Origin of the sequence: Actinomadura sp. 3N508, assembly GCF_044326375.1 — a bacterium.
GTDB lineage: Bacteria > Actinomycetota > Actinomycetes > Streptosporangiales > Streptosporangiaceae > Spirillospora.
The window spans coordinates 1,247,399-1,358,787 of sequence record NZ_JBIRAX010000001.1 but is presented as its reverse complement, the minus strand read 5'-3'; the positions used below and the strand labels follow the sequence as shown (position 1 = coordinate 1,358,787).

The following is a 111,389-nucleotide window of genomic DNA, read 5'->3' as shown; positions in this document are numbered from 1 at the left end:
CCTGAGGTTGCCAAGCCCGCCGATGCCCGGGAGCGGTCGCCATGCATGGTTCCCGAGCACCGCATTGGAGGATCGCCTCACCGTCCGGCCGCGCTTCCGATCCGAGGAGGTGGACGTTGCGAAAGGTTGGCCGCGTCCGCGTGGTCGGCACACTGTCCAGGCCGGTATCGCGCGGCCGCTCGGTGGACGACCCGTTCCGGCGACGTGGCGTATTCGATCGGCGCTCGTTCGCATCGGGGTGTCTCTGAAGGGTGGTGTGGGACTCGTGCAGAGCGTGTTACCGGGGGAGGGCGTAGCGGCCGTCGTCCAAGGGGTCTACCAGGCCGTCGGCTATGAGGGTGTCCAGGGCGCGTTCCCGCTGGGGGGCGTCTGACCAGACGATGTCCAGGGCCGGTTTCGCTACCGGTCCCTCGGCGTCGCGGAGGACGGCGAGGATGCGGCCCCGGCACTGCCGGTCGGTGCCCGCGTACGTCTGGCCCCGCCGCGGTGGGCCGTCGTAGGCGGGACGGCCGTTCCGTTGCCATGCGCACTTGTCGAGCACCGGGCAGTCGACGCAGCGGGGCGTGCGGGCGGTGCACACCAGCGCGCCCAGCTCCATGACGGCCACGGCCCAGCGGGCTGCGGTCGCGGGATCAACGGGCAGGAGGCTCTCGGCTAGTTCCACCTCGGCCTTGGTCTGCGACTTCGGCGGGTACTCGTCGCCGGATATCAGGCGGGCCAGGACGCGTCGCACGTTGGTGTCGAGAACGGCATGCCGCTGCCCGAACGCGAAACTCGCGACGGCCGCGGCGGTGTAGGCGCCGATGCCGGGCAGGGCCAGCAGGTCGTCGTGCGATGACGGGACCTCGCCGCCGTGCCGTTCGGTGATCGCGCGGGCGCTCTCGTGCAGGCGCAGCGCGCGGCGCGGATAGCCGAGCCGTCCCCATGCCCGGACGGCCTCTCCGGACGGTTCGGCGGCGAGGGCTGCGGGCGTCGGCCAGCGGGTCATCCAGGCGTCCCAGACCGGCAGGACGCGCGACACCGGCGTCTGCTGGAGCATGATCTCGCTGACCAGGACGCCCCACGGGCTCGCGTCCGGCGCCCGCCACGGGAGATCCCGGGCGTTCGCCTCGTACCAGTCGAGGACGGGGGCGGTATAGGCGGCGTTCACGGTGGTGGTGTTCATGGCGCGCGGCCATTGTGGCACGCGGCGGGTCGTCCGCTCTTTCCGGATCACTGAATGCATACTGACCGCATGGGGGCGACTACTGGACGTAACTCGGAAGGTTCTCGGCTCGACCAATACTGGCGGCGCCGCGCGGTGGCCTTGACGGGCGTTCTCGGTGTCGTCGGCCTGCTGGCCTGGGCCTGCGGCAGCGGTGGCGACGCCAGCGGCACAGGCGACTCGGGGAAGGGCGGGCCGGGCAGGAACGCGGCAGCGGTCGGCAGTGCGGGGGCCTCGTCCCCGCCGACTGCGATGCCGACGGTCACCGTCACCACGACCGCCACTCCGGAATCGGAGGCGGTGGACGACGGCGGCCCCTGCCGCAAGGACGACCTCGTGTTCAGCATGTCGACGTCGCGGGACGTGTATGCGGGCGCCGCACGTCCCGAGTTCAGGGTCATGGTCGTCAACACGGGCGGGGGGTCCTGCGAGTTCGCCAAGCGCGGGTTCGACGTCCGTGTCACGTCTGGTGACGACCGGATCTGGTCGTCCGCCGAATGCCGCCGCGGCGACGCGTCCAAGGAGACGCTCCGGAGGGGCGTCCCCTTCGTCGAGACCATCACCTGGAACCGCATGCGCGGGTGCAAAGGCGGTGCCGCACGTCCCGGCACCTATGTGGCCGAGTTGAGAGGCCACAAGGTCAAGAAGCAGATCTTCCGCCTCCGCTGACCTGCTCGCGGCTACACGTACCGCTCGAGGATCGAGGACTCGGCCAGGCGGGAGAGGCCCTCGCGGACGCTGCGCGCTCTCGATTCGCCGACGCCGCCCACGGCCTGGAGGTCGTCGATGCTGGCGGCGAGGAGTTTCTGCAGGCCGCCGAAGTGCTCGACGAGACGTTCGACGACCATGCTCGGCAGCCGCGGGACCTTGGCGAGGAGCCGGAAGCCCTTGGGGCTGACGGGCAGGTCGAGCGCGTCGGGGCCGGCGAAGCCCATCACCTCGGCGACCGTGGACAGGTCGAGCAGCTCGTTGGCGGACAGCGTGTCGAGCGCGGTGAGGATCGCGTTGACGCCGCGGGCGCGGGTGTCGTCGGACGGGTAGTCGCGGACGATCAGCTCCCGGTCGACGTCGACACCGGACACCAGCTCGTCGAGCTGCAACGACAGCAGCCGCCCGTCGGTGCCGAGCTCGACGACGTAGCCCTCGATCTCGTCGGCGATGCGGCGCACCATCTCCAGGCGCTGGACGACGGCGCTGACGTCCCGGACGGTGACCAGGTCTTCGATCTCCAGCGCCGACAGCGTGCCGGACACCTCGTCCAGCCGCAGTTTGTAGCGTTCGAGCGTGGCCAGGGCCTGGTTGGCCTTGGACAGGATCGCGGCGGAGTCTTCGAGGACGTAGCGGATGCCGTCGAGGTACAGCGCGATGATGTGCATCGACTGGCTGACCGAGATGACCGGGAAGCCGGTCTGGCGAGCGACGCGCTCGGCGGTGCGATGGCGCGTTCCCGACTCCTCGGTGGGGATGGTCGAGTCGGGCACGAGGTGGACGGCGGCGCGGACGATGCGGCCGTGGGTGTCGTCGAGGACGATCGCGCCGTCCATCTTCGCGAGCTCGCGCAGCCGGGTGGCGGAGAACTCGACGTCGAGCTCGAAGCCGCCCGAGCACAGTCCCTCGACCGGTTCGTCGTAGCCGAGCACGATCAGGGCGCCGGTGTGGCCCCGCAGGATCCGCTCCAGTCCGTCGCGAATCTGGGTGCCCGGCGCCACGGCGGCTAGCGTGGCGCGGCGTCGTTCGTCATGACCCTTGTCGTGTGATGGCACCTGACCCCCGGAGGTCGCTGGACGGCGTCAGTTTACCGAGGAAGGCCGCGCGCCGGTTCCTCCCCTGGTCGCAAGCGTGCGCTGTGCGAGGTAATACTCTGGCGTGACCCAGGTTACGGGGCCGTAAAGGCGACTTGCAGGGCCTGTTGCAGGCTGTCGACCTCCATGACCTTCATGCCCTCGTAGCTCGTGAGCTGCGGATCGGCGCGCTTGAGCGGGGATCCGTCGGCGAGTTCGAGGGAGCCGCGCGGGACGACGGCGTGCTTGAATCCGAGCCGCGCCGCCTCGGCGAGCCGCCGCTGGACGCCCGGCACGACGCGGACCTCCCCGGCGAGCCCGACCTCGCCGAGCGCGATCAGGCTGCTCGACAGCGACTGCTCGACGGTCGACCCGGCGACGGCGAGCGCGAGGGCCAGGTCGACGGAGGTCTCGGTGAGCCGGACGCCGCCGACCGTCGACACGTACACGTCCTGCTCGTGCATGGAGATCTTGCAGCGCTGTGCGAGGACGGCGAGGACCATCGCGACGCGGGAGGTGTCCAGCCCGGACGTGGCGCGCCGCGGCGCGGGGAGGTGCGACTTCGCGACCAGCGCCTGCACCTCGGCGACGAGGGGGCGGCGGCCTTCGAGTGTCACGGTCACGCAGGTGCCGGGGACGGGTTCCTCGCGGCGGGTGAGGAACAGCCCGCTCGGGTCGGGCAGCCCGACGATGCCGAGTTCGGACAGGTCGAAGCAGCCCAGCTCGTCGGTGGGTCCGTAGCGGTTCTTCACGGCGCGGATCATGCGGAGCCGGGAGTGCCGGTCGCCCTCGAAGTACAGGACGACGTCGACGAGGTGCTCCAGCAGCCGCGGCCCGGCGATCGCGCCGTCCTTGGTGACGTGCCCGACGAGGACGACGGTGATGCCGCGTTCCTTGGCCACGCGGATGAGGTTGGCGGCGACCTCCCGGATCTGCGTGACGCCGCCGGGCGCGCCGTCGACCTCGGACGTCCCGATCGTCTGGATGGAGTCGACCACGAGGAGGACGGGTTCGACGGTGTCGACGTGCCCGAGGATCGCCGACAGTTCCGTTTCCGCGGCCAGGTACAGGTCGTCGGTGATCGCCCCGACGCGGTCGGCGCGCAGCCGCACCTGCTCGGCGGACTCCTCGCCCGTCACGTACAGGACGCGCCGCCCGTCCTTCTTGGACCCGTCCGGGCTGGACCCGTTCTTGCCTGAGTCGTCCTTGGTGTTCGTGGACGCCAGGGCGGCGACCTCCAGCAGCAGCGTCGACTTGCCGATGCCCGGCTCGCCCGCCAGCAGCAGGACGGCCCCGGGCACGATGCCGCCGCCGAGGACGCGGTCGAGCTCGTCCAGGCCGGTGGCCCTGGTCTGCGCGGACCGGACGTCCACCTGGCCGATCGGGCGCGCCGGAGAGCTGACCGGCCCGGCGGCCACGACCCGCGCCGGGGTCGCGGACGCCGCCTCGGTGATCGTCCCCCAGGTCTGGCACTCGCCGCAGCGCCCGACCCACTTGGAGGTCTGCCAGCCGCACTCCGAGCACCGGTAGGCCGCCTTGGCCGTCTTCGCCTTCGCCATGCGCGGAAGCGTAGAGGTCTCCTCCGACAACCGGGGTGCAGGCCCGGCGACGTCGGCGCGGAGGACGGCGGCTTTCAGGCGGTGAGGTTCTTGCGGGCGCGTTCGATGAGGTCGCCCAGGTGGTCGTTGACGATGCCGGGACGCTCCATCATGACCATGTGCCCGGCGGCCGGGACGATCTCCACCCGCGCGTCCGGCACGCATGAGGCGATCTTGAGGCTGTGCCCGGCGGGGGTGAGCAGGTCGTGCTCGGCGCCGATGACCAGGGTGTCGGTGCCCGCGAGGGACGCGCAGTCGCTGATCCCGTCGGTCGTGATCATGGAGTGCAGGAAGCCGGCGAAGGCGTCCATCCGGGTGTCGGCCATCATCTGCTCGGCGAACGCGACCGCGCCCGGACCGGCGTCGGGGCCGAACGCGATCAGGTCCTCGATGAGGATGGTGGCGTGCCGGCCGAGGTGGCGGACCCGCTCGGCGGCCCCCGACCCGGCGCCGAGCGCGCCGAGGGCACGTGGCAGGAGGCGGTGGGTGGCGCGCGCGAGCAGCGCGGGCGCGCCGAGAGTGATCTCGCCGAGCCCGCCGGACGAGGTGCACACCAGCCCGGTGGCGACGATCTTGCTTCCGGCGAGGCCGGGGTTCTCGTCCGCGTACCGCATCACGGTCATCCCGCCCATGGAGTGCCCGACCAGGACGACCGGCGTCCCGGCGGGGACGGTCGCGTCGATGACGGCGCCGAGGTCGGCGGCGAGGCGGTCGATCGCGTAGTCGTCGCGGGCGCCGCCGTCGGAGCGGCCGTGGCCGCGGTGGTCCCAGAAGACGAGCCTGCCGAGACCGCGGAGGGCCTTGCGCTGGAAGTGCCAGGAATCCTGGGTGAGCGTCCAGCCGTGGGAGAACACGACGGCGAGGTCGGTGCGGTCTTCGCCGTCGACCTCGGCGTAGAGGCGCGTCCCGTCGTCGGCGCGAACCGGGACGGGACGGCCGCGCAGCGACCCGTAGGGCTCCCCGGCGAACGGGTCGGGCCGCAGGTGCAGGCGGCGCAGGGCACGGCGCTGGACGGTCAGCCCGGCGAGCCCGGCCCCGGCACCCGCCGCGCCGAGCGCCGTGACGGCGAGCGCCCCGCGAACGGCACGCCCGCGAACAGGGCGTCTGCGGACCGCCCGTCCGCGGACGGTTCTGGTGGTCGTCGTCGGTGATCCAGCGGTGACGCTGCTCGACTCGGCGGCACGGCCCATGGCCGGTTCCTCCCGTTCCTCCAGGTCGCGGCACATGTCCCGGGTGCCGCGAGCGTCTCCGGACCCCATTGTTGTATACGGAGTCCAGTAGACGCCATCCCGTGGGGGTGACCTGTGCCTCAGGCGTGGCGCCACCACAGGTTCACCGCGTAGTCGACCTCCAGGCCCGGGTGTTCGCGCAGGCAGGCGTCCGCCACGTCGGGCGGGAACTCGATCCGCAGGACGGCGGCGAAATCGTCCCGGCTCTGGAACGACCACCGGATCGTCAGGGGCTTGCGGGCGAAACCGTGCCGCGTCCAGAAGCGCTCCACGGCCTCCGGGTCGTATTTCGGCAGGCTGCGCTGGAACCAGCGGCCGAACGTCGAGCGGGTCGCGTCGTTGTCGATGATGAAGATCGCGCCGCCGCGCCGGACGACCCGTCCCAGCTCGGCGAGGCCCGGCTCGCAGCCGGGTCCGAAGAAGTACGCCCACCGCGCGTGGACGACGTCGACCGACGCGTCCGGCAGCGGCAGCGCCTGCGCCGCGCCGACCCGGACCGTGACGTTCGGCAGGTCACGGGCCCGGCGCGCGGCGGCCTTGGCGAGCGCCTTGTGCGGCTCGACGCCGATCACGCGGTGCGCGTCCGCGGCGAAGAACGGCAGGTGGAAGCCGGTGCCGCAGCCGACGTCCAGGACGTCCGCCCCCGCCCACGGGCGGATCGCGCGCATCGCCCCGGCCAGGACGCCGTCCGGGTCCACGGCACGGTTCTCCAGCTCGTAGATCTCTGGGGTGTTCCAGATGTTGGGGCTCGGCACGGCGCCCGGTGCGATCTCGGCCACGGGGACAGAGAGTAGCCACAACCGCCGAGGACGAATGGACACCCGCACGGGGCACGAAGGCCACCTGCCAGGGGACGAAAGCAGGATCACGCGGGGCGAGGGTTTCATCACGCCCGGGGCCGCATAGGCTTTCCTTTGCGTACAGCACCCTTCGACCGTCGGCCCACACGAACTCGACCGTCGGCCCACACGAAACTGCCGAGCGACCATTCCTGGCGAGGAAGCCTTGACCGCGCAGCACAACGGCGTCTATTCACCGGCCCTCCGCGTCCCGGACGCGCCGATCACGCTCTCCACCGCGTCGGTGTACCCGGAGAAGGTACCGAGCGCGTTCGAGATCGCCGCGCTGCTGGGCTACGACGGCATCGAGGTCATGGTCTCCACGGACGCCTCGTCGCAGGACCTGAACGTCCTGCGCCGGCTGTCCGACTACCACCAGATGCCGATCAGGTCGATCCACGCGCCGTGCCTCCTGCTCACCCAGCGGGTCTGGGGGCGCGAGCCTTGGGGCAAGCTGGTGCGTTCCAAGGAGGTCGCGGAGGAGCTCGGCGCGGAGGTCATCGTCGTCCACCCGCCGTTCCGGTGGCAGCGCGAGTACGCGAAGGAGTTCGTCGAGGGCATCGCCCGCATGCAGGACGAGACCGACGTGCTGTTCGCGGTCGAGAACATGTTCCCGCTCAAGGCGCGCGGCGCCGAGGCGGGCATGTACCTGCCCGACTGGAACCCCGTCGACCAGGACTATCCGCACGTCACCCTCGACCTGTCGCACACCGCCGTCTCCGGCTCCGACCCCCTCGACATGGCGGCGAGCCTGGGGGACCGGCTGCGGCACATCCACCTCGCCGACGGCGTGGGGATCACCAACAAGGACGAGCATCTCGTCCCCGGCCGCGGCAACCAGCCCTGCGGAACGATGCTGGAGAACCTCGCCGAGAGCGGCTTCGGCGGGCACATCGTCATGGAGATCAACACGCGCCGCGCGTCCAGCCGCGTCGAGCGCATGGAGGACCTCGCCGAGGCGCTGGCCTTCGCGCGGCTGCACCTCGCCGCCGCCGACCGCACCTGGGAGGTCACCCCGGCCGGTGAAGTCACCCGCCGGGGCACCCGGTGACCCGCCCCGTGGACGAACCGGACGCACCGTCGACCGGAAAGCCGGAGAAGAGCGGAGAGCCGGAGGAGACCGGGAAGTCGGAGAAGACCGGGAAGACCGGGAAAAAGGGGAGTAAGTCGGCCGCGTCCCGGGGGCCCGGACGCCGCCCCGGGCCGACCGAGACCCGCGAGAAGATCCTCGCCGAGGCGCGCGACCTGTTCGCCGAGAAGGGCTACGACGGCACCTCGCTGCGCGCCATCGCCCGCGCCGCCGGCGTCGACCCCGCGCTCGTCCACCACTTCTTCGGGACGAAGGAAGGCGTGTTCATCGAGGCGATGCGCTTCCCGGTGGACCCGGCCACCGTGCTGCCCCGCGTGCTGTCCTTCCCCCGGGACCGGTTCGGCGAGCTGATGGTCCGTACGTTCCTGGACGTGTGGGGCGACGACGAGCGCAGGGCGCCGGTCCTGGCCATGCTCCGCTCGGCGATGACGAACGAGCGCGCGGCGTCGCTGCTGCGCGAGTTCGTCACGACGGTCCTGTTCGGCCGGGCGGCGAAGGCCACCGATGTCCCGAAGCTGCAGATCCAGGCCGCCGCGGGCCAGATGATCGGGCTGATGATCCTCCGCTACGTCGTGCGCGTCGAGCCGCTCGCGTCCGCCACCGACGACGAGCTGATCGAGCTGGTCGCGCCCACCATCCAGCGCTACTTCGTCTCCTGACCCGACCCTCCGCCGCCCCCGCGCCCTTCAGGCCGACGCACGCGCGAGCCATGCGTAAAGCGTGCGTCCGAGCAAGCGTGAACCCCTTGACCGGACCCGGTTGCGAGCATAAATTCAACACATGATGAGTTCTAGTCCGGCGGTACGCGTCGAGGCCCTCCGGGTCGTGCGCGGCGGCCGCGAGGTCCTGCACGGGGTGACCTTCGATGTGCCGCGCGGCTCCGTCCTCGGACTGCTCGGCCCGAGCGGCTGCGGGAAGACCACGCTGATGCGGGCGCTCGTCGGCGTCCAGATCGTCAAGAGCGGCATGGTGACCGTCCTCGGCGAGCCCGCCGGGTCGCCCGGCCTGCGGCGCCGAGTCGGGTACTCCACGCAGACGCCCGCCGTGTACGCCGACCTGACCGTCGCAGAGAACCTGCGCTACTTCGCGTCCGTGCTGCGGGCGCCCCGCACCGATCCCGACCGCGTCACCAGCGAGGTGGGGCTCGACGACCACCGCCACCAGACCGCGCAGACGCTGTCCGGCGGGCAGCTCAGCCGCCTCAACCTCGCCGTCGCCCTGCTCGGCGCGCCCGACCTGCTCGTCCTGGACGAGCCGACCGTCGGCCTCGACCCGGTGCTGCGCCAGGAACTGTGGGAGCTGTTCCGCGGGCTGGCCGACCGGGGCGTCACGCTCGTCGTGTCCAGCCACGTCATGGACGAGGCGGGCCGCACCGACCGGCTGCTGCTCATGCGCGAGGGCAGGCTCCTCGCCGACGGCACGCCCGACGGGCTGCGCACGCGCACCGGCGCGCCCGACCTCGAAGGGGCGTTCCTCCAGCTGATCACCGAGAAGGCAGGGAGCCCGGCATGAGCCTCGCCGTCACGCTCGCCACGATGCGCCGCATCCTGGCCCAGCTCAAGCACGACCGCCGGACGCTCGCCCTGCTGATCGGCGTGCCCGCGCTGCTGATGATCCTGCTGCGCTACGTGTTCGACCAGCCGGCGCTCTTCGACCGGATCGGGCCGATGCTCCTCGGCCTGTTCCCGTTCATCGTCATGTTCGTCGTGGCCAGCGTCGCGACCCTCCGCGAGCGGACGAGCGGCACCCTCGAACGGCTGATGACGATGCCGCTCGGCAAGCTCGACCTCCTGATGGGCTACGCGCTCGCGTTCGGCGTGCTCACGCTCGTCCAGATCGGCGCCGTCCTGCTCATCTCGCTGACCTGGCTCGGCCTCGACCTCAACGGGTCGCTCGCCTCGCTCGTCCTCGTCTCCCTGCTGGACGCGCTGCTCGGCATGGCCCTCGGCCTGTTCGCCAGCGCCTTCGCCCGGACGGAGTTCCAGGCCGTCCAGTTCCTGCCCGCGTTCGTCCTGCCGCAGCTGCTGCTCTGCGGCCTCATCATCCCCCGCGAGTCGATGGCGTCCTGGCTGGAGGCCATCTCGGACGTCCTGCCGCTCACCTACGCCGTCGAGGGCATGCAGGAGATCAGCGCCCACCCCGAGTTCACCGGCACGCTCACCCTCGACGTGGCCGTCATGACCACATTCACCCTCGCCGCCCTCCTCCTAGGAGCCGCAACCCTCCGCCGCAGAACCGTGTAGCCCAGGGGGAGCGCCCCGCTGGAACCCTGCGTCGTCGGGCCGCGCGGCCTCCGGCGCTGGGGCGTCTCCGGCCGCGCGACCCGTGGCTCGGCTGGGGTCTTGTCCAACGGATTGGGACGGGGTACCTGAAGTGGACACATGGGGTGAAGTGGGGTCTTCCTGGTTGATCAGGCTGGTAGCTTCGGCGCATGACCGCCCGAGATCTGCCTGGTGCGCCGTCGTCGCAGCCCCCTGGTGAAGGGCCGCCGCCGGTCGTGGAGCCGAATGCGCCCGGCGCGTCCGGCCCGCCCGGTGCCTCCGGGACGGAGGACGCCGAGAACGCGACGTTCTGGGGCGGCACCGACGGTGAGGGCGAGCCCAAGCGCAAGCGGCGCTGGCCTCGGGTCCTCATCGCGGTCGGCGTCTTCTTCGCGCTCGTCGTGGCGGGGCTGGGCGGGCTGGTGTGGCAGCGGCAGTCGTCCTACAACGGCAACATCAACCGCATTCCGGGTGTGATGCCGGAAGCCGGCGCGCAGCGCCCCGGCCCGAACATGAAGGGCACCGAGAACTGGCTGCTCGTCGGGTCGGACGCGCGGGCGGACGCCGCCACGACCGGCGAGGGCAACGACGTGTGGAAGCCGGGGCAGCAGCGCACCGACACGATCATGCTGCTGCACCTGCCGGCCGACCGGAAGAAGGCCTACGTCGTGTCGTTCCCGCGCGACTCGTGGGTCGACATCCCCGGCTACGGGAACCAGAAGATCAACGCGGCGTTCTCGTTCGGCGGGCCGAAGCTGCTGATCGAGACGATGGAGAGCCTCACCGGCGTCCGGATCGACCACTACGGGGCCATCGATTTCGAGGGCTTCGAGTCGATGACGGACGCGCTCGGCGGCGTCACCGTCAACATCAAGCAGAACGTGTACGACCCGATGCGCAAGAAGCAGTGGACGGCCGGGAGGCAGAAGCTCGACGGCGCGGAGGCGCTGGAGTTCGTCCGGCAGCGCTACAACCTCCCGAACGGCGACTTCGACCGGATCAAGCGGCAGCAGGCGTTCCTCGGCGCCCTCGCCAAGCAGGCCGCCGACCGCGGGACGCTCACCAACCCGCTCAAGCTCGACCGGTTCCTGTCCGCGCTCAGCAAGTCGATCAGCGTGGACGACGGGGTGTCGGCGGGCGACCTGCGCTCGCTGGCGCTGAGCATGCGGAGCGTCCGCGCGTCCGATGTGATGTTCATGACGGCCCCGCACAAGGGCAGCGCGCGGCGGGGCAAGCAGAGCGTCGTGCTCCTCGACGGGAAGAAGGCGCCCGCGCTGTTCGAGGCCGTCAAGACCGCGCGCATGGGCGAGTACGTCCGGCAGCACGGCGGCGGCAACAACCTCGGGACCGTTTCCTGAACGTGGTGCGGTAATCACCGGATTTCCGTCCGGGCATAACCTGGACGAAGAGGGCCGTCCTCGGCCGGTGAAGTGAACAGGCCCGTCGGACAAGGGGTTCACAGAGTGCTTCGTCAGGCGTTGCTCGTCGCGTCGCGCAGCGGCGGCGCCCGCAGAGTCATGGAGACCGCCCCGTTCACGGGCGACGTCGTCCGCCGGTTCATCGCCGGGGAGACGATCGAGGACGCGGCCCGCGTCACGGACGGCCTCACCAGTGAAGGCTTGCTCGTGTCCCTGGACGTCCTGGGCGAGGACACCCACGACAAGGACCACGCTGAGACGAACGTCCAGAACTACGTCGAGCTTCTGGAACGGCTCGGCGCGGCCAGTCTCGGCACACGCGCAGAGGTGTCGCTGAAGCTCTCCGCCATCGGCCAGGCATTCGGCGACGACTTCGCCTTGGAGAACGCGCGCCGGATCTGCGCCGCCGCCCGTTCGGCCAGCACGACGGTCACGCTCGACATGGAGGACCACACCACCGTCGACGCGAACCTGGGAATCGTGCAGGAACTACGGCGCGACTTCCCCGACGTGGGCGCCGTCGTCCAGGCGTACCTGCGGCGGGCAGAGGAACACTGCGCGGAACTGGCCTACGAGGGCTCGCGCGTAAGGCTGTGCAAGGGCGCCTATGCCGCGCCCACGGCGGTCGCGTTCACCGACAGGGAGGAAATCGACAAGTCCTTCGTGCGGTGCATGAAAGTGCTGATGGCCGGTAAGGGCTACCCGATGCTCGCCACGCACGACCCACGGCTCATCGACATCGCCGGTGCGTTGTCCGTGCTGAACGAGCGCGACGCCGACACGTTCGAGTACCAGATGCTGTACGGCATCCGTCCGCAGGAGCAGCGCAGGCTCGCGGCCCATGGCGCGCAGGTCCGCGTCTATGTCGCCTACGGGCGCGAGTGGTACGAGTACTTCATGCGGCGCCTGGCGGAGCGTCCCGCCAACCTCCGCTTCTTCATGCGCTCCCTGGTCGGACGCTCCTGACCCGTCCCCTGGTCGGACGCTCCCGAGCCATCCCCCGGCTCGGACGCTCCCGAGCCATCCCCGCCCACGCGGCACGGCTAGGCTGGACGCGTCGTTCGAATCCCCACGTCAAGGTATGTCGATGATCGCGATTCTGGGTGCCGGGAAGATGGGCGAGGCGCTGCTGTCCGGGGTGCTCCGGGCCGGACGCCACCCGTCCGAGCTGGTGGCGACCGCGCGCCGCGAGGAGCGGGGCGCGCTGCTGCGCGAGCGGTACGGGATCGACATCGTCCCGAACGCGGAGGCCGCCGCGACGGCCGAGACGCTGGTCATCGCCGTGAAACCGCAGGACATGGGCGTCCTGCTGGACGAGATCGGCCCGCACGTCCCGGCCGGCCGGCTGGTGATCTCGATGGCGGCGGGCATCACGACCGGGTTCATCGAGGCGCGGCTGCCCGAGCGGGTGCCGGTCGTGCGCGTCATGTCGAACACGCCCGTCCATGTGGACGAGGCGATGAGCGTGATCTCGCCCGGCTCCCTCGCGGGCGAGGAGCATCTGAAGCTCGCGGAGGAGCTGCTGTCCCCGGTCGGCAAGGTGCTCCGCATCCCCGAGTCGCTGCAGGACGGCGCGACGGCCCTGTCCGGCAGCGGCCCCGCGTACTTCTACTACCTCGTCGAGGCGATGGTGGACGCGGGCATCCTGCTCGGCATGCCGCGCGCCGCCGCGCTGGAGATGGTGATCCAGTCGGCCGTGGGCGCCGCGATCATGCTCCGCGACTCCGGCGAGCATCCGGTGCTGCTGCGCGAGGCCGTCACGTCCCCGGGCGGGACGACGATCAACGCGATCCGCGAGCTGGAGCGGCACGGCGTCCGCGCCGCCGTCATCGAGGCCATCGAGGCGGCCCGCAACCGCGGCGCCGAACTCGCCGGGGGCTGACAGGCGACGGGGCCCGGCGAAAGTTCATCCTTGAACCATTGAGCCGATCAGGGGTTTCCACCCGTGTAGGGAGTATGGGACTCATACTCCGCCTGCTCGTCGCCGCCGGACTGGCGGCGGACGCGATCGTGCACTGGAGGTTCGCGCCCGAGATGGCCTTCGTCCAGGGCGGTTCCATCGACGGTGAGCTGCTCTTCCGCATCCAGGCGGCCGTCGCCGGCGTCGTCGCGGTCGTGATCCTCACCTACGCGACCCGCTGGGCGTACGCGCTGGCCTTTCTCGTGGCGGGCAGCGCGGTCGGGGCGATCGTCTTCTACTACTACGTCGACATCGGCGCGCTCGGGCCGCTGCCCGCCATGTACGAGCCCGTCTGGTACACCGAGAAGACGATCAGCCTGGTCGGCGAGGGCATCGCGGCGCTCGCCGCCCTGGCCGGTTTCCTCACCGCGTCCCGCCCGAAGCGCGAGGACGAAGCCTCCCGCGCCCCCGAAGCCGCCACCCGCCCCTGACCCGCCGTCCGGGCGCGGTGCGGCTCAGGCCGGTTCGCCGAGTTCCCGCTCGTCGGCGGGTTCCCACGCCCTCGGCCAGTTCCCCGACGGCGGTGGCGGCCCCTCGATGCCGAGGTCCTTGCGCGCGTGGGCGTAGAAGGCGTCCCGGGCCCGGCTCGTGCGGGCGAGCGCGTTCTCCCAGCCCGCGGGGTCGTCCTTCAGGCCACGGGCGTACTGCTCGACGGCCCACACGGCCTCATGCCAGGTCCGGGCCGCCGCGATCGTGAGGGTGTCGCCGACGAGCAGCATCGACTCCCATTCGGCCGCGCGCCGGGACTCCGCCTCGGCGAGCAGGGGCAGCCCCTCGTCCGGGTCCAGGGGATCGACGACATGGTCGAATCCGCGTGCCGCCCCGATGCGCAGGGAGACGCGGAGCTGCGCCTTCAGCGTGTTGGCGTAGGCGGCGTAGATCTGGAACCTCTGCTGCTCCCAGCGTTCGACGCGGGAGCGCCGCCACCGGGTCCGCTCGGTGAGACTCGCCGCCGCGTACGAGCCGGCCGCGCCGATGATCACACCCGCCAGGGTCGGTACCTGATCCATGAACGCCATGAACTGCTCCTTACGTTCCCTATGGGATGGCCGCGCGGTGGCCCGGGTTCCCGTCCGGCGGCGGGCGGCGCGGGCGGGCGGGATGCCGGACGGGAGGGCCGCGATACCGTGAGGTCATGAGCAGTCCCGCGTCCTCCCCCCGGTCCGGCCCCGAGAACTGCGGGCTGGAGATCTTCTGGGACGAGCGGCTCATCTCCTACGACTTCGGTCCCGGCCATCCGCTGAACCCCGTCCGGGTCGAACTGGCGATGGCGCTCGCGCGGGAGCTGGGCGTCTTGGAACGTCCCAATGTGACCGTGTCCGGGTTCGAGACCGCGGACGACAAGCTGCTCGGGCTCGTCCACGAGGAGGGCTACATCGCGGCGGTCAAGCACGCCGGCGCGACCGGGACGCCCGACTTCCGGCGCGGCCTCGGCACCGCCGACAACCCCGTCTTCCTCGGCATGCACGACGCGTCCGCGCTGGTCGCGGGCGCGTCCGTCGCCGCGGCCGAGGCCGTGTGGACGGGACGCGCCGAGCACGCCGCCAACATCGCCGGCGGACTGCACCACGCGCTCAGCGGCGGCGCCAGCGGGTTCTGCGTCTACAACGACCCGGCCATCGCGATCGCGTGGCTGCTGGACAACGGCGCCGAGCGCGTCGGATACGTCGACATCGACGTCCACCACGGCGACGGCGTCCAGGCCGCCTTCTACGACGACCCGCGCGTCCTGACGATCAGCCTGCACGAGTCGCCGCGGACGCTGTTCCCCGGCACCGGCTTCCCGAACGAGACGGGCGCCGACGGGACGTCCGTCAACATCTCGCTGCCGGCCGGCACCGGCGACGCCCTCTGGCTGCGCGCGTTCGACGCGATCATCCCGCCGCTGCTGCGCCGGTTCCGCCCGGACGTCCTGGTCACCCAGCATGGCGCCGACGCCCACGCGCTCGACCCGCTCGCGCACCTGACCCTCAGCGTGGACGGCCAGCGCACCGCCTACGGCATGCTGCACCGCCTCGCGCACGAGACGGCGGGCGGACGCTGGGTCGCGACCGGAGGCGGCGGCTACGAACTGGTGCAGGTCGTGCCCAGGGCATGGACGCACCTGCTGGCGGAGGCGGCGGGCGGGCCGATCCCGCCCGACACCCCGGCACCGGAGGCATGGCGCGAGTTCGCCCGGCAGCGGACCGGCGAGGTCGCCCCGCTCCGGATGACGGACGGCACGGACGAGGTGCGGTTCAGCAGGTGGGCCGACGGCTACGACCCGGGCAGCCCCATCGACCAGGCGATCCTGGCGACGCGGCGCGCGGTGTTCCCCGAGCACGGCCTCGACCCGATGACGGACGAGTGAGGGCCCTGGTGAACCCGGTACCGACGCGGGACGAGCTGCGCGCCCACCTGATCCGGACGATGATCGCCGGAGGCGTGGCGACGCCGCGCCAGAACAACCTGCTGCACTACCGGCGGATGGCCGCGGGCCACCCGTACTACCAGTTCGGCCTGGAGCTCAAGCCCTCATGGACCGAGCGGACCGTGCTGGAGATGATGGTCGAGCGCTGCGGCGTGGAACCCGACCCCCGGCACCTGTACGGGGACGACACCATCGACCCGGAGATCACGCTCGACACCCTGGAGGCGATGGGGGAGCGCATCGGCCGCGCCGCCCGCCGCCGGGAGAACGTCATCCTCGCGACCGGCCACCCGTCGACGCTGGCCCCGCTGTACCAGAGCGTCGCGCGGGCGCTGCAGGAGGCGGGCTGCCGGCTCCTCACCCCCGCCGCGGGCTGGACGTACGAGATCGAGACCTCCTACGGCGGCGCCGAGCTGCGCCGCATCGTCCACGCCGAGCCGGGCGTGGCGATGCTGGAGAGCTGTGGACCGACGGGGGACGGCCGGACGCAGCACACGCACGACGCGCGCCCGATGGAGGAGATGCTCCGCGAGCTGGCCAATACCGCTTCAGCAGACTCTCCGGAAGCTAAACCTGATTTTTGGCCGGATCTGGCCATCGCCGATCACGGCTGGGCCGGAGCCGCCGGACAGGCAGGCATCGACACCGTCGGTTTCGCTGACTGTAACGACCCGGCGCTGTTCGCCGGCGCCGCCGAAGGCAAGATCGACGTCGTCGTCCCGCTCGACGACGGCATCGCGTCTCGGCACTACACGCCGCTGACCGCCTACATTCTCGACCGGGCCGGGCTCTCCGCGCCCGCCTGACCTTCGCCGTTCCCGCCCGCCCGGCCCTCCGGCGCCGCCCGCCGCTGTCACTGCGTGTGACGAAACTGCCGTACGGGACGCATGGGCTTGCACGACGCCATCGTGAGCATCGGAACCGCAGGTCAGCAGGGGGTTTCGGTTGACAACCGTTCGCCAGGCCACTCCTGGTGCCGTCAGGTCCACGCTCCGTAGGGGATTAGCACTGTGTCCTCTGGGTCAGGTCGGGATACGGAAATGTGCGGAACTCCCCTCTTGCGACTGCCGATACGCGATTTACGCTGGAGGAGTACACGTGCGTGATCAAAGTCACCCGAAGGGCCGGTGCGCGGCACGTGTGGAAGAGGGCGTCCGATGACCTCAGGCGAGCGACCTCTGAGCGAGGTCAGGTTCCTGACCGTGGCCGAAGTGGCGGCGGTGATGCGGGTGTCCAAGATGACCGTCTACCGCCTCGTCCACTCGGGCGAGCTTCCCGCGATCCGCGTGGGCCGCTCGTTCCGGGTACCCGAGCAGGCCGTTCACGATTACCTGCGCGACGCGTACATCGAAGCCGGATAACGGGTAAGGGCGGGGGATGACCCCGCCGCCTACTCCATACCCGGCCGTGCAGGGGGCGTCGGGACGGTTCGCAAGAGCCGCCCCGAAGCTGGGGGAGCAAGACGAGGACCGGTTCGACTGTCCGGACACCGGGCGGGACGGGCGGTGGCCACAACGGCCACCGGGCCGCCCCGCCGGTGCGAAACGGTGCCGGGCGCCGCGCGACGCGCGGCGCCAGGCCCCGCACGCCGGGCCGCAGGCTCCACCCGCGAGGCTGCGCGCTCCGCACGCCAGGCGCTCGGCTCCGTGCGCCCAGTGCGCGGCCCACCGGGCGGCCCACCGGCGTGACCCCGCCTGGTACAGCGGTACCCTTGGGCGGCGGACCGTGCGCGCGTTACGAGCGATGCTCGCCAGCGGCACGCCCGCCTCCTGCACATCACCGGAATGCCGAGCGAGGTCCCGTGGGCTCTGTCATCAAGAAGCGGCGCAAGAGGATGGCCAAGAAGAAGCACCGCAAGCTGCTGAAGAAGACGCGCATCCAGCGTCGCAACAAGAAGTAGTCGTCACGCCGGCCTCTCAGCCGTAAGGGGTGGGGCGCACTGTGTCCTCCATGCCCTCCGCCGCGGCCCGTGTCGTCCTCGTCACGGGCGTCTCCCGTTTCCTGGGGGCGCGGGTCGCGAACACCCTTCAGGCCGACCCCAGCATCGAGCGCGTCATCGGCGTCGACACCGTTCCGCCGGACGCGTCGCTAGGCGTGCCGCTCGGACGCACCGAGTTCGTCCGCGTCGACATCCGCACCCCGGGCATCGCGAACCTCATCGCCTCGGCCGGGGTCGACACCGTGGTGCACCTCCACCTCGTCACCTCATCGTCCGTCCCCCGGGCGAAGGTGAAAGAGCTGAACGTCATCGGCACGATGCAGCTGCTCGCGGCCTGCCAGCGCTCGCCCGACATGCGCAAGCTCGTCGTGCGGTCCTCGGCCGCCGTGTACGGCTCCTCGCCGATGGACCCGGCCGTGTTCACCGAGCGGGACGAGCCGGTCGAGGCCCCGAAGTCCGGCTACGCCAAGGACGCGGTCGAGGTCGAGGGCTACGTCCGCGGGCTGACGCGGCGGCGCTCCGACCTGACGGTGTCGGTGCTGCGGTTCGCGAACTTCCTCGGCCCCGGCGTCGACTCCCCGCTCACCCGCTACCTGCGGCTGCCCGTCGTCCCGACGGTGCTGGGCTTCGACCCGCGCCTGCAGTTCGTCCACGAGGACGACGGCGTCGAGGTGCTGCGCCGCATGACGGTCGAGGACCATCCCGGCTGCTTCAACGTCGCGGGCGACGGCGTCCTGCTGCTGTCCCAGGCGCTGCGCCGCGCCGGACGCCCCTACGTGCCCGTCCCGTCGCCGTCCCTCTCGGTGCTCGGCGACATGGGACGCCGCTTCGCCGGCCTGTCCGGGTTCTCACCGGAGCTGCTGCGCTGGCTGACCTACGGCCGCGTCATCGACACCACGGCCCTGGCGAACGAGCTGTCCTGGCACCCGAAGTACGGCTCCGAAGCCGCCTTCGCCGACTTCGCCGCAGCGCACGGCTTCGGCCGCCCGCTCGCCTCGCTTCTTGGACGGCCGGAATGATGAACGCCCGGCACGAGCACGACGACGAAGAGGACGCGCAGGTCATCAGCCTCGACAAAGCCCGCCAAGACGACCGTCAGGACGAAGCCGGAGGCGACCACCGTGACGATCGCAGCCCGTTGGAGCGCGGTATAGCGTCCGGCCTGGCGTTCCTGCGCCGCCGCCTGTCCGGCGACTACGAGGTGGACGAGTTCGGCTTCGACCCGGAGTTCAACTCCACGCTCCTCCTGCCGCCCGCCCGCGCCCTGTACGAGCACTGGTTCCGCGTCGAACTCGTGGGCGTTGAGAACGTCCCAGAAGGCGGCGCCCTTGTCGTCGCGAACCACTCCGGCGTCATCCCCCTGGACGCGCTCATGCTGTCGGTCGCCCTGCACGACCACGCCGACCGCCAGGTCCGCCTGCTCGGCGCAGATCTCGTCTACCAGATCCCGGTACTCGCGCACCTGGCCCGCAAGGCCGGTCACACCCTCGCCTGCCAGGCCGACGCGGCCCGGCTCCTCGCCAAGGGCGAGCTGGTCGGCGTGTTCCCAGAGGGCTTCAAGGGCGTCGGCAAGCCGTTCGCCGAGCGGTACAAGCTGCAGCGCTTCGGCCGCGGCGGGTTCGTCGGCACCGCGCTACGCGCCGGGGTCCCGATCGTGCCGTGCGCCATCGTCGGCGCCGAGGAGATCTACCCGAAGATCGCCGAAGTGCCCGCGCTGGCCCGCCTGCTCGGCCTCCCGTACTTCCCGGTCACCCCGACCTTCCCGCTGCTCGGACCGGCCGGGCTCGTCCCGCTGCCGTCCAAGTGGATGATCCGGTTCGGCGAGCCCATGCCCCTGGACGAGTACGACGCCGACACCGCCGACGACCCCATGACGGTCTTCGACATCACCGACCACGTCCGCGAGAACGTCCAGCAGATGCTCTACGAAACGCTCCTGCGCAGGGGCCCCGCCTTCCTCTGATCACCGCGCCGTAGAGTGAGCGCATGAAGGCGTTCCGTAGCAGAATGGTCGCCCGTGACGTCGACGAACCGCACCGCGCGTCCAGCCCGCTGGAACTGCTCTTCGACCTGACGTTCGTCGCCGCCGTCTCCCAGGTCGCCGGACGCCTGGCGCACGCCGTCGAGGAAGGGCACGTGGGCGACGCCGTCCTGCCGTTCCTCATGGTGTTCTTCGCCATCTGGTGGGCGTGGATGAACTTCACCTGGTTCGCGTCCGCGTACGACACCGACGACGTCCCGTACCGCGTCATGACGTTCGTGCAGATGGCGGGCGTGCTCGTCCTCGCGGCAGGCGTTCCGGACGCGTTCGGCGGCGACTTCACCACCGTCACCATCGGCTACCTCGTCATGCGCGTCGGCCTGGTCGGCCTCTGGATACGCGCAGCCCTCGCGCACCCGGACTCACGCGCCACGACCATCCGGTACGCGATCGGCATCTCGCTCCTCCAGGTCCTCTGGCTGGGGCGGCTCGCGCTGCCGGGCGACGGCCCGAGCTGGGTGTTCCCGCTGCTGGTGGTGCTAGAACTCGCCGTCCCGCAGATCGCCGAACGCGCAGGCACCACGAACTGGCACCCGCACCACATCGCCGAGCGGTACGGCCTGTTCACGATCATTTTGCTGGGGGAGAGCGTCCTGGCCTCGACGAACGCCGTCCAGGACGCCGTCGAGCACGGCCTCAGCACCGAACTGGTCACCATCGCGATAGCGGGCCTGGCCATCCTCTTCACCCTCTGGTGGATCTACTTCGCCGAACCCGCAGGCGAGGGCCTGGCCGCCCGCCGCGAACGATCCTTCATCTGGGGCTACGGCCACTACGTGATCTTCGCCGCACTAGCGGCCGTGGGCGCGGGGCTGGAGGTGGCCGTCGTCTGGGCGGCCGACCACATCAAGGCGGACGAGAAGACCGTGATCGCGGCCGTCGCCGTCCCCATCGCCATCGTGCTCGTCATGCTGTGGGCCCTGCACGCCCCGATGCGCCGCACGGCCATCCGCCCGGAGATGATCGCGATCACGGCCGTACTGGTCCTGCTCACCACGTTCGCCGCCCCCGCCATCGGCGTGGCCGCGAGCCTGATCGTCCTCGCGGCCCTCCTCGCCCTCCTCCTCGCCGCGACGATCGTCACCACGTCGACGGAAAGAGCCGGTGCTTGAGCAGGCGGTCGACCTGCGCGGCGGCCGCCTGGGCGTCCCCGCAGAGGCAGAGATAGCCGTGCCGCCCGAACTGCGCCTCGTGGTAGCCCCACGTACCCCCGGAGGTGGCCAGGACGCTGACCACCATCCCGACGTCCTTGGTCGCCCGCGCGTAGATCCACAGCAGCGGAACGGGGACGGCGAACTCCTCGCGCCGGTAGAACTCATGAACCGCCAGCCTTGGGGCGCGAGTTCGGCGGCGAGATCGTCCAGGTAGCGCACCGCTGTCTCGCGTCCCCAACGCGTCCGAAGCCGCAGCAGCCGCCGCTCGGCCCGGACGGCTAGATCCCGCACTTCGCCCACGCGACCTTCCCTCCCTCCGCCAGTGCCCGGACACCCCAGTCCCGCGCGAGGCAAGCCACCATAAGCAGCCCACGCCCGCCAATGGCGGCGTGGTTCTCCGCCTGGATGAGGGGCCGCCCGACGCCGTCGTCCTGGACCTCGATCACGGGCAGGCCGTCGCGCTCGTCCTGGAACACCCGGAGCACGATCGGCCCGTTCCCGTGCACCAGCGCGTTCGTGACGAGCTCGGAGACGATGAGCCGCCCGTCGAAGTCGTCCACGATGCCCCACCCGGCGAACCGCTCCGCGAGAAACCGCCGCGCCGCACCCACCGCCTCCTCCGTACGTTCGAGGACGCACTCACCCGCAACGACCTCTTTTGTGAATTCATACATCTTCACGCGCCATCCCTCCTGTCCGATATGCGCGAGAGGTGGCGAAAAGGCATTCCGCTTTGACCGATTCGGGGGGAACTGTCAAAACGATCGCCTCGAACATCGCGACCTCAATTTCCGTTAATCCCTGGCCGAGCATCGCGCAAAGTGTCATGCTTATGAATGTGTACGCCACGTCATGAAGCAACCTCGGAGCATGGCCCGGCATCCACTGGTCGTCATGGGTCATGACTGGTCATCGGGAGGACGAAATGCCGCAGCCCCCCCAAGCGACTCACCCCGTCGAACAGCGCCCTCGACCTGTTCGGATCAGAAGTCCGCAGATACCGCGTGCTTGCGAATTACAGCATTAAGCAGCTCGCGGCCAGGATTCCCTACAGCCCATCGTTCATCGGCGCCGTCGAACGCGCGGAATCCCACTGCGAGCGCTCCTTCGCCGAACACTGCGACACCGTCCTCGACACCAAGCAGGCCCTGGCCCACCTCCACGACGGCCTGTTCGGCGACAAGAAGGACGGCTTCCCCGAGTGGTTCCGCAAGTGGCCCACCATCGAGGAGGAGTCCGGAACCCTCAAGGTTTACGAGCCCATCGTCATCTACGGACTGCTCCAGACCGAGGCTTACGCCAGCACCTTGCTGTTCGACGACCGCGAGGCGATCGACGCCCGGCTGAAGCGGCAAGACATCCTCACCCGCACAAGTCCCCAGCCGCCGCGCCTCATCTACCTCCTGCCCGAGACCGTCCTCTGGAACGACGTAGGCGGGCCAGAGGTGATGCGTGCTCAACTCCAGCGTCTTCGTGAGAGCGTCAGCCCTCGCCTCAGCGTGCAGATCATTCCCAATGGTGCGCGGCATCCAGGCAACCATGGGACGTTTACGCTCGCGACTATGCCGAACGGCGAGGAGATCGCTTACGTCGAGACGGCCGCACGTGGCATCATGATGGACACGCGAGAGGACAAGTCCAACCTTAAGGATCAGTTCGACGCGATATGGACGCAGGCTCTCCCGCCCGACCTGAGTGTCGACCTGATCGAGCGCACGATCGAAGAGAAGTGGAAGACATGAGGCGAGAGTTGATCTGGCGCAAGTCGAGCCGCAGCGGCAGTAATGGTGGCCAGTGTGTTGAGCTAGCCGGGATGGACAACAAGGTGGCCATCCGGGATTCAAAGGACCGCCATGGCCCGGTTCTCGTTGTGTCCCGGACGGCATTGCGTGAGGCGATGAGGACGCTGGACGAGCGATGAAAAACGTGACCTGGCGCGAATCGAGCCGCAGCGGCGACTCCGGCGGCTCCTGCGTCGAGGTGGCGAGCATGCGGAACGCGGTGGCCGTTCGGGACTCGAAGGACCCGGGCGGCCCCGTCCTCGTCGTCCCGCGTCCGGTCCTGTGCGCGGCCCTTCGCGGCCTGATCGGTCGCTAGTTCGGACGGAGACCCCCGAAGGATGGGGTCTACCCGCATGGAACGATGGCCATCAGGAGGCGACGTCATCTATTACGGGCGTTTGGGTATGGTCCTGGCGGCACTGGCAGGGCTGATCGCACTACTCTTCTTAACGAGCGACAGGGGCGTGAAAGGCACGCTCGAGTTCCTTACGCGGCCGTTCATGCTGGTCTCGTTGGGCCCCTTCCTGGTGCTCCTGGGCATCGGCGTCTACCTTTTCGTCCGGAAGTTCCCCGAAGGTCCTTGACCTGGACGAGTCTCTTGCGGGAATGGCTGTCACCAGCCGTTTTGGAAGAAGGCTAGGAGGGCTGGTGCTGGGTCGGCTGCGGTGGTGGTGTTTGCCATGGCGACGATGATCGCGGCCAGGGAAAGCAGGGCTGAGAGGATGCCGAACGATCCCAGGACTCGCCGGGTCCGCCTGTTCGGCCGGTCCGTCCGCGCGAACCGCCTCCACAAGGCTGCGCTGAGGGCGATGAGGGCGGTCGCCACGATCGCGGCGATCACGGCCATGGCGACGTGATAGCGGGCGAAGTCGTCAATCATCAATTGCAGGGCAGGTGCGGTGTGATTGTTCGTGCCCTGGGGGTCGGCCAGTTGCAGCCGGATCTGGTCGAGCGTGCCGGCGAGCTGGGTGTCGGGGGCCTCTATCGTCAACATCGGCAGCGTGGAGGCGTAGGGGGCGATCATGCCCTGGAGGTTGGCCATTACCGCTACCAGCGAGAACAGTGCGAGCATTGTGATGAGGACGCCGGTCGAGGCCAGCACGATGCTCCTGCACGTCCCGAGGCCGTTGGCTTTCACGAATGCCTTCCAAACGCGGACGCCGAGCGCGACGAGCACGATCAGCAAGAGTGCGGCGATCGCGGCTTTGGCCAGGTGATAGCGGAACCAGTAGTCGACGACACTTTCCAGGCCCGGGGACAGATCCCGGTCGCCAGAACTCCAGTATCCGGTGAACGACGCCTGGAGAGCTTCGACGAGGTCGGGCTCACCGGCGAAGCCGCTGCCCGGCCCGAAACCCGCCAGGAAACGAGGGGCGACGACGAAGGCGGCGGCCAGCGCCACCGTGAGGACGGTCAACATCGCGACGGTGCGGCCGGGAACACCAGCGGGACGCATTGGGGCTGCATGAACTGACACGAGGTTCCTTCAGTGATAGCGGGTGGGACCTCCCTGAGCATGTCGCTCCAAGGACCGGCCTACATCGGTCCCCAGCGTGATCCGGCATCAGTGCCTGGTGTGACTTCAGGAACCGGTCGTCTCGTAGTCGGGGAGTGGAGCCGGGGTGGTCGGGGTTGTGGGGCGCATGGTCAGGACCAGGACGGCCAGCCCGGCGAAGATGATCGCGGCTACGGCTCCGGTGACGTGCAGGCTGGTGGTGAACGCGTCTCGTGCGGTGTGCAGTAGTTCAGCGCTTTGGGCGGCGGGGAGGTGCTCGCTGGCGGCTACGGCTCCGGGCAGCGAGTCGGATGTGTCGTTCATCCGCTCGCGGTAGATCGCGGCGGCCACCGTGCCGAGTAGGGCGAGGCCGAGTGAGCCGCCGATGTAGTTGCCGGTCTCTGACATCGACGCGGCCGATCCGGTGCGCTCCGGCGGGGCGGACCCGATGATCAGGCCGGTGCCCAGTGCGAACAGTGGACCGGTGCCCAGCGCCAGGACGGTGATGCCGGTGACCACAAGGGGGAGTGCGCGGGCGTCGTCCACGCCGATCAGCAGGAGGCTGCCGATCGCTGATGCCGCCAGCCCGGCGGCTATCGCGGTCGTCGGCTTCATCCGGCGGGCGAGCAGGGGTGCGGTCAAGGTCCCGGCGGCCACGCCCAGGCCCATGGGGGCGAACAGGATTGCTGACATGAATGGTGAGTAGCCCAGTACGCCTTGCAGGTACTGCGTCACCAGGAGGCCCGTGCCAGCCATTGCGATGCCTGCGAAGACCAGTGCGACGAGCACGGCTGTGAAGGGGCGGTTGCGGAGGAGTCGAAGGTCCAGGAGCGGGGTGTCCAAGCGGAGTTGGCGTCGGACGAACAGCCAGCCGATGGCCGCCCCGGCGACGAGGGCCATGGCGGGCAGGGCGCGGACGTTCTCTACGGTCAGCTGCTTGATCCCATACACGATCAGGAGGACCGACGCCAGGGACACCGCGACGCTTGCGGGGTCGAGTCGTCCGGCCTGGTCGCTGCGGGACTCTGGCAGGAGGGCGGGGCCCGCGAGGACCAGCAGCAGCATCGCCGGGACGGCGGCCAGGAAGATCGATCCCCACCAGAAGTGCTGGAGCAGGAGCCCGGCGAGGACGGGTCCGAGCGCGCCGCCGGTGAACTGGCAGGTCGCCCAGACCGCGATGGCCTTTCCGCGCTGGTGCTCGTCGCGGAACATGGTGGTGAGCAGGGCGAGGGTGGACGGCGCCAGCGTTGCCCCGGCGACGCCGAGCAGCGCGCGGACGACGATCAGCATCAGCGGGCCGGTCGCGAACGCCGCGACGATTGACAGCGCCGCGAACGCCGCCGCGCCCGCGAGCAGCAGGCGGCGGCGGCCGATCCGGTCGCCGAGCGTGCCCATCGTGATGACCATTCCGGCCACCAGGAAGCCGTAGCCGTCGCTGATCCACAGCTGCTGGACGCTCGTCGCGCCCAGGTCGGCGGCCAGCTGCGGCAGGGCGAGGAGCAGGGCTGTCAGGTCCATGGCGACGAGGAAGGTCGGGAGCATGAGCAGGGCCGCTCCCAGCCACGCGCGGTTGATTCGCATATCCGAAGTTCTCTCTGTTCTGTCGAGACGTCTCGCTGGTCGGTCGGAGCGGACGGGCGCTTCTCGACATGCGCGGAGAAATCTTCGGGGGTTTGACAGGCCCCACTACGACGGGTAGTACTACCTGCCGTAGTGACGTGCGGGCGACGCGGAGGACTCCATGCCGGCGAAGAGCAGCAGTTTGAGCGACCTCGGTGAGCGCAACTCGGTGTTCTGGTTCCGGGTGGTCACGCTCGCCGAGGGATGGTCGTTCGTCGTCCTTCTGATCTTCGGGTCGGTGCTGAGCCGCGTCTCCGACATCGACCTGGTGCAGCCGCTCGGGATGCTGCACGGCGTGCTGGTCATCGCGTGGGGGCTGGTGTTCCTCGCGGCGCGTCGCAGGCTCGGCTGGGGCGTCAAGCCCTCCCTGCTGGCGGTGCTCGCCTGCCTGCTGCCGCTGACCCCGTTCGTCTTCCACCGGAGCAAGCGCGCGGAACTGCTGCGCGCCGAAGCCCAGGCATAAGTCGAGCGCGCCACGTCGGGGTCAGGCCATGGCCAGTGCGTGCAGGGCCTTGGCGGCGGCGCTCGGTGTGAGGACGTCCGTGCGGATGAGCAGTGTGCAGGCGTCCGGGACGGCGGGGTCGATCGCCCTCTCTTCTTTCGCGGAGTACAGCACGGCGGTCATCCACCGGGACGGCTCGGGCGCTGCGCCGGGCGATCCGGCGACGACCGGGATCCTGCCCTGCTTGATCAGGAAACGCAGGTGGTCGTCGCTCACGTCGTCGCACCAGACGTAACGGAGATCGAGGGCGAGGAGCTCGTCGCGGACGGCGTGCCCTGGATCGGCGCCCCTGAGGGTGATCCCGTCGAATACTGGCACGGCGGCATGCTTTCACGGTGCCTGCCGTATGTACGTATCGTTCCCTATGTGTCGTAGCATGGGGAACGATGGCGGAGAAAATGTACTCGGTGGAGGAGGTTGCCGACCTCCTTGGCCTTCATGTGCGCACCGTGCGCGGCTATATCCGCACCGGGCGGCTGAAGGCCGTGCGGATCGGTAAGCAGTACCGGATCGCGCCGGCCGATCTGGAGGACCTGACCGGACGGCCACCGCCCGTGCGCGTGGCGCCGGTCGAGGTGTCGAGCATCGTGCAGGTCGACGGGGTCGACCGGGTCGCGGCCGATCGGCTGAGCACGCTCGTGCTGGCCGGGGTCAACACGGGCGGCGGCGCCGGGCCTCCACTGCGGGTGCAGGCCGTCCACGACGAGGAGCGGAGCCGGATGAAGATCGTGATACTGGGCGGCGCCGCGGCGACCGCCGACGTGCTGCGCCTGATCGACGCCGTCATCGGCGGCGACAACGGGCTGATCGACCATGGCTGACGTGGTGGAGGAGCGGGCCGGGGTCCAGGTCCTGGTGTGCGATCCGGACGGACCGCCGGTGGCCACCGAGCAGGACGCGCTCGACCTGATCGGCGCGGCCTTCCTCGGTGCCGAGGTGGTGGCCGTGCCTGCGAGCCGGCTCGATGAGCGCTTCTTCGCGCTCGGCACTCGTTTTGCGGGCGATGTCATGCAGAAGTTCGTCAACTACCGGCTGCGGCTGGTGATCGTCGGCGACATCTCCCGGTATGTGGAGGGCAGTTCGGCGCTGCGGGCGCTTGTGCGGGAGTCGAACTCTTCCGGTCACGTGTGGTTCGTCGCCGACCTGGAAGCGCTGGACGACCGGCTCGGCACCGTCGCCTGAAACCGGGTTGAAAGCGGCTTGAAGGTCGGGCCGTGCAGGGTGCCGGGCATGAACACAGAACCGGCGCAGACGGCTATCCAGGCGATCGGTCTGCGGAAGGCGTTCGGGGAGAAGGTCGTCCTCGACGGGATAGACCTCGACGTCCCGCGCGGGACGGTCTTCTCCCTGCTGGGCCCGAATGGCGCGGGGAAGACGACCGCCGTGCGCATCCTGTCCACGCTGATCCCCGCGGACGGCGGCGACGTCCGGATCGCGGGACGTGATCTGGCGACTGATCCTGACGGGGTGCGCAAGGCGATCGGAGTCACGGGCCAGTACTCGGCCGTCGACGGGCTGCTGACCGGGCGCGAGAACCTGATCCTGATGGCCGACCTGCACCATCTCGGCAAGGTCCCCGGGCGCCGGGCGGCGGACGAGCTTCTGGAGCGGTTCGACCTGGTGGACGCGGCGAACACGATGGTCGCCACCTACTCGGGCGGGATGCGGCGGCGGCTGGACCTCGCGATGACGCTGATCGGCAGCCCCCAGATCATCTTCCTGGACGAGCCGACCACCGGCCTCGACCCGCGCAGCCGCCGCACGATGTGGGAGATCATCCGCGGGCTGGCCCGGAAGGGCGTGACGATCTTCCTGACGACGCAGTACCTGGAGGAGGCCGACCAGCTCGCCGACAAGATCGCGGTGCTGGACGGCGGGCGGCTGGTCGCCGAGGGCACCTCGGACGAGCTGAAGCGCCTGGTCTCGGGCGGGCACGTCCGGCTCCGGTTCAAGGACCTGGCCGCGCTGGACGAGGCGGCGCGCACGCTCGGCACGGTGACCCGCGACGACGACGCGCTCGCCCTCCAGGTGCCGAGCGACGGCGGCGTCCGGTCGCTGCGGTCGCTGCTCGGCCGGCTGGAGGACGCGTCGATCGAGGTCGACGAGCTGTCCGTGCACACCCCCGACCTTGACGACGTCTTCCTGGCGCTCACCGAGCGTCCCGATCGGAACGACCGGAACGACCGGAACGAGGTGACGACCGTATGAGCACGCTCTCGTACGCGGTGGCCGACTCCGCGACGATGCTGCGCCGCAACCTGCGGCATGCGCTGCGCTACCCGGCCCTGTCCTTCGGCATGATGATGATGCCGATCCTGATCATGCTGCTGTTCGTCGGCGTGTTCGGGAACGCGCTCGGCGCGGGCGTCGGCGGCCCGGCGAAGGGCGACTACATCAACTACGTCGCGCCGGGGATCATCCTGATGACGGTCGCGTCGGGGTGCATGACGACGTCGGTGTCGGTGTCCCTCGACATGACCGAGGGAATCGTCGACCGGTTCCGCACGATGGCGATCGCGCGGGTGTCGCTGCTGACCGGGCACGTGGTCGGCAGCATGATCCAGACGGTGCTCAGCCTGGTCGCGGTGATCGGCGTCGCGGTCGCGCTCGGCTTCCGGACGAGCGGCGGCGTCCTGGACTGGCTCGCCGCGAGCGGCCTGCTGGTGCTGCTGACGTTCGCGCTGACCTGGGTGGCGGTCGCGCTGGGGCTGCTGGCGAAGAACCCGGAGGGCGCGAGCAACTCGCCGCTGATCATCCAGTTCATGCCGTTCCTCGGCAGCGCGATCGTCCCGCCGGAGTCGATGCCGGCCGGGGTGCGCTGGTTCGCGGAGTACCAGCCGTTCACCCCGATCATCGAGACCGTCCGCGGCCTGCTGCTCACCTCGCCGGACGGGAAGGACGCGGCGATCTCCCTCGCCTGGTGCGCGGGGCTCGGGATCGGCGGCTACGCCTACTCGAAGTTCCTGTTCAACCGGAAGGCACCCCGCTAGCCGAGCCGGCCGAGCCGGCGGAGAGGTCGCGGGCGAGCTTGCGTACCTCGTCGCGCAGCCCGGCGCCGTCGAGGCCGGCGTACTCCGCCATCGCGGCGGAGTGCGCCGCCGCGTCGGCGGATTCGGCGTCGCGGCGGACGGACCGTGCCGACATCGTCGGCTGGAACGAGCGGATGTGGTGCAGCCGTTCCGCCAGCGCGATCGTCCGCGCCGCCCGCGTCCGGACGGCAGGCGGCGCGGCCCCGGCGCCGCCCGCGCGGGCGAGGTCTGCGACGGCCTGCGCCAGGAGGATGCCGCCGCAGAACGGCAGGTCCATGAAGAAGGACGGCATCGTGTCCCGCGGCATGGCGAGCAGGGCAGACAGCTTGCCCGGCAGCCCGGCCGCGAGGTCCTCGACGAGGTCGAGCCGCCCGTGCCGCGCGTGGGCGATCACGGTGGCGCAGTGCGCCTCCAGTGTCCACGGGTCGAGGCCGGGCGGCGCGCTCATGGGGTCCGCGACCTCCGCGAGCCGTTCGACCGCCTGCCGCCAGAGCCGCAGGCCGGTGCCGGTGTCGCCGCGCGTGAGGGCGAGCTCGGCGCGGGCGCCCAGGTTGAACGCGGCGATGCCGGACGTCTCGTCCGGCCCGGACACGAGCGCCTGGTCGAGCCACCGTTCCGCCCGGTCGTACTCGCCGAGGCTCGCGTGGGCGCCGGCGAGCGCCCACAGCAGCCCGAAGTTGTCCGGCCAGCCGTGCCGCTGCACGAGGTCCAGCGAGACGTGGAGGTGGTGCACGGCCCGCCCGGCCTGGTCGAGCTGCATCAGCAGCTCACCGAGCCGCGAGTGGACGAACAGGCTCAGCCACGGGGTGTGGGCGTCGCCGGTCATCGCCAGCATCTTCTCGGTGACCGCCAGCGCCCCGTCCAGGTCACCGTCCCGTTCCCGGACGTAACCCGCGACGCAGTTCGCGATGGCGGCGAGCGCGGGCTCGTCGCTTCCGCACATCCGGTCGAGGAACTCGGCGCCGCCGTCCGGATCGAAGATCTCAGGCCCGGACGCCGTCAGGAACGCCAGCGCCCGCGAGACGGTGGTCGGCGGGACGCGCGGCAGCCGCCGCAGCGCGACGAGCGTGCGCGTCGCGCGCGGGCCCTTCAGCATGGACGAGGTCAGGACGCTGAGCGCGAGGGCCGACCGGGTCGTCTCGACGTCGTCCGGACCGGGACGGAAGCGGCTCAGCAGCCCGGCGGTCTCCTCGTTCAGGACGATCATCCTGGTGTAGGCGGACTCCAGCGTCCACAGCCCGCTGAGGACGGCCGCCACCGCCGCGACGGCCGGGCCGTCGTCCCGGGCGAGCCCGTACCGCAGCGCCTGAAGCAGGTTGTCCTGCTCGACCCGGACGCGAGCCAGCGACCCGAACGGCTCGCCGCCGAACAGCGACTCGTGGTGCGCGGCCCCGAACTCCCGGGCCCAGGCGAGCAGCCCGGCGACCGCCCGCTCCGTCCCGCCCGCCGCCTCGCGGTGCGCCGCGCTGAACTCCCGGACGCTCTCCAGCATCCGGAACCGCGTCCCGGCCTCCCCCTCGGTCATTTCGAGGAGCGACTGGCCGACGAGGTCGTCGATGGTCTCCAGGGCGTCGCCGTCGCCGTCCAGGACGAGGCGCGCCGCGTCCGCGGTGAAACCGGCCGGGAAGACCGACAGCGCCTGCATCGCGGCCCGCCCGGACGGGCCGAGGAGGGTCCAGCTCCAGTCGACGACGGCGTGCATGGTCCGGTGCCTGGACGGCGCGTCGCGGACGTTGCCGCGCAGGAGCGCGAACCGGTCGTCCAGCCCGCGGGCGATCTCGGGCACCGACATGACGCGGACGCGCGCCGCCGCCAGCTCCACGGCGAGCGGCAGCCCGTCCAGGTGGCGGCACAGCTCCTCGACCGCGCCCGCCGGGATCTCGGCGGCCGGGCGCGCCGCGTGCGCACGCTGCCGGAACAGCTCGGCGGCCGTCGGCGGGTCGAGCGCGGGCAGCGGGTACACCGACTCCGACGACAGGCCGAGCGGTGCCCGGCCCGTGGTGAGGATCCGCAGGTCACGGGTCCGCGACACCAGCGCGCCGACCAGCGCGGCGACGCCGTCGACGACGTGCTCGCAGTTGTCCAGGACGAGCAGCACCGGGCCGGGGCCGAGCATCTCCACGATCCCGCCGACGCGGTCGGCCGCCCCGCCGAGACCGCGCGGCGCGGCCGTCCCACGCAGGTCGCTGACGCCGAGCACGGAGGCCACCTCGGCGGCGACGTCCTCGTCCCGCGTGACACCGGCCAGCGGGACGACGTGCACGGCCCGGTGCGGCGCGTCGCGCGCCACGGTGTTCGCGAGCCGGGTCTTGCCGAGCCCGCCCGTCCCGACGATCGAGGTGACGCGGGACGTGCGCAGCAGCCCCAGCACGGCGGCGATGTCGCCGTCCCGGCCGAGCAGCGGGTTCGGCTCGTGCGCGACACCGCGCCGGACGGCCGGGGCTTCGTCGCGCAGCAGTTCCTGCTGGACGGCCCGCAGCGCGTCCCCCGGATCGGTGCCGAGCTCGTCGCGAAGGGAACGCCGGTAGGACTCGAACCTGGCCAGCGCGGCGGACGGCCCGGCCGTCGCGGCTTCGCAACGCAGCAGCGCGGCGAGGACCTCCTCGTCGCGGGGACGCTCGCGGGCCACGGCGGACAGCGCGTCGAACGCCTCCGCGTGCCGGTCGAGCCGCGCGAGGGCGAGCGCGCGGGCGCGGGCCAGCGTCGAGTATGTCGAGGCCCTGCCTGCACGCAGCACGGACAAGGGGTCGTCGTCGCCGTCAGGTTCCGGGGGAGCGTCCCACAGCGCCAGGCCCGCCTCGGCGTGGGCGAGGGCGCTCGCGTGGTCGCCGTCGCGGGCGCTGCGGGCGCTCGCCGCCGCGGCCAGCAGCACGGCGGACGCGTCGACCTCGTCCTCGCGCAGGCCGAGCCGGTAACCGGTCGGCGTGCTGGCGATGACGTCCGCGCCGAGCTGCGACCGGGCCCGCGACACCACGACCTGCAACGCCTTCGCCGGATTCTCGGGACGCCCGTCCGGCCAGAGGCCCTCCACCAGCCGGACGACGGACGCGCCCGCCCGCGGTTCCTCGGCGAGCAGCGCGAGGAGGCCGCGCATACGGGGGCTCGTGACGTCCCGGCCGCGGCAGCAGACCCGCGTCAGCAACGTCAGCTCGACGGTCACGGAGACAGGCTAATCCCGCATCGGCGGGGGTGGTCAGTTCGCGCGGTAGTGGCGGCGCAGCGCGATCCCGGCCGCGACACCGCCCGCGAGCGCGCCCGCCCCGGCCGCCGCGGGCAGCGCGATCATCGTCACCCGGCGGCCGGTGCGGAAGTCGTGGATCGGCCAGCCGTTCTCCTTGGCGTGCTCGCGCAGCTCCGCGTCCGGGTTCACGGCGTGCGGATGGCCGACGGCCGTCAGCATCGGCAGGTCGTTGATCGAGTCGCTGTAGGCGGCGCAGCGCGCCAGGTCGAGGCCCTCCCGCTGGGCGAGGGCGCGGACGGCCTCCGCCTTCGCGGGCCCGTGCAGCAGGTTCCCGACGAGCCGTCCGGTGTAGACGCCGTCGCTGGTCTCGGCGACGGTGCCGAGCGCGCCGGTGAGGCCGAGGCGGTGCGCGATCGTCCGGGCGACCTCGACGGGCGTGGCCGTGACCAGCCAGACCTGCTGGCCCGCGTCCAGATGCTGGAGGGCGAGGGTGCGGGTGCCGCTCCAGATCCGGTCGGCCATCACCTCGTCGTAGATCTCCTCGCTGAGCTTGACGACCCCGGCGACCTTCTGCCCCGCGACGAACGCGAGCGCGGCCTCCTTGGCGCTGCCGATGTGCTCGGAGTTCTCACTGCCGCGCACCCGGAACGCCGTCTGCCCCCATGCGAACTTGGCGAGGTCGCGCATGGTGAACAGCTTGCGCGCGGCGAGCCCGCGCGCGAAGTAGTAGATGGACGCGCCGCGCATCATCGTGTTGTCGACGTCGAAGAACGCCGCCGCGGCGGGGTCGGGCTCGGGCAACGGCTCGGGCTCGGCCGCTGCCGCCGCGGCGGCCTCTCCGGCACTCACATGATCTTCGTCCTTGCCCCGCTGCCAGAACGGCCACTGCCAAAACGAGCCCCGCATGAACGGGCCTTGCCGAAACGACCGCTGCCGTGTCTGCCACATGGGGCCGAGCTTAATCAACCGCCTCCCTCGGGCCGTCGCCTCGCCCATGAGTGCGACGGCCATCACTCCGGTCACCCGCGGCAGCGACGAGCCGCTCTCGCAGCACGGCGCGGAACCGCGGGTCGGGCCCCGCTTCGCTCGCCCGCAACCGGGCAAGCGCATTCCCTTGCTCGATGATCTTCCCTCGCCTGGTTCTCACCGGCTCTCCTTCTGGAGTCCAGGCGTAAACGCTCTCCTGACCGCACAAACGATCGGACGGCGCGGCGGGTTACGGCCGGGCCGGGAATAGACGATCTATCCAATAGTGGCCGCGATTCCGGCGCGTTCCGGCGCGATCCGGCGCGATCCGGCGCGATCCGGCGCGGTCAGTGGCGCAGGTCGTCGGGGAGCATCCGGCCCAGCGACCGGACGGCCCGGTACTGCAGCGCCTTGATCGCGCCCGTCTTCTTGCCCATGATCAGCGCGGTCTCGGCGACCGAGAGGCCGTGCAGGAACCGCAGCACGATGCACTCCTGCTGCTCCGACCCCAGCCGCCGGACGGCCTCCAGCAGCGTCCGGTTGGTCATCGAGTCCAGGACGGCGCGCTCGGGCCCCTCCTGGTGCCGGTCCGGCTCGACGAGCTCGGCGGTGCAGACCTCCAGCCGGTAGCGGCTGGACTTGAAGTGGTCGGCGACCAGGTTCCGGGCGATCGTGACGAGCCAGGCCCCGAAGTCCTTGCCCTGCCAGTGAAAGTCGCAGATCCGGCGCAGCGCGCGGAGGAACGTCTCGCTGGTGAGGTCCTCGGTGAGCGAGTGCGACCCGACCCGGTAGTAGACGTACCGGTAGACCAGCTCGACGTAGTGGTCGTAGAGGGAGCCGAACGCCTCGGCGTCGCCGTCCCGCGCCCGCAGGACGAGCGCCTTGAGGATCTCGGCGCGTCCGGCGTCCTGCTCGACGGCGTCCCGGTCGGCGGTGTCCCGTCCGGCAACGTCTCGTCCTGCAACGTCCCGTCCGGCGCCGGTGCGGTCGGGGATGCGGAGACCGCCGGAGCCGAAGGGTCCTCGTGGAGACCGGGGCAGCGGGAGGGCCCCGGCATCGAGGGACAAGCTGCTCATGCAGTTCTCCTCGGGGCTTACGCGACCTCCGGCGTGATTTGCCACTCTAGATACCGATAGATGCCAGAGGCAATGGCGCGCACTCCGCGCAAATGGCGTACGGCGGCCAGTGGCGATGACCGGCCACTTGACCTAGCCGGACAGATCACCTGGCGTGGCCGTCCGGGCCACCGGCGTATGGCGTGCGGGTGTGTTCACCCGTATGCGGGTTACCCCTCTGCCGCCGCCATCGGGCACCATGGGGCGCGATGGTCGACGCTCTTCTCGCGCTGGTGGCGACCCTTGGTGCTCTGGCGGCCACGGGGTTGCTGATTTCGCGCGCCAACAAGGACCGGCTGCTCTACCTCATCGCCTGGTCGTTCACCCAGGTAGGGCTGTCGCTGGCGCTGCTGTGCGCGAGCGTCGGGTTCCTGGCCGGGTTCAACGGCGTGCTGTTCCGCGTCATGGAGCTCGGCGCCGCGCTCATCGGGCCGGTCTGGCTCGCGCTCGGCATGATCGAGCTGATCGCGCGGTACGTGCAGGTGCGCTTCGCCGGCTGGCTGTTCGCCGTCTCCTACACGGTCGTCGCGACCGTCATCCTCGTCCTGGACCCGCTCAAGGGCTCGCTGACCAAGAGCCTTCCGAAGCCCGGCAAGACCTACGACGCGCTGCCGCTGCTTCTGATCGACGGCGCGCACGTCGTCGCGGTGCTCGCGCTCGCGGCGTGCACGGGCGTCACCGCGTGGCTGGCGAGCAAGCGCGACCAGGAGGCCGCCGAGCTGCTGATCCCGGTCGCGCTGGTCGCGCTCGCGGGCGTGCTGGTGGTCAGCGGCACCCGCGGGTTCCTGCCCGCGCCGCTCGCGGTGATCGCGCTCGGCGCCGCGGCCGGGCTCGTCTACTACGGCGCGATGCGCACGATCCCGGTGTACGACGACGAAGAAGGCTACGACGGCAGGGACGAGTACGGCGACGGCTACCGCGAAGAGCCCGCGACCGGGTACGAGGAGCAGGGCTACGTGGGTTCGCGGCGCGAGCCCGTTTCCGCGCCGACGCCGCCGCCACCGCCGTCCCATGACCCGCGGCGGGGGGAGCTCCGGTTCCCCGAACCCGTCCCGATGCAGTCCGAAGACCTCGGTTTCTCCGTCAACCCGGGCGGGAACCCGGCCGGGCCCACCGCCGTCGACGGGTTCGGCGCCGGGCGCGGTGCCGCGGGCGCCGCGGGCGGGCTCGTCCCCGAGCAGGCGCGTCCCGCCGGGCCGCCGCCGGGCGGGCTGGGGCGGCTGGCCGGCGCGTGCGGCCAGATCACCGTCTACACGCTGCTGGACGGCCGCGAGGACGCCTTCGACCGGCTCGCCACCGACCTGGTGAAGGCCGCGCTGGCCGCCGAGCCCGACACGGTGATCTTCGCGTGCCACGAGGTGGTGGGGGCCCCGACGCAGCGGATCTTCTACCAGCTCTTCCGGGACGAGGCCGCGTTCGCCGCGCACCGCAAGCAGCCGCACCTGCAGCGGTTCCTGGCGGAGTCCCGCACCCATGTGCTCGCCACCAACGTGATCGAGCTGCGGCTCGGCCCGGCCAAGGTGCCGCTCCCGGCGCCGGAGTTCCCCGGCCGGTGAGCCCGCTGAACGACGTCACGATCACCCTGCTCGGCAAGCCCGGCTGCCATCTGTGCGACGACGCCCGCGCGGTGATCGAACGGGTCGCCCGCGAGCTGGACGTCCCGTGGGAAGAGCGCGACATCACCAAGTCGGAGAGCGACACCGAGCAGTACTGGGAGCAGATCCCCGTCACGCTGATCAACGGTGTCCAGCACGACTTCTGGCGCGTCGACGAGGACCGCCTCCGCGCGGCGATCGGCGAGGTGCGCGGCTCGTCCTGACCCCGTCCGGGGTGTCTGGTCGGTCACATCAGGGCGTCCGTCCGGCGTGCGTTCTGTAGGGGTCCGGACGGGCAGCCGCGCCGGAAACCCCTGCTGGACGGGCCCCCACCGCCCGGCCCCCTCAGCTGCGCCGATCGGCCTACCGAGGGGGGCACTTTGTGCGCGTATTCACAAGGGCATAACCTGGTGAACGGCCCCGAGGCGGTCAGGCCGCGGCCGTGCGGCCGCCCCCTGACCGCGCCGGCGGGGCCCGGGGCCGACGCGGCCCCGTTCCCAGCGTCGAGCCCGAAGAGCAGGCCGTGACACCTCGACAGAACCGCCAACGTGACCGCGCCGGGCGCGGCATCCCCGAAGCCACCGTGGCGCGGCTGCCGGTATACCTGCGGGCCCTCACCGGGCTGCAGGACCGCGGCGTCGCGACCGTGTCCTCGGAGGAGCTCGCCGCGGCGGCCGGCGTCAACTCGGCCAAGCTCCGCAAGGACCTTTCCCACCTGGGCTCGTATGGCACGCGCGGCGTCGGGTACGAGGTCGAGTACCTCGTCTACCAGATCTCCCGGGAACTCGGGCTCACGCAGGACTGGGTCGTCGCGATCATCGGTGTGGGTAACCTGGGCCGTGCGCTGGCCGGCTACGGCGGTTTCGCGTCCCGCGGCTTCCGCGTGGCGGGCCTGCTGGACGCGGACGACTCCATCGTCGGCGAGGAGATCGCCGGAATGACGGTGGAGCACATCGACCGGCTGGAGGACATCATCGCGGGCCACGGCGTCTCCATCGCCGTGATCGCGACCCCCGCGGGCGCGGCCCAGGGGGTGTGCGATCGCGTCGTGGCGGCGGGCGTGACGAGCGTCCTGAACTTCGCGCCGGCCGTGCTCTCGGTGCCCGACGGCGTCGACGTCCGGAAGGTCGATCTGTCCATCGAGCTGCAGATCCTCGCGTTCCACGAGCAGCGCAAGGCCGGCGGGCCCGACGGCCTCGCCTCCCTGGCCACCGGCGAAGCGCCGCCGGGCACCAAGCAGTATGTGGAGACGGTGGTCGAAGCATGAGCGAAGCGAGCCGGGGGGTGTGGGGGGTCGTCCCCCCACCGGGCGGGCGCATGAGAGCAGCGGCGGGAGACACGGGAGGCAGGGCGTGAGCATTCTGGTCGTGGGGCTCAGTCACCGGAGCGCTCCAGTGGCGGTGCTGGAGCGGGCGGCGGTGGCCGGGGACGACCTGGTGAAGCTGCTGCACGCCGTGCACGGCTCCGCGAACGTCGCCGAGGCCGCGATCGTCTCGACGTGCAACCGGGTCGAGATCTACACGGTGGTCGACAAGTTCCACGGCGGCGTCACCGCGGTCTCCGAGCTTCTCGCGCAGCAGTCCGGCGTCCCGCTGGACGAGCTGTCGCGGCATCTGTACGTCCACTACGAGGAGCGGGCCGTCCAGCACGCGTTCGCGGTGGCGTGCGGGCTGGAGTCGATGGTCGTCGGCGAGGGGCAGATCCTCGGGCAGATCCGGCAGGCGTTCCGCGTCGCGCAGGAGGAGGGCACGCTCGGCCGCGAGCTGCACGACGTCCTGCAGCAGTCGCTGCGCGTCGGCAAGCGCGCCCACCACGAGACGGGCATCGACAAGGCCGGCGCCTCGCTGGTCAGCGTCGGGCTGGACGTCGCCGCCCGGCACCTGGGCCCGCTGGAGGGCGCCCGCGCGCTGGTCGTCGGCGCCGGATCGATGAGCTCGCTCGCGGCGGCGACGCTGAGCCGTGCCGGGGCGCGCGAGATCGTGGTCGCGAACCGCACCCATGAGAAGGCGGTGCGGCTGGCCGAGTCGCTGGAGACGCCGTCCCGCGCGATCGAGCTGGCGGAGGTCGATTCCGCGGTCGCGGCGGCCGACCTGGTGGTGTCCTGCACGGGCGCGACCGGGCTGGTGCTGACGGCGGCGCGCCTCCGGGCGGAGGGCGTCGGCTCCGACGGGCGGAACCGGTTCTTCCTCGACCTGGCGCTGCCGCACGACGTCGAGCGGACCGTCCGCGACCTGCCGGGCGTCGGCCTGGCCGGGCTGGACGACCTGCGGACGGTCGAGGAGGCCGCGCACGCCATCGGCCCGAAGGCGGTCGAGGCCGTCCGGCGGATCGTGTGCGCCGAGGTGGAGGCGTTCCTCGGCGCCGCGCGTGCCGCGGCCGTCGCCCCGACGGTCGTCGCGCTGCGCACCAAGGCGGCGGACGTCGTCGAGGCCGAGCTGGCCCGGCTGGCCGGACGGGTGCCCGGGATCGACGAGCGGGCCCGCCAGGAGATCGAGCAGACCGTCCGGCGCGTGGTGGACAAGCTGCTCCACGCGCCGACCGTCCGGGTCAAGGAGCTGGCGTCGGCGCCGGGCGGCGACTCCTACGCCGACGCGCTGCGCGAGCTGTTCGACCTGGACCCGAAGGCGCCGGAGGCGGTGGCCCGCGCCGACATGCGCGACAGCCAGGCGCGCGACGAGGATCATGAATGGGAGGGTGCCTCCGCCCTTACGGTGGACCCAGAGTGCGCGGAGGCCGACTGCGTGAGCACGCTTCATGGGCTGGGCGAGCAGGGGTTGGGCGAGCATGGGTTGAGTGAGCAGGGGTTGAGCGCGGAGACGGTGAACGCGCAGGCCGCGAACGTGCGGGCGGTGAGCGCCCGCGGCACCGTGGCCGGGCGTGGAGGAGACGAAAGATGAGCGGTAGCGAACCGGGGGAGCGCCCGCTGCGGCTCGGCACCCGCAGGAGCCTGATGGCGATGACGCAGTCGCAGCGGGTCGCGGACGAGGTCACGCGGCTGACCGGGCATGCCGTGGAGCTGGTCGGGGTAACCACGCAGGGTGATGTCTCCAAGGCCCTGCTCGCGCAGATCGGCGGGACGGGTGTCTTCGTCAACGCGCTCCGCGACAAGATCCTGTCCGGCGAGGTGGACTTCGCCGTGCACTCGCTGAAGGACCTGCCGACGTCCGAGACGCCCGGGATCGCGCTCGCCGCGACCCCGCACCGCGACGACCCCCGCGACGCGCTGTGCGGCCCGGCGAAGCTCGCCGATCTGCCGCGCGGGGCGCGCATCGGCACCGGCTCGCCGCGGCGGGTGGCGCAGCTGCGCGCGATGCGGCCCGATCTGGAGATCGTCCCGATCCGCGGCAACGCCGACACCCGGCTCCGCAAGGTCGCCGACGGGGAGCTGGACGCCGTCGTCCTCGCGCACGCGGGCCTGAAGCGGATCGGCCGGCTGGACGCCGTCGCCGAGGTCTTCGACCAGAGCCTGATGCTGCCCGCCCCAGGGCAGGGCGCGCTCGCGCTCGAATGCAGCGCCGGCCGCGCCGACCTCCGGACCCTGCTTGGAACGGTCGATGACGCCCCGACCAGGCGCGCCGTCACAGCCGAGCGGACGGTCCTGGCCGTGCTGGAGGCGGGTTGCTCCGCGCCCGTGGGGACGTACGCTGCCGAAGTAGATGAAAAGCTCCATCTGACGGCCACCGTCGTTTCGTACGACGGCGCCCGGCAGGTGCGGCTGTCCGCAAGCGGCCACCCGGACGACGCGGAACGGCTCGGACGCGATCTCGCGGCCCGGCTGCTCGCGCAGGGGGCCGACCAGTTGATGGGGGAGCGCGATTGAGCCCCGCCGTGAAGAGCACCACCGCCGAGACCGCAACCGAGGACACGGCGCCTGAAAGCGCTGTCACGCTGGCCGAGGACGGCGCGGCGGACCGGTCGACCGGCCCGCCAGGGGTCGTGATCGTCGGGACGGGCCCGGGTGATCCCGGCCTGCTGACGCTCCGTGCCGCCGCCGAGCTGGAGCGCGCGGACACGGTCATCGTGAGTCGCGAGCACTGCCCGCCCGAGATCCTGTCCCACTGCCGCGGGGACGTGGAGATCATCGACTCGGCGGACGGCGATCCCGTGCGGATCGCCGCCCAGGCCGTGCGGGCGGGCCGCCGCGTCGTGCGCCTGCTCCAGGGCGACCCGGGGCTGGCCTGCGGGCTCGCCGCCGAGGGCGGTGCGCTGGCGAAGGCCGGTGTCCCGTTCGAGGTCGTGCCTGGCGTGTCCGCCGTGACGGGCGTCCCGGGCTACGCGGGCATCCCGCTGACCGACGACGGGCACCGCGAGGTCAGGGTCATCGACGCCTCCGACGGCGGCGTCGACTGGGAGCGCTTCTCCGACCCCGCCGCCACCCTCGTGATCCTCGGGGCGGAGGGCGCGGTCGCGGAGGTCTGCAAGGGCCTGGTCGCCACCGGACGCCCCGACTCCACCCCGGCCGCGATGACGAGCCTCGGCACGACCACCGAGCAGGAGACCGTCGTGTCGACGCTGCAGAAGCTGGCGTCCGACACCAAGGGCATGGAGGCGCCCGCGCTGATCATCGTCGGGGACGTGGTCTCCCGCCGCGACGAGCTGTCCTGGTTCGAGACCAAGCCGCTGTTCGGGTGGCGCGTCCTGGTGCCGCGGACGAAGGAGCAGGCCGCCTCGCTGTCGGACCAGCTGCGCGGGTACGGGGCCGTCCCCGTCGAGGTCCCGACGATCTCCGTCGAGCCGCCGCGCACCCCGCAGCAGATGGAGCGCGCCGTCAAGGGCCTGGTCACCGGACGCTACGAGTGGGTGGTGTTCACCTCCACCAACGCGGTCAAGGCCGTCCGGGAGAAGTTCGTCGACTACGGGCTCGACGCCCGCGCGTTCGCCGGGCTGAAGGTCGCCGCCGTCGGCGAGCAGACGGCCAAGGCCCTGGTCGAGTTCGGGATCCAGCCCGACCTGGTGCCCTCAGGCGAGCAGTCGGGCGAGGGCCTGGCGCGCGAGTGGCCGCCCTACGACGAAGACCTCGACCCGATCAACCGGGTGCTGCTGCCGCGCGCCGACATCGCGACGGACGTGCTCATCGCCCGGCTGACGGAGCTCGGCTGGGAGTGCGAGGACGTGACCGCCTACCGGACGGTCCGCGCCGCCCCGCCGCCCGAGGAGATCCGCACCGCGATCAAGGGCGGCGGGTTCGACGCCGTGCTGTTCACCTCGTCGTCCACGGTGAAGAACCTGATCGGGATCGCCGGGAAGCCGCACAAGGTGACGGCCATCGCGGTGATCGGCCCGCAGACGGCGAAGACGGCCGAGGAATACGGGTTGCGCGTCGACGTTATGGCAGACAAACCATCCGTATCCGCCCTTGCGGAGGCGCTCGCCGAGTACGGTGCCAGATGGCGGACGTCCCGGGCAGAGGCTGGGGAGCCGCCCCGCAAGCCCAGCCAGATGCGCCGCGGCGCGCGCCGCCGCAGGTAACGGGGAGTTCAGTTCACATGTCCGCACGGTTTCCGGTGGCACGGCCGCGCCGGCTGCGCCGCACGCCCGCGCTGCGCCGGATGGTGGCCGAGACGCGGCTCAGCCCCGCCGACCTCGTCCTGCCGATGTTCGTCAAGGAGGGCATCGACGAGCCGCAGCCCGTCTCGTCGATGCCGGGGGTCGTCCAGCACACCCGCGACAGCCTCCGCAAGGCCGCGCACGAGGCGGTCGAGGCGGGCGTCGGCGGGCTGATCCTGTTCGGCATCCCGGCGGCGAAGGACGGGACGGGCTCCGCCGCCGACGACCCGGACGGGATCGTCCAGCACGCGCTGCGCGACCTGAACTCCGACCTCGGCGACTCGACCGTCCTCATGACGGACCTGTGCCTGGACGAGTACACCGACCACGGGCACTGCGGCATCGTCACCGACTCCGGCGAGATCGACAACGACGCGACGCTGGAGCGGTACGCGTCCATCGCGGTCGCGCAGGCCGAGGCGGGCACGGCGGTCGTCGGCCCGAGCGGCATGATGGACGGCCAGGTCGCCGCGATCCGCGCCGCGCTCGACGGCGCCGGGTACCCCGACCTCCCGATCATGGCGTACTCGGCGAAGTACGCGTCCGCGTACTACGGTCCGTTCCGCGAGGCCGCCGAGTGCGCGCCGCAGTTCGGCGACCGCTCCACCCACCAGCAGGACCCGGCCAACGCCGACGAGGCCCTCCGCGAGGTGCTCCTCGACATCGACGAGGGCGCCGACATGGTCATGGTGAAGCCGGCCGGGGCGTACCTCGACGTCATCCGCCGCGTCCGCGACACCGTCGACGTCCCCGTCGTCGCCTACCAGGTCAGCGGCGAGTACGCGATGATCGAGGCCGCCGCCGAGAAGGGCTGGATCGACCGCGACCGGATGATCATGGAGTCGCTGCTGTCCATCCGCCGCGCCGGCGCCGACATCGCCCTCACCTACTGGGCCACCGAAGTGGCGCGCCGGCTGGCCTGACCGGGCTGATCCGCCGTCCCGCCCTATCGGGACGGCCCCTAGTTACTTAGGGTCGTTTTCCGGGGGTTGCCGTGCCCGCGGTTTCGTCCGCCGGGCATCATCGGTAACCAGGAACCCACGTTCGACCTTGGGGTATTGGGGGCGGAAATGCTGGCGGTCTCGGGGAACAGACGGCTGAAGGCGGCACGCGACCGGATGGCCTCGGCGGCGCGGGAGTACGCCGCCCTCGGCTGGCCGAGCTTTCCCGGTGCCCATCCCCCGAACGCCGCCGACCGCAAGGGCGGTGACAGAGCGTGTTCATGTGACCGGATCGGCTGTCCCGATCCGGGCGCGCATCCGGTATCGGCGGCCTGGGCGCACCAGGCCAGCGTGGACACCGCCGTCATCGACCGCTGGTGGGCCGAGCGCCCGCAGGCCAACATCATCCTGCCGACCGGCCGCGTCTTCGACGTGTTCGACGTCCCCGCCGCCGCGGGCACGCTGGCGCTCGACCGGATCTCCCGTGAAGACCTGCCCGTCGGGCCGGTCGCGTCCGTCGGCGGCGACCGGAGCCTGTTCTTCGTCGCGACCCGCGGCGCGCCCGTCGACGAGGACGAATGGTGGTCCTGCCAGCTCGACTGCTCCCCGGAGGACGTCGCCGAGACGCCCGGCATGCGGTGGCACTGCCGCGACAGCTACGTCGTGGCGCCGCCGTCGGTGCTGCCGTCCGGGCGGGAGGTCGGGTGGCTGCGGCCGCCGTCCAGCGACCCGCTCCCCGACCCGCTGCGGCTCCTCGAAGTCCTCTCCGACAGCTGCGACGCCGCCGGATAGCGACCGGAGGCCGTCAGCGGGGCGCCTTGATGGCGGGCTTCTTGCCCCACTTGGTGTAGGAGCCGCGCATGGTCTGGTTGCGGCCCTTCTCCGGCCCGGCGCGGACCCAGAACTTGACCGGACGGAACCCCGCGTCGAACTTGATCGCGAACGCGATCTGCTGGACGCCGGTCGCCTCGGCCATCCGCGCGTACATGGGCCCGAGGTCGGGGACCTGCGCCAGCACCGCCGCCGGGGCCTCGCCCTCGTAGATCGCGCCGGTCCTGGTGAGCTTCGTCGACGAGCGCAGCAGCGCCGTCAGGTTCGCGACCGAGCTGCCCTGGCGCACCTGGCCGGCCGCCGCCGGATAGCCGCGCCCGGTCAGCGCCGACGAGCGCCACTTCTTGCCGACGCGCACGTAGAACCGGTCCTGGACGATGACCGCGCGGACCGGCTTGCGGGCCGCGCCCGACCCCGACAGCGTCAGCGAGTACGACGGCAGCGCGGTGGACGCCTGCCCGCCCGGGGCCAGCCCGAGCGTTCCCTTGCCGCCGGCGGGGAAGCCGCAGCAGCCCGTCTGCCGGTAGCTGAACAGGGCGCCCGGCGCCTGCGCGACGGCCTGGTCGATCCGCGCGACGAGCTGGTCCGCGTCGATGCCCCCGGGCGCCGCGGCGGGCGGTGTCGGCTGCGGGGTGCTGCTCTGCGCCGTCGTCGGCGTGGCGGGCTGCTTCTTGTCGCCCTTCAGCAGCGTCGCGGCGCTCGCCCCGGCGCCCGCGACCAGGAGGACGGCGACGGCGGCGAGGACCCAGCGCGTCCGGGAACCGCCACCGCCCGGCTGCTTGGCCGCGACGACGGGGTTGCGGCCGCTGCTGCGGGCCGGCCTGGGCTTCGGCGGCTCGGGCTGGAGGGCGGCCTGCGCGGCCAGCTCGGTGAGGCGCCCGCGGCCCTGCGCCTCCCAGGACGGCCCGTACGCCGACACGGCCGCCTCCTCCAGCGCGGCGAGGTAGTCGACGGCGGAGGCGGGACGGCGGGCCGGGTCCTTCGCGAGGCCCTGGTGGACGAGATCGCGCAGCGGCCCGGGGACCTCGTCGGCCGGGATCGGCGCCTCGCGGTGCTGCCGCGCCAGGTTCCGCCCGGTGAAGGGCGGACGGCCGGTGAGGCACTCGTAGAAGACGGCGGTGGCCGCGTACAGGTCGGTGGCGACGGTGGCGGGCGCGCCGTCCCACAGCTCGGGCGCCGCGTACGCCGGGCCGGACTGCGCCTCGGTGCCCGGCCGCGCCGTCGCGAAGTCGGTTAGCCGCGCGTTGCCGTCCGCGTCGATCATGATGTTCGCCGGGCGCAGCGCGCCGTGCAGCGGCAGCCCGTGCTCGTCCGCCGAGGCGAGCCCGAGCAGCGTCCCGCCGAGCATGGACAGCGCGGCGAGCGGCCCGGCGGGGCCCTGCGCGGCGAGGACGCGGCGCAAGCTGACGCCGTCCACGCACTGCATCACGATCGCGGCGCCGTCCGCGCTCTCCACGAAGTCGTACAGGTCGACCACGTTGGGGTCCTCGAGCTGGGACAGGACGCGCGCGGCCGCGCGGAACCGCGCGCGGAAGGCCTCGTCGGCGAGCAGCCCGCCGGCGAGGTACTTGATCGCGACCTTCGTGCTGGTCACGTCGTCGACCGCCAGCACCACCCGGCCCTCGGCGCCGCCACCCAGCTCCCGTTCGTGGGTGAAGCCCGGGACCGTCCAGCCGTTGACCACAGTGAAAGCCATCCCTCCGATGCGCATGTCCCGGTGAGCCGCCCGGGGAGTTGAAGGGGCACCGTGAGTCCGCAGGCAGAGACAGGGCGCCATGTCGTACTTGGTGGAATATCGGCCCGTACCCGGCGAGGTCAAGGCAAGTTCCCGAACTGCAACTGAGAGACTGAATCAATGAAAGGTTTCGATCGCTCCCAGGACTTGTTCGATCGTGCCATGCGGGTGGTGCCGGGCGGGGTGAACTCGCCGGTGCGGGCGTTCGGCGCCGTCGGCGGGACGCCCCGGTTCATGGCGTCGGCGCGCGGCCCCTACCTGACGGACGCCGACGGCAACGAGTACGTCGATCTGGTGTGCTCGTGGGGGCCGATGATCCTCGGGCACGCGCATCCGGCCGTCGTCGAGGCGGTGCGGGACGCGGCCGGGCGCGGCACGTCCTACGGGGCGCCGACGCCCGGCGAGGTCGAGCTGGCCGAGGAGATCGCCTCCCGGACCCCGGCGGAGAAGGTGCGGCTCGTCAACTCGGGCACCGAGGCGACGATGTCGGCGATCCGGCTCGCGCGCGGCTTCACCGGACGCTCCAAGATCGTGAAGTTCGCGGGCTGCTACCACGGGCACGTCGACGCGCTGCTCGCCGCGGCCGGATCCGGCGTCGCCACCTTCGGCCTCCCCGACACCCCCGGCGTGACCGGCGCGACCACCGGCGACACGCTGATCCTGACCTACAACGACGTCCCGGCCCTGGAGATGGCGTTCGACGAGCACGGCACCGACATCGCCTGCGTCATCACCGAGGCCGTGCCGTGCAACATGGGCGTGGTGCCGCCGCTGCCGGGCTTCAACGCGCTGCTCAAGCGGCTCTGCGAGCGGTACGGGGCGCTGCTGGTGATGGACGAGGTGCTCACCGGATTCCGGGCGTCGCCGTCCGGCTGGTTCGGGATCGAGGGAGTGCCGGGCGACCTGATGACGTTCGGGAAGGTGATGGGCGGCGGGCTGCCCGCCGCCGCGTTCGGCGGGCGCGCCGACATCATGGACCAGCTCGCCCCGGCGGGTCCCGTCTACCAGGCGGGCACCCTTTCGGGGAACCCGCTCGCGACCGCCGCCGGGCTCGCCACGCTCCGGCACGCGACCCCGGAGGTGTACGCGGCGGTCGACCGCGCGGCGGAGACCGTGTCGAAGGCCGCCTCCGAGGAACTGGCGCGGGCGGGCGTCGCGCACTCGATGCAGAACGCCGGGAACCTCTTCTCGATCTTCTTCACCGAGGGGAAGGTCGGCGACTTCGCCGCCGCGCAGCACCAGGACGCCAAGGCCTACGCCGCGTTCTTCCACGCGATGCTGGAGCGCGGCGTGTACCTGCCGCCGTCCGCGTACGAGGTGTGGTTCCTGTCGGCCGCGCACGACGAGGAGGCGCTCGGACGCGTTCTGGACGCCCTCCCGCACGCCGCCCGAGCAGCAGCCCAGGCGTCGTCCTCCTAGACGGCCCTGAACGCCCTCAGCGCCGCCGCGACCGACTCGGGACGCGGCGCGTGCAGCGGAGCGCGCACGGCGGGCTCGTCGATCAGCCCTTCGTCCACCAGGCACGCCTTCAGGACGCTCGGCGACGGCTCGCTGAACAGCGCGTCCGCCATCGGGAGCAGCGCGTTGTGCAGCGCGAGGGCGCGCGGCGCGTTGCCGTCGCGGGTCGCGGCGGCCATCGCGGCGTAGCCGGCGGGCGCGAGGCAGGCGGACGCGGTGACGCCCCCGGACGCGCCGAGCTGGAGCATCGGGTACAGGTACGCGTCGTCCCCGCACAGGATGGCCTTGCGGGTGTGCGCGGCGAGCACGGTGAGGGTGTCGTGGTCGACGGCGCCCGCGCACTGCTTGATCCCGGCGACGCAGTCGAGCGCGAGGATCCGCAGGAGCGTCTCGGCTGGCAGCGGCTTACCCGTCCGGTACGGGACGTGGTAGGCGATGAGCGGTATGTCCACGGCGGAGCCGATGGCGGCGAAATGGTCGATGACGCCTTCGTCCGACGGGCGCAGGTAGTAGGGGACGACCACGAGCAGCGCATCCGCCAGCGGCGCCCGTTCGCGGGCCTGGCGGATCGAGTCCTCGGTGCCGATGGTCCCGGCGCCGACGGTCAGCGGCGTCCCGTGCTCGATCGAGACGGCGCGGCACACCTCCAGGACCGTCCGCTGCTCGGCGGCGCTCAGCATGGCCGCCTCGCCGGTCGTGCCGAGCGCGACGAGGCCGTCGGCGCCGCTGTCCAGGCAGTGGACGGCGAGCCGTTCGAGCGACTTGACGTCCACCTCGCCGGACCGGGTGAACGGCGTCACGAGCGACGCGTGGATTCCGTACACGGGTCTCACCTTGTCTCAGCCGGTTGGGGTTCGGGTCCGGGCAGTTCGACACGGGTGCGCGGGCGGACGCTGCCCGCCGCGACGCCCGCGATGATCAGCGCGGCGGCGACGAGCCGGACCGCGTCCACGTGCTCGCCGAGCAGCAGGCCGGCCGAGACCAGCCCGAACGGCGGGACGAGCAGCGAGTACATGGCGACCGTGCTGGCCTCGTAGCGGCGCATCAGCCAGCCCCACACGCCGAACCCGAACAGCGTGGAGATGTAGGCGATGTACGCCATCGAGCCGAGCCCGGCCAGGGACAGCTCGCGGGCCGCGTCCGGCACGGCGCCCGGCCCCTCGAAGATCAGCGACAGGGCGAACAGGGGGAGCGGCGGCACCAGCGACACCCAGACCATGAAGCCCAGCGGCTCCACCGGCCCGGTCGCCACCTGGCTCATCTTCCGCATGGCGATGTTCGCCAGCCCCCAGCTCGCCGCCGCGACGAGGCAGACGAGGAACGCGCCGACCGGGCTGCCGCCCTCGGCCTGCACCACGCCGAGCAGCGCGACCCCGCCGAACGCGACGGCCATGCCCGCGACCTGCCGGACGCCGAGCCGCTCGCGCAGCAGCAGCCCCGCGAACAGCGCCGTGAAGATCGCCTGGACCTGGAGGACGACCGACGCCAGGCCCGCGGGCATGCCCATGTCCATGCCGATGAACAGCAGCCCGAACTGTCCCACGCCCAGCGGAAGGCCGACCAGGACGAGCCAGCGCACCGGGACGGGCGGCCGCCGGACGAGGAACACCGCGGGCACCGCCGCGAGGAGGAACCGCAGCGCGGCCATCAGCAGCGGCGAGAAGTCGTCGAGGGCCCAGTGGATGGGTACGAAGTTGAAGCCCCACAGCGCGGCGACCAGCGTGGCCAGCAGGACGTGGCGCGATCTCATGATTTGATCGTCAAGCAGAAACTCGGTTTAGGACAAGCGAGAAATGCTTGACACCTCGCTTTAGTATTACTACATGCTTGATTTGGAGCGGCTGCGGGCCCTGCATTCCGTCGCGACCTACGGCTCGGTCAGCGCCGCCGCCGACGTCCTGCACGTGACGACCTCGGCGGTCTCGCAGCAGCTCGCCAAGCTGGAGCGGGAGACCGGCCAGAAGCTGCTCGAACGCAACGGCCGCGGCGTCCGGCTCACCGACGCCGCCGAGCTGCTCGTCGCCCACGCCGGGCGGATCCTGTCGCTCGTCGAGCAGGCGCAGGCCGACCTGGAGGCGCACCGCGGCTCCGTCGTCGGGCAGCTCACCGTCGCCGCGTTCCCGACCGCCATCCGCGGGCTGATGCCCGCCGCGCTGAGCGCCCTCCGCGCCGACCATCCCGACCTGCGCGTCCAGCTCCTCGAAGAAGACCCGCTGCGCAGCATGCCGCTCGTCTCGCGCGGCGACTTCGACATGGCCGTCGTCCAGGACTGGAACAACGAGCCGCTGCCGATGCCCGAGGGCCTGCGCAAGGGGATCATCTGCGACGACGTCGCCGACGTGGCGGTGCCGTCCGGCCACCCGCTCGCCGGGCGCGACACGATCGACCTCAAGGAGCTGGCGGGCGACCGGTGGATCAGCTCCTCGCCCGACAGCATCTGCTGCGACTGGCTGCTGCGGACGCTCCGCGCCGTCGACAGCGAGCCCAGCATCGACCACATGGCCTACGAGTTCGCGACGCAGCTGTCCCTCGTCGAGGCCGGGCTCGGCAACGCGATCCTGCCGCGGCTCGGGCGCTGCGACGTCCCGCCGGGCGTGGCGATCGTCCCGCTGTCGGACCCGCTGTCGCGCCGCGTGTACGCGGTCTGGCGCGAGGAGGCCGCCCGCCGCCCCGCCATCCGCGCCGCGCTCGGCGCCCTCCGCGCCGCCGTCCCGGCCGACCTCCCGGCCGTCTCCGCCGTCACCGGCTGACCCGTTTCCCCGCCGTCCGCCGTCACGGGGTGACCTGCTGCCCTGCCGTGTCCGCCAGCTCCGGCTGACCGCCGCGGGCCAAGGCCATGGCCGGTGGACGGACGGGCGAATCCGCCTAGGTAATCTTGCTGGCGATGACCGAGAAAACGACCGTTCACCTGTTGCGGCACGGTGAGGTGCACAATCCCGACGGGATCCTGTACGGGCGGCTGCCCGGCTACCGTCTCAGCGAGGACGGCGTCCTCATGGCGAAGGCCGTCGCCAAGTGGTTCGCCGACCGGGACGTGACCGCCATCCTCTCCTCGCCGATGCAGCGGGCGCTGGAGACGGCCGCGCCGCTGGCCGACGCGTTCGACCTGCCCGTCACGGTGGACGACCGTCTGATCGAGGCCGGCAACCACTTCGAGGGCCTGACGTTCGGGGCCGGGGCCGGGTCGCTGCGCCGCCCCGAGCACTGGCGGCATCTGGTCAACCCGTTCAAGCCCTCCTGGGGCGAGCCCTACAAGGAGCTCGCCGCCCGGATGCGCGCGGCCGTGATCAGGGCGCGGGAGGCGGCGAAGGGCCACGAGGCCGTGTGCGTCAGCCACCAGCTGCCGATCTACGTGCTGCGGCTGCACGCCGAGCGGCGGCGCCTCTGGCACCACCCCAAGCGGCGCGAATGCGATCTGGCCAGCCTGACGAGCCTGACGTTCGAGGGCAGCCGGCTGGTGGAGGTCGCCTACTGTGAGCCCGCGGCGGGGATCGCCAAGGGCCCCAGTGTCGCGGGTGCCTGACCGCACCGCTAGGTTTGAGTACTACGTCTTGTAGTAGCACGCGCTGAACTCGCCCCGAACGTCCTGAATTGGAGGTCCGTTGAGCCCCCGAGTCTCCCCGCTGCGCGCCGCCGCCGCTGCCGCCGCGCTCTGCGGGCTGATGGCCGGGTGCGCCGGGACGAGCGCCTCGGGGAACGGTCCGGACAGCGGCGACAACAGGTTCATCGCCGGCAACGGCAACATCACCGAGTACAAGCCCGCCGACCGCAAGAGCGTCCAGGACGTCGGCGGCGAGCGCCTCGACGGCGGGCAGTTCAAGCTCACCGAGCTCAAGGGCAAGGTCGTCGTCGTCAACTTCTGGGCGTCGTGGTGCGCGCCGTGCCGCGGCGAGGCGCCGTCCCTCCAGCAGGTCTACGACGAGAACAAGGCCAAGGGCGTGGCGTTCCTCGGCGTCAACTTCAAGGACTCCAAGGCCAACGCGCAGGCGTTCGAGCGCAAGTTCAAGGTCACCTACCCGAGCCTGTTCGACGACGGCGGGCAGGTCACGCTGGCGTTCCGGGAGGTCCCGCCGAGCGCGATCCCGAGCACGCTCGTCCTCGACCGGCAGGGCCGCGTCGCCGCCCGGATCATCGGCGCGACGACGTACTCCAAGCTGAACCCGCTGGTCGCCAAGGTCCTCGCGGGGACGTGAGCCGATGGGCCCCGAAATGAGCACGCAGGGATGAGCACGGTCGGCGAGACCGTCGCCAGCGGGTCGCTGGTCGCGGCCGCTCCGCTGGCGGCGCTGGCCGGGCTCGTGTCGTTCGCCTCGCCGTGCGTGCTGCCGCTCGTCCCGGGCTACCTGTCGTACGTGACGGGCATGACCGGCGCCGACCTCGCCGACCAGCGGCGCGGCCGGCTCCTCGCGGGCGCGGTGCTGTTCATCGCCGGGTTCAGCGTCGTGTTCGTCAGCTACGGCGTGATCTTCGGGGGGCTCGGCAGGTGGCTGCTGGAGTACCAGGATCCGATCACCCGCGTCCTCGGCGCCGTCACGATCGTGTTCGGCCTCGCGTTCATGGGCTTCATCCCCGGGCTGCAGCGGACCATGAAGTCGGGCCGCCTCCCGGCCGCCGGGCTCGCGGGCGCGCCGCTGCTCGGCGTCCTGTTCGGGCTCGGCTGGACGCCCTGCATCGGCCCCACGCTCGGCGCCGTGCAGGGCCTCGCGATCACCGAGGCGAGCGCCGGACGCGGCGCGCTGCTGTCGCTGGCGTACTGTGTGGGGCTTGGCCTGCCGTTCGTGGCCACCGCGGTCGCCTACCGCCGGGCGCTGGGCGCGTTCGGTGCCGTGAAGCGCCACTACCCCCTGGTCATGCGCGCGGGCGGCGGGATGCTCGTCCTCATCGGGGTGCTGCTGGTGAGCGGGCTGTGGGGGCATCTGACCATCGAGCTGAGGTCGTGGATCAGCGGCTTCGAACCGGTTATTTGAGATGACTGAAACCAGGAACGACGTTGAGGACGCGGGCACGCGGGCGCCCGCCGCGCGCCAGGCGCCGGAGGAGGTGCCGCGCCCGAAGGGCCTCGGCCCGCTCGGCTGGCTGCGCTGGGGCTGGCGGCAGCTCACCACGATGCGCACCGCGCTGATCCTGCTGTTCCTGGTGGCGCTCGGCGCGGTGCCCGGGTCGGTCCTGCCGCAGCGGGGCCAGGCGCCCGAGAAGGTCGTCGCCTATCTCGACGAGCACAGGACGCTCGGCCCGTGGCTCGACCGGTTCTCCATGTTCGACGTGTTCGCCGCGCCCTGGTTCGCGGCGATCTACATCCTGCTGTTCGTGTCGCTGGCCGGGTGCGTCATCCCGCGCGCGGTGAAGCACTACGAGTCGATGCGGGCCCGCCCGCCCGCGGCGCCGCGGAACCTGGGGCGGCTGCCGCAGTCCGCGACGTACGAGACGGACACGTCCCCGGACGACGTCCTCGCCGAAGCCCGCAAGGTGCTGCGCGGGCGCCGGTTCCGGGTGGACGTGTCGAGCGGTGCCGCGTCCGCCGAGAAGGGCTACCTCGGCGAGACGGGCAACCTGCTGTTCCACCTGGCGCTGCTGGCGCTGCTGTTCGCGCTCGGCCTCGGGAACCTGTTCGGCTACCGCGGCGACGTCCTGCTCATGGAGGGCCGGACGTTCGCGAACTCGCTCAGCCAGTACGACCAGTTCACCCCCGGCCGCGCCTTCGACGACGGCAGGCTCGCCCCCTTCACCGTCAGCCTCGACGACTTCAAGGCCGAGTACGAGACCGGCGGCGACAAGCGCGGCCAGGCCACGGATTTCAACGCCGCCATGCGCTTCCGCGCCACGCCGGACGGCAAGGAGGAGCGCTACGACCTGCGGATGAACCATCCGCTGAAGGTCGGCGGCGCGAAGGTGTACCTGCTCGGCCACGGGTACGCGCCGGTGTTCACCGTCCGGGACGCCAAGGGCAACGTCGCCTTCCAGGACTCGGTGCCGTTCATCGTGATGGAGACGCGGAACCTGACGTCCGAGGGCGTCATCAAGGCCCCCGACGCCGAACCCGACCAGCTCGCCTTCTACGGGATCCTGTGGCCGTCCGCCATGGCCAGCGAGGACGGCAAGCAGATCGTCTCCGGGTTCCCGGCGCCGCTGCGTCCCGTCGTCACGATCACCTCGTTCAAGGGCGACATCGGCCTCGACTCCGGCACCCCGCAGTCGGTCTACAAGCTGGAGGGCATCGGCAAGACGCTCCAGCCCGTCAAGGACGGCCAGAAGCTGCTGGAGCCGGGGGAGACGTTCACGCTGCCCGGCGGCGCCGGGTCGATCACGTTCGACGGCCTCAAGGAGTACGCGACCCTGTCGGTCAACCACGACCCGGGACGCATCCCCGCGCTGGTCGCGGCCATCCTGGCGGTGCTGGGCGTGGCGACGTCGTTCATGGTCCGGCGGCGCAGGGTGTGGGTCCGTGCGAGCGCCGCGGAGGGCGGGCGTACGGTTGTCGAGGTCGGCGGTCTCACGCTGGGGAGCCCGACCTCGGAGTTCGACGACATCGTGACCGCCCTGCGCGGCCCCGAGCAGGAGCCCGGCCCCGGTGAACCGGACGAGCCCGGGGAACCGAACGAGCCCGGGGAACCGGATGAGCCCGGTGAATCGGATGAGCCCGGCGAGCCGGACCTCCCGGCGACCGAATCGAAGGAGTGACGAGGTGAGCAACGCCGACCTCGCGAACCTGAGCGACAAGCTCATGCTGACCACCGTGGTGATGTACATCATCGCGCTGGTCGCCTACGCCGCCGACATGGGCTTCGGCCGCCGCGGCGTCGCCACGGCCGCCGACGCGAAGGCGTCGGTCCAGCAGAAGGCCGAGGCCAAGGTCCTGGTCGGCGCGGGCGGCGCGGCGGACGCCGACGCCCCCGAGGGCGCCAAGGCCGCCGACGCCGACGAGGGCGCCGAGCAGCGTCCCCAGGTCGACTGGGCCCGCCTCGCGATCCTGCTGAGCGTGCTGGGCGTGGGCGCGCACCTCGGCGTCCTGGTGTCCCGCGGGCTGTCCGCGAGCCGGTGGCCGTGGGGCAACATGTACGAGTTCCTCACCGCGATCTCGTTCGCCGCCGTCGCCGCGTTCATGGTCGTGACGGTCCGCTACAAGGCGCGCTTCCTCGGCGTGCCCGTCATGTTCGCCGCCGTCATCGCGCTCGGCGTGGCGAACATCTGGCTGTACGACTCGGTGGGCCCGGTCACCCCGGCGCTCAACTCCTACTGGATCGCCATCCACGTGTCCGCCGCGATCATCGCGACCGGTGCGTTCACCGTCGCGGGCGCGGCCACGATCCTGTACTTCCTGAAGTCGCGCGAGGAGGCCCGCGCCGGGGACCGGCCCAAGGGCCGGGGCGGTGCGCTGGCGCACGTCCCGTCCGCGGAGAGCCTCGACCGGCTCGCGATGCGCGTCACGATGTTCGCGTTCCCGATCTGGACGGCCGCGATCATCATGGGCGCGATCTGGGCCGACCAGGCGTGGGGCCGCTACTGGGGCTGGGACCCGAAGGAGATCTGGTCCTTCGTCACCTGGATCATCTACGCGGCCTACCTGCACGCCCGCGCCACGGCGGGCTGGAAGGGCCGCAAGGCGGCGTTCCTCTCGCTCATCGCGTTCGCCGCACTGCTGTTCAACTTCTTCGGCGTGAACTACATGTTCTCCGGGCTGCACTCCTACGCGTGAAAGATTTCCGGGACGCGTGACTCCCGGGGATGACGGCGTGTCGGGTTCCGGCTTACGCTTCCTCCGGGACCCGGTCGCGCGGCGGACGCCGCTCGCAACCCCCGCGGGTCCGCTGACAGAGGAGCCCGATGCGCTTCAAAGGCGTCCATCGCAAGCCCCGCCCCCGGGAGCTGTGGCATCGCGAACCGTTCCGTGGCGGGCGCATGCGCGGGGACGGCGCGGCCCAGGACCGCACGCCCCGCCGCGACGATGGGGCCTACTCCCCGTCGCCGCCCGACTCGGGGCAGGTGCGCCCGCGCAGCAACCAGCCGCGCGACCGGTTCGGCCGGTTCCGCAAGGCGGGCCGCGACGACGACTTCGCGCTGGGCCCCGGCGGCGTGCCGGACGGCGGGGACGCCGGCCGCGACCGCCCCGAGAGCGACGACGCGACGGGCCCGCTCGCCGGCCGGTTCGGCCGCCGCAGGCGGGGCCGGCCCCGGGCGAGCGACTACGCGTGGAGCGACTTCGAGCTCGACGACGACCGGCTGCGCGTGCTGCCGCACCCGCCGGGCGTGCCGCACGTGACCGACGGCCGCCGGAACTGCGGCGTGCTGGAGAACGTCCTGTACCGGCAGTGGGACGTCAGGGACGGGCCGCCGGGCCCCGAGGTGATCGGGGCGATCGACAGCCTGGCGGCGCTGCCGGACGGCCTCAAGGAGAAGCTCGCGGGCGGGCTCGACGGCATCTATGTCGGCCCGGGCGGCGTCCCGCAGCTGGACGACATGGGCCATCTGCGCGACCGTCCGCTGCCGTCGGGCCGCGCCACCTGGGACATCTGCGCCGGCGCCTACGGCGACCGCAAGATCGTCGTCGGGGACCGGCCGTCGCCGACGCCGGACGTGATGCTGCACGAGGTCGGGCACGCGCTCGACGACATCGACGGCGACGACGGCGAGTGGACCTCCGACAGCCCGGCCTTCCAGCGCCTGTACGAGGAGTGCCTGCCGCATCTGGCGAGCGACTTCCACCGCCAGCCGAACGCGCTCGGCCGCCGCGAGTTCTTCGCGGACGCGTTCGCCGCGATCTCCTCCCGGCAGCGCCCGGCCCTCGTCGATATGCTCGCCGGCAACATCCGGATGGCGCTGGAGGTCATGCTCTTCTTCAACCGCAGGTACGGGATCTAGGACATCCTGATGTCAGGGCGTTGTGAGAATTCTTCATCCTCGGCCGGCCCGCGAGGGCGATGGTGCCGGGGTACTAGCCGGATGAAAATTCCTCAACCGATCGATCGCGAGGGTGGACGACGATGTACGTGATCCGGCTCCCGGACGGCACGCTCCGGGTTCCGCACAGCGTTCTCGCCGACGGCGGCGAGGGCGGCTCCGGGCCCGGTCCGCGCGAGGGACGGATCATCGCCGACGCCTACGTCGAGATCGGGCCCGGCGATCCCGACTACGACCGGCTGCTCCGCGAGTCGCTGACCGAGGACGAGTGGGAGGACCGGCGCCGCCGCTGGCGGGAAGAGGACGCCGATCTGCTCCGCCGTTTCGAGGAATGGAAGTCCGATGCTCCGGGAGAGCCGGACGGCCCCGTCGAGAACGGCGACTGACTCCGGAATCGCCGCGGAATGCGAATCTTCTTCGGAAAGGCGGCCGGCCGGGAAAGGGAACGGCCCCGGCCGCCCGGGCGGGTGTCTCCCCCGGGGGACTACCACGACGCGGCGGTCCGGGCGGCTGAGGCCGGTGACGGGCCCGAGATGGCGGGGTGGGCCCGGAAAAACAGCGAGGTTCGGGCAGGTCAGCGGGCCGAATGCTCGGCGATGGGCTCATCGCCGCGCAGCAGCGCGTGCACCTCGGACTCGCGGAAGCGCCGGTGGCCTCCCGGAGTGCGGATGCTGCTGATCCGCCCCGCGGCGGCCCACCGGGTGACCGTCTTCGGGTCGACCCGGAAGAGGGCGGCGACCTCTCCTGGGGTCAGCAGGCGCTCGCTCGTGCTCTCCACGTTTTCTCTCCCCCTTTGTCCCGCTCTCGGCGCGGGTGGACTGTTTAACAGTGTGGCGGGTCAAGACCGATTTCTCCCTTGTTTTCGGAAAAGATCACGGACCGTAGTTTTTCGAGCAGGACCGATCACCATCGGTAAGGGCGCCCTTCGGAGAGTGTTCGGATGAGGTTCGCCGTTAACCCCGATTGACCTGCCAAGTCACGACTGAACGGGGTGTGGACGCGGCCCGCCGGGCCCATAGCGCCCGCCGCATCAGCCCCGTCGAAGTAGTCTCCGGTCCATGTCCGATCTTGTTTCGCTCCCGGAGATCGAACGGGCCGCCGAGCGCATCGCGGGCGTCGCCGTCCGGACGCCCCTCGTACCGTTCCCGTCCGGCCCCGCCGCCCCGCCGCGCGCCGGAGCCGCCGGGGAGCCGTCGCTGCTGGTGAAGGCCGAGTCGCTGCAGCCGATCGGCGCGTTCAAGGTGCGCGGCGCCTACTCCGCCATCGCCTCCCTCCCGGCGGAGCAGCGGGCGCGCGGCGTCGTGACGCACTCCAGCGGCAACCACGCGCAGGCCGTCGCGTACGCCGCCCGCGCGCTCGGCATCAAGGCCGTCCTGGTCATGCCGCACACCACGCCCGGCGTGAAGGTGGACGCGTGCATCGCGCTCGGCGCCGAGATCGTGTACGTCGAGCCGACCTCGCGGGCCCGCGCCGAGACCGCCGAAAAGCTCGCCGCCGCGCACGGTTTCACGATGATCCCGCCCTACGACGACGCGCGGGTGATCGCGGGGCAGGGCACGGTGGGGCTGGAGATCGTCCGCGACACTCCGGACGTGGACGTCGTGCTCGTCCCGATCAGCGGCGGCGGCCTCATCGCGGGCGTCTCCGCCGCCGTCAAGGCGCTGCGGCCCGAGGCCCGGATCATCGGCGTGGAACCGGAGCTCGCCGCCGACGCCCGCGACTCGATGGCCGCGGGACGTCCCGTCGCGTGGGGAGCGGAGGAGACCGGCCGCACCATCGCCGACGGGCTCCGCGTCCAGCAGGTCGGCGACCTGCCGTTCGCACACATGCGCGCGCATGTGGACGGCGTCGTCACCGTCACCGAGGACGAGATCCGCGTGACGATGCGCCGCCTCGCCCGCGAGACGCGCCTGATCGCAGAGCCCAGTGGCGCCGTCGCCACCGCCGCCTACCTCTACCACCATCCCGAACTCCCAGAGGGCCGCACCTATGTCTCCGTACTGTCGGGCGGCAACGTAGACCCGGCCCTCTTTCTGGACGTCCTGAGGTAGGGACTACGCTCGAAGCGTCATGCGTTCCGTCATCTTCTATTCCGTCGCGCGGCTCGCGATCTTCGCGGTGACCGTGGGCGTGCTGGCGCTGTTCGGGGCCCGCGGGTTCCTGCTCCTGCTGCTGGCGCTGCTGATCAGCGGCGTCGTCAGCTACGTGCTGCTGTCCGCGCAGCGCGACCGGATGTCCGCCGCCGTCGCCCGCGGCGCCCGCGCCCAGCGGGAGAAGTTCGACAAGTCCGTCACCCGCGAGGACGCATGAGCCGCGCCTCGCTGGAGAAGAAGCCCGCCGACGTCGCGGCGATGTTCGACGGCACCGCCGAGCGGTACGACCTGCTGAACACGCTGATGACCGGCGGGCGCGACCGGCGGTGGCGGCGCGAGGTCGTGCGGGCGCTGGCGGCGCGTCCGGGCGAGCGGGTGCTTGACCTCGCGGCCGGGACGGGCACGTCGTCGGTGCCGTTCGCCGAGGCGGGCGCCGAGACGGTGGCGTGCGACTTCTCGCTCGGCATGCTCCGCGTCGGCGCGCGCCGCCAGGCCGGTGTCCAGGGTTTGAGCTTCGTCGCCGGGGACGCCCTCCGGCTCCCCTTCGCCGACGGGTCGTTCGACGCGGTGACGATCTCGTTCGGGCTCCGCAACGTCGCCGACACTGGCAGGGCGCTCCGCGAGCTGCGGCGGGTCGCGAAGCCCGGCGGGCGGCTGGTGGTCTGCGAGGTGAGCCACCCGCCGAACGCGCTGCTGGCGTTCGGGCACCGCACGCACCTGCGCTACGGGCTGCCGCTGCTGGCCAGGGTCAGCTCCAACCCCGACTCCTACCGCTACCTCGCCGAGTCGACGCTGGCCTGGCCCGACCAGGCGGCGCTGGCGGCGCTGCTCCAGGACGCGGGCTGGAAGAACGTGCGCTGGCGCGACCTCACGTTCGGGGTCGCCGCGCTGCACCACGCCGTCAACCCGGGATGATCCCGGACGGGACCGGGAGCGAAGTTCCGGACCGGTCCATGCTCGACCGGCCCCGAATTACGCACCGGTCGTGATAAAGGAATAGACTCCCCACCGGACCTTTGTGAAGTGCTTCACAAGCGAACGAGCTGAATGAGGAAGCGCCGTGACCGACTCCGCCCGGCACGCAGACGTCCGCCACGCAGATGTGGTCGTCGTCGGGGCAGGCCCTGCCGGTTCGTCGACCGCCTACTGGTTGGCGCAGGCCGGCCTTGAGGTGTTCCTGCTGGAGAAGGCCACCTTCCCGCGCGACAAGATCTGCGGTGACGGGCTCACCCCGCGCGCCGTCCGCGCGCTCATCGGCATGGGCGTCGACGTCAACGACCCCGGCTGGGGACGCAACCGCGGCCTGCGCATCTACGGCGGCGGCGTCAAGGTCGAGCTGCCGTGGCCGGAGCTCGCGAGCTTCCCCGACTTCGGGCTCGTCCGCAAGCGCACCGACTTCGACCAGTTCCTCGCCGAGCACGCCGCGAAGGCGGGTGCCCGGCTGTTGCAGGGCTGCAACGTCACCGGCCCGATCCTGGACGAGCGCACCGACCGCATCACCGGCGTCACCGCCAGGTACGAGGGCGAGGACGTCGAGTTCCACGCGCCGCTGGTCGTCGCGGCCGACGGGAACTCGACCCGGCTGTCCCTCGCGATGGGGCTGCGGCGGCGCGAGGACCGGCCGATGGGCGTCGCCGTCCGCCGCTACTTCCAGACCCCGCGCCACGACGACGACTTCATGGAGGCGTGGCTGGAGCTGTGGGACGGCGAGCGCCTCCTGCCCGGCTACGGCTGGGTCTTCGGCGTCGGGGACGGCACGTCCAACGTCGGGCTCGGGCTCCTCAACACCAGCAAGCAGTTCCAGAACGTCGACTACCGCGCCATGCTCAAGCGCTGGTGCGCGCAGATGCCGGAGGAGTGGCAGTTCGACGAGGGCCACGCCACCTCCAAGATCCGCGGCGCGGCGCTGCCGATGGGCTTCAACCGGCAGCCGCACTACACCCGCGGGATGCTGCTCGTCGGCGACGCGGGCGGCATGGTCAACCCGTTCAACGGGGAGGGCATCGACTACGCGCTGGAGTCCGGGCGGCTGGCCGCCGACATCATGGTGCAGGCGCTCGCCCGCCGCACCCCGGCGCAGCGCGAGCGGACGCTCTACGAGTACCCCCGCATCCTGAAGGACGAGCACGGCGGCTACTTCACCCTGGCGCGGCTGTTCGTCCAGGCCATCGGGGACCCGCGGATCATGAAGTTCCTCACCGCGCACGGCCTGCCGCACCCGACGCTGATGCGGTTCACGCTCAAGCTCCTGGCAAACCTGACCGACCCCAAGGGCGGGGACGCCATGGACCGCGTCATCAACGCGATGCAGAAGGTGGCTCCGGCGGCATGAGCACAGGCCCTGAGAACCAGGCTTCCGCAGGTGCGCGGACTAATCTTCGGTACCAGACCCCCTGGAGGGGAGTGCTATTGATCGCCTTGGCTAGGGTGGCGGCGGCTCACGGAGGGCCCCACGCGCATCACCCTGTCCCGTACAACGCCGTACGTCGCGAGGAGAGGCTGTAGAGACATGGATCTCTATATTCCGGTCATCGTGCTGGGGGTGCTCGCCTTCGGCTTCGCCGCGTTCTCCGTGGTCATGGCCTCGCTCACCGGGCCGAAGCGATGGAACCGGGCCCGGCTCGACGCCTACGAATGCGGGATCGAGCCGACCCCGCAGCCGGTCGGCGGCGGGCGCTTCCCGGTCAAGTACTACCTGACGGCGATGCTGTTCATCGTCTTCGACATTGAGATCATCTTCCTTTATCCCTGGGCGGTCGCCTTCGACCGGATGGGGCTTTTCGGCCTTGTCGAGATGGCACTTTTCATCGTCACCGTCCTCGTCGCGTACGCCTACATCTGGCGCCGCGGCGGTCTGGAGTGGGACTGACATGGGTCTTGAGGAGAAACTCCCCAGCGGCTTCCTGCTGACCACGGTCGAGCAGGTCGCGGGATGGGCGCGGAAGAGCTCGGTGTGGCCGGCGACGTTCGGCCTGGCGTGCTGCGCGATCGAGATGATGGCGACCGGCGACCCCCGGCACGACTTCTCCCGGTGGGGCATGGAGCGCGCCTCGGCGACGCCGCGGCAGGCCGACCTGATGATCGTCGCGGGCCGGGTGAGCCAGAAGATGGCGCCCGTGCTGCGGCAGATCTACGACCAGATGACCGAGCCCAAGTGGGTCATCGCCATGGGCGTCTGCGCGTCGTCCGGCGGAATGTTCAACAACTACGCGATCGTGCAGGGCGTCGACCACATCGTCCCGGTGGACATCTACCTGCCCGGCTGCCCGCCGCGGCCGGAGATGCTGCTGGACTCGATCCTGAAGCTGCACGACAAGATCCAGAACACCAAGCTCGGGCCGCAGCGCGCGAAGCAGATCGCCGAGCTGGACGTGGCCAAGCGCCGCCGGCTCCCGCTGCTCGGACAGGGGGCCTGACATGAGTTCCGAGCACCCCGAACAGCAGGCCGAGCAGGGGGCCGACAAGCTCCCGGCGCACACCGAGGAGGAGCGCCGGGAGCAGCCGATCGTCCGGCAGGGCATGTTCGGCGCGAAGACGACGGGCGACACCTCCGGCTACGGCGGGCTCGTCGTCCGGCAGAGCCCGAAGGTGTCGGCAGCCCGCCCCTACGGCGGGCCCGGCGGCGCCGCCGACCCCGGCGAGTTCGACGAGATCGCCGACGAGCTGGAGCGGGCCTACCCCGACTTCGGCGACGCCATCGAGCGTGTCGTCGTCGACCGTGGCGAGCTGACGTTCTTCGTCAAGCGCGAGCACCTGCGCGAGGTCGCGAAGACGATGCGGGACGAGCCGTCCCTCCGCTTCGAGCTGTGCTCCGGCGTGTCCGGCGTGCACTACCCGAAGGACGAGGGCGCCGAGCTGCACTCCGTCACGCACCTGCTGTCGATCACGCACAACCGGCGCGTCCGGCTGGAGACCACCTGCCCGGACGCCGACCCGCACATCCCGTCGCTGGTGCCCGTCTACCCGACGAGCGACTGGCACGAGCGCGAGACCTACGACTTCTTCGGGATCGTCTACGACGGCCATCCCGCGCTCACGCGCATCGAGATGCCCGACGACTGGGTCGGCCACCCGCAGCGCAAGGATTATCCGCTTGGCGGGATCCCCGTGGAGTACCGAGGTGCGGAGATCCCGCCACCAGATGAGCGGAGGTCGTACGTTTGACATCCTCCACCAACCCGAAGGCGGTGGATTCTCCGGGTCGCCCCAGAGAACTTCCTGCTTCGCCGCGGATCGCCTCACGGACGAATCCCCGAGGTCTTATGCCCGCTCCACAGGCTCAACCCGCCAGCCCGGCGGTGAAACTGGCGGCTTGGGTATCGCCGCCCGATGCCTGCCACTCTTTCACACACGTGAGGGGAGGGAGGGGCAGTTTCTTCGAAAGTAAGTTCGAAGTAGCTGTTCCGCCAGCTCGATGAGCAGCGCCAAGTACACCGAGTACGACGCCTACGCGGCCGACGAGGCCGCCGAGGGCAAGGTGTTCGACGTCGGCGGGCAGGACTGGGACAAGGTCGTCGCCGGCGCGGAAGACCTCGGCGACGAGCGGCTCGTCGTCAACATGGGGCCGCAGCACCCGTCCACGCACGGGGTGCTCCGGCTGATCCTCACGCTCGACGGTGAGACGGTGAACGAGGCCCGGGTGGGCATCGGGTACCTGCACACCGGCATCGAGAAGAACATGGAGTACCGCACCTGGACGCAGGGCACCACGTTCTGCACCCGGATGGACTACCTCGCGCCGATCTTCAACGAGACGGCGTACTGCATGAGCGTGGAGAAGCTGCTCGGCATCACCGACCAGATCCCCGAGCGCGCCCAGATCATCCGCGTGATGATGATGGAGCTGAACCGGATCTCCTCGCACCTCGTCGCCATCGCGACGTTCGGTCTCGAACTCGGCGCGACGACGGTGATGCTCAACGGGTTCATCGAGCGCGAGTACACCCTCGACCTGTTCGAGGAGATCACCGGCCTGCGGATGAACATGGCCTACGTCCGTCCGGGCGGGGTCGCGCAGGACCTGCCGAGCGGCGCGACCAGCAAGATCCGCGACTACCTCGACCGGATGCCGAAGCGCATCCAGGCGCTCCGCAAGCTGATGGACGACAACAAGGTCTTCAAGCTGCGGACGCAGAACGTCGCCTACCTGGACCTCACCGGCTGCATGGCGCTCGGCGTCACCGGCCCGGTCCTGCGCGCGACGGGCCTGCCGTGGGACCTGCGCAAGTCGCAGCCCTACTGCGGCTACGAGACCTACGACTTCGAGGTCGCGACGCAGGACACCTGCGACGTGTACGGCCGCTACCTCGTCCGGATGGACGAGATGGAGGAGTCGCTCAAGATCGTCGAACAGTGCCTGGACCGGCTGCAGGCCGCCAAGGGCCCGGTGATGATCGAGGACAAGAAGATCGGCTGGCCGGCGCAGCTCGCGATCGGCGCGGACGGCATGGGCAACTCGCCCCGGCACATCGCGCACATCATGGGCACGTCGATGGAGGCGCTGATCCACCACTTCAAGCTGGTGACGGAGGGCTTCCGGGTGCCGGCGGGGCAGGCGTACGCGCCGATCGAGTCGCCGCGCGGCGAGCTCGGCGCCCACGTGGTCAGCGACGGCGGCACCCGCCCGTACCGCGTGCACTTCCGCGAGCCGTCCTTCGTCAATTTGCAGGCCACGCCGGCGATGTCGGAGGGCGGCATGGTCGCCGACATCATCGCGGCGGTCGCCAGCCTCGACCCGGTCATGGGGGGAGTGGACCGATGACGTACGAACCCGACGTTCGCGAACGCCTGGAGCGGGACGCGAAGGAGATCATCGGCCGGTATCCCCGGCCGCGGTCGGCGCTGCTGCCGATGCTGCACCTCGTGCAGTCGGTGGAAGGGCACGTCACGCAGGACGGCATCGAGTTCTGCGCCGAGCAGCTCGGGATCACGCCGGCGCAGGTCGTCGGCGTCGTGACGTTCTACACGCAGTACAAGCAGAAGCCGGTCGGCGAGTACCACGTCGGCGTGTGCATCAACACGCTGTGCGCGGTGATGGGTGGCGACCAGATCTGGGACGAGCTGAGCGAGCACACCGGCCTCGGCCACGACGAGGCCACCCCGGACGGCAAGGTCAGCCTGGAGCGGATCGAGTGCAACGCCGCCTGCGACTTCGCCCCGGTGATGATGGTCAACTGGGAGTTCTTCGACAACATGACTCCCGAGAAGGCCAAGCAGCTCGTCGACGGCCTGCGCTCGGGTGAGCGCGTCCTTCCCACCCGCGGGGCCGAGAGCCTGGCCACGTGGAAGGAGGCGTCCCGCGTCCTCGCCGGGTTCCCGGACGGGCGCGCGGGCGAGGGCGTCCAGGCCGGTCCGGAGTCGCTGCGCGGCCTGAAGCTCGCGCAGGAGCGCGGCTGGGCCGCCCCGTCCACCGAGGCGGACCGCGAGCGCCCGGACGAGCCGGTGAAGCCGGAGGACATCAGCGAGCCGCCGCACGAGCCGGGCAAGCCCATCCCCGGTGACGCGAAGCCCGGCAGCCAGGAAGGCCGGAACAAGTGACCACGCTCACCCCGATCCTCACCAAGAACTGGGACCAGGCCGACTCGTTCACCCGCGCGGGCTACGAGCGCGACGGCGGCTACAAGGCGCTGCGCAAGGCGTTCCGGATGGAGCCGGACGAGATCGTCCAGGCGGTCAAGGACTCCGGGCTCCGCGGCCGCGGCGGCGCGGGCTTCCCCACCGGCATGAAGTGGGGGTTCCTGCCGCCGACCAGCCCGAACCCGCGGTACCTGGTCGTCAACGCCGACGAGTCCGAGCCGGGCACGTGCAAGGACATCCCGCTGATGATGGCCAACCCGCACGTGCTGGTCGAGGGCGTCATCATCAGCTCGTACGCGATCAGGTCGAACGTCGCGTTCATCTACGTGCGCGGCGAGGTGCTGCACGTGATCCGCCGGCTGCACCAGGCGGTCGCGGAGGCGTACGAGGCGGGCTACCTCGGCAAGGACATCCTCGGCTCCGGGTACGACTTGGACGTCGTCGTCCACAGCGGCGCCGGCGCCTACATCTGCGGCGAGGAGACGGCGCTGCTGGACTCCCTCGAAGGGTTCCGCGGCCAGCCCCGGCTGAAGCCCCCCTTCCCCGCGGTGGCGGGCCTGTACGGCGGGCCCACTGTCATCAACAACGTCGAGTCGATCGCGTCGGTTCCCTCGATCGTCGGGAACGGGCCGGACTGGTTCGCCTCGATGGGCACGGAGAAGTCGCAGGGCTTCGGGATCTTCTCGCTGTCCGGGCACGTGACGCGGCCCGGCCAGTACGAGGCGCCGCTCGGCATCACGCTGCGCGAGCTGCTCGACATGGCGGGCGGGATCCGCGAGGGGCACCGGCTGAAGTTCTGGACGCCTGGCGGCTCGTCCACGCCGATCTTCACCGAGGAGCACCTGGACGTGCCGCTGGACTTCGAGTCCGTCGGCGCCGCCGGGTCCATGCTCGGCACCCGGGCGCTGCAGATCTTCGACGAGACGACGTGCGTCGTCCGGGCGGTGCTGCGCTGGTCGGAGTTCTACGCGCACGAGTCGTGCGGCAAGTGCACGCCGTGCCGCGAGGGCACCTACTGGTACAAGCTCATGCTGAAGCGGCTGGAGTCCGGCCAGGGCACCGAAGAGGACCTGGAGACGCTCCTCGACATCTCCGACAACATCCTCGGCCGCGCGTTCTGCGCCCTCGGCGACGGCGCGACGAGCCCGGTCGTCTCGTCCATCAAGCTGTTCCGCGACGAGTACGTACGGCACTTCGAGCAGGGCGCCTGCCCGTTCGACCCGGCCAAGTCCACCCTCTGGGGAGGTGCCAAGTGACCGTCACCGACGACAAGTCGGCGGTGGAGAAGGTCGAGATGGTCTCCTGCACCATCGACGGCTTCGAGATCGAGGTGCCGAAGGGCACGCTGATCATCCGGGCCGCCGAGCTGCTCGGCATCCAGATCCCCCGGTTCTGCGACCATCCGCTGCTCGACCCGGTCGGGGCGTGCCGGCAGTGCCTGGTGGAGATTCCCGACGCCGGGAACGGCCGCGGGATGCCGAAGCCGCAGGCCTCGTGCACCACCGCCGTGATGCCGGGCATGGTCGTCAAGACCCAGCTCACCTCGCCGGTGGCCGACAAGGCCCAGCACGGCATCATGGAGTTCCTGCTCATCAACCACCCGCTGGACTGCCCGATCTGCGACAAGGGCGGCGAGTGCCCGCTGCAGAACCAGGCGATGTCCAACGGGCGCGGCGAGACCCGGTTCGTCGAGGCCAAGCGGACGTTCCCGAAGCCGATCCCGCTGTCCAGCCAGGTGCTGCTCGACCGCGAGCGCTGCATCCAGTGCGCCCGCTGCACCCGCTTCTCGGACCAGATCGCCGGCGACGCGTTCATCGACCTGTTCGAGCGCGGCGCGAAGGAGCAGGTCGGCGCGGCGGACGGCAAGCCGTTCCAGTCGTACTTCTCCGGCAACACCGTGCAGATCTGCCCGGTCGGGGCGCTGACCGGGACCGCGTACCGGTTCCGGTCGCGGCCGTTCGACCTGGTGTCGACGCCGAGCGTGTGCGAGCACTGCGCGTCGGGATGCTCGATGCGCACCGACCACCGGCGCGGGAAGATCACGCGGCGGCTGGCCGGGGACGACCCGCGGGTCAACGAGGAATGGAACTGCGACAAGGGCCGCTGGGCGTTCACCTACGGGACGCAGCCCGAGCGGCTGACGCACCCGCTCGTCCGCAACGAGGACGGCGTGCTCGAACCGGCCTCCTGGCCGGAGGCGCTGGCCATCGCGGCCGAGGGCCTCGCGGCGGCGCGCGGCTCCGCCGGGGTGCTGACCGGTGGCCGCGTCACGCTTGAGGACGCCTACGCCTACGCCAAGTTCGCGCGGATCGCGCTCGGCACCAACGACGTCGACTTCCGGGCCCGCCCGCTGTCGGACGAGGAGTCGCGGTTCCTGGCCTCCTCGGTCGCGGGACGCTCCATCGAGGTGTCGTACGCCGATCTGGAGAAGGCGCCCGCCGTGCTCCTCGCCGGGTTCGAGCCGGAGGAGGAGTCGCCGATCGTGTTCCTGCGGCTCCGCAAGGCGTTCCGCAAGAACCGGCTGAAGGTGTTCGGCGTCGCGCCGTTCGCGACGCGCGGGCTGAGCAAGGTCGGCGGGACGCTCCTGCAGGCCGCGCCCGGCACGGAGGCCGAGGCGCTCGGCGCCGTCATCGGCGACGCGGCGCGCTCCGACGTCCGCACGCTGCTGGAGGCGCCCGGCGCCGTGATCCTCGTCGGCGAGCGGCTTGCGACCAGCGCGGGCGCGCTGACCGCGGCGGTGCGGCTGGCGCAGGTGACCGGCGCGAAGCTGGCGTGGGTGCCGCGCCGGGCCGGGGAGCGCGGCGCGATCGAGGCCGGGGCGCTGCCCGGGCTGCTGCCGATCGGCCGCCCGGTGACCGACCCGGAGGCGCGGGCCGAGGTCGCCCGCCGGTGGGGCGTCGCGGAACTGCCCGCCGCGCCCGGCCAGGACGCCGACGGCATCATCGCCGCGGCCGCGGACGGACGGCGCGGCGCGCTGCTCGTCGGCGGCGTCGACCCCTACGACCTGGCCGACCCGGACGCGATGCTCCGCGCCCTGGACGCCACCGAGTTCGTGGTCAGCCTGGAGCAGCGGCCGAGCGCGGTCACCGACCGCGCCGACGTGGTGTTCCCGGTCGCGGCCGTCGCGGAGAAGTCCGGGACGTTCGTCGACTGGGAGGGCCGCGGCCGCCAGTTCGACATCGTGCTGAAGGCGGCCGGGAAGATGTCCGACCTGCGGGTCCTGGACGCCCTCGCCGACGAGATGGACGTCCACCTGGGCCTGCCGGGCCCGGACGTGGCGCGCCGCGAGCTCGCCGAACTCGGCGCCTACCGCGGCGACCGCCCGGACGCGCCGAACGTCGCGCAGCCGCTGCCGCCGCACCCCGACGCCGGTGAGGCCGTGCTCGCGACCTGGCGGCTGCTGCTCGACCGGGGCCGCCTCCAGGACGGCGAGCCGTTCCTCGCGGGCACCGCCAAGGCCGCGGTCGCCCGGCTGTCGCCCGCGACGGCCGAGGAGATCGGCGCCACGGACGCGGTGAAGGTGACGGCGGCGCGCGGCGAGGTCGTCCTCCCGCTGGAGATCACCGCCGACCTGCCCGACCGGGTCGTGTGGCTGCCGACGAACTCGGCGGGCTGCGCGGTGCACCGGGACCTGGGCGCGGCCGCCGGAGGCGTCGTGAAGATCGCGAGCGCGACGCTCCCGGCCGCGACCGCCGCGTCCGGCGCGACCGCGGCGACCGCCGCGACGGAGAATGCCGGAGGCGTGAAATGAACCCGACCCCGTCGGCCCCGGCCCAGGAGCCGCTGCAGGGTTTCGGCAACGACCCGTGGTGGCTGATCGGCGGCAAGGCGGTCGTCGTCTTCGCGTTCCTGGTCGTGACCGTGCTGCTCACGATGTGGATCGAGCGGCGCGTCATCGGCCGGATGCAGCTGCGCGTCGGCCCGAACCGCGCCGGGCCCTTCGGCCTGCTGCAGGGCCTCGCGGACGGCGTGAAGCTCGCCCTGAAGGAGGACATCGTCCCCCGCCAGGTCGACAAGGTCGTGTTCGTCCTCGCGCCGGTCATGTCGGCGGTGCCGGCGTTCATCTCGTTCGCCATCATCCCGTTCGGCCCGAACGTGTCGATCTTCGGGCACGAGACGGCGCTGCAGCTCACCGATCTTCCGGTGGCGGTGCTGCTCGTCCTCGCGATGTCCTCGCTCGGGATCTACGGGGTCGTGCTGGCGGGCTGGTCGTCGATGTCGCCGTACTCGCTGCTCGGCGGGCTCCGCTCGTCCGCGCAGATGATCTCCTACGAGATCGCGATGGGTCTGTCGTTCGTCGCGGTGTTCATGTTCGCGGGCTCGATGTCCACGTCGGAGATCGTCGCGGCGCAGCACGACAAGTGGTTCGTGCTCCTGCTGCTGCCGTCCTTCATCGTCTACGTGATCACGATGATGGGCGAGTCCAACCGCATCCCGTTCGACCTGCCCGAGGGCGAGGGCGAGCTGGTCGGCGGCTTCCACACCGAGTACTCGTCGCTGAAGTTCGCGATGTTCTTCCTCGCGGAGTACATCAACCTCACGACGCTGTCCGCGCTCGCCACCACGCTGTTCCTCGGCGGCTGGCGCGCCCCCTTCCCGATCTCCACGGTCTGGGCGGGCGCCAACTCCGGCTGGTGGCCGATCCTGTGGTTCCTGGCCAAGGTCTTCCTGTTCATCTTCTTCTTCATCTGGCTGCGCGGCACGCTCCCGCGCGTCCGCTACGACCAGTTGATGAAGCTCGGCTGGAAGGTGCTGATGCCCTTCTCGCTCGGCTGGATCCTGCTGGTCGCCACCATCCGCGCGCTCCGCAACGACGGCTACGACATGCGGCAGATCGTGATCTACGCCGCGGTCGCCGCGGCGGTGGTGCTGCTCGCGACGGTGGTCTGGGAGATGGTCCGCGGCGGCGAGGACGAGAAGGAGATCGTGCCGGGCGCGGCGGAGCAGGGCGGCAGGCCCGATCCGTCCGCCGGCGGGTTCCCGGTGCCGCCCATGGACGCTCCCCACTACCACGGACGGGGCGGGAAGCCGGCCGGGGTATCCATCGCATCCCCTCCTGAGGAGGTCACCAGTGGGACTAACTGATTTCCTGAACCCGGTGAAGGGGTTCGGGGTCTCGTTCCACCAGATGTTCATGAAGAGCGAGACCGTTCAGTACCCCGAGGTGAAGAAGCCGACCGCCCCGCGCTTCCACGGGCGGCACCAGCTCAACCGGTGGCCGGACGGTCTGGAGAAGTGCATCGGCTGCGAGCTGTGCGCCTGGGCGTGCCCGGCCGACGCGATCTTCGTCGAGGGCGCCGACAACGACCCGGACGAGCGCTACTCGCCCGGCGAGCGGTACGGCCGCATCTACCAGATCAACTATCTGCGCTGCATCCTCTGCGGGCTGTGCATCGAGGCGTGCCCGACCCGGGCGCTCACGATGACCAACGAGTACGAGCTCGCCGACGACAGCCGCGAGAGCCTGATCTACACCAAGGAGATGCTGCTGGCGCCGCTGCGCGAGGGCATGGAGGCGCCGCCGCACGAGATGCGGCTCGGCGACACCGAGGAGGACTACTACCGCCTCGGCCTCCAGCCGTCGGACGACGCGCCCACCATCTCGTCCGAGGGCGGCGGGCGCGCGAGCGTCGACGACGCGGTCAAGCAGGAGAAGGCCGCCAAGCGCGGCAGGTCCCGCAAGGGCGGTGAAGGCAAATGAGCTCCGCCCACGTGCTCGCCGCCGAAGTGGCGGACAAGCACGCCGCCGAGCCGTTCTTCTTCTGGGTGCTCGCGGTCGTCTCGGTCTGCGCCGCGCTCGGCATGATCCTCGTGCGGAAGGCCGTCCACTCGGCGCTGCTGCTGGCGACGGTGATGCTGTCGCTCGCCGCGCTGTACGCGATCCAGAACGCGCCGTTCCTGGCGTTCGTGCAGGTCATCGTGTACACCGGCGCGGTGCTGATGCTGTTCCTGTTCGTGCTGATGCTCGTCGGGGTCAGCTCCACCGACTCGCTGGTGGAGACGATCCGCGGGCAGCGCTTCTGGGCCGTGATCGCGGCGGTCGGGTTCGCCGTGCTGCTGACGGTCGGGCTCGGGAACGCGGCGCTGAGCAGTTCCGCGGGTCTCGACCAGGCCAACGCGGAGGGCAACGTCATCGGCCTGGCCCGGCTGCTGTTCTCCAAGTACGTGTTCGCGTTCGAGGCGACCAGCGCGCTGCTGATCACCGCGGCGCTGGGCGCGATGGTGCTGGCGCACCGGGAGCGGATGGAGCCGAAGCCGACGCAGAAGGATCTGTCCAAGGGACGGTTCCTGTCCGGCGACCACCCGGGCCCGCTGCCCGGACCCGGCACCTACGCCCGGCACAACGCCGTCGACATGCCGGCGCTGCTGCCCGACGGGACGCCGTCCGAGCTGTCGGTCAACCCGGTCATCGCCGCCCGCACCGACACCGCGGAGCGGCACGCCGACCTGTACGGCGGGACCGAGGAGGAGGCCGTCGAGCGGGACGTCCGCGCGGTGCAGGCCGTCACCGAGGACGTGCGCGACGCGGACGCAGAAGGCCGCGCCGTCAAGTCCGGTTCTCCCACCGCCGGTAACGAAGGCGAGGCTGGTCAATGAGTCCGGGGCACTACCTGGCGCTCGCGACGATCCTGTTCACCATCGGAGCGCTCGGCGTCCTCGTGCGCCGCAACGCGATCGTGGTGTTCATGTGCGTCGAGCTCATGCTGAACGCGACGAACCTGGCGTTCGTGTCGTTCTCCCGCATGCACGGCAACCTGGACGGCCAGATCATCGCCTTCTTCGTGATGGTGGTGGCCGCGGCGGAGGTCGTGGTCGGACTGGCGATCATCATGACCGTCTTCCGGACCCGCAGGTCGTCGTCGGTGGACGACGTGAACCTGCTGAAGTACTGAGAGGCCGGAAATGAAAGCGGAAGGCATCCAGGCCGCGTCCTGGCTCCTCATCGCGCTCCCACTCGCCGGCGCCGCGATCCTCCTGCTGGGGGGACGGCGCACCGACAGGTGGGGGCATCTGCTCGGCGTCACCATGTCGTTGGCGTCGTTCGCGGTGGGCGCGGCGATGTTCGTGCAGATGCTCGGGTACGAGGCCGAGGAACGGCGCCGCACCCTGCACCTGTGGGACTTCATCGACGTCGGCTCGTTCAAGATCGGCATGGACCTGCTGGTGGACCCGCTGTCCATCAGCTTCGTCCTGCTGATCACCGGCGTCGGCTCCCTGATCCACATCTACTCCATCGGCTACATGGCCGAAGACCCCGAGCGCCGCAAGTTCTTCGCCTACCTGAACCTGTTCGTCGCGGCGATGCTGCTGCTGGTGCTCGGCGACAACTTCCTGATCATGTTCCTGGGCTGGGAGGGCGTCGGTCTCGCCTCCTACCTGCTGATCGGGTTCTGGCAGTACAAGCCGACCGCCGCGACCGCCGCGAAGAAGGCGTTCGTCGTCAACCGCGTCGGCGACATGGGGCTGATCATCGCGATCGCGCTGATCTTCGCCACGTTCGGGACGGTCGGCTACGGCCCGATCCTCGGCACCGGCGCCGAACACGTGGGCCTCGCGTCCCAGCTCGGCACCGGCACCGCCACGGCGATCGGGCTGCTGCTCCTGCTCGGCGCGTGCGGCAAGTCGGCGCAGCTCCCGCTCCAGTCCTGGCTGCTGGACGCGATGGAGGGCCCGACCCCCGTGTCGGCCCTCATCCACGCCGCGACGATGGTGACCGCGGGCGTGTACCTGATCGTCCGGGCCGGGCCGATCTTCGAGATGTCCGACACGGCGCAGCTCGTCGTGACGATCGTCGGCGCGGCCACGCTGCTGTTCGGTGCGATCATCGGGTGCGGCAAGGACGACATCAAGAAGGCCCTCGCCGGGTCGACGATGTCGCAGATCGGCTACATGCACCTGGCCGCCGGGCTCGGCAAGGCGGGTTACGTCTTCGCCATCGCGCACCTCATCGCGCACGGCTTCTTCAAGGCGGGCCTGTTCCTCGGCGCTGGCTCGGTCATGCACGGCATGAAGGACGACGTGAACATGCGCCACTACGGCGCGCTCCGCGGGGTCATGGTCGTCACCTACGCGACGTTCGGGCTCGGCTACCTCGCCATCATCGGCTTCCCGGGCCTGTCCGGCTGGTTCACCAAGGACGGCATCATCGAGGTCGCCTTCGACAAGGGCGGCACGTCCGGCATGATCCTCGGGTCCTGCGCGCTGATCGGCGCCGGGATCACCGCGTACTACATGTCGCGGGTCATGTTCATGACGTTCTTCGGTGAGAAACGCTGGGACGACGACGCGCACCCGCACGAGTCCCCGGCCGTCATGACGTGGCCGCTGATCCTGCTGGCGGTCGGCTCGGTCGGCGCGGGCGGGTTCCTCGTCCTCGGCGGGTTCGCCGACTTCCTCGAACCGGTCGTCGGTGCGCCCGAGCACCACCACGAGTTCAAGCCGCTCGCCGCGCCCGGCATCGCCACCTTCGTGCTGATGATCATCGGTGCGGGGATCGCGTGGCGGCAGTACGGCAGCCGTAAGGTGCCGCGCGAGGCGCCGAAGGGCTCCTTCGTCACCGTCGCGGCCCGCAAGGACCTGTACGGCGACGCGCTGAACGAGTCGCTGCTGATGCGTCCCGGCCAGTGGCTGACCCGGCTCGCGGTCTGGTTCGACGGCCGCGGCGTCGACGGCGCCGTCAACGGCACCGCCGCCGGGATCGGCGGGACGTCCGGCCGGTTCCGCCGCGTCCAGACCGGCTTCGCCCGCTCCTACGCCCTTTCGATGTTCCTCGGCGCCGCCCTCGTGGTGGCCGCCCTGCTGGCGGTGAATGTCTCGTGAACGACTTTCCCTGGCTGAGCGTCCTCATCGCGCTGCCCCTGGTGGGCGCGGTGCTGCTCAGCGTCATCCCGCGCGAGCGGGAGACGCTGGTCAAGCGGTTCGCGCTCGGTGTCTCCCTCGTCGTCGCGGTCCTCGCCGGTGTGATGGCGGCCGGGTTCGACGCGGACGGCGCCCGCTTCCAGTACGACGAGAAGTACTGGTGGATCAAGGAGTTCGGCGTCCACTGGGCGGTCGGCGTCGACGGCGTCGCGCTCGTGCTGATCCTGCTGTCGGTGATCCTCGTCCCGCTGGTGATGCTGGCGTCCTGGACGGAGGCCGACCGCTCCGGCGGCGTCGACGTCCCCGCCAAGCGCTCGGTGAAGACGTACTTCGCGCTGCTGCTGTCCCTCGAAGCGGCCATGATCGGCGTGTTCGCCGCGACCGACGTGTTCCTGTTCTACGTCTTCTTCGAGGCGATGCTCATCCCGGTGTACTTCATCATCGGGTACTACGGCGGCGCGCAGCGCTCCTACGCCGCGGTGAAGTTCCTGCTGTACTCGCTGCTCGGCGGGCTGCTGATGCTCGTCGCGGTGATCTGGCTGTACCCGCTGTCTAGCAAGCCGGTCGCCGAGGGCGGCGTCGGGCACGGCACGTTCATGTTCGACGAGCTGTCGAAGATGAACCTCGACCCGACGACCGCGAAGTGGCTGTTCCTCGGCTTCTTCATCGCGTTCGCGATCAAGGCGCCGATGGTGCCGGTGCACACCTGGCTCCCGGACGCGGCGCAGCAGTCGCCGCCCGGCGCGCTGGTGCTGATCGTCGGCGTCCTCGACAAGGTCGGCACGTACGGGATGCTGCGGTTCTGCCTGGAGCTGTTCCCCGGCGCGTCCAAGTGGGCGACGCCGGCCGTGCTCGCGCTCGCGGTGGTCAGCATCATCTACGGCGCGGTCCTCGCGATCGGGCAGGTCGACCTGAAGCGGCTCATCGCCTACACGTCGGTGTCGCACTTCGGGTTCATCGTGCTCGGCATCTTCGCGATGACGTCGCAGGGCCAGTCCGGCGCGACGCTGTACATGGTGAACCACGGCTTCTCCACCGGCGCGCTGTTCCTGATCATCGGCTTCATGATCGTCCGGCGCCGGTCGGCGAAGATCTCCGACTACGGCGGCGTGCAGAAGGCGGCGCCGGTCCTCGCCGGGACGTTCCTCGTCGCGGGCTTGTCCGGCCTCTCGCTACCCGGCCTGTCCACGTTCGTCTCGGAGTTCCTGGTCATCGTCGGGACGTTCGACCGCTACAAGTGGGCCGGTGCGCTCGCCGTCAGCGGCGTCGTCCTCGCCGCGATCTACATCCTCTGGATGTACCAGCGGACCATGGGCGGCCCGAAGGCCCCCGCCGTCGAGGGCATGAAGGACCTGAACGCCCGCGAGAAATGGGCCGTCGCCCCGATCCTCGCGATCATCATCGCGATGGGCGTCTTCCCCCAGCCGGTGCTGAACGTGATCAACCCTTCGGTGAAGGAGACCCTGGTGCGGGTCGACAAGCACGACCCCGCGCCGGACATCACCGGTAACGTCGCCGAGAACGGAGCCCGTCCATGAACACCCGCGGTCAAGGGACCCTGATCCTGGCGCAGGGGGGTGACATCCCCGCGCCGCACATCGAGTACGGGCAGCTCGCCCCGATGCTGCTGGTCTTCGGCGTCGCCGTGGCGGGGGTGCTGGTCGAGGCGTTCGTCGGCCGGACATGGCGGTACTACCTTCAGGTGCCGCTCGCGTTCCTCGGCCTCGCCGGAGGCTTCGCCTGGACGGTCGCGCTCGCATGGCGCGACAACCCGCACCACGTGGCAGCCGAAGGCGCCCTCGGCGTGGACGGCCCGACCCTGTTCCTCCAGGGCACCATCCTGGTGCTGGCGCTGGTCAGCCTCCTGCTGATCGCCGAGCGCGGCGACGGCCGCGCCGGAGCGGTCGGCGGGCACTTCGCCGCGCAGGCGTCGGCACTGCCGGGCAGCGAGGCCGAGCAGCGCAGCACGCAGGCGGGCGTCATCCAGACCGAGGTCTTCCCGCTGATGATGTTCGCCGTCGGCGGCATGCTGATGTTCCCGGCGGCGAACGACCTGCTCACGATGTTCGTCGCGCTGGAGGTCCTGTCGCTGCCGCTGTACCTGCTGTGCGGGCTGGCCCGCCGCAGGCGCCTGCTCTCGCAGGAGGCGGCCGTCAAGTACTTCCTTCTCGGCGCGTTCTCCTCGGCGTTCTTCCTGTACGGCGCCGCGCTCCTGTACGGCTACGCCGGATCGGTGCGGCTGTCGGACATCTCCGCGCAGATCGGCAAGGACGCCGGCAACGAGACGCTGCTCCTCGCGGGCGTCGCGCTGCTGTCGGTCGGGCTGCTGTTCAAGCTCGGCGGCGTCCCGTTCCACATGTGGAAGCCCGACGTGTACCAGGGCGCCCCCACCCCGATCACGGCGCTGATGGCGTCCTGCACGGTCGTGTCCGCGTTCGGCGCGATCCTGCGCGTCTACTACGTGGTGTTCGAGACCCTCGAATGGGACTGGCGCCCGTTCATGTGGGGTGTGGCCATTCTCACCATGGCCATCGGGTCGATCATCGCGATCACCCAGACCGACATCAAGCGGATGCTGGCCTACTCGTCGATCGCGCACGCGGGCTTCCTGCTCATGGGCGTGATCGCCTCGTCGCCGGACGGCCTGTCCAGCACCCTGTTCTACCTGCTCGCCTACGGGTTCACCTCCGTCGGCGCGTTCGCCGTCGTCACGATGGTGCGGGACGCGGGCGGCGAGGCGGGCCACCTGTCGCGGTGGGCCGGCCTGGGCAAACGCTCCCCGGTCGTGGCGGGAGTGTTCGCCTTCTTCCTGCTGGCCTTCGCCGGTATCCCGCTGACCAGCGGGTTCACCGGGAAGTTCGCGGTGTTCAAGGCGGCCGTCGAGGAGGGCGCGACACCGCTGGTGATCGTCGCGGTCATCTCGTCCGCCGTCGCCGCGTTCTTCTACGTCCGTGTGATCGTCGTCATGTTCTTCAGCGAGCCGGACGCGGACGGGCCGGTCGTGGTGGCCGGGCCGGCGACCGCGGTCGCGGTGGCGCTCGGCGCGACGGCTACTGTGGTACTCGGCGTGCTCCCACAGCCCATTCTGGACCTTGCGGGACAAGCCACGACCCACATGTTCGTCCGGTAGGGAGTCCTGGGTGAGCAACCCTTCCAGCGAGAAACCCGGCGGGCCGGGCACCGAGTCCGGCCCGTTCGGGCTTTCCATCGACGCGGCGCTCGCCGCCGACGCCAAGGAGCGCCTCGCCGCCGTCGAGGCCCTCCTCCTCGACCGCGTCCGCGGTGAGGACCCGCTGCTCTCCGACGCCTCCAAGCACCTCCTCGAAGCGGGCGGCAAGCGGTTCCGGCCGATGCTGGTGCTGCTCGCCTCCCACTTCGGCGACCCGTCCGCGCCGGGCATCATCCCCGCCGCCGTCGTCGTCGAGCTGACCCATCTCGGCACCCTCTACCACGACGACGTGATGGACGAGGCGACCGTCCGCCGCGGCCAGCAGTCCGCCAACTCCCGCTGGACGAACACCGTCGCGATCCTCACCGGCGACTACCTGTTCGCCCGCGCGTCCGACCTGCTCGCCGACCTCGGTCCGGACGCCGTCCGCATCCAGGCCCGCGCGTTCGGCCGCCTCGTCCGCGGCCAGATCCAGGAGACGGTCGGCCCGCGTCCCGAGGCCGACCAGCTGGAGCACTACCTCCAGGTCGTGGCCGACAAGACCGGCTCCCTCATCGCCGTGTCCGGCCACTTCGGCGCGCTGCTCGCGGGCGCGCCGCCCGAGATCGTCCGGACGGTCACCTCCGCGTGCGAGAAGATCGGCATCGCGTTCCAGCTGTCCGACGACATCCTGGACATCGCGTCCGAGACGGAGGAGTCGGGCAAGACCCCCGGCACCGACCTCCGCGAGGGAATCCGCACCCTGCCGATGCACCACGTCCTCGCCGGGATCGGCTCCGGCCCTGACGACGCCCGCCTCCGCGAACTCCTCGTCCAGGACCTCTCCGACGACGCCCTCCACGCCGAGGCCCTCGCGCTGCTCCGCGCGCACCCCGCCATGGACCGCGCCCGCGCCGACCTCCGCCGCTGGGCCGAGGACGCCCGCAAGGAACTCCTCACCCTCCCGGCCATCCCCGCCCGAGACGCCCTCACCCACCTCTGCGACTACGTGGTCTCAAGAACGGGCTGACGCCGCGGGCCTAGACGTTCTGCGGCTGGGCCTCTTCGGAGAGGCCGCGGTACTTCATGGCGTGCAGGACGAGGTCGATGAGGACCTCCTTGCACGAGTCGAGCCGGCGGGCGTCGCAGAGCATCACGGGAACCTTCGGGCCCAGGTTGAGGGCCATCTGGATCTCCGCGAGGTCGTACTGCTTGGCGCCCTCGAAGCAGTTGACGGCGACGACGAACGGCGTCTTGCGGCGCTCGAAGTAGTCGACCGACGGGAAGCAGTCGGACAGGCGCCGCGTGTCGGCGAGGACGACCGCGCCGAGCGCGCCGAGCGCGACCTCGTCCCACATGAACCAGAAGCGCTTCTGGCCGGGGGTGCCGAACAGGTAGAGGACGTACTCGTCGCGCATCGTGATGCGGCCGAAGTCCATCGCGACCGTGGTGGTGTCCTTGCGCTCGACGCCCGCGACGTCGTCCACGCCGACGCCGCGGTCGGTGAGGAGTTCCTCGGTGCGCAGCGGCTGGGTCTCCGAGACCGTGCCCACCATGGTGGTCTTGCCGACCCCGAAGCCGCCCGCGATCACGATCTTGACCGCGGTGGGGAGCCGGCGGGCGCGCACACCCCCTGCCGGGGGGTAGCGCCTAGAGGGCCCGGAGACCATCGATCACCGCCTTGTAGATCCTGATGTCGTGCATGTCCGCCTCCGGTTCGGGTTCCTGCAGGGAGACGAACCCCTTGTCGAGCAGGTCGCCGAGCATCACCCGCACCGTCGCGACGGGAAGGTCGAGATGGCCGGTGATCTCGGCGACCGACATCACGTTCTGGCAGAGCCGGATGATGGCCAGATGCTCGGGCCCGAGCCCGACCGTGGTCTCGGGTTCCATGCCGACCGCGACCACCAGCGTGATCAGGTCGAACCTGCCCCGGGACGGCTCGGTGCGGCCGCTCGTCATCACGTACGGGCGCACCATCGGGCCGGCGCTCTCGTCGAGCCAGCGCTCCGCGGCGTCCTGCTCGGGCGGCGTGGACGGCGTGGGCGGCGGTGGATCGTCCGCCCAGAAATCGAGCGACGGGTCGTCCGGGGGGATCATGCGGGACGCCCCTCGGCGCTCTCCGTCCGGGACGGCGAGGTGAGGTGGTGGCCCATCGCCGTGACGAGCATCGCCATCTCGTAGGCGGTGAGGCCGACGTCGGCGTCCTCCTCGGCCAGCACCGCGAGGCAGGCGCCCTTCCCGGCGACCGTCACCAGCAGGTACGCGGACTGCATCTCGACGATCGTCTGCCGGACGGGACCGCCGCCGAACCGGGTCCCGGCGCCCTTGGCGAGGCTCTGGATCCCGGCGGCGACGGCGGACAGGTGCTCGCCGTCGTCCTGCGTCACGCCCTCGGAGGAGGCCATGAGCAGGCCGTCCGCCGACAGCACGACCGCGCTCCTGGCGTGCGGCAGCCGGTGGACGAGGTCGTCCAGCAACCAGCCCAGATCGGATGAGGAACCGGTCTTCTGCGTCACTGATCTTCCTCGCCTTCCGCTGTGTTGGTGCCGAGGATCTTGCCGCTCTGCTCGGTCTTGCCCGCCTGCTCGGCCTGGGCGGCGTCGGAGCGGCCCTGCCGGGTGCCGCGCTGGTAGGAGCCCATGATCCGCTGGATCTCCTCGGGGGAGCGGCCGGGGTCGTCGTGCTCGTCCGGCTCGTCTGCCACGACCGGTTCGTCGGTGCGGAGGGGATCGGCGAGGTTCGCCTGCGGAACCCGGACGGGCAGGCCGGACGGTGTGCTGGAGATGTCGGACACGGGTGGCTGGTCCTCCGGCCGGGGATGGGAGTCCTCCGCCTCGGGCCAAGGGCCAGCATCGTCATGCCCGGCGGGCTCGTCCGCCGGGGGCTCGTCTGCGGCGGGGTGCCCGTCCGGTTCTCCCGCCCCACCGGACGTGGACGGGGCCGGTTCGCGCTCGGGCGCCGGCACCGCCATCAGCGCGGGCTGCGGCCCCGTCCCCCCGCCGGCGCCGATCGCGGCTGGGCGGCGCACTTCCAGGCCGTTCTTGGTGGTGGCCGCCGGGACGGGCGCCGGAGCCTGCTCGACGACGAGGTCCCGGGGGATGACGATGACGGCGGTGGTCCCGCCGTAGGCGGAGCGTTTGAGCGAGACCTGCACGTTGTAGCGCTCGGCGAGCCTGCTGACCACGAACAGGCCGAGCTGGACGGAGCTCTGCAGGTTGAAGTCGGGCGGGTCGGCGATCCGCGCGTTGATCTCGGCGAGCTTGTCGTCGGTCATGCCGAGCCCGCGGTCCTCGATGTCGATGGCGTAGCCGCTGGCGACGAGGTGCCCGCCGACCTGCACGACGGTCTCGGGCGGGGAGAAGGACACGGCGTTCTCGATCAGCTCGGCGAGCAGGTGGGTGAGGTCGCCGACGGCGCGTCCGGCCAGCTCGACCGGCCCGAACGGCAGCACGGTGACGCGGGTGTAGTCCTCGACCTCGCCGACCGCGGCGCGCACGACGTCCACCATCGGGACGGAGTTGCGCCATCCGCGGGCGGGCAGCGCGCCGGACAGCACGATGAGGTTCTCGGCGTTGCGCCGCATCCGGGTCGCGAGGTGGTCGAGCTTGAACAGCTCCTCCAGCTCCTTGACCTCGATGTCGCGGCGGCGCTCCATGGTGTCGAGCATGGTCAGCTGCCGGTGCACGAGCGTCTGGGTGCGGCGGGCCAGGCTGAGCAGGACGTCCCGGACGCCGCGCCGCAGCTCGGCCTGCTCGACGGCGGTGCGGATCGCGGTCTCCTGGACGGCGTTGAACGCGCGCCCCACCTGCCCGATCTCGTCGGTGCCGAACTCCAGCGGCGGCGCCTCGACGGCGACGTCCACCGTCTCCCCGTGCCCGAGCCGCTCCACGACCCCGGGCAGCCGCTTCTCCGCCAGCTCCCACGCCGCGCCCCGCAGGCGTTCGAGCTGCCGCACCAGCGCACGCGCCGTGGTGATCGACATGACGATGGACGCGATGACCGCCAGCAGCCCGAGCCCGCCGGCCAGCAGCAGCCGGACGATGATGCCGAACGCCATCGGCTTGGCGCGCTCGACCAGCCGGTCGCCGCCGTCGAGGACCACCTGCTCGACCTGCTCCTGGACGGGGGCCATCGCCGATTGCCATTCCTCGGCCCGGATCCTCGGCGCCGCACCGCCGGGCCGGCTCTGGACGACGCGCTCCTCCAGCACCTTGAGGCGCGCGTACGCGTCGCTCTTGAGGACGGCGTCGTACTGGGCGCGGTCGGCCTCGGGAAGTTCCGCCGCGGCCTCCTCGCGCAGGAACCTCTGGACGCCGCGGAGTTCGACGAACTGCGCGTGCTCGGCGGGGGTGAAGCGCCCGGACGCGAGCACGCCGGCGAAGAACGCGTCCTCGCGGGAGAGGAGTTCTTTGGCCCTGGTCAGGGAGCTGAGGGTGCGGCCGTCCTTGGCGATGGCCTCGTCGTCCACGGCGCCGGCGGAGCGGTAGAGGAGGAAGGCCGTGTCGATGACGTCGTTGAACGGCTTGGCCGCCGCGTTCCGGTCCACGGAGCGGACGTCGATGGCGAGCCTGCCGGCGCGGAGCGCGTCGAGTCCGGTGAACGATTCATTGATCCGTCGCTTGAGGGCGTCGCTGGCGACGCGGGAGACGCCGCCGCTCGAGGCCTTCTTCCGGTAGTCGGTCACCGCCCTGTCGACCGACTGGCGCTGCTGGTGCAGCGCGGCTCGCTGCTGGCGCCCCTGGCTGCCGAGGTAGATCAGTGAGAGACGCCGCTCCCGCTGCAATTGGGTGACCATCTCGACGCCGGGACGAGAGACGTTCTGGTCGAGCGTGTTAATGGTCAGAAGGTTCAGGCCCTCCCGCAGTGTCACCCATGCGGCGAAGGTCCAGAGCGCGGTGAGCGACAAGAGCAGGGCGGCAATCTTCGTCCGCAGACGTGAGTTGCGGAAGCGCATCAACCAGTCCTCAAGCGAGTTCCCGGAGCGCCCGGCGGACCGCCGCGGAGGGGGTTCGGGGGCCGTGGTGTGCAAGCGTGCGGCACGACGGGAAGCGATCGCTTCGCACGCGGCAGTACCTTAGCAACATTGCGGGGGTAGATGACGTACTTTGTTCCCATCCGGGATGGGTTCTCGCTAATGCCGCCGCGTCTTGTGATACAGGAAACACGCGCGACACGTTGCCGTCAGCTTCGGTCGGTGATAGGCGCGTACTTACTGGCGAGGTGCCGGGCTGCCAGCACGGACGCCCGCACGATGGCCACCGGAAGGTACAGGTCCTTGTCGTGCCACAGCGCAGGACCCCGCATATCTTCATTGGCCGAGCCGACCGAGAGTGCCGGGAGAAATTTGTAACCCCGAGTTATAGATTCCATATACCGCTCCGTCGGCTCGGGGCCTTCCGTCTCCCCGGGAGACGGAAGCAGGATCTGCAGCGCGTACGCCGTTTCCTCCGCCGTACCGTTCCAGAGTCCCCATGAGCCGTCGGGGTGCTGGGTTTCCAAGACCCAGGCGCGGGCCAGTTCGAGGACCCCGGCCGCCCTCGCCCCGCCGAAACGGCTCAGCGCCGCGACGCAGCACAACGTCGCGTAGTACGGGGACGCGTGCCACCTGTCGACCCAGCTTCCGTCCGCCCGCTGCTGGTCGCAGAGCAGGGTCACGAGCTTGGCCACTGCCTTCGTGTAGCGGGGCACGGACGCCGGGAGGGGTTCCCCGCCGCCCAGGACGTTGTGGAGGTACTGGCCGAACGCCTCAAGCACATGGGCGTTGACCGTGATCGAGAAGCCTCCTTCACCTGGCCAGGTGCAGAAGTGCGTGGGCGTCTCGTACGTCCACAGGGCCTCCGGGGGCCGCGTCACCCCGAGCAGCCCGAGGGCGTACAGGGTGGCCGAGGTCGTGTCCGCGTCCGCGGGCAGACCCTCCGCGGCGGGTGTCCCGGCCGGTCCGAGCGCGGTGTCGAGGCTGTCCAGCAGCGCGGCCGGCGCGGTGGAGACGACCCCCGCGCGGGCGAGCGTGCTCAGCACCCAGGCGCGCTCGAAGACGGTGATGGGGAAGCCGCACGGCACCGGCCCCGCGTGGTCATCGGAGACGGCCTCCAGGAAGAGCCGGGCCGGATGCCGCGGATCAGGCGCGCGCCGTCCGTCGCGCCAACCGTCGAGCCGTCCGCCGAGCCAGGCGGCGGTGGCCGCGGGCGACGCGCCGATCGCGCCGGTGGAACCCGGGCGGACGGTGCGCGCCCCGCCGGCGAGGTCGCTCGCGACCTCCAGGGCGTGCAGCACCTTCTCCGGAAGGCTGATGCCCGCGATGAGGGCCGTGCGCATCTTGGCCAGCCGTCCACCGTCCAGGCCCCTCGGATTCCCGAGCCGGGCGCCGGCGGGGAGGCGGCCGGCGAGCGGCGCGGCGGAGCCGCCGAGCCGGTCCAGGTGCCGGTTGATCGAGCCGACCAGGGAGCTGACGACCAGGTCGCTTGCGGGCAGGTCCGGGAACATGCCGAAGTTCAGGGCGGGCAGCCGCCGCAGGAGGGGGGCCAGCGCCCGGTCGAGCGAACAGGCCACGCCGCTCCTCAGCTCGGGCACCGCGCCGTTCTGGTCGCGCACCGCCTCGTTCGGGCCGGACGCCGTGCCGTGCCGGCCGGGCGCCGTCCCGCCGGTGTGGCTCCTGAGAACGGTGAGCAGCGCCTCGACCGCGCTCAGCGTCGGCACGACCGAGTAGGCGCCCGGCGCGCCCCAGAGACCGTCCGGACGCTGGGTGTCCAGCAGATACTGGACGCGTTGCGAGTGACCCGCCAGCCAGGGAGCCAGCGAGACCAGGCGCCCCGTTTCATAGACGGAGGGGGAGACCTGGCCCCAAGGACGTGTGAGGAGACCGGCCAGTAGCTCGCGGACCACCGCGGCCGTATCGTCGTCCTCGCCCTTTAGCCCGGTCGCCGGTTTCGGGGCGCACTCGGGTCTCACAGGTCCCCCCAGTAGTCGGTGGCCCCGTAGAAGCCGGTGCAGAATTCGAGCTGGCGTTCCAGGTAGAGCGCCAGGCGCGGATGCTCGGCCCGCACGGGGGCGGCCGCCTTCCGGAACTCGCGCGTCAGTTCGGCGATGTGCCGATCGATCTCGTCGCGGCCGACGTCGAGCAGCAGCGCGTTGAGGTCGCCCCATTCGAGATCCCGCTCGTAGGTGCCGAGATCGTTGATCAGCCGTCCGGTGCGCTGGGCCGCCCAGCTGGCGTCCTGGACGGCGGCGATCTCACGTTCCGTCATCGGCGGGCTCGTGAACGCCCAGTGCGAGGCGAAGGCGAAGGAGAACCCGAAGTTGTCGGCGTTGCCGAGGTACTCGGTGAAGGTGGGGCGGCCCTTCTCCCCTTGCTGCCGCCAGTCCCACTCGTGCGCCATCGCCCGCAGGAACCGGGCGAGCTGGCCGCGCCAGACGGGCCGCAGCGCGGGCCAGGCGGGCGCGCCCGCCAGGTCGGCGCGGATGTCGGCGAGCGAGAGCAGGAGGTCGTCGTCGGGGGGTGCGCCGCCGTCCGCCACGGCCAGGCACCCCGTGACGATCTGCTCCACCTCCGCCCGGGACGTGGCGATGTAGTCGATGAGCCAGTCCACCCCGAAGCCCCACAGCGCCGCGCGGTTCGCGACCCGCAGTTCCTCGCTGGTGGCCCAGGGCGCGCTGAACGAGATGCATCCGCACACCGTGTGGTACAGCGTCGGGTCGAAGGGCTTGGCGGAGAACAGGCGTCCGAACCGGGCGGTCCAACGCTGGGTGTCTCTGGCCGCCTGCCCGGCCACGGCGCAGATCCTGCCGCTCTCCACGGCCGGAGGCAGGTCGTCGAACAGGGAGGAATGCGTGCCGGGGGTCATCTCGGGCCTTCTCACCGCAGTGCACGAATCGGGACGTGGCGCGCCGTCCTCAGCGCCTTTCTCGGCGCCCTTTCCGGCGCCTCGCCTGGCGCCGCTCTCAGCGCCGGACGGGTTCGAGCGCGATCTTCACCCGGCCGCGGGGCTTCAGCGTGAGGTGCGCCTGCGGCTCCACAGGGTGCGGGCTCCGCAGGACCGGCCGGTACCTGCTGAGCAGCGTGGCCAAGATGAGCGGCGCCTCGATGAAGAAGAAGACGCGTCCCGAGCACTGGTGCGGGCCGCCGCCGAACGCCATGAACGCGAACCGGTGCCGTGACCGGCCCGCGGCGAATCGCTCCGGGTCGAAGACGTGCGGCTGCGGCCATACCGCGGGCAGCCGGTGGGTGAGGTAGGGGCTGACCACGAGGGTGGTGCCCGCCTTGACGCGGACCCCGTCGATGACGTCGTCCGTCCGGGCGATCCGCGGGGTGATCCAGCCGACCGAGTACAGCCTGAGGGCCTCCTGCAGGACCATCTTGGTGTAGGTCAGGTCGGCCACGTGCTCGAACGTGGGCGGGCCGTCCCCCACGACGCGGTCCATCTCGTCGAGAAGCCTGGCACGGACCTCGGGATGGAGGTCCAGCAGGCCCCACAGGAAGGTCAGCACCGCGACCGTGGTGTCCGTCGCCGCGACGAACAGGCCCACGACGCCGTCCCGCACCGCGCGGTCGTCGATCCCCTGGCCGTCGTCGTCGCGCGCTTCGAGGAGCAGGGACACCACGTCCCGTCCCCCGGCGCCGTCCCGGCGCGCCTCGCGGACGATGGGGAGGATGAGGTCGTCCACCGCCCGGACGGCTCGGTTGAAGGTCCGGTCTCCCGGGAGCGGCACCGAGAACGGGACGAAGGGCATCAGCATCCGCGGCCGGAACGAGGAGGTCGTGGCGGTCACCATCAGCTGGCCGAGCTCGTCGATCTTCGACGTCGAGATCCGGTCGCCGATGAGGACGCGGATGATCGCCCGGTACACGATGCGGGTCATCTCCGCGTAGGCGTCGACCGGCCGCTCCGGGTCGGCGCGCTCGCCCAGGTCGTCCACGGCCTCGGAGATCGTCGCGATCATCTCGCCGGCGAACTGCGCGATGCTCGGCGCCGAGAGAAGGTCCTGGTACACCCGCTTCTTGACGAGCCAGCCCGTGTCCGTGACGGTGACATCGCCCAGCAGCCGGCTGAGCGGCTTCCACATCATGCCCTCGCGCCGGTAGTTGTCGACGTTGTCGCGCAGGACGTGCTGGAGATGATCCGGATGCGTGATCAGGTACGGGCGGAAGGGGCCGAGGTTCGCGCGCACGATCCGGCCGTCCGCCTCCCTGCCCATCTCCTCGAACTCCTTGAGGGGGTCGCGCAGGAGCCCCCGGAGATGGCCGATGGAGAGCGTCTGTGCCTTACGGGCGGACCGGGGGTGGGCATCGACGGACATTATCGACCCCTCTGTGAAGCCGGTGACGAGCGGACCCCGGCTGTGACCTTTGAGGACTATCGGGCACAACGAGCCAACTGAGGACTTTGTAGTTGTATGTGCGTTCTGACCGAGTTGAAGGAAGTATCACATGATCATTTGACGAAAACAAGCGCCCGATGGGGAGTAAATTTGGTCATCCGCGCGTGACCTGGCTCACTTTGCAAGTGATTCGTCGGCTGGTCAGAAAAAACTCAACTGAAGTTCGATCGACAATTCGGGATAAAGGCTATCGAATACGCTTGCGAATTCACCCGCCGGCGACCCTGAGGGCGGCGAGGGTCAGCGGACCTTCCGGTCGGCGGGCAGCAGTTCCGGCCAGCCATGGCGCTTCGTCACCCGCACCTCACCCGTCACCTTCCGCGACCCGCAGTAGGCCACGACCGCGTACGTCCGGGGCTCGGCGTCCGGCCTGACGGCGGCCGCGCCGTCCACGGCATGGCCGGTGAACGCCTCCGACGTCGCGGACCGCACGCCATCGCATCGGGGCACCGAGATCCGGACCCGCTCCCCGGGCTTCACCATCTCGGGCCGCACCGAGACACCGTCCCGCTCGTCCGGGACCGCGTCGCCGGTGCCCGGGGCGAGCATGCCCGCGGCGACGAGGACCGTCCCCAGGAAGATGACGCTGACCAGCCGCAACGGGTGCTCCCTCGGATCCGGGCGCGCATGACGTCCGGCACTTTAGCCGCCCCGGGCGGTCTCGGGGAGCGGTTCGCGGCGGGCGGCGTGCAGACCGTCCGAAGTCAGCATCGCCAGCGCGAGCCACACCAGCAGGAAGCCCGCCCAGCGGCTCGGCGGCATCTCCTCGTGCTGGACGAACACCCCGATGGCGAACTGCAGCAAAGGGGCCAGATACTGCAACATTCCGATGACCGACAGCGGCAGCCTGATCGCCGCCGCGTTGAAGAACATCATCGGCACGGCGGTCACGACGCCCGCCGCGGCCAGCAGCCCGGCCTGGCCCATGCCGTGATGCCCGAACGTCCCCTCGCCCTGCCCCTCCAGCAGGAGCACGAACCCGAGCGCGGGCAGGAACAGCACCGCCGTCTCGACCGCCAGACCCTCCGCCGACGGCATGTCGACGTACTTCTTGATCAGCCCATACGTCCCGAACGCGAAGGCCAGCACCAGCGCGATCCAAGGAGGGCGCCCGTAGTCGACGGTCAGCACGACCACCGCCAGCGCGCCCACCCCGACCGCGCACCACTGCCACGCCCGAAGCCGCTCCCCGAAGACGACGACCCCGAACAAGACACTGATCAGCGGATTGATGAAGTACCCCAGCGCCGCCTCGATCGTCTGCCCGCTGTTGACGGCGTAGATGTACGTGCCCCAGTTGACGGTGACGATCACCGCCGCCAGCGCCAGCAGCCCGATCTTCCGGACGCTCAGCGTCCCGACCCACCGGAGGCTCCGCCGCGCGGCGAGCACCACGCCCACCGCGACCAGCGACCACATGATCCGATGCGCGAGGATCTCGACCGCGCCCGCGGGCTTCAGCAGCGGCCAGTACAGCGGGAACAGCCCCCACATCACGTACGCCGCGACCCCGAACGCGATCCCCCGCCTCACGAAGGCAACCTACCAGGACGTAATCACCCAAAAGGAATAACGCTCATGACGCCCGGGGAGAGCTAACCTGAAGGCATGTTCGGCTTCGCGAAGACCCAGATGGTCACCCCGGAGAAGGCGCTCCCCGGCAGGGACGAGCCCATCCCGGTCCCGCCGCGCCACGAGGTCCTCAACGCCCCGCTGGCCCCGCCCTTCCCGGACGGCGCCGAGATCGCCGAGTTCGCCCTCGGCTGCTTCTGGGGCGCCGAACGCAAGTTCTGGCAGACCCCCGGCGTCATCTCCACCGCCGCCGGCTACGAGGGCGGCTACACCCCGAACCCCACCTACGAAGAGGTCTGCAGCGGCCAGACCGGCCACGCCGAGGCCGTCCGCGTCGTCTACGACCCCGCCAAGGTCACCTACGACGACCTCCTCCGCGTCTTCTGGGAGTCCCACGACCCGACCCAGGGCATGCGCCAGGGCAACGACGTGGGCACCCAATACCGCTCGGCCATCTTCTACCGCACCGAAGCCCAGAAGAAGTCCGCCGAAGCCTCCCGGGACGCGTACCAGCCCGTCCTGACAAAGTCCGGCTACGGCGAAATAACCACCGACCTAACCCCCGCCACCGACTTCTTCTACGCCGAGGACTACCACCAGCAATACTTGGCAGACACGAAAAACCCCAACGGCTATTGCGGCCTAGGCGGCACCGGCCTGAGCTGCCCAGTAGGCGTCGCCCGCACCGAATAGAGCCCGACCCGCTGGAAAGACCCGCCGGTTGGCGTCACCATGGTCGCCATGGACGAACCACGACACAGGATTCGTGCTCTTTATACGGCGTCCACGGTCACTGTCTACCAGGCCTACGGGCCCCAAATCGGGGTGCTGGCGGCGCGTGAGGGGGCGTTTCCGGGGGCGTGGAAGCGGGATCGGATGACGTGGATCAAGCCGTCCTTCCTGTGGATGATGTATCGCTGCGGGTGGGGCGCGAAGGCGGGGCAGGAGACCGTCCTCGCCGTTGAGATCACTCGCGACGGGTTCGAGTGGGCGTTGCGCCACTCGTGCCTCTCGCACTACGTGCCCGGATTGCATGCGGATCGCGAGACCTGGCAGCGTGAGGTCAGGCGTGCGCCTGCCCGTGTCCAGTGGGATCCTGAGCGTGACCTGCACCTGAGGGCCCTGCCTCATCGTTCTCTGCAACTCGGGCTCTCCGGTGAGGCCACACGGAGCTACGCGGACGAGTGGATCGTCTCCATCAACGACGTGACACCGCTCGCTCATGAGATCCACGCGCTCGTCAAGGCTCGGGATCTGGATTCCGCGACCCGGCTGCTGCCGCAGGAGCGCCCGTACCCCTCCGAGGAGGATCTCCTGGCACACCTGGGTGGATGATGTCCTACCGCTGGTGGTCATGCGACTGAGCGTTGTCGGGAGGGTGATGGGAATGCGGCCTGGGTTGCGGGCTGAGAAGGTTGTGACCGTTGGGGACGTGGACACCGCTATTCGGCTGGGTAGCGGGGATGTGCCCGTCCTGGGGACGCCTCGGCTTCTCGCGCTTGCGGAGGAGGTGACGGTGGCGGCGGTCGGGCCTCACATGGACGAAGGCCGAACCTCTGTCGGGACGCGTGTGGAGCTGGAGCATCGGGCCGCCAGTCCGGTGGGGATGCGCGTGACGGTCGAAGCCGAACTGCTGGAGGTCGACGGGGCGCGGCTCGTCTTCGGGTGTACGGCCACCGACGAGCACGGCACGGTTGTGGGCACCGGACGCATTGAGCGCGTCGTCGTCGACCGGGAAAGGTTTCTCGGGCGGCTCCCCAGCTGAAACGTTGATGATCTCTTGAACGGCGAAGGCCGGGCCCGCCACTGGTGCCGGGATTTGTTCCCGTGAAGCCCTGAGTTCGCGGGGGTCGGGTAGGTAGGGTCGGGGCCATGGGGTTTGAAGTTGTGTGCGAAGTCGAGCCGCCGACGCGGCCGGATTTGACGCGGGTGCGGCATCAGATCGGGGTGCTGAGTCCCGTCGCGGATTCGTTTCTGATCCCGGACAACCATATTGGACGGGCCACCGTGTCGAGTGTGGCCGTCGCTCACGAGGTGCAGGCGATGGGCGCGCGAGGTATCGCCTGCTTGAACTCGCGCGACCGTAATCTGCTGGGTTTCCGCCGCGATTTGCTGACGGCGGCGGCGTACGGGGTGGAGCGGTTCCTGTTCGTTTACGGGGACAAGCCCTCGGCGGGCGGGCGGACGAGTGAGCTGACCGTCCGGGCGATGATGGAGGAGACGCGAGCGACCGGGGAGGACGCGACGTTCGCGGGCTGCGGGCCGTTCCAGGTCGGAGTGACGTCCGGTCTGCGCAGGCTGCCGGAGTGGAAGAAGGCCGCCGACTTCACGTTCGTCCAGGTCAGTTACTCGATGGACAATTTGCTGCGGTGGCGGGAGAGCGTTGAGGTGGACGGTCCCGTCTACGCCGGCGTGATGGTCCTGGCGAGTGCGGGAATGGCCCGGAATCTGGCGGGCTCCATTCCGGACATCGATATTCCGGAGGAGCTTGTCGAGGCTGTTGAGCGAGACCGTTCGGCCGGGGTCGCGGCGGCCTGCGAGCAGGTGCTGGCCGTCCGGGAAAGCGGCGCGTTCGACGGCGTCCATTTGGTGCCGGTCAGCCGGTATCGGGAGGTCGCGGCCATTCTGGAGCGCGAGCTGGCTTAGAGGAGGTTCTGGTCGCGGGCGTAGAGGGCGGCTTGGGTGCGGTCGCGTAGGCCCAGGCGTTGCAGGATGCGGGAGATGTGGTTCTTGACCGTGCCCTCGCTCAGGTAGAGGCGCTTGGCGATTTCCTTGTTGGTGGCGCCGGCGGCGATCAGGCGCAGGACTTCGGTCTCGCGAGGGGTGAGGACGCCCGGGTCGGGGAGCGCGGCGGCGAGGCGGCGGGTGATCGTGGAGTCGAGCTGGGTGACGCCGGAGCGGGCCAGCCGGACGGCGGCGGCGAGTTCGGCCGCCGGGAGGTTCTTGAGGAGGTAGCCGGACGCTCCCGCGCGCATGGCCTGGACGACGTACTCGTCGTCGTCGAACGTGGTCAGCATCATGACCTTGCAGGACGGGTGGCGGGCGAGGATCTCGGCGGTGGCGGTGACGCCGTCCATGCCGGGCATGCGGACGTCCATCAGGACGACGTCGGCGGACGCGGCGGCCTCCACCGCGGCGGCCCCGTCGGCGGCCGTGCCGATCACTTCGATGCCCGGCTGGATGCCGAGGAGCGACGCGATGCCCTCGCGGACGAGTTCCTGGTCGTCGACCACCAGGACGCGGACCGGGTTCACCATGGCACCCTGATCGAGATCGTGGTGCCATCCGGGCCGCTGGCCAGGTCGAGGTTCCCGTTGAGTTGGGTGATGCGGTCGCGCATTCCGCGCAGGCCGTGGCCTTCGTGGGGTTTGTGCAAGGGGAAGCCTTGGCCGTTGTCGGTGATGGTCAGGGTCGCGCCTGTGTCCTCGTAGGCGAGGGCCAGGTGGATGTTGGTCGCGGTGGAGTGGCGGCAGGCGTTGGTCAGGGCTTCTTGGGCGGCGCGGTAGAGCGCGGTGAGGGAGGGGAGCGGGCGGCCTTCTTCGGCGCCTGTCACTTTGAGGTTGATGGCCAGGCGGTCGCCTTCCAGGTGGTTGATCAGGTCGGTCAGGGCGGTGGCCAGGTGGAACGGGTGCTGGCCTAGCGCGCGTACCGATTGGCGGACCTCGGTCAGTGCCCTGTCCGCCGACCAGCGGGCGTTGCCCACGGCCTCGCGGGCGCCGGACGGGTCGAGGTCGGCGAACGCGTCGGCCTTCTCCAACTGGACGGCGATCGCGGTGAGATGGTGGCCGAGGCTGTCGTGGATCTCGCGGGCCAGGCGGTTGCGCTCCTGCGCCGCCGACAGCGCCTCGACCTCGTGCATGATCCCCTCCAGCCGGACGCGGGCCTCCCGTTCGCGGACGGCGACCGCCGCCATCGTGATCGCGAGCACGATCCCGAGCGCGAACATCACCACGTCGGAGACGTGCTCCGCCTGGGTCTGCCAGCCCGGGACGCGGAGGGTGAACAGGATGGGAAGCGCCGCGACGCAGGCCGTGCCGAGGGCGATCGCGGTGCGGCGGCCGAACGTGAAGTACGCGGTGAACGGGACCAAGACGAACAGCGCCCGGGAGATGCCGGAGTCGTCGAGTGCGTTGACGGCGGCGTAGAGGGCGGTGCGTGTGAGGAGGAGGGCTACGGCCGATGGGATGTGACGTTCTGCGGCGTCGATTCCGATGAGGAGCAGCAGGAGTGCGGCGAAGGACGCTAGCCGGAACGTCGGGCCGGCGTCCACCAGTGCGTAGTACGCGCCTCCGGCCAGTACCGCGAGGCAGAGGAGGGGCGACACCCAGGGCACTGGGCGCGTCGAGGCCATGACCGGAGAGTACGTGGACGCGGACGTCCCGGGCCACCGGCGGGACGGAAACTGGCCAGAGGTCATGTGCCGTTCGGACCAAGCGGGTCCGGCCCTTTCGCACTTATCCGTGAGCGGCACCGCTGATTACGGTGCGTGATGTCCCTCACGGAAGGTGTTCGACATGGTGCGTGCCATAGTGCTCGTTTCCGCCTTGCTGGCTTCGCTGGCCGCCGCTCCAGCCGCCGCCCCCGGTGCTGCGGCGGAGACGGGGTGTGGTGAACGGGAATTGCGGGTCCCGGGCGCGGTGCGGTCCGTCGCGGTGTGCCTGCCCGATCTGACGACGGCCGGGACGATCCCGAGCGGGCACACCGATCCGGCCGACTGGGCAGGGCTGGAGGCGCCGGGGACGGTCAATCCGTCGGGCGTTCCCGGCATCCAGATCGACGGCCATTTCCCCGACTCGTCCAAGACCAATCCCACGCATGGGTGGAACCAGGATTCGCAGTTCGTCATCCGGCTGCCGCGGCGGTGGAACGGCGGGCTGGTCGTCGCCGGGCCGCCCGCCGTCCGGGAGCAGTACGCGAACGACCGCATGATCAGCGACCACGTCCTGGCCAGGGGATACGCGTTCGCGGCGACCGACAAGGGCAACACCGGCCCGGCCGTCTACACCGACGGGCGCAGGCCGGGCGACGCCATTCAGGAATGGCATCTGCGGATGGCGCAGCTGACGCAGGCGGCCAAGCGCGTCGCGGCGCAGAAGTACGGGCACGAGCCGCGGTACACGTACGCGGCCGGGCTGTCGGCCGGCGGTTACCTCGTCCGCGGGCAGCTCGAACGGTTCCCCTGGCTTTACACCGGCGGGGTCGACTGGAACGCGCTGTTCTTCGCGTCCGCGCCCAATGGCCCGAGCCTGCTCACGACGCTGCCTCCCGCGCTGCGCGCCTATCCGCGGTACGCGGCGGGGAAGCCGGGGGCGCGCGAGGAGATGCTCGCGGCCGGATACCCGGCGGGTTCGGAGCCGCTCTGGGACTTCCACCACAAGAACCTGTGGGATTTCCTCCAGCGGATCGTCCGGGAAGAGCTCGACCCGACCTATGACGGCGCGCGGGAGGCCGGAACACCGTTCTGCGCGGAGGGGACGGGCGCGGGCTGCGACACCGACTACGAATACGCCTCCCGCCCGCGTGAGGTGCGCGAGGCGGTCCGGCGGGTGTCGTTGACGGGGCGGATTCAGCGTCCGCTCATCAGCATTCACGGCACGCTCGACGCCCTGGTGCCGATCAGTGCGTACGGGGACGTGTACGCGGAGATGGTCAAGAAGGCCGGAAGGGGAGGGCTGCACCGCTACCACCGCGTGCCCGGCGGGAGCCACTTCGATGGGCTGAACGGCGCGTTTCCCGCGCTCGTCCGGCCGATGCAGCCTGACTTCCTGACCGCGTTCGACCGGCTCGCCGCCTGGACGCAGCACGGCGTCCGCCCGGAGTAGGTCCTTCACGGACCTCGGAACACACCGCAGGGCCCTCCCGGTGCGGGAAGGCCCTGCGGTGAAAGCGGTCAGTACGGCAGGAGGCGGCCCGATGGGGTCCGCAGGTCGGGCGGGCTCGGTTGACGTGGGGGCCTGGGGCGTTTGATGAGCTGCTGCCGTGCCATGTTGATCATCTCCCCCCGCCGGGCTGGATCTAACCCGGCGATCGAGCCGATGTCGCGCTGCTCTAAGTAGGACGCCTTCACCCTGCGCGAGGTTCGCCGAGCTTATGCGACAACCTCTGCCCGTTCGACCGATTTTCAGCCGGGCGGGCGTTGCGGAGTGTGTCCGGACGGCGATCAAGACCAGGTCAGGACACGATGTCGCGGCTGCGGAAGCGCCGGAACGCGAGCGCGAAAAGAACCGCGGCATAGGCGATCGAGATCGCCGCGCCCTTGGCCATGCCCGTCCAGACGATCTCGGGTTGCAGGGCGTCCATCCACGCGTACATCCAGTGCGTCGGGAGGAGGTCGCGCCAGGCGCCGAGCGCGGTGACGGCGTCCAGGATGTTGCTGACGATCACGAGCCCGACCGCGCCGCCGACCGCGCCGAGCGGCGAGTCGGTGGTGACCGACAGCAGGAACGCCAGCGCCGCGACGACGAGCTGCGCGACGAGCGCGTAGCCGACGATGATCGCCATCCGGCCGAGCGCGGTCTCCACCGGGACGGTGCCGCCGGTCGGGAGCTCGACGGCGCCCCAGCCGAACCCGACCGTACCGGCGAGCAGCGACATCAGCGGCAGGCTGACCACCGCGACGACCGCGTACGACAGCGCGACGATCAGTTTCTGGCGCAGCAGGCGGCCGCGCGGCACGGGCGCGGCGAGCAGGTAGCGCAGCGACGACCAGCCCGCCTCGCTCGCGACAGTGTCGCCGCAGAACAGGGCCACCGCGACGACGAGCAGGAAACCGGTCGAGACGAACAGCGTGAACAGCGCGAAGTTCAGGGCGCTGGACGTGGCGACGTCGACCAGGTTGGGCACGCCGTCCCGGTCGGGGTCGCCGCCGACCTTGAACGCGGCGACCAGCACCCACGGCAGGACGAGCAGGAACCCGAACGCGACCAGCGTCCGGCGGCGGCGGAACTGGCGCACCGCCTCCACCCGCAGCGGAAGCGTCCGCCGGACGGCGTAGGCGCTCGTCGCAGCGGGTGGCGTCGCGGGCTTGGGCGGGCTTGGGCGGCCGGCGTGCGCGGTCACGAGGTCTCTCCGATGATCTCCAGGAAGGCGTCCTCCAGGCGGCGGCCGGAGCCGGTGATCTCCGCGACCGGACCCGCGGCGACGCGCCGCCCGCCCGCCATGACGACCGCGTGCGTGCAGGTCTGCTCGACTTCGGCGAGCAGGTGGCTGGAGACGATGACCGTTCGCCCGGCCGCGGCGTACCGGACGAGCACCTCCCGCATCTCGCGGATCTGCGGCGGGTCGAGGCCGTTGGTCGGCTCGTCCAGGACGAGGAGGTCCGGTAGCCCGAGCATGGCCTGCGCTATGGCGAGGCGCTGCCGCATGCCCTGCGAGTACGTCCGGACGGGACGGTCTAGCGCGGACCCCAGGGCGGCTATCCGCAGCGCCTCGTCCAGGTGGGCTTCATCCAGGGGACGACCGGTGGCGCGCCAGTAGAGGTCAAGGTTGTCGCGCCCAGAGAGGTGCGGGAGGAACCCAGGCCCCTCGACGAACGAACCCAGCCTCGCCAGTACGGGAGCCCCGGGATAGACGCGGTGACCGAAGATGCGCATCTCACCGGAGTCGGGATGGATGAGGCCCATCAACATGCGCAGGGTCGTCGTCTTTCCGGCGCCATTCGGGCCGAGCAGCCCTAGCACCTGACCCTTCTCCACCCGGAACGACAGGTCGGCGACGGCCAGATGGCCGTTCTTGTACGCCTTCGTCAGGCCGGTTATCTCCAGCGGGACGTCGTTGTCCTGCTCGGGGCCGGGGCGACGCCGTCCAGGCAGAACGATGAGCAGAGCGAGAGTGATGGCGGCGACCGGCAGAGCCCAGACCCAAGCCGGGACGGGCGTCGGCGCGGTCGTCAACGCCGGAACGGTCGGGACCGACAGCGGCGACACCACCCGCACCTTGTACGCGGCGGGCTTCGCCGGGGTCGCGAACCCCAGATCGGTGGTCGCGATGACGAGCCGGAGCCGGTGGCCGCGATCGAAGCGGTGATCCATCGCCGGAAGCGCGACGGTCACGTCACGTCCGGGCGACACCCGGAACGGTGCGGCCAGCCGCCGCGCCAGCGTCGCCGAACCGCCGCCACCCCTGCCGGGCGCGACGTCGTACAGCTTCGCGAACAGCGGGCCGTTCCCGTCCACCCGGAGCCGGACGCTGGCCGCCCCGGTGAGCTGGACGGCCTGCTCCAGCGGACGCGTCTCGAACACGGCGAACTGCCCCGGCCGCTCGCCCGGCACCTGGCGGCCCAGCGCGCCGGAAGAGCCGGCCGCGCCGAGCGAGCCGAGCGAGCCGAGCGCGCCCAGGCCCGGCACGGCGGAGATCGCCGCGGGCGACCCGCCCGCCGGGTTGTAGATCGTCTGCTCGCCAAGGCCGCTCAGCGGCAGATGAACAGGCTCATGGGAGAGCCCCGGATACGTGCGCGCCGACGCCTCGTCCACGATGACCTCCTGCGTGGACGAGTCGAGCCCACCCGCCCGCGTCACCGTGAACTCGCCGCCGCCGGACGTCGCCGCCCCCTTCAGCCGCGCGTCGAAGAAGGCGAGCACCAGGCCCTCGATCCGCTCGGTCTCGGAGGCGCCGCCGTCGTGGCCGCCCTGGAACCAGACCACCGACACGGGCGCGCCGTTGCGGGCGATGGCGCGGGCGTTGGCGTCGGCGTGGTCGAGCGGGAACAGCGAGTCGGACTGTCCCTGGACGAGCAGCGTCGGCACCCTGATCCGGTCCGCGACCGACGACGGGCTCGACCGCCGCAGCATCTCGATCGCCGTCGCCGTGGGACGGCCCTTCTCCGCGACCTCCTGGTACATCTCGCACACGGACGGCAGGAAGCGCCCGCATGCCGTCCGGCCCGCGCTCCCGGTGAAGAACAGCCCCGCCCACAGCTTCTTGAAGACGCCGCCGGACGGGCCTGCGCCGGCGGCGTCCGGGAAGAGCGCGTCCGCGAGGCTGTGCCAGGTGATCATCGGCGCGATGGCGTCGACGCGCCGGTCGTAGGCGGCGGTCAGCAGCGCGATCGCGCCGCCGTACGAGCCGCCCGCCATGCCGAGGCGCGGGTCGCCGGGCCCGTCGAGCCGGACGCCGGGCCGCCGCGCCAGCCAGTCGATGAGCTGCCGGGTGTCCTTGACCTCGTAGTCGGGGGAGTTGAGCGCGATCTCGCCGCCCGAGCGCCCGAACCCGCGCGCCGACCAGGTCAGGACCGCGTAGCCGTGGCGGGCGAGCCGCCGCGCCTCGTCGGCCACGTCCCGCTTGCTGCCGCCGAAGCCGTGGCCCAGCATGATCGCGGGCACGTCGGCGCGTCCGGCCGGACGGTAGAACGTCGTGTCGAGCGTGACGCGCTGATCGTCGCGCGGGCCGTCGACCACGGCAATGCGCTGCTCAGAGGTCTGAACCCGGGACGTGCGCCCGGTCGTGGCGCCGACACCCCACGCGGCGCCTCCGCCCACGAGCGCGATCGCCGTCCCGGCCGCGGCCCACCGTGCGGCACGCCCCGTCCTGCCCCACCACGCGCGGAACGCGCCCCCGACCCTCATGTTCAGCACCCTATGCGCGCAGGTCCCGCGCCTCCTTGTCCGACGTGCGGACCCGGGGTGAACGTGTCAGCGGCCGGGTGTGGTCGGGGCGAGGGCGGCGGTGAACATGGCGGTGAGGCGGTCGGTGAGCTCGGCCGGGTCGGCGGCGCGCAGGTCGTTGAGGCCGAGCAGCCGCCGGACGGGGCCGCCGCCCATGATGATCGTGGACGCGAGGAGCGCGCGAGCCCGCGCGTCCGGCCCGTCCAGCTGCGCGACCAGCGGCTCGACGATCACGTCCTCCAGGTGGTGGAGCAGGATCTCCTTGACCTCCGGGTGCCCGGCCGACCGGTCGAGCATCCGCGACATCGGGGTGCCGCCGCGCCGGTCGGTCTGCCGGACGAAGTGCTCGGCGAGGCGGCGCGGCAGGCCCGCCGGGTCCCCGGCGATGACCTCGCGCAGCACCGACTCGCCGGCCAGGACCTCGCCGAACAACGCCGCCTTGGACCCGAAGTACCGGTTGACCAGGGCCATGTTCGCCTCGGACCGCGCCGCGATCATGCGGACGGTGACGCCGTCGTAGCCGTGCTCGCCGAACAGGTCGCGGGCGGCGTCCAGGATGCGGCGCCGGGTCGCCTCCCGGTCGCGCTTCGGCCGCCGCGCCGCCGCGCCGCCGCCCCCGCCGCCCCCGCCGGCTTCGCCCGCCGTCGCGCGTTCGGTCTCGCCCTTGAGCCGCATCACCACATCCTGTCGACCGGTCACCCTCGGCGTCCAGCATCGTTCGAGTTGCAAGTAAACAAGCGCCTACATAAGATACATGCAAAGCACAGGTAATTCATCGGCTACGCGGAGCATGGGGGCAGGGTGGTTCGAGCGGGCGTGGCGGCGCAGGACCCGGCGGCGTCAGAGCAAGCGAGACCGCAGTACACGCACCGGCAGATCCTGGAGATCCTCTCCGGCCTCATGCTGGCGATGCTGACCGCGATGATCTCCAACTCGGTCATCGCGACGGCGCTGCCGACGATCGTCGGCGACCTCGGCGGCCAGGACCAGCTGTCCTGGGTGGCGAGCGCGTCGCTGCTCACCATGACCGCCTCGACCCCGCTCTGGGGCAAGCTGTCGGACATCGCCGGCCGCAAGCTGATGTTCCAGACCGCGCTGATCATCTTCGTCGTCGCCTCGGTCTGCGCCGGGATGTCGCAGGGGATCGGCCAGCTCATCGCCGCCCGCGCGGGCCAGGGCCTCGGCGCGGGCGGGCTGTCCGCGCTGGCCCAGGTGATCCTCGGGGACGTGGTCGAGCCGCGGCAGCGCGGCCGCTACGCCGGGTTCATGGGCGCGGTGTTCGGCGTCGCGACCGTCGCCGGGCCGCTGGTCGGCGGGTTCATCGTGGACGCCGACGCGCTCGGCTGGCGCTGGTGCTTCTACGTGTGCGTCCCGCTCGCCATCCTCGCGTTCTTCGTCATCCAGCGGGTGCTCAAGCTCCCGAGAACGCGCCGTGACACCAGCATCGACGTCTTCGGCGCGTTCACGATCACGGGCGGCGCCGCGACGCTGATGCTCCTGCTCTCCATGGGCGGCAAGCAGTTCGCGTGGAACTCCGCCTGGACCTACGTCCTTCTCGGCGCCACCATCGCGCTGCTCGTGCTCGCCATCGTCGCCGAGCGCACCGCCCGCGACCCGATCCTGCCGCCCCGCCTGTTCCGCAACCGGACGTTCGTGCTGACCTCGCTCGTCTCGATCTGCGTCGGCATGGCCATGTTCGGCGTGATGATCTACATGCCGCAGTACCTGCAGATCGCCAAGGGCATGAGCCCCACCGCCTCGGGGCTGATGACGCTGCCGCTGGTCATCGGGATGCTGATCACGTCCACCACCTCCGGCCAGATCATCACCCGCACCGGCCGCTACAAGATCTTCCCGGTCGCCGGGACGTTCTGCGTCGTCGTCGCGATGATCCTGCTGGCGCGGCTGCACACCGACTCGCCGAAAACGCTCATCGGCGCCGACCTCGCCGTCCTCGGCATCGGGATGGGCCTGACCCTGCAGATCCTGATCCTCGCCGCGCAGAACGCCGCCTCGACCGCCGACCTGGCCTCGACGACGTCCGGCATCTCGTTCTTCCGCAACCTCGGCGGCGCGATGGGCGTGGCCGCGTTCGGCGCGATCCTCACCAACCGGGTGGCGAGCGAGATCGCGTCCGGGTTCCAGGCCGCCGGCATCCGGCAGGCCCCCGGCGGCGACCTCGGCTCGCCGGACGACATCCAGATGCTGCCCGGGCCGGTCAGGGACATCGTGCGGGACGCGTTCACGAACTCCCTCGAAACGGTCTTCATCGCCGGTATCCCGGTGGCGATCATCGGCTTCCTGGCCGTCCTCGCCCTGAAGGAGGTCCCGCTGCGCGGCTCGAGCGGCCGGGCCGAGGCTGTCAAGGAGGCATCGGGGGCCGGGCTCAGCGCCCCCTGAGGGCGGGTCGGCAATCTGGCCGGATAAAACGTGATCTTTGCGGCCTCGTGCCATACTCCCGTCGCTGGTCAGGCGGGTGGGAGGGGCAACGGGGATGACGCGTGCGAAGAAGGACGGCCGGCCGTCCAAGATCAAGTGGATGGCTATCGGCCTGGCCGCAGCCGCGATATGCGGCCTGGCGCTACCCCTTCTGATCAGGGACTTCATCGTCCTGGGCACCGAGGCGGGCGGCTCCTGCGGCACCCGGCGCGGCCCCTGCCCCAACCACTGGGGCCTGATCTTCGTCCTCTCGTTCTTCCCGCTCCTGCTCCTGATCCCCCTGGCCTGCTACGCCCTGTACAAGGCGAGACCGGCCTGGATCGCCGGCCTGGTCGCGGCCGCGGTCTGCGTCTTCCCCGGCTGGCTGCTCTTCGACGTCCTGCACGGCCCGACCCTGAATTACACCTGGTCAGCGCCGCACGACCGGGGCTCCGACACCGACACCGAGGGCGTCTGGACGTCCGGCGACACCGTCATACGCGCCAAGTTCGACGGCCTGACCGCATACACGGCCGGAACCGGCCGACAGACCTGGAAGTCGACACTCCCGGCGCGCGACACCCTGTGCGCGATGAGCCGGACGGTCGAGAACAACGTCGGCCTGATCGCCCACGAGCCCGGCTCCAGCCAGTGCGGCTCGATCCAGGCGATCGACACCACAACGGGCAAGCAGCTCTGGACGCGAACGCTCCCGGCGGGCAAACCCGTCCTCGAAAAGGACGCCGACACCCTGACCACTGCGGGCACCACCGGCGCCTACCGCACGAGCGAGACGATCGAGGCCTTCGGCCTGCGCGACGGCAAGACGCTCTGGCAGAAGGCGCGCACGTCCCCCTACTGCTCCATCGGTTGGCTGGCAGGCGCGTCCAACCAGATCCTCATAGGCGAGCGGTGCACCCGGATAGACCCCACCGCCCGGACGACCGGCTTCAGCCAACACGTCCGCGCCTTCGACCCGGCCACCGGCCGCGACCTGTGGAAAACCGACCTCCAGGTGATCGGCAACGCCACCGTCGACCTGGTCAGCGCCACCCCGCCCGTGATCGCCGTCCGGGAGTCGGACGCCCGAGGCAAGAAGTCCCTCATGGCCCTGGACGCCCAAGGCCGCGTCACCGCGACGATCCCCACCGATGACCCCAACGGTGAGATCGACACGTCCCCCCAGACCCCCTCGGCCGTCATCCAAACCCGCAAGATCGTCGCCTCCGGCACCACCCTCATCACCGTCACCCGCACCGACCAGGGCGAATACGCCCTCGCCGGCTACAGCCTCACCGACGGCCGCCAGCTCTGGGCCACCGAGAAAGACCGCGAATCGATCGAGGCCATCACCTTCGACGGCAAGGACGTCTTCACCCTCACCTCGCACATCACCACACTTCAACTGCGGTCGTTCGACCCGTCCACAGGCAAGCAACGCACATCTTCGGTCGTCCCGTCCCGCTGGAACGACTCCCGCGCAACCTTGCTCCCAACGCCGTCCGGCCTCCTAATAGCCAGTTCCTCAGGCCGAAACCCTTACCACCCTCTGAAAATGCTGCCCCGCCCCTAACAATCAACTCATGGACATCGCGGTTCAGTGGGTGCGCGTCTACTGGACAAAGAACTCACGCGGCGGGCCGGGAGCCGTCCGGCGCAGCGCGCTCCCGGAGGCGTTCCCGCTCCCGGAAGCCGAGCCGCCCATCCTCCATGAAGTGCAAATGCTTGAGCGGGACGACTTCTCTCCCACCATGACCGTGACCACCGGCCTCCCACCAAGAACCCAGGCCGAACTGACCGAGACCGGCGACGGCCACCTACACGTCCTCCCGGTCAGGGACGCCCCCGAATGGGCGAACAACGGCCTAGACCTCGCATGGCGCCCAGAACCCGTGACCATGCGCCCACGGCAAACCTTGCGCTGGCAGATCAACCACCGCTTCACCACCGAACGCGGCTGGTACTACCGGCTGGACACCCTCAACGTCTCCTACGGCCACCCCACGGCCGAGGTCTTCCTGCACCCACCAACCCACCGAGTCGACGAACGCTCCCACCTCTGAAGCTGGTCTTGCGCCGAACGGTCACCGGAAGGCTTCGACGTTGCGGCGGGCCCACTCGGCGAAGGGACGCGGCGCGCGGCCGAGGACCCGCTCGACGTCCGGGCTGAGCCGCAGCTCGGCGGCGTTGGGCTCGCCGAGGATGGCCAGCGTGGTCTCCACGACGGGCTCCGGCATGAACGCGGCCATCCGTGCCTGTGCCTCGGCCCGGGCCAGCTCCACGAACCGCACCGGTTCGCCGAGGGCCGCGCCGATCGCCTCGGCCTGCTGCCGGGGCGTGACGACCACCGGCCCGGTCAACTCGTAGACATGCCCCGCGTGCTCGTCCTTGCGCAGGGCGGCGGCCGCGACCTCCGCGATGTCCTCCGGATCGATCACCGGGAGCCCGACGTCACCGAACGGCGCGGCGATGGTCCGCTCGGCGCGTACCGACTCGGCCCAGGCGAAGGCGTTGGACGCGAAGCCGCCGGGCCGCAGGATCGTCCAGGCCAGGCCCGACTCGCGCACCGCTTCCTCCGTCGCCCGTGCGACGCCCCCGTGCGAGGGCGACTCCGGCCTGGTCGCCACCCCCTGAGAGGAAAGCAGCACCACCCGCCGGACCCCGGCGGCCCCGGCCATGTCCAGGACGGCTCGCGGGTCGAACCCGTCGCCACCGGCACCGCCGTCGTGCAGGAACAGGACCTCGGCGCCGTCGAGGGCGGGCCGCAGGGTCTCCGGCTCGGTCAGGTCGGCCCGCACATGCTCGGTCCCCGGCGGCAGGTCCACCGGGGCCATCCCCCTCGACACCGCCGTCACCCGCTCCTCGGTCTCCGCCAAGGCCCGCACCAGAGATCGCCCGACGTTTCCGGTCGCACCCGTCACCACGAACATGATCAGCTCCTTCGCTGTGGTTTCTCGCGATGACAGAGACGCTAGTGGCATCGGTATAGTAGGTACCTAGAGGAAAGTAACTACCTCAGAGGGGCGGAGCCGATGGCACCCGAGACGAGTTGGCCGGAGGCCGACGCCACGGCCGACCCGGAGCTGGCCTGCCCGGTCTCTCCGGTCGTGGACATCGTGTTCAGCAGGTGGACGACGCCGATCCTCTGGTCGCTCCACACCTTCGGCCGCCACCGGTTCGTCGAACTGGAGCGACGCATCAAGGGCATCACCCCCAAGGTGCTCACCCAGCGCCTGCGCCAGCTGGAACGCGACGGCCTGGTCGTGCGCACCTACCACCCCGAGGTGCCGCCGCGAGTCGAATACGAGATCAGCGAACTAGGCCGCAGCCTCGCCCCGCTTTTCGCCCACCTCACCGAGTGGGCCGCCGCCAACCTCGACCACGTCGAGCAGGCCCGGCAAAACTACGACGCCGCAGGCTCGCCCCGATCGGCCTGAACGAGCGCAGGTTCTCGCCACGTGACCAGCAGCGCCATGGTGAGCACTGTCATCACGATGCCCAGCCCGCAGAAGATTTGGGCAGCGACACCGTGGATTCCCACGGAGAAACCGGCGACGATCGCCAGCACCGAGCTGCCCATGAAAATGAACCTGACGCCCCAATAGCCCAGCCTGGCCTTCTCCAGGGGACGCACACGAACGTAGTTCTCCCAGCCCATGTACTCCGGGCCGGCGCGTTTCTCGATCCTGGTCGAAATGTATTCCGCGCAGCGGCAGGTCGTGTGTGCGTAGTTGAGCCAATAGATGGCCAGGAGAAGCGAGATGATCGGATAGGTGAAGATGATCGTGGCGTTCTTGGCCTGGAACCCGACCGAGACCACCGTGCCGAAGGCGATCATCATGAGCGCCACGAGCTGGGACTGGAGTTCGATGAGCTTGAGGATCTCCGCACGGAGGCTCTCGTACTCGGCCACCATGAGGGCCACGCCCTCTTCCGGCTTCAACCCGAGCTCCGCCGTGGCCCTGTCCGGGGCTAACGAAGGATCCATCGGCTCACGAGGCGCGTTGATCACGCAGACTGCTCCCTCCGTTGCGCCAGCGATACCACCATGAGTAAGGCGATCTCACCATGAGTAATGGGAACACGCGAGAGATCCCCGAACAGGGCTTGGCCGGATCCGGTCAAGAAGTCCCGGTGCCGTTGCTGCGCGCCCGTCCTCGGCCCGGCGGCCACTGAGGTTTGCGTCAGCCCCGTCCGCGAGGCAGACCCACTGACTCATGCGGAAGGCCCGCTGTCATGACGCTGCGGGCCTTCCGCCTTTTCGGACGGTATCCACTAACGCGATATCCCGTCCGCGTTGGTCGCTCTCGGGCATCGCCCCCACCATCGCCGACGATGGCCCAGATGAGCGATGTCGGTCTTGGTTCGATCTCTCACTGATCGCGGTACATGACGGCGCGGGAGCGAGGGGAGCGCCGGCCGCGATCGTGGGCGGGGGGCGGTTATGCGAGTAGTCGTCCGAGCAGGTTGTTGGCGCGTGCGTTGGGGTCGTCGCCGTAGAAGAATTCGGCGAAGGCCCGGTGGAACTGTTCGCGGGACACCATGCCCCGCCCTTCCAGGTCCAGGTAGTCGAAGACCTCGGCGCCGTCTTCGGCTTTGTTGTGGGTGGCGGCCTGGTACACCCGGGCGTAGTCGTCCGGGCCGATCGCTCCATCGCGGTCGGTGTCGATCAGCTCGAAGTAGGCGTCGATGATGGGCTGGAGTCGCTGGGCGTAGGAGTCGGGGGTGGTGAGTGTCTGCCGGAGCGTGGCGACCATTTCCTCTTCTTCGACCCGGGAGTCGTAGTTGTGGTCGAACCGTCCGATGACCCGGTCCCAGGCGGTGGTGGCGGCCTCGGTGAGTCGCTGCGCCTGCGATGGGCGACGGGGGTTGGTGAGCCCGGTCAGCCGTTCGGCCAGGAGGTGGGCGTCCTGCCGGGTGATGGCTCCGTCGTTGTCGATGTCGAGGGCGTGAAACCAGCGGCGGTACTTGAGTTCTCGTACTCCTTCCATATGCAGAAAGTAACAACATCATCGCTGACTGTCATTGACGGTTAGGCGTCCGTATCGACCGGGTGCACCGCATTAGACCTGGTCAGACAGGCCGCCGACGTCCGCCCCCTCCACCACGCCACACCCTTCACCGCCGTCTCAACCCCGACAAGTGATCACCCGCCGAAAACACAAGAACGGCCCCACCGGGGGGCGAGGCCGCAACTTGGGGGTCGTTGGTATCAGAGGTTCAGCTTGCCCGCCTTTACGGCGGTGAGGAGTTGGGCGAAGTCTTCACGCGTCAGGCCGAGGTGTCCGGCTTCGGGGGCCTTGCTGTCGCGCACGCCGCACCCTTCGGGGAGGCCAGCCACCTCGACACACTCTTGACCGCCAATACCGCCCGAGCCGCTACGACTCGACTTGCGCCACACCAGTTCACTCATGCATGGCCTCCATGATCTCAGCTATGAGACTCCTGGTTGAGTCTCGGGACAGGGCATCAGCACCCAGCAGGTCATACCGCCGCCGGTACTCCCGCACCTTTGCGGGATCCGTCACAAGACGGCCTCCGCCTACAGCCTCAGACCAGGCTACTTCGCCGCTTGCCGTTTGTAGCAGAGTGAATGAGCCATCGATGCCGGGGTGCGCCCCGGCAGCGCGAGGGACCACACGAACCACGATGTTCGGACGTTCGCTCATCTCCAGAAGGTGCGCAAGCTGCGCCCGCATGACGCTAGGTCCACCGATCGGGTCCCAGAGCACGGACTCCTTGACCAGTACCCACAGTTCAGCGGGCTGCTCCCTGGTGAGGACCTCTTGTCGCGCCAAGCGTTCGGTTAACGCTCCTTCCACGTCTGTGACGACGCGAGCGCCAACGAGCAAGGCGCGGGCATAGTCCGGTGTTTGAAGGAGTCCGTGGACGACGAGCGCCGCGTACGGGCTGATCACGATTGCCCGGCGTTCGTAGCGGGTGAACTGGGCGAACCAGTTGGGGTCGTGGTCGGACTCCGCGAGCGTGCGAAGCCGGACAAAGTGCCCCCGAGTCTTCCAAACCCGGTCAAGAGTTTCGGCGTGCTTCTGTGGCAGTTTAGCCCCGCCCGATTCCCAGTTTGAAACCGCGGTTTTGTCGATCCCGCAGATACGGGCGACATCAGCCTGTGAAAGGTTCCGCTCTAGCCGCCAAACTCGCAGGTCAATGGCCACCCAATGCCAGGGGATGTTATCTGGATCAAGATCGTCGGCCCGCACCATTCAAGATCCTTAAAGTAGCGATCCTGGAACCCAACGGGAAAAGTCTAAACGCTGGCGGCAATCTGTGCACGAGAAACAGAACCGCGAAAGGCCGATCTCATGGACGCCGTCACGCACAAAACAGACCAGACCCATCAATTTGCGGTCAGCATTACCGCATGTCGCGAAACGGTCTATTTGACCCGCGAGCTCGTGCAGAGCAGCCTCAACGCCTGGGGACTCAGCGCCTACAGCAGCGACGCGTGCCAGATCATGTCGGAGCTGGCGTCCAACGCGGCGCGGTTCTGCCTGAGCGAGAAGATGCGCGCGTGGATCAGCCGGATCGACGTCGGCATCGAGTTGTGCGTCTGGGACGACCACCCCGGCCGCCCGGTGTTGCAGTCGCCGGGACAATTCAGCCAGCACGGCCGGGGCCTGATCCTCGTTCAGGCATTCGCGACGGGCGGCTGCGGGTGGGCCGAACTGGGCGCGGGAAAGACCGTCTGGGCCCGCATCGCCGTCAGCGAGCAGATCATGCGGTCCGCAGCCCAGGCCGCGGGATGCCCGATACTCGGCGCGCTCCCGCACGTGGACAGGCCACTCCAGCGCATCGCGATGCCCTCATAGACAGGCCCTGGCCTCTGCGGTCGCACATCCCCCCCGCACGTCCACCCCCAAAGGACGTGCCACGCCGCCGCAGAGGCCGGGGCCGCCGCCACGCTCGACCGAGGCTCGCCCGCCAGCACCTGCACCGGGTGTCTACGGCTTCCCCTATGGAACGCCGTAGGCGGCTCGTTGTATGGAACAGATCGCCGGTGCCGCGCCGCACCACCGAGGCCACATCGCGGCCCTGCTGGCGAGCTTCGTCCGGCAGCAGGCCCCTTGGCCACCGTCACGGCCGCTGGACGAGATCGACGCTGAACGAGCGGCCCACACCGGCGGACTCCGCGACGATGTCGGCGGGGCCATGGGAGCCCTCACCCGCCGGTCGATGATCCTTCCCGGAACCGGCATCGAGCTGGAGAAGATCGACTTCCGAGGCGCTCATCTGCACGAGAAGAACCTCAGCAGGTTCTGTTTCGCCGATGCCAACCTTGAAGGTGCCACGCTCACCAAATGCGATCTCTCGCACTCGACCCTCGCCCACGCCAACTTGAAGGGTGCCGACTTGACGGGAGCCGATCTCACCGGAGCCGACCTGACCGGGGTCATCGGTCTTGACCGCGGTCAGGCTGCCGAGCCGGGCCAGGCCGGGCCACAACCCCCGATCGCGTACCGGCGCAAGCTGAGGGGCGTTGTGTTCGACCGGCCTGGTGTTACTTGCCCTTTAGTTGGGCTACGAGTTTGTTCGCGGCCGTCTTGTTCGGGGGGCCGGTGACGACGACTTTTCCGTCCGTGATCGCCATGTCGACGCGGGGGAGGGTGACCAGCCGGTTCCGGACGATGAACGCGAGGTCGCGTCCGACCGTGGCGCGGGTCAGGTCGGCGAACGCCTCCCGGTCGATCGGGCGAAGCGTGACCGCCACGTCGTATCCGCCCGGCCGCGTGCCCGACTTCTGGACGCGCATGTCCGCGACCTTGTGGATCGCGATCCCCTGCGCCAGCCGGTAGCACGTCTGCCCCATGCCGGACTGCCCGGTGATGCCCTGCGTCCCCGGCGGGCACTGCCCAGGGGTCACCTGCGTGACCGGATAGATGTGCAGCGGCGCGGCAAGCGTCACCGGACGCGTCCGCATCGAGGACGCGATCATCCCGCCGGTCACCGCGACCGCCGCGATCAGCAGCCCGAGGGTGAGCACCATGGTCAGCAGCGCCGACCGGTGCTGGCCCGCGGCCTTGGCGGGTGTCACGGGCTCCGGGAACGGGCGAGGCGCCCGCAGCGCCGCCCGGCTCCGCTTCGCTTCCGCCGCCGCGCGCCGCCGCTCAGCCGCCCGCGCCCGCCGCCGAGCCGCCGGGTCCATGCCGGCCGATCCCACGCCACCCGCAGGCGGCACGGGTGTCGTCGCGTCCTGGGGTGGGCGGGGCGTCGTCGTTGCCGCCGGCCCGCGCGTCATCTCGGCCCCGCGTGGCTTTTCCACGCCGTGCACCGTCCAAGGCCCGCTTGCGTTCTCTGGCGCCTGTGGCCCGCGCGGTGGCTCTGGTGGCCGGGCGTGTCTTGGGGTGGCGGGTTCGGGGTGGGTTTGTTTTGGGACGTGCGGGGTCGCGGGGCCGGGGTCTTCACGCGTGGGCCTTTGCTGCGGGTAGTAGGGCTGGGCCGCTTCCACTGCCTGGGTGGCGTCCTCGGGGAGCGGTGGCTCAGGGGTGGGCGGGTCAGGAGGCGCGGTGGTCCGAGCGGGAGCGTCGTCCCGCCGGCGACCCTTGCTGCGGCGCGGAATGACCCGCATCGTCACCTCCCCGGCTTCATGATCTCCTCAGTCTTGCAGGAGCGGACGCCGTCGCGCATCGGGGCCTGTCCGGAAGGTCGGCGCGGGGCGTCCGTTGCTCACCGTGCCCCGTTCCGGGGGTTTCAAAGCGCGAAAAAGCCCGGCCCCGGACGAACCGGGGCCGGGCCTGCGGAGACTGCGATTCAGTCGATGCGCCAGGTGTCGCCGCTGCCGAGCAGGGCGGCGAGGTCGCCCTCGCCCTGGCTCTCGACGGCCTCGTCGAGCTGGGCCCGCATCAGCTCGTCGTAGGACGGGCGGTCCACGTCGCGGAAGATGCCGATCGGGGTGTGCTCGAACGCCGGCTGGTCCAGGCGCGACAGCGCGAACGCCATCGACGGGTCCGGATTGTGGGCGTCGTGCACGGCGATTTCGGACGGGTCGACGTCCGCCACCTTCACGACCTCGAAGGAGCCGGACGGCGAGCGGCGCAGCGCCTTGGAACGGTCGGCGCCGAAGATGATCGGCTCGCCGTGCTCCAGCCGGACCGTGACATCGTCGCGGACGTCCGCGTCCTTGAGAGGCTCGAACGCGTTGTCGTTGAAGATGTTGCAGTTCTGGTAGATCTCGACGAGCGCCGTGCCGCGGTGCTGCGCGGCGGCCCGCAGCACCGACTGGAGGTGCTTGCGGTCGGAGTCGATGGTCCGGGCGACGAACGTGCCCTCCGCGCCGATTGCGAGGGAGAGCGGGTTGAACGGCGCGTCCAGCGAACCCATCGGCGTCGACTTGGTGATCTTGCCGATCTCCGACGTCGGCGAGTACTGGCCCTTCGTCAGGCCGTAGATCCGGTTGTTGAACAGCAGGATCTTCAGGTTGACGTTGCGGCGCAGCGCGTGGATCAGGTGGTTGCCGCCGATGGAGAGGGCGTCGCCGTCGCCGGTCACCACCCAGACGGACAGGTCGGGACGGGACGTGGCGAGGCCCGTCGCGATCGCGGGCGCGCGGCCGTGGATCGAGTGGAACCCGTAGGTGTTCATGTAGTACGGGAACCGCGACGAGCAGCCGATGCCGGAGATGAACGCGATGTTCTCGCGCCGCAGGCCGAGCTCGGGAAGGAAGGACTGGACGGCCGCGAGGATCGCGTAGTCACCGCACCCGGGGCACCAGCGCACCTCCTGGTCGGTCTTGAAGTCCTTCATGGACTGCTTCACGTCGGTCTTCGGGACCAGCGAGAGCAGCGTCTTGCCGTTCCCGTTGCTGGACCCGTTTCCGTTGTCTCCGTTTTCACTCACTGTCGATCACATCCTGGATGACGCCCTGCAGCTCTTCGGCCTTGAACGGCAGGCCGCGGACCTGGTTGTAGCCGATCACGTCGACGAGGTACCGGCCGCGGAGCAGCAGCGCGAGCTGGCCGAGGTTGATCTCCGGGACGACGACCTTGTCGTAGGAGCGCAGCACCTCGGGCAGGTTGGCGGGGAACGGGTTGAGGTGGCGAAGGTGCGCCTGGGCGACGTGCTGCCCGGACGCGCGGACGCGGCGGACTCCCGCGGAGATCGCGCCGTACGTCCCGCCCCAGCCCAGCACGAGGACGCGGGCCTTGCCGGACGGGTCGTCCACCGTGAGCGGGGCGATGTCGTTGGCGATCCCGTCGACCTTGGCCTGCCGGAGCCGGGTCATGCGGTCGTGGTTGGCGGGGTCGTAGGAGATGTTGCCGGACCCGTCGGCCTTCTCCAGCCCGCCGATCCGGTGCTCCAGACCCTCGGTGCCCGGGATGGCCCAGGGCCGCGCGAGCGTCTCGGGGTCGCGCTGGAACGGCAGGAACTCCTCGCCGTCGGGGGACGGGACCGCGAAGTCCGGCTCGATCTTCGGGAGGGACGCGACGTCCGGCAGCCGCCACGGCTCGGAACCGTTGGCGAGGTATCCGTCCGACAGGAGGATCACCGGGGTGCGGTATTTCACCGCGATCCGGGCCGCCTCCAGCGCCGCGTCGAAGCAGTCGGACGGCGACTGGGGCGCGATCACCGGGACGGGCGCCTCGCCGTTGCGGCCGAACATGGCCTGCAACAGGTCGGCCTGCTCGGTCTTGGTCGGCATCCCGGTCGAAGGGCCGGCCCGCTGCACGTCGATGACCAGCAGCGGAAGCTCGGTCGCGACGCCGAGGGCGATCGTCTCGCTCTTCAGCGCGAGGCCGGGCCCGGACGTCGTGGTGACGCCGAGGGACCCGCCGAACGAGGCGCCGAGCGCGGAGCCGACCGCGGCGATCTCGTCCTCGGCCTGGAACGTCCGCACGCCGAACTTCTTGTGCTTGGAGATCTCGTGCAGGATGTCGGACGCCGGCGTGATCGGGTACGAGCCGAGGAAGATCGGCAGCCCGCTCTGCACGCCCGCGGCGACCAGCCCGTACGCGAGCGCGAGGTTGCCGGTGATGTTGCGATAGAGGCCCGGCTCGTGCTCGGCCGGCTTGATCTCGTACTGCACCGAGAACGCCTCGGTGGTCTCGCCGTAGGACCAACCCGCCTGGAACGCCGCGATGTTCGCCTTCATGATGTCGGGCTTGCTCGCGAACTTCTTCTCAAGGAAGGAGATCGTTCCCTCGGTGGGACGGTGATACAGCCAGGACAGAAGGCCGAGCGCGAACATGTTCTTGGCGCGCTCCGCGTCCTTCTTCGAGATGTCGAAGTCGGTGAGGGCGGTGACGGTCATCGAGGTGAGCGGCAGCGCGTGCACCCGGTACTCGGCGAGCGCGTCGTCCTCGACGGGGTTCGTCTCGTAGCCGACCTTGGCGAGGTTGCGCTTGGTGAACTCGTCGGTGTTGACGATCAGATCCGCCCCGCGGGGGAGGTCCCCGAGGTTGGCCTTGAGGGCGGCGGGGTTCATCGCGACCAGGACGTTGGGCGCGTCGCCCGGGGTGAGGATGTCGTGGTCGGCGAAGTGGAGTTGGAAGCTGGACACGCCGGGGAGCGTCCCGGCGGGGGCACGAATCTCGGCCGGGAAGTTCGGCAACGTCGACAGGTCGTTGCCGAAAGCCGCGGTCTCCTGGGTGAAGCGGTCGCCGGTCAGCTGCATGCCGTCGCCGGAGTCTCCGGCGAAACGGATGATGACACGGTCGAGCTGCTGGACCTGTTTGGTCACAGAGGAAGACCTCCTCGACGCGCAGCATCCGTCCTGGGGGAGGCGCCCAGGATCGTGACGCTACTTAGGATTACCTTCATGGTACGTCCGGGATGGGATGGTGTTTTCGGGAACGTGCTGCTTGCCGGGACGGCCGCGGCTCGGGTGGGCCCGCGTCGTCCGCTTTTCGGCGGCCGCCGGTCAGGGGAGGCATCGACCGCGGCCGCCATGCCGCCCGCCATGTGACGTCCCGCTCCCAGGGAGGTCGTTGCCCCGTTATAGAAGACGTATCACTTCGGCACGGGGTTCACGAGGCTCTCCCGGATTCGGGCAGGTCCTATCGGGTGGTACGACCTGGACGGGCGCCCGAGTTCATCCCGAACACAGGCAGCTGCGCTGCCGGCACAGGTCGACGTGCAGCCGTCTGACCAGCCGTTGCGCTGAGTACGTCGAGGAG

General features: G+C 70.7%; 112 protein-coding genes. 71 read left to right on the top strand and 41 right to left on the bottom strand.

Annotated features, from left to right (window positions below; translation table 11 throughout):
• Positions 1-277: 277 nt before the first annotated feature.
• Complete coding sequence (locus ACH34S_RS06385; RefSeq protein ID WP_395951403.1) at positions 278-1,165, bottom strand: A/G-specific adenine glycosylase; 888 nt, start codon at positions 1,163-1,165, stop codon at positions 278-280.
• A 141-nt stretch (positions 1,166-1,306) separates the two neighbouring features.
• On the opposite strand from ACH34S_RS06385, the gene ACH34S_RS06380 reads away from it, so the two are divergent.
• A complete protein-coding gene (locus ACH34S_RS06380) occupies positions 1,307-1,873 on the top strand; it encodes a hypothetical protein (RefSeq protein ID WP_395951402.1) in 567 nt (188 codons plus the stop codon).
• A gap of 11 nt (positions 1,874-1,884) precedes the next feature.
• Here the strand turns inward: ACH34S_RS06380 and disA are convergent, their stop codons facing one another.
• From disA to ACH34S_RS06360, 4 genes are all read right to left on the bottom strand, one after another.
• Positions 1,885-2,967, bottom strand: a complete 1,083-nt coding sequence (disA, locus tag ACH34S_RS06375; protein ID WP_395951401.1) for a DNA integrity scanning diadenylate cyclase DisA — start codon at positions 2,965-2,967, stop codon at positions 1,885-1,887.
• 113 nt (positions 2,968-3,080) lie between these two features.
• On the bottom strand, positions 3,081-4,544 hold the full coding sequence (gene radA / locus ACH34S_RS06370; RefSeq protein WP_395951400.1) for a DNA repair protein RadA: 1,464 nt from the start codon (positions 4,542-4,544) through the stop codon (positions 3,081-3,083).
• A 74-nt stretch (positions 4,545-4,618) separates the two neighbouring features.
• The gene (locus ACH34S_RS06365) at positions 4,619-5,842 is read right to left on the bottom strand and encodes an alpha/beta fold hydrolase (RefSeq protein WP_395951399.1); all 1,224 of its coding nucleotides are present in this window, start codon (positions 5,840-5,842) and stop codon (positions 4,619-4,621) included.
• Positions 5,843-5,892: 50 nt separating this feature from the next.
• Positions 5,893-6,591 carry a class I SAM-dependent methyltransferase gene (locus ACH34S_RS06360; RefSeq protein ID WP_395951398.1) on the bottom strand — a complete coding sequence of 233 codons (699 nt, stop codon included), beginning with the start codon at positions 6,589-6,591 and terminating at the stop codon, positions 5,893-5,895.
• Positions 6,592-6,817: 226 nt separating this feature from the next.
• On the opposite strand from ACH34S_RS06360, the gene ACH34S_RS06355 reads away from it, so the two are divergent.
• The 8 genes from ACH34S_RS06355 to ACH34S_RS06320 all read left to right on the top strand — a co-directional run bounded on the left by ACH34S_RS06355 (position 6,818) and on the right by ACH34S_RS06320 (position 13,811).
• A complete protein-coding gene (locus ACH34S_RS06355; RefSeq protein ID WP_395951397.1) occupies positions 6,818-7,702 on the top strand; it encodes a sugar phosphate isomerase/epimerase family protein in 885 nt (294 codons plus the stop codon).
• Entirely contained in the window at positions 7,699-8,400 is a 702-nt protein-coding gene (locus ACH34S_RS06350; RefSeq protein ID WP_395951396.1) for a TetR family transcriptional regulator, read from the top strand. Before ACH34S_RS06355 ends, ACH34S_RS06350 begins: the two co-directional genes overlap by 4 nt.
• Positions 8,401-8,521: 121 nt before the next feature.
• The gene (locus ACH34S_RS06345; protein ID WP_395951395.1) at positions 8,522-9,253 is read left to right on the top strand and encodes an ABC transporter ATP-binding protein; all 732 of its coding nucleotides are present in this window, start codon (positions 8,522-8,524) and stop codon (positions 9,251-9,253) included.
• On the top strand, positions 9,250-9,984 hold the full coding sequence (locus ACH34S_RS06340) for an ABC transporter permease (protein WP_395951394.1): 735 nt from the start codon (positions 9,250-9,252) through the stop codon (positions 9,982-9,984). The genes ACH34S_RS06345 and ACH34S_RS06340 overlap by 4 nt, the downstream gene beginning before the upstream one ends.
• A gap of 188 nt (positions 9,985-10,172) precedes the next feature.
• Entirely contained in the window at positions 10,173-11,360 is a 1,188-nt protein-coding gene (locus ACH34S_RS06335; RefSeq protein ID WP_395951393.1) for an LCP family protein, read from the top strand.
• A gap of 105 nt (positions 11,361-11,465) precedes the next feature.
• A complete protein-coding gene (locus tag ACH34S_RS06330; RefSeq protein ID WP_395951392.1) occupies positions 11,466-12,386 on the top strand; it encodes a proline dehydrogenase family protein in 921 nt (306 codons plus the stop codon).
• A 121-nt stretch (positions 12,387-12,507) separates the two neighbouring features.
• Complete coding sequence (gene proC, locus ACH34S_RS06325) at positions 12,508-13,302, top strand: pyrroline-5-carboxylate reductase (RefSeq protein WP_395951391.1); 795 nt, start codon at positions 12,508-12,510, stop codon at positions 13,300-13,302.
• A gap of 74 nt (positions 13,303-13,376) precedes the next feature.
• Complete coding sequence (locus ACH34S_RS06320; RefSeq protein ID WP_395951390.1) at positions 13,377-13,811, top strand: hypothetical protein; 435 nt, start codon at positions 13,377-13,379, stop codon at positions 13,809-13,811.
• 24 nt (positions 13,812-13,835) lie between these two features.
• Here the strand turns inward: ACH34S_RS06320 and ACH34S_RS06315 are convergent, their stop codons facing one another.
• A complete protein-coding gene (locus tag ACH34S_RS06315) occupies positions 13,836-14,399 on the bottom strand; it encodes a hypothetical protein (RefSeq protein ID WP_395951389.1) in 564 nt (187 codons plus the stop codon).
• 116 nt (positions 14,400-14,515) lie between these two features.
• On the opposite strand from ACH34S_RS06315, the gene ACH34S_RS06310 reads away from it, so the two are divergent.
• The 7 genes from ACH34S_RS06310 (at position 14,516) to ACH34S_RS06280 (ending at position 20,882) form a co-directional block, all read left to right on the top strand.
• The gene (locus ACH34S_RS06310; protein WP_395951388.1) at positions 14,516-15,730 is read left to right on the top strand and encodes an acetoin utilization protein AcuC; all 1,215 of its coding nucleotides are present in this window, start codon (positions 14,516-14,518) and stop codon (positions 15,728-15,730) included.
• 8 nt (positions 15,731-15,738) lie between these two features.
• Positions 15,739-16,596, top strand: coding sequence for a phosphatase (locus ACH34S_RS06305; RefSeq protein WP_395951387.1), 858 nt, complete (start codon positions 15,739-15,741; stop codon positions 16,594-16,596).
• Positions 16,597-16,947: 351 nt separating this feature from the next.
• A complete protein-coding gene (locus ACH34S_RS06300; RefSeq protein ID WP_021591693.1) occupies positions 16,948-17,151 on the top strand; it encodes a helix-turn-helix domain-containing protein in 204 nt (67 codons plus the stop codon).
• A 440-nt stretch (positions 17,152-17,591) separates the two neighbouring features.
• Positions 17,592-17,690 (top strand): 30S ribosomal protein bS22, encoded by a 99-nt coding sequence (locus tag ACH34S_RS06295; protein ID WP_018654693.1) that lies wholly within the window; start codon positions 17,592-17,594, stop codon positions 17,688-17,690.
• Positions 17,691-17,740: 50 nt separating this feature from the next.
• Positions 17,741-18,748 (top strand): NAD-dependent epimerase/dehydratase family protein, encoded by a 1,008-nt coding sequence (locus tag ACH34S_RS06290; protein ID WP_395951386.1) that lies wholly within the window; start codon positions 17,741-17,743, stop codon positions 18,746-18,748.
• Positions 18,745-19,692: a lysophospholipid acyltransferase family protein gene (locus tag ACH34S_RS06285; protein ID WP_395951385.1), complete on the top strand. Its 948-nt coding sequence runs from the start codon at positions 18,745-18,747 to the stop codon at positions 19,690-19,692. The genes ACH34S_RS06290 and ACH34S_RS06285 overlap by 4 nt, the downstream gene beginning before the upstream one ends.
• A gap of 23 nt (positions 19,693-19,715) precedes the next feature.
• Positions 19,716-20,882 carry a low temperature requirement protein A gene (locus tag ACH34S_RS06280; RefSeq protein WP_395951384.1) on the top strand — a complete coding sequence of 389 codons (1,167 nt, stop codon included), beginning with the start codon at positions 19,716-19,718 and terminating at the stop codon, positions 20,880-20,882.
• Here the strand turns inward: ACH34S_RS06280 and ACH34S_RS06275 are convergent.
• The 3 genes from ACH34S_RS06275 to ACH34S_RS06265 are packed head-to-tail and all read right to left on the bottom strand — an operon-like array spanning position 20,851 to position 21,827.
• The gene (locus tag ACH34S_RS06275) at positions 20,851-21,162 is read right to left on the bottom strand and encodes a hypothetical protein (RefSeq protein ID WP_395951383.1); all 312 of its coding nucleotides are present in this window, start codon (positions 21,160-21,162) and stop codon (positions 20,851-20,853) included. The two genes, ACH34S_RS06280 and ACH34S_RS06275, sit on opposite strands and share 32 nt — an antisense overlap.
• Before the next feature lie 40 nt (positions 21,163-21,202).
• Complete coding sequence (locus tag ACH34S_RS06270) at positions 21,203-21,598, bottom strand: ATP-binding protein (protein WP_395951460.1); 396 nt, start codon at positions 21,596-21,598, stop codon at positions 21,203-21,205.
• On the bottom strand, positions 21,591-21,827 hold the full coding sequence (locus tag ACH34S_RS06265) for a hypothetical protein (protein ID WP_395951382.1): 237 nt from the start codon (positions 21,825-21,827) through the stop codon (positions 21,591-21,593). The genes ACH34S_RS06270 and ACH34S_RS06265 overlap by 8 nt, the downstream gene beginning before the upstream one ends.
• A gap of 2 nt (positions 21,828-21,829) precedes the next feature.
• On the opposite strand from ACH34S_RS06265, the gene ACH34S_RS06260 reads away from it, so the two are divergent.
• From ACH34S_RS06260 to ACH34S_RS06250, 3 genes are read left to right on the top strand one after another with little or no spacing between them, the layout of a single operon-like run.
• Entirely contained in the window at positions 21,830-22,666 is an 837-nt protein-coding gene (locus ACH34S_RS06260) for a Scr1 family TA system antitoxin-like transcriptional regulator (RefSeq protein WP_395951459.1), read from the top strand.
• Entirely contained in the window at positions 22,591-22,845 is a 255-nt protein-coding gene (locus ACH34S_RS06255) for a DUF397 domain-containing protein (RefSeq protein WP_395951381.1), read from the top strand. The genes ACH34S_RS06260 and ACH34S_RS06255 overlap by 76 nt, the downstream gene beginning before the upstream one ends.
• The gene (locus tag ACH34S_RS06250; RefSeq protein WP_395951380.1) at positions 22,842-23,021 is read left to right on the top strand and encodes a DUF397 domain-containing protein; all 180 of its coding nucleotides are present in this window, start codon (positions 22,842-22,844) and stop codon (positions 23,019-23,021) included. Before ACH34S_RS06255 ends, ACH34S_RS06250 begins: the two co-directional genes overlap by 4 nt.
• Before the next feature lie 297 nt (positions 23,022-23,318).
• On the opposite strand, the gene ACH34S_RS06245 is transcribed toward ACH34S_RS06250, so the two are convergent.
• Positions 23,319-24,122: a hypothetical protein gene (locus tag ACH34S_RS06245; protein WP_395951379.1), complete on the bottom strand. Its 804-nt coding sequence runs from the start codon at positions 24,120-24,122 to the stop codon at positions 23,319-23,321.
• 165 nt (positions 24,123-24,287) lie between these two features.
• Positions 24,288-25,781 carry an MFS transporter gene (locus ACH34S_RS06240; protein WP_395951378.1) on the bottom strand — a complete coding sequence of 498 codons (1,494 nt, stop codon included), beginning with the start codon at positions 25,779-25,781 and terminating at the stop codon, positions 24,288-24,290.
• A 160-nt stretch (positions 25,782-25,941) separates the two neighbouring features.
• Between ACH34S_RS06240 and ACH34S_RS06235 the strand changes: the two genes are divergently transcribed.
• Positions 25,942-26,283: a DUF3817 domain-containing protein gene (locus ACH34S_RS06235; RefSeq protein WP_395951377.1), complete on the top strand. Its 342-nt coding sequence runs from the start codon at positions 25,942-25,944 to the stop codon at positions 26,281-26,283.
• A gap of 21 nt (positions 26,284-26,304) precedes the next feature.
• Here ACH34S_RS06235 and ACH34S_RS06230 read toward each other — a convergent pair whose 3' ends face one another.
• Positions 26,305-26,640, bottom strand: a complete 336-nt coding sequence (locus ACH34S_RS06230) for a hypothetical protein (protein WP_395951376.1) — start codon at positions 26,638-26,640, stop codon at positions 26,305-26,307.
• A gap of 68 nt (positions 26,641-26,708) precedes the next feature.
• Between ACH34S_RS06230 and ACH34S_RS06225 the strand changes: the two genes are divergently transcribed.
• The 4 genes from ACH34S_RS06225 to ACH34S_RS06210 are packed head-to-tail and all read left to right on the top strand — an operon-like array spanning position 26,709 to position 29,312.
• Positions 26,709-27,143 carry a helix-turn-helix domain-containing protein gene (locus tag ACH34S_RS06225; RefSeq protein WP_395951375.1) on the top strand — a complete coding sequence of 145 codons (435 nt, stop codon included), beginning with the start codon at positions 26,709-26,711 and terminating at the stop codon, positions 27,141-27,143.
• Positions 27,136-27,504, top strand: coding sequence for a DUF4180 domain-containing protein (locus tag ACH34S_RS06220; RefSeq protein ID WP_395951374.1), 369 nt, complete (start codon positions 27,136-27,138; stop codon positions 27,502-27,504). Before ACH34S_RS06225 ends, ACH34S_RS06220 begins: the two co-directional genes overlap by 8 nt.
• Before the next feature lie 48 nt (positions 27,505-27,552).
• Positions 27,553-28,530 (top strand): ATP-binding cassette domain-containing protein, encoded by a 978-nt coding sequence (locus ACH34S_RS06215; protein ID WP_395951373.1) that lies wholly within the window; start codon positions 27,553-27,555, stop codon positions 28,528-28,530.
• The gene (locus ACH34S_RS06210) at positions 28,527-29,312 is read left to right on the top strand and encodes an ABC transporter permease (protein WP_395951372.1); all 786 of its coding nucleotides are present in this window, start codon (positions 28,527-28,529) and stop codon (positions 29,310-29,312) included. The genes ACH34S_RS06215 and ACH34S_RS06210 overlap by 4 nt, the downstream gene beginning before the upstream one ends.
• Here ACH34S_RS06210 and ACH34S_RS06205 read toward each other — a convergent pair.
• From ACH34S_RS06205 to ACH34S_RS06195, 3 genes are all read right to left on the bottom strand, one after another.
• Entirely contained in the window at positions 29,290-32,511 is a 3,222-nt protein-coding gene (locus ACH34S_RS06205; RefSeq protein ID WP_395951371.1) for an ATP-binding protein, read from the bottom strand. The genes ACH34S_RS06210 and ACH34S_RS06205 overlap by 23 nt on opposite strands.
• Positions 32,512-32,544: 33 nt before the next feature.
• A complete protein-coding gene (locus tag ACH34S_RS06200) occupies positions 32,545-33,438 on the bottom strand; it encodes an HAD family hydrolase (RefSeq protein WP_395951370.1) in 894 nt (297 codons plus the stop codon).
• 407 nt (positions 33,439-33,845) lie between these two features.
• On the bottom strand, positions 33,846-34,574 hold the full coding sequence (locus ACH34S_RS06195; protein WP_395951369.1) for a sigma-70 family RNA polymerase sigma factor: 729 nt from the start codon (positions 34,572-34,574) through the stop codon (positions 33,846-33,848).
• A 248-nt stretch (positions 34,575-34,822) separates the two neighbouring features.
• Between ACH34S_RS06195 and ACH34S_RS06190 the strand changes: the two genes are divergently transcribed.
• From ACH34S_RS06190 to ACH34S_RS06155, 8 genes are all read left to right on the top strand, one after another.
• Positions 34,823-36,169: a putative quinol monooxygenase gene (locus tag ACH34S_RS06190; protein ID WP_395951368.1), complete on the top strand. Its 1,347-nt coding sequence runs from the start codon at positions 34,823-34,825 to the stop codon at positions 36,167-36,169.
• 5 nt (positions 36,170-36,174) lie between these two features.
• Positions 36,175-36,432, top strand: coding sequence for a glutaredoxin family protein (locus ACH34S_RS06185; RefSeq protein WP_395951458.1), 258 nt, complete (start codon positions 36,175-36,177; stop codon positions 36,430-36,432).
• Between the two features lie 299 nt (positions 36,433-36,731).
• A complete protein-coding gene (locus tag ACH34S_RS06180) occupies positions 36,732-37,475 on the top strand; it encodes a redox-sensing transcriptional repressor Rex (RefSeq protein WP_395951367.1) in 744 nt (247 codons plus the stop codon).
• Positions 37,476-37,560: 85 nt separating this feature from the next.
• Positions 37,561-39,105: a glutamyl-tRNA reductase gene (locus ACH34S_RS06175; protein ID WP_395951366.1), complete on the top strand. Its 1,545-nt coding sequence runs from the start codon at positions 37,561-37,563 to the stop codon at positions 39,103-39,105.
• A complete protein-coding gene (gene hemC, locus ACH34S_RS06170) occupies positions 39,102-40,028 on the top strand; it encodes a hydroxymethylbilane synthase (protein WP_395951365.1) in 927 nt (308 codons plus the stop codon). The genes ACH34S_RS06175 and hemC overlap by 4 nt, the downstream gene beginning before the upstream one ends.
• A gap of 68 nt (positions 40,029-40,096) precedes the next feature.
• On the top strand, positions 40,097-41,677 hold the full coding sequence (locus ACH34S_RS06165; RefSeq protein ID WP_395951457.1) for a uroporphyrinogen-III synthase: 1,581 nt from the start codon (positions 40,097-40,099) through the stop codon (positions 41,675-41,677).
• A 17-nt stretch (positions 41,678-41,694) separates the two neighbouring features.
• Positions 41,695-42,678, top strand: a complete 984-nt coding sequence (gene hemB, locus ACH34S_RS06160) for a porphobilinogen synthase (RefSeq protein ID WP_395951364.1) — start codon at positions 41,695-41,697, stop codon at positions 42,676-42,678.
• A gap of 147 nt (positions 42,679-42,825) precedes the next feature.
• Complete coding sequence (locus ACH34S_RS06155) at positions 42,826-43,488, top strand: bifunctional DNA primase/polymerase (protein WP_395951363.1); 663 nt, start codon at positions 42,826-42,828, stop codon at positions 43,486-43,488.
• Between the two features lie 13 nt (positions 43,489-43,501).
• On the opposite strand, the gene ACH34S_RS06150 is transcribed toward ACH34S_RS06155, so the two are convergent.
• Positions 43,502-45,223, bottom strand: a complete 1,722-nt coding sequence (locus ACH34S_RS06150) for a serine/threonine-protein kinase (protein ID WP_395951362.1) — start codon at positions 45,221-45,223, stop codon at positions 43,502-43,504.
• A 159-nt stretch (positions 45,224-45,382) separates the two neighbouring features.
• On the opposite strand from ACH34S_RS06150, the gene hemL reads away from it, so the two are divergent.
• Positions 45,383-46,681, top strand: a complete 1,299-nt coding sequence (hemL, locus tag ACH34S_RS06145; protein ID WP_395951361.1) for a glutamate-1-semialdehyde 2,1-aminomutase — start codon at positions 45,383-45,385, stop codon at positions 46,679-46,681.
• Here hemL and ACH34S_RS06140 read toward each other — a convergent pair.
• Together ACH34S_RS06140 and ACH34S_RS06135 are read right to left on the bottom strand one after the other, a co-directional pair.
• Positions 46,678-47,544, bottom strand: coding sequence for a dihydrodipicolinate synthase family protein (locus ACH34S_RS06140; protein WP_395951360.1), 867 nt, complete (start codon positions 47,542-47,544; stop codon positions 46,678-46,680). The genes hemL and ACH34S_RS06140 overlap by 4 nt on opposite strands.
• A 5-nt stretch (positions 47,545-47,549) precedes the next feature.
• Positions 47,550-48,470 carry an EamA family transporter gene (locus ACH34S_RS06135; protein WP_395951359.1) on the bottom strand — a complete coding sequence of 307 codons (921 nt, stop codon included), beginning with the start codon at positions 48,468-48,470 and terminating at the stop codon, positions 47,550-47,552.
• A gap of 73 nt (positions 48,471-48,543) precedes the next feature.
• Here ACH34S_RS06135 and ACH34S_RS06130 point away from each other — a divergent pair, with 73 nt between their 5' ends.
• The 8 genes from ACH34S_RS06130 (at position 48,544) to ACH34S_RS06095 (ending at position 56,001) form a co-directional block, all read left to right on the top strand.
• On the top strand, positions 48,544-49,470 hold the full coding sequence (locus tag ACH34S_RS06130) for a LysR substrate-binding domain-containing protein (RefSeq protein WP_395951358.1): 927 nt from the start codon (positions 48,544-48,546) through the stop codon (positions 49,468-49,470).
• Positions 49,471-49,604: 134 nt separating this feature from the next.
• A complete protein-coding gene (locus ACH34S_RS06125) occupies positions 49,605-50,243 on the top strand; it encodes a histidine phosphatase family protein (RefSeq protein ID WP_395951357.1) in 639 nt (212 codons plus the stop codon).
• Positions 50,244-50,322: 79 nt separating this feature from the next.
• Positions 50,323-50,913 carry a TlpA family protein disulfide reductase gene (locus tag ACH34S_RS06120; protein ID WP_395951356.1) on the top strand — a complete coding sequence of 197 codons (591 nt, stop codon included), beginning with the start codon at positions 50,323-50,325 and terminating at the stop codon, positions 50,911-50,913.
• A gap of 30 nt (positions 50,914-50,943) precedes the next feature.
• A complete protein-coding gene (locus ACH34S_RS06115; protein ID WP_395951355.1) occupies positions 50,944-51,687 on the top strand; it encodes a cytochrome c biogenesis CcdA family protein in 744 nt (247 codons plus the stop codon).
• Position 51,688: 1 nt separating this feature from the next.
• Entirely contained in the window at positions 51,689-53,398 is a 1,710-nt protein-coding gene (locus ACH34S_RS06110; protein ID WP_395951354.1) for a cytochrome c biogenesis protein ResB, read from the top strand.
• 4 nt (positions 53,399-53,402) lie between these two features.
• On the top strand, positions 53,403-54,413 hold the full coding sequence (ccsB, locus tag ACH34S_RS06105; protein WP_395951353.1) for a c-type cytochrome biogenesis protein CcsB: 1,011 nt from the start codon (positions 53,403-53,405) through the stop codon (positions 54,411-54,413).
• A 128-nt stretch (positions 54,414-54,541) separates the two neighbouring features.
• The gene (locus tag ACH34S_RS06100) at positions 54,542-55,576 is read left to right on the top strand and encodes a hypothetical protein (RefSeq protein ID WP_395951352.1); all 1,035 of its coding nucleotides are present in this window, start codon (positions 54,542-54,544) and stop codon (positions 55,574-55,576) included.
• A gap of 122 nt (positions 55,577-55,698) precedes the next feature.
• On the top strand, positions 55,699-56,001 hold the full coding sequence (locus ACH34S_RS06095) for a hypothetical protein (protein ID WP_395951351.1): 303 nt from the start codon (positions 55,699-55,701) through the stop codon (positions 55,999-56,001).
• 188 nt (positions 56,002-56,189) lie between these two features.
• Here the strand turns inward: ACH34S_RS06095 and ACH34S_RS06090 are convergent, their stop codons facing one another.
• On the bottom strand, positions 56,190-56,393 hold the full coding sequence (locus tag ACH34S_RS06090) for a BldC family transcriptional regulator (RefSeq protein WP_131964461.1): 204 nt from the start codon (positions 56,391-56,393) through the stop codon (positions 56,190-56,192).
• Between the two features lie 280 nt (positions 56,394-56,673).
• Here ACH34S_RS06090 and ACH34S_RS06085 point away from each other — a divergent pair, with 280 nt between their 5' ends.
• The 19 genes from ACH34S_RS06085 (at position 56,674) to ACH34S_RS05995 (ending at position 77,321) form a co-directional block, all read left to right on the top strand.
• Positions 56,674-57,666 (top strand): threonine/serine dehydratase, encoded by a 993-nt coding sequence (locus tag ACH34S_RS06085; RefSeq protein WP_395951350.1) that lies wholly within the window; start codon positions 56,674-56,676, stop codon positions 57,664-57,666.
• Positions 57,667-57,685: 19 nt separating this feature from the next.
• Positions 57,686-57,925 carry a DUF4229 domain-containing protein gene (locus ACH34S_RS06080; protein ID WP_395951349.1) on the top strand — a complete coding sequence of 80 codons (240 nt, stop codon included), beginning with the start codon at positions 57,686-57,688 and terminating at the stop codon, positions 57,923-57,925.
• Positions 57,922-58,623 carry a demethylmenaquinone methyltransferase gene (locus ACH34S_RS06075; RefSeq protein WP_395951348.1) on the top strand — a complete coding sequence of 234 codons (702 nt, stop codon included), beginning with the start codon at positions 57,922-57,924 and terminating at the stop codon, positions 58,621-58,623. The genes ACH34S_RS06080 and ACH34S_RS06075 overlap by 4 nt, the downstream gene beginning before the upstream one ends.
• Positions 58,624-58,768: 145 nt before the next feature.
• Entirely contained in the window at positions 58,769-60,040 is a 1,272-nt protein-coding gene (locus ACH34S_RS06070) for a geranylgeranyl reductase family protein (RefSeq protein WP_395951347.1), read from the top strand.
• A gap of 177 nt (positions 60,041-60,217) precedes the next feature.
• A complete protein-coding gene (locus ACH34S_RS06065; RefSeq protein ID WP_395951346.1) occupies positions 60,218-60,577 on the top strand; it encodes an NADH-quinone oxidoreductase subunit A in 360 nt (119 codons plus the stop codon).
• Position 60,578: 1 nt separating this feature from the next.
• Positions 60,579-61,124 carry a NuoB/complex I 20 kDa subunit family protein gene (locus tag ACH34S_RS06060; protein ID WP_395951345.1) on the top strand — a complete coding sequence of 182 codons (546 nt, stop codon included), beginning with the start codon at positions 60,579-60,581 and terminating at the stop codon, positions 61,122-61,124.
• A 1-nt stretch (position 61,125) separates the two neighbouring features.
• The gene (locus tag ACH34S_RS06055) at positions 61,126-61,872 is read left to right on the top strand and encodes an NADH-quinone oxidoreductase subunit C (RefSeq protein ID WP_395951344.1); all 747 of its coding nucleotides are present in this window, start codon (positions 61,126-61,128) and stop codon (positions 61,870-61,872) included.
• A gap of 250 nt (positions 61,873-62,122) precedes the next feature.
• Positions 62,123-63,469, top strand: a complete 1,347-nt coding sequence (locus ACH34S_RS06050) for an NADH-quinone oxidoreductase subunit D (RefSeq protein WP_395951343.1) — start codon at positions 62,123-62,125, stop codon at positions 63,467-63,469.
• Positions 63,466-64,245 (top strand): NADH-quinone oxidoreductase subunit NuoE, encoded by a 780-nt coding sequence (gene nuoE, locus ACH34S_RS06045; protein WP_395951342.1) that lies wholly within the window; start codon positions 63,466-63,468, stop codon positions 64,243-64,245. The genes ACH34S_RS06050 and nuoE overlap by 4 nt, the downstream gene beginning before the upstream one ends.
• The gene (gene nuoF / locus ACH34S_RS06040) at positions 64,242-65,540 is read left to right on the top strand and encodes an NADH-quinone oxidoreductase subunit NuoF (RefSeq protein ID WP_395951341.1); all 1,299 of its coding nucleotides are present in this window, start codon (positions 64,242-64,244) and stop codon (positions 65,538-65,540) included. Before nuoE ends, nuoF begins: the two co-directional genes overlap by 4 nt.
• Positions 65,537-68,035, top strand: coding sequence for an NADH-quinone oxidoreductase subunit G (locus tag ACH34S_RS06035; protein WP_395951340.1), 2,499 nt, complete (start codon positions 65,537-65,539; stop codon positions 68,033-68,035). The genes nuoF and ACH34S_RS06035 overlap by 4 nt, the downstream gene beginning before the upstream one ends.
• Positions 68,032-69,369 carry an NADH-quinone oxidoreductase subunit NuoH gene (gene nuoH, locus ACH34S_RS06030; RefSeq protein WP_395951339.1) on the top strand — a complete coding sequence of 446 codons (1,338 nt, stop codon included), beginning with the start codon at positions 68,032-68,034 and terminating at the stop codon, positions 69,367-69,369. Before ACH34S_RS06035 ends, nuoH begins: the two co-directional genes overlap by 4 nt.
• 43 nt (positions 69,370-69,412) lie before the next feature.
• Positions 69,413-69,985, top strand: a complete 573-nt coding sequence (gene nuoI / locus ACH34S_RS06025) for an NADH-quinone oxidoreductase subunit NuoI (protein ID WP_395951456.1) — start codon at positions 69,413-69,415, stop codon at positions 69,983-69,985.
• Complete coding sequence (locus ACH34S_RS06020) at positions 69,982-70,881, top strand: NADH-quinone oxidoreductase subunit J (protein ID WP_395951338.1); 900 nt, start codon at positions 69,982-69,984, stop codon at positions 70,879-70,881. The genes nuoI and ACH34S_RS06020 overlap by 4 nt, the downstream gene beginning before the upstream one ends.
• Positions 70,878-71,177, top strand: a complete 300-nt coding sequence (gene nuoK / locus ACH34S_RS06015; protein ID WP_132168335.1) for an NADH-quinone oxidoreductase subunit NuoK — start codon at positions 70,878-70,880, stop codon at positions 71,175-71,177. The genes ACH34S_RS06020 and nuoK overlap by 4 nt, the downstream gene beginning before the upstream one ends.
• A gap of 10 nt (positions 71,178-71,187) precedes the next feature.
• A complete protein-coding gene (nuoL, locus tag ACH34S_RS06010) occupies positions 71,188-73,104 on the top strand; it encodes an NADH-quinone oxidoreductase subunit L (RefSeq protein WP_395951337.1) in 1,917 nt (638 codons plus the stop codon).
• Complete coding sequence (locus ACH34S_RS06005) at positions 73,101-74,681, top strand: NADH-quinone oxidoreductase subunit M (protein ID WP_395951336.1); 1,581 nt, start codon at positions 73,101-73,103, stop codon at positions 74,679-74,681. Before nuoL ends, ACH34S_RS06005 begins: the two co-directional genes overlap by 4 nt.
• Entirely contained in the window at positions 74,678-76,273 is a 1,596-nt protein-coding gene (nuoN, locus tag ACH34S_RS06000) for an NADH-quinone oxidoreductase subunit NuoN (RefSeq protein WP_395951335.1), read from the top strand. The genes ACH34S_RS06005 and nuoN overlap by 4 nt, the downstream gene beginning before the upstream one ends.
• Positions 76,274-76,349: 76 nt before the next feature.
• Positions 76,350-77,321 (top strand): polyprenyl synthetase family protein, encoded by a 972-nt coding sequence (locus ACH34S_RS05995; RefSeq protein WP_395951455.1) that lies wholly within the window; start codon positions 76,350-76,352, stop codon positions 77,319-77,321.
• Positions 77,322-77,331: 10 nt separating this feature from the next.
• Here ACH34S_RS05995 and ACH34S_RS05990 read toward each other — a convergent pair whose 3' ends face one another.
• The 9 genes from ACH34S_RS05990 to rarD form a co-directional block, all read right to left on the bottom strand.
• Positions 77,332-77,961 (bottom strand): GTP-binding protein, encoded by a 630-nt coding sequence (locus ACH34S_RS05990; protein ID WP_395951334.1) that lies wholly within the window; start codon positions 77,959-77,961, stop codon positions 77,332-77,334.
• Positions 77,942-78,391 (bottom strand): DUF742 domain-containing protein, encoded by a 450-nt coding sequence (locus ACH34S_RS05985; RefSeq protein WP_395951333.1) that lies wholly within the window; start codon positions 78,389-78,391, stop codon positions 77,942-77,944. The genes ACH34S_RS05990 and ACH34S_RS05985 overlap by 20 nt, the downstream gene beginning before the upstream one ends.
• Positions 78,388-78,810 (bottom strand): roadblock/LC7 domain-containing protein, encoded by a 423-nt coding sequence (locus ACH34S_RS05980; protein WP_395951332.1) that lies wholly within the window; start codon positions 78,808-78,810, stop codon positions 78,388-78,390. Before ACH34S_RS05980 ends, ACH34S_RS05985 begins: the two co-directional genes overlap by 4 nt.
• A complete protein-coding gene (locus ACH34S_RS05975) occupies positions 78,807-81,248 on the bottom strand; it encodes a nitrate- and nitrite sensing domain-containing protein (protein ID WP_395951331.1) in 2,442 nt (813 codons plus the stop codon). Before ACH34S_RS05975 ends, ACH34S_RS05980 begins: the two co-directional genes overlap by 4 nt.
• A 227-nt stretch (positions 81,249-81,475) precedes the next feature.
• Positions 81,476-83,176 carry a prenyltransferase/squalene oxidase repeat-containing protein gene (locus ACH34S_RS05970; protein ID WP_395951330.1) on the bottom strand — a complete coding sequence of 567 codons (1,701 nt, stop codon included), beginning with the start codon at positions 83,174-83,176 and terminating at the stop codon, positions 81,476-81,478.
• A 62-nt stretch (positions 83,177-83,238) separates the two neighbouring features.
• On the bottom strand, positions 83,239-84,135 hold the full coding sequence (locus ACH34S_RS05965) for a terpene synthase family protein (protein ID WP_395951329.1): 897 nt from the start codon (positions 84,133-84,135) through the stop codon (positions 83,239-83,241).
• Between the two features lie 97 nt (positions 84,136-84,232).
• On the bottom strand, positions 84,233-85,588 hold the full coding sequence (locus ACH34S_RS05960; RefSeq protein WP_395951328.1) for a cytochrome P450: 1,356 nt from the start codon (positions 85,586-85,588) through the stop codon (positions 84,233-84,235).
• A gap of 321 nt (positions 85,589-85,909) precedes the next feature.
• Entirely contained in the window at positions 85,910-86,269 is a 360-nt protein-coding gene (locus ACH34S_RS05955) for a hypothetical protein (RefSeq protein WP_395951327.1), read from the bottom strand.
• Positions 86,270-86,311: 42 nt separating this feature from the next.
• A complete protein-coding gene (gene rarD, locus ACH34S_RS05950) occupies positions 86,312-87,202 on the bottom strand; it encodes an EamA family transporter RarD (RefSeq protein ID WP_395951326.1) in 891 nt (296 codons plus the stop codon).
• A 75-nt stretch (positions 87,203-87,277) separates the two neighbouring features.
• Between rarD and msrA the strand changes: the two genes are divergently transcribed.
• The 4 genes from msrA (at position 87,278) to ACH34S_RS05930 (ending at position 89,887) form a co-directional block, all read left to right on the top strand.
• Entirely contained in the window at positions 87,278-87,934 is a 657-nt protein-coding gene (gene msrA, locus ACH34S_RS05945; RefSeq protein WP_395951325.1) for a peptide-methionine (S)-S-oxide reductase MsrA, read from the top strand.
• Positions 87,935-87,982: 48 nt separating this feature from the next.
• Positions 87,983-88,576, top strand: a complete 594-nt coding sequence (locus ACH34S_RS05940; RefSeq protein ID WP_395951324.1) for a DUF4291 domain-containing protein — start codon at positions 87,983-87,985, stop codon at positions 88,574-88,576.
• Between the two features lie 19 nt (positions 88,577-88,595).
• Positions 88,596-89,006 (top strand): thioesterase family protein, encoded by a 411-nt coding sequence (locus ACH34S_RS05935; protein WP_395951454.1) that lies wholly within the window; start codon positions 88,596-88,598, stop codon positions 89,004-89,006.
• 122 nt (positions 89,007-89,128) lie between these two features.
• A complete protein-coding gene (locus ACH34S_RS05930) occupies positions 89,129-89,887 on the top strand; it encodes a methylenetetrahydrofolate reductase (RefSeq protein ID WP_395951323.1) in 759 nt (252 codons plus the stop codon).
• Here the strand turns inward: ACH34S_RS05930 and ACH34S_RS05925 are convergent.
• Positions 89,884-90,498, bottom strand: coding sequence for a response regulator (locus tag ACH34S_RS05925; RefSeq protein WP_395951322.1), 615 nt, complete (start codon positions 90,496-90,498; stop codon positions 89,884-89,886). The genes ACH34S_RS05930 and ACH34S_RS05925 overlap by 4 nt on opposite strands.
• Positions 90,492-91,592, bottom strand: a complete 1,101-nt coding sequence (locus tag ACH34S_RS05920; RefSeq protein WP_395951321.1) for a sensor histidine kinase — start codon at positions 91,590-91,592, stop codon at positions 90,492-90,494. The genes ACH34S_RS05925 and ACH34S_RS05920 overlap by 7 nt, the downstream gene beginning before the upstream one ends.
• 163 nt (positions 91,593-91,755) lie before the next feature.
• Between ACH34S_RS05920 and ACH34S_RS05915 the strand changes: the two genes are divergently transcribed.
• Complete coding sequence (locus ACH34S_RS05915; protein WP_395951320.1) at positions 91,756-93,063, top strand: tannase/feruloyl esterase family alpha/beta hydrolase; 1,308 nt, start codon at positions 91,756-91,758, stop codon at positions 93,061-93,063.
• A gap of 349 nt (positions 93,064-93,412) precedes the next feature.
• Here the strand turns inward: ACH34S_RS05915 and ACH34S_RS05910 are convergent, their stop codons facing one another.
• The 3 genes from ACH34S_RS05910 to ACH34S_RS05900 form a co-directional block, all read right to left on the bottom strand.
• Positions 93,413-94,300 (bottom strand): ABC transporter permease, encoded by an 888-nt coding sequence (locus ACH34S_RS05910; RefSeq protein ID WP_395951319.1) that lies wholly within the window; start codon positions 94,298-94,300, stop codon positions 93,413-93,415.
• Positions 94,297-96,804, bottom strand: coding sequence for an alpha/beta fold hydrolase (locus ACH34S_RS05905; protein WP_395951318.1), 2,508 nt, complete (start codon positions 96,802-96,804; stop codon positions 94,297-94,299). Before ACH34S_RS05905 ends, ACH34S_RS05910 begins: the two co-directional genes overlap by 4 nt.
• A gap of 66 nt (positions 96,805-96,870) precedes the next feature.
• Entirely contained in the window at positions 96,871-97,542 is a 672-nt protein-coding gene (locus ACH34S_RS05900; protein WP_395951317.1) for a TetR/AcrR family transcriptional regulator, read from the bottom strand.
• 117 nt (positions 97,543-97,659) lie between these two features.
• Here ACH34S_RS05900 and ACH34S_RS05895 point away from each other — a divergent pair, with 117 nt between their 5' ends.
• The 3 genes from ACH34S_RS05895 to ACH34S_RS05885 all read left to right on the top strand — a co-directional run bounded on the left by ACH34S_RS05895 (position 97,660) and on the right by ACH34S_RS05885 (position 101,324).
• Positions 97,660-99,243 carry an MDR family MFS transporter gene (locus tag ACH34S_RS05895; protein ID WP_395951316.1) on the top strand — a complete coding sequence of 528 codons (1,584 nt, stop codon included), beginning with the start codon at positions 97,660-97,662 and terminating at the stop codon, positions 99,241-99,243.
• A 94-nt stretch (positions 99,244-99,337) separates the two neighbouring features.
• Positions 99,338-100,834 (top strand): PQQ-binding-like beta-propeller repeat protein, encoded by a 1,497-nt coding sequence (locus ACH34S_RS05890; RefSeq protein WP_395951315.1) that lies wholly within the window; start codon positions 99,338-99,340, stop codon positions 100,832-100,834.
• Between the two features lie 10 nt (positions 100,835-100,844).
• Entirely contained in the window at positions 100,845-101,324 is a 480-nt protein-coding gene (locus ACH34S_RS05885) for a hypothetical protein (protein WP_395951314.1), read from the top strand.
• A gap of 21 nt (positions 101,325-101,345) precedes the next feature.
• On the opposite strand, the gene ACH34S_RS05880 is transcribed toward ACH34S_RS05885, so the two are convergent.
• Entirely contained in the window at positions 101,346-102,191 is an 846-nt protein-coding gene (locus ACH34S_RS05880) for an NAD(P)H-binding protein (protein WP_395951313.1), read from the bottom strand.
• A gap of 102 nt (positions 102,192-102,293) precedes the next feature.
• Here ACH34S_RS05880 and ACH34S_RS05875 point away from each other — a divergent pair, with 102 nt between their 5' ends.
• Positions 102,294-102,698 carry a winged helix-turn-helix transcriptional regulator gene (locus ACH34S_RS05875; RefSeq protein ID WP_395951312.1) on the top strand — a complete coding sequence of 135 codons (405 nt, stop codon included), beginning with the start codon at positions 102,294-102,296 and terminating at the stop codon, positions 102,696-102,698.
• Here ACH34S_RS05875 and ACH34S_RS05870 read toward each other — a convergent pair.
• The 4 genes from ACH34S_RS05870 to ACH34S_RS05855 all read right to left on the bottom strand — a co-directional run bounded on the left by ACH34S_RS05870 (position 102,665) and on the right by ACH34S_RS05855 (position 105,482).
• Entirely contained in the window at positions 102,665-103,273 is a 609-nt protein-coding gene (locus tag ACH34S_RS05870) for a hypothetical protein (protein WP_395951311.1), read from the bottom strand. The two genes, ACH34S_RS05875 and ACH34S_RS05870, sit on opposite strands and share 34 nt — an antisense overlap.
• A 430-nt stretch (positions 103,274-103,703) precedes the next feature.
• Positions 103,704-104,252, bottom strand: coding sequence for an EF-hand domain-containing protein (locus ACH34S_RS05865; RefSeq protein WP_395951310.1), 549 nt, complete (start codon positions 104,250-104,252; stop codon positions 103,704-103,706).
• Positions 104,253-104,473: 221 nt separating this feature from the next.
• Positions 104,474-104,674, bottom strand: coding sequence for a DUF397 domain-containing protein (locus ACH34S_RS05860; protein WP_395951309.1), 201 nt, complete (start codon positions 104,672-104,674; stop codon positions 104,474-104,476).
• A complete protein-coding gene (locus ACH34S_RS05855) occupies positions 104,667-105,482 on the bottom strand; it encodes a helix-turn-helix transcriptional regulator (RefSeq protein ID WP_395951308.1) in 816 nt (271 codons plus the stop codon). Before ACH34S_RS05855 ends, ACH34S_RS05860 begins: the two co-directional genes overlap by 8 nt.
• A 99-nt stretch (positions 105,483-105,581) precedes the next feature.
• Between ACH34S_RS05855 and ACH34S_RS05850 the strand changes: the two genes are divergently transcribed.
• Positions 105,582-106,088: an ATP-binding protein gene (locus ACH34S_RS05850; RefSeq protein WP_395951307.1), complete on the top strand. Its 507-nt coding sequence runs from the start codon at positions 105,582-105,584 to the stop codon at positions 106,086-106,088.
• A 172-nt stretch (positions 106,089-106,260) separates the two neighbouring features.
• Positions 106,261-106,839: a pentapeptide repeat-containing protein gene (locus ACH34S_RS05845; RefSeq protein ID WP_395951306.1), complete on the top strand. Its 579-nt coding sequence runs from the start codon at positions 106,261-106,263 to the stop codon at positions 106,837-106,839.
• Here the strand turns inward: ACH34S_RS05845 and ACH34S_RS05840 are convergent.
• From ACH34S_RS05840 to ACH34S_RS05830, 3 genes are all read right to left on the bottom strand, one after another.
• Positions 106,778-107,422: a SecDF P1 head subdomain-containing protein gene (locus tag ACH34S_RS05840; protein ID WP_395951305.1), complete on the bottom strand. Its 645-nt coding sequence runs from the start codon at positions 107,420-107,422 to the stop codon at positions 106,778-106,780. The two genes, ACH34S_RS05845 and ACH34S_RS05840, sit on opposite strands and share 62 nt — an antisense overlap.
• Positions 107,423-108,027: 605 nt before the next feature.
• The gene (locus ACH34S_RS05835; protein WP_395951304.1) at positions 108,028-109,113 is read right to left on the bottom strand and encodes a 2-oxoacid:ferredoxin oxidoreductase subunit beta; all 1,086 of its coding nucleotides are present in this window, start codon (positions 109,111-109,113) and stop codon (positions 108,028-108,030) included.
• Positions 109,106-110,953, bottom strand: a complete 1,848-nt coding sequence (locus ACH34S_RS05830) for a 2-oxoacid:acceptor oxidoreductase subunit alpha (protein ID WP_395951303.1) — start codon at positions 110,951-110,953, stop codon at positions 109,106-109,108. Before ACH34S_RS05830 ends, ACH34S_RS05835 begins: the two co-directional genes overlap by 8 nt.
• Between the last annotated feature and the right edge of the window lie 436 nt (positions 110,954-111,389).

Bases quoted from the DNA above. Each gene is read 5' to 3' on its own strand.
- ACH34S_RS06385 (WP_395951403.1), bottom strand. From the start codon at position 1,165: ATGAACACCACCACCGTGAACGCCGCCTATACCGCCCCCGTCCTCGAC.
- radA (WP_395951400.1), bottom strand. From the start codon at position 4,544: ATGGCGAAGGCGAAGACGGCCAAGGCGGCCTACCGGTGCTCGGAGTGC.
- ACH34S_RS06365 (WP_395951399.1), bottom strand. From the start codon at position 5,842: ATGGGGTCCGGAGACGCTCGCGGCACCCGGGACATGTGCCGCGACCTG.
- ACH34S_RS06345 (WP_395951395.1), top strand. From the start codon at position 8,522: ATGATGAGTTCTAGTCCGGCGGTACGCGTCGAGGCCCTCCGGGTCGTG.
- ACH34S_RS06340 (WP_395951394.1), top strand. From the start codon at position 9,250: ATGAGCCTCGCCGTCACGCTCGCCACGATGCGCCGCATCCTGGCCCAG.
- ACH34S_RS06335 (WP_395951393.1), top strand. From the start codon at position 10,173: ATGACCGCCCGAGATCTGCCTGGTGCGCCGTCGTCGCAGCCCCCTGGT.
- proC (WP_395951391.1), top strand. From the start codon at position 12,508: ATGATCGCGATTCTGGGTGCCGGGAAGATGGGCGAGGCGCTGCTGTCC.
- ACH34S_RS06320 (WP_395951390.1), top strand. From the start codon at position 13,377: ATGGGACTCATACTCCGCCTGCTCGTCGCCGCCGGACTGGCGGCGGAC.
- ACH34S_RS06315 (WP_395951389.1), bottom strand. From the start codon at position 14,399: ATGGCGTTCATGGATCAGGTACCGACCCTGGCGGGTGTGATCATCGGC.
- ACH34S_RS06310 (WP_395951388.1), top strand. From the start codon at position 14,516: ATGAGCAGTCCCGCGTCCTCCCCCCGGTCCGGCCCCGAGAACTGCGGG.
- ACH34S_RS06300 (WP_021591693.1), top strand. From the start codon at position 16,948: ATGACCTCAGGCGAGCGACCTCTGAGCGAGGTCAGGTTCCTGACCGTG.
- ACH34S_RS06290 (WP_395951386.1), top strand. From the start codon at position 17,741: ATGCCCTCCGCCGCGGCCCGTGTCGTCCTCGTCACGGGCGTCTCCCGT.
- ACH34S_RS06285 (WP_395951385.1), top strand. From the start codon at position 18,745: ATGATGAACGCCCGGCACGAGCACGACGACGAAGAGGACGCGCAGGTC.
- ACH34S_RS06280 (WP_395951384.1), top strand. From the start codon at position 19,716: ATGAAGGCGTTCCGTAGCAGAATGGTCGCCCGTGACGTCGACGAACCG.
- ACH34S_RS06270 (WP_395951460.1), bottom strand. From the start codon at position 21,598: ATGTATGAATTCACAAAAGAGGTCGTTGCGGGTGAGTGCGTCCTCGAA.
- ACH34S_RS06265 (WP_395951382.1), bottom strand. From the start codon at position 21,827: ATGACCCATGACGACCAGTGGATGCCGGGCCATGCTCCGAGGTTGCTT.
- ACH34S_RS06255 (WP_395951381.1), top strand. From the start codon at position 22,591: ATGGACGCAGGCTCTCCCGCCCGACCTGAGTGTCGACCTGATCGAGCG.
- ACH34S_RS06250 (WP_395951380.1), top strand. From the start codon at position 22,842: ATGAAAAACGTGACCTGGCGCGAATCGAGCCGCAGCGGCGACTCCGGC.
- ACH34S_RS06240 (WP_395951378.1), bottom strand. From the start codon at position 25,781: ATGCGAATCAACCGCGCGTGGCTGGGAGCGGCCCTGCTCATGCTCCCG.
- ACH34S_RS06235 (WP_395951377.1), top strand. From the start codon at position 25,942: ATGCCGGCGAAGAGCAGCAGTTTGAGCGACCTCGGTGAGCGCAACTCG.
- ACH34S_RS06225 (WP_395951375.1), top strand. From the start codon at position 26,709: ATGGCGGAGAAAATGTACTCGGTGGAGGAGGTTGCCGACCTCCTTGGC.
- ACH34S_RS06220 (WP_395951374.1), top strand. From the start codon at position 27,136: ATGGCTGACGTGGTGGAGGAGCGGGCCGGGGTCCAGGTCCTGGTGTGC.
- ACH34S_RS06215 (WP_395951373.1), top strand. From the start codon at position 27,553: ATGAACACAGAACCGGCGCAGACGGCTATCCAGGCGATCGGTCTGCGG.
- ACH34S_RS06210 (WP_395951372.1), top strand. From the start codon at position 28,527: ATGAGCACGCTCTCGTACGCGGTGGCCGACTCCGCGACGATGCTGCGC.
- ACH34S_RS06200 (WP_395951370.1), bottom strand. From the start codon at position 33,438: ATGCGGGGCTCGTTTTGGCAGTGGCCGTTCTGGCAGCGGGGCAAGGAC.
- ACH34S_RS06195 (WP_395951369.1), bottom strand. From the start codon at position 34,574: ATGAGCAGCTTGTCCCTCGATGCCGGGGCCCTCCCGCTGCCCCGGTCT.
- ACH34S_RS06190 (WP_395951368.1), top strand. From the start codon at position 34,823: ATGGTCGACGCTCTTCTCGCGCTGGTGGCGACCCTTGGTGCTCTGGCG.
- hemC (WP_395951365.1), top strand. From the start codon at position 39,102: ATGAGCGGTAGCGAACCGGGGGAGCGCCCGCTGCGGCTCGGCACCCGC.
- hemB (WP_395951364.1), top strand. From the start codon at position 41,695: ATGTCCGCACGGTTTCCGGTGGCACGGCCGCGCCGGCTGCGCCGCACG.
- ACH34S_RS06155 (WP_395951363.1), top strand. From the start codon at position 42,826: ATGCTGGCGGTCTCGGGGAACAGACGGCTGAAGGCGGCACGCGACCGG.
- ACH34S_RS06150 (WP_395951362.1), bottom strand. From the start codon at position 45,223: ATGGCTTTCACTGTGGTCAACGGCTGGACGGTCCCGGGCTTCACCCAC.
- hemL (WP_395951361.1), top strand. From the start codon at position 45,383: ATGAAAGGTTTCGATCGCTCCCAGGACTTGTTCGATCGTGCCATGCGG.
- ACH34S_RS06135 (WP_395951359.1), bottom strand. From the start codon at position 48,470: ATGAGATCGCGCCACGTCCTGCTGGCCACGCTGGTCGCCGCGCTGTGG.
- ACH34S_RS06130 (WP_395951358.1), top strand. From the start codon at position 48,544: ATGCTTGATTTGGAGCGGCTGCGGGCCCTGCATTCCGTCGCGACCTAC.
- ACH34S_RS06125 (WP_395951357.1), top strand. From the start codon at position 49,605: ATGACCGAGAAAACGACCGTTCACCTGTTGCGGCACGGTGAGGTGCAC.
- ACH34S_RS06115 (WP_395951355.1), top strand. From the start codon at position 50,944: ATGAGCACGGTCGGCGAGACCGTCGCCAGCGGGTCGCTGGTCGCGGCC.
- ACH34S_RS06110 (WP_395951354.1), top strand. From the start codon at position 51,689: ATGACTGAAACCAGGAACGACGTTGAGGACGCGGGCACGCGGGCGCCC.
- ACH34S_RS06100 (WP_395951352.1), top strand. From the start codon at position 54,542: ATGCGCTTCAAAGGCGTCCATCGCAAGCCCCGCCCCCGGGAGCTGTGG.
- ACH34S_RS06095 (WP_395951351.1), top strand. From the start codon at position 55,699: ATGTACGTGATCCGGCTCCCGGACGGCACGCTCCGGGTTCCGCACAGC.
- ACH34S_RS06085 (WP_395951350.1), top strand. From the start codon at position 56,674: ATGTCCGATCTTGTTTCGCTCCCGGAGATCGAACGGGCCGCCGAGCGC.
- ACH34S_RS06080 (WP_395951349.1), top strand. From the start codon at position 57,686: ATGCGTTCCGTCATCTTCTATTCCGTCGCGCGGCTCGCGATCTTCGCG.
- ACH34S_RS06075 (WP_395951348.1), top strand. From the start codon at position 57,922: ATGAGCCGCGCCTCGCTGGAGAAGAAGCCCGCCGACGTCGCGGCGATG.
- ACH34S_RS06065 (WP_395951346.1), top strand. From the start codon at position 60,218: ATGGATCTCTATATTCCGGTCATCGTGCTGGGGGTGCTCGCCTTCGGC.
- ACH34S_RS06060 (WP_395951345.1), top strand. From the start codon at position 60,579: ATGGGTCTTGAGGAGAAACTCCCCAGCGGCTTCCTGCTGACCACGGTC.
- ACH34S_RS06055 (WP_395951344.1), top strand. From the start codon at position 61,126: ATGAGTTCCGAGCACCCCGAACAGCAGGCCGAGCAGGGGGCCGACAAG.
- ACH34S_RS06050 (WP_395951343.1), top strand. From the start codon at position 62,123: ATGAGCAGCGCCAAGTACACCGAGTACGACGCCTACGCGGCCGACGAG.
- nuoE (WP_395951342.1), top strand. From the start codon at position 63,466: ATGACGTACGAACCCGACGTTCGCGAACGCCTGGAGCGGGACGCGAAG.
- nuoH (WP_395951339.1), top strand. From the start codon at position 68,032: ATGAACCCGACCCCGTCGGCCCCGGCCCAGGAGCCGCTGCAGGGTTTC.
- nuoI (WP_395951456.1), top strand. From the start codon at position 69,413: ATGTTCATGAAGAGCGAGACCGTTCAGTACCCCGAGGTGAAGAAGCCG.
- ACH34S_RS06020 (WP_395951338.1), top strand. From the start codon at position 69,982: ATGAGCTCCGCCCACGTGCTCGCCGCCGAAGTGGCGGACAAGCACGCC.
- nuoK (WP_132168335.1), top strand. From the start codon at position 70,878: ATGAGTCCGGGGCACTACCTGGCGCTCGCGACGATCCTGTTCACCATC.
- nuoL (WP_395951337.1), top strand. From the start codon at position 71,188: ATGAAAGCGGAAGGCATCCAGGCCGCGTCCTGGCTCCTCATCGCGCTC.
- nuoN (WP_395951335.1), top strand. From the start codon at position 74,678: ATGAACACCCGCGGTCAAGGGACCCTGATCCTGGCGCAGGGGGGTGAC.
- ACH34S_RS05990 (WP_395951334.1), bottom strand. From the start codon at position 77,961: ATGGTCTCCGGGCCCTCTAGGCGCTACCCCCCGGCAGGGGGTGTGCGC.
- ACH34S_RS05985 (WP_395951333.1), bottom strand. From the start codon at position 78,391: ATGATCCCCCCGGACGACCCGTCGCTCGATTTCTGGGCGGACGATCCA.
- ACH34S_RS05975 (WP_395951331.1), bottom strand. From the start codon at position 81,248: ATGCGCTTCCGCAACTCACGTCTGCGGACGAAGATTGCCGCCCTGCTC.
- ACH34S_RS05965 (WP_395951329.1), bottom strand. From the start codon at position 84,135: ATGACCCCCGGCACGCATTCCTCCCTGTTCGACGACCTGCCTCCGGCC.
- ACH34S_RS05960 (WP_395951328.1), bottom strand. From the start codon at position 85,588: ATGTCCGTCGATGCCCACCCCCGGTCCGCCCGTAAGGCACAGACGCTC.
- msrA (WP_395951325.1), top strand. From the start codon at position 87,278: ATGTTCGGCTTCGCGAAGACCCAGATGGTCACCCCGGAGAAGGCGCTC.
- ACH34S_RS05940 (WP_395951324.1), top strand. From the start codon at position 87,983: ATGGACGAACCACGACACAGGATTCGTGCTCTTTATACGGCGTCCACG.
- ACH34S_RS05935 (WP_395951454.1), top strand. From the start codon at position 88,596: ATGCGACTGAGCGTTGTCGGGAGGGTGATGGGAATGCGGCCTGGGTTG.
- ACH34S_RS05925 (WP_395951322.1), bottom strand. From the start codon at position 90,498: ATGGTGAACCCGGTCCGCGTCCTGGTGGTCGACGACCAGGAACTCGTC.
- ACH34S_RS05920 (WP_395951321.1), bottom strand. From the start codon at position 91,592: ATGGCCTCGACGCGCCCAGTGCCCTGGGTGTCGCCCCTCCTCTGCCTC.
- ACH34S_RS05915 (WP_395951320.1), top strand. From the start codon at position 91,756: ATGGTGCGTGCCATAGTGCTCGTTTCCGCCTTGCTGGCTTCGCTGGCC.
- ACH34S_RS05905 (WP_395951318.1), bottom strand. From the start codon at position 96,804: ATGAGGGTCGGGGGCGCGTTCCGCGCGTGGTGGGGCAGGACGGGGCGT.
- ACH34S_RS05890 (WP_395951315.1), top strand. From the start codon at position 99,338: ATGACGCGTGCGAAGAAGGACGGCCGGCCGTCCAAGATCAAGTGGATG.
- ACH34S_RS05885 (WP_395951314.1), top strand. From the start codon at position 100,845: ATGGACATCGCGGTTCAGTGGGTGCGCGTCTACTGGACAAAGAACTCA.
- ACH34S_RS05880 (WP_395951313.1), bottom strand. From the start codon at position 102,191: ATGTTCGTGGTGACGGGTGCGACCGGAAACGTCGGGCGATCTCTGGTG.
- ACH34S_RS05875 (WP_395951312.1), top strand. From the start codon at position 102,294: ATGGCACCCGAGACGAGTTGGCCGGAGGCCGACGCCACGGCCGACCCG.
- ACH34S_RS05865 (WP_395951310.1), bottom strand. From the start codon at position 104,252: ATGGAAGGAGTACGAGAACTCAAGTACCGCCGCTGGTTTCACGCCCTC.
- ACH34S_RS05860 (WP_395951309.1), bottom strand. From the start codon at position 104,674: ATGAGTGAACTGGTGTGGCGCAAGTCGAGTCGTAGCGGCTCGGGCGGT.
- ACH34S_RS05855 (WP_395951308.1), bottom strand. From the start codon at position 105,482: ATGGTGCGGGCCGACGATCTTGATCCAGATAACATCCCCTGGCATTGG.
- ACH34S_RS05850 (WP_395951307.1), top strand. From the start codon at position 105,582: ATGGACGCCGTCACGCACAAAACAGACCAGACCCATCAATTTGCGGTC.
- ACH34S_RS05845 (WP_395951306.1), top strand. From the start codon at position 106,261: ATGGAACAGATCGCCGGTGCCGCGCCGCACCACCGAGGCCACATCGCG.
- ACH34S_RS05840 (WP_395951305.1), bottom strand. From the start codon at position 107,422: ATGGACCCGGCGGCTCGGCGGCGGGCGCGGGCGGCTGAGCGGCGGCGC.